The 113567-nt window shown below is 62.9% G+C and carries 103 protein-coding genes (1 of these 103 running past the window's edge); 43 read left to right on the top strand and 60 right to left on the bottom strand.

Going from position 1 to position 113567, the window contains the following annotated elements; all coding sequences use genetic code 11:
* From JAO73_RS09455 to JAO73_RS23210, 5 genes are all read right to left on the bottom strand, one after another.
* Positions 1–234, bottom strand: partial view of an FG-GAP-like repeat-containing protein gene (locus JAO73_RS09455; RefSeq protein ID WP_198976820.1) — the 5' portion only. 1464 nt of this gene lie to the left of the window's left edge; the window shows 234 of its 1698 coding nt (coding positions 1–234); its start codon is at positions 232–234; its stop codon lies off the left edge, out of view.
* A gap of 155 nt (positions 235–389) precedes the next feature.
* Positions 390–2348 carry a KUP/HAK/KT family potassium transporter gene (locus JAO73_RS09450; RefSeq protein ID WP_198976819.1) on the bottom strand — a complete coding sequence of 653 codons (1959 nt, stop codon included), beginning with the start codon at positions 2346–2348 and terminating at the stop codon, positions 390–392.
* Between the two features lie 108 nt (positions 2349–2456).
* Complete coding sequence (locus JAO73_RS09445) at positions 2457–3131, bottom strand: hypothetical protein (protein ID WP_198976818.1); 675 nt, start codon at positions 3129–3131, stop codon at positions 2457–2459.
* Positions 3132–3233: 102 nt separating this feature from the next.
* Positions 3234–3866, bottom strand: coding sequence for a BamJ family beta-barrel-assembly machinery protein (bamJ, locus tag JAO73_RS09440; protein WP_198976817.1), 633 nt, complete (start codon positions 3864–3866; stop codon positions 3234–3236).
* Between the two features lie 230 nt (positions 3867–4096).
* Positions 4097–4231: a hypothetical protein gene (locus tag JAO73_RS23210; protein WP_262896054.1), complete on the bottom strand. Its 135-nt coding sequence runs from the start codon at positions 4229–4231 to the stop codon at positions 4097–4099.
* 187 nt (positions 4232–4418) lie between these two features.
* Between JAO73_RS23210 and JAO73_RS09435 the strand changes: the two genes are divergently transcribed.
* The gene (locus JAO73_RS09435; protein WP_198976816.1) at positions 4419–5309 is read left to right on the top strand and encodes an ABC transporter ATP-binding protein; all 891 of its coding nucleotides are present in this window, start codon (positions 4419–4421) and stop codon (positions 5307–5309) included.
* A 24-nt stretch (positions 5310–5333) separates the two neighbouring features.
* A complete protein-coding gene (locus JAO73_RS09430; RefSeq protein WP_198976815.1) occupies positions 5334–9011 on the top strand; it encodes an ABC transporter permease/M1 family aminopeptidase in 3678 nt (1225 codons plus the stop codon).
* Between the two features lie 62 nt (positions 9012–9073).
* Here the strand turns inward: JAO73_RS09430 and JAO73_RS09425 are convergent, their stop codons facing one another.
* The 15 genes from JAO73_RS09425 to JAO73_RS09355 form a co-directional block, all read right to left on the bottom strand.
* Positions 9074–9649 carry a pseudouridine synthase gene (locus JAO73_RS09425; protein ID WP_198976814.1) on the bottom strand — a complete coding sequence of 192 codons (576 nt, stop codon included), beginning with the start codon at positions 9647–9649 and terminating at the stop codon, positions 9074–9076.
* A gap of 20 nt (positions 9650–9669) precedes the next feature.
* A complete protein-coding gene (locus JAO73_RS09420; RefSeq protein WP_198976813.1) occupies positions 9670–10371 on the bottom strand; it encodes a class I SAM-dependent methyltransferase in 702 nt (233 codons plus the stop codon).
* Positions 10372–10462: 91 nt separating this feature from the next.
* Positions 10463–11290: a polysaccharide deacetylase family protein gene (locus JAO73_RS09415; protein WP_198976812.1), complete on the bottom strand. Its 828-nt coding sequence runs from the start codon at positions 11288–11290 to the stop codon at positions 10463–10465.
* A 102-nt stretch (positions 11291–11392) separates the two neighbouring features.
* Positions 11393–12475 carry an OmpA family protein gene (locus JAO73_RS09410; protein ID WP_198976811.1) on the bottom strand — a complete coding sequence of 361 codons (1083 nt, stop codon included), beginning with the start codon at positions 12473–12475 and terminating at the stop codon, positions 11393–11395.
* A 45-nt stretch (positions 12476–12520) separates the two neighbouring features.
* Complete coding sequence (locus JAO73_RS09405; protein ID WP_198976810.1) at positions 12521–13126, bottom strand: hypothetical protein; 606 nt, start codon at positions 13124–13126, stop codon at positions 12521–12523.
* Between the two features lie 70 nt (positions 13127–13196).
* Positions 13197–14066: an aldo/keto reductase gene (locus JAO73_RS09400; RefSeq protein WP_198976809.1), complete on the bottom strand. Its 870-nt coding sequence runs from the start codon at positions 14064–14066 to the stop codon at positions 13197–13199.
* 124 nt (positions 14067–14190) lie between these two features.
* Positions 14191–15210, bottom strand: coding sequence for an OmpA family protein (locus JAO73_RS09395; RefSeq protein ID WP_198976808.1), 1020 nt, complete (start codon positions 15208–15210; stop codon positions 14191–14193).
* A gap of 118 nt (positions 15211–15328) precedes the next feature.
* Positions 15329–16201 carry an EamA family transporter gene (locus tag JAO73_RS23205; RefSeq protein WP_198976807.1) on the bottom strand — a complete coding sequence of 291 codons (873 nt, stop codon included), beginning with the start codon at positions 16199–16201 and terminating at the stop codon, positions 15329–15331.
* 31 nt (positions 16202–16232) lie between these two features.
* Positions 16233–16859 (bottom strand): chloramphenicol acetyltransferase, encoded by a 627-nt coding sequence (locus JAO73_RS09385; protein ID WP_198976806.1) that lies wholly within the window; start codon positions 16857–16859, stop codon positions 16233–16235.
* Between the two features lie 90 nt (positions 16860–16949).
* Positions 16950–17951 carry an NADP-dependent oxidoreductase gene (locus tag JAO73_RS22975; RefSeq protein ID WP_198976805.1) on the bottom strand — a complete coding sequence of 334 codons (1002 nt, stop codon included), beginning with the start codon at positions 17949–17951 and terminating at the stop codon, positions 16950–16952.
* Positions 17952–18092: 141 nt separating this feature from the next.
* The gene (locus JAO73_RS09375; RefSeq protein ID WP_198976804.1) at positions 18093–18683 is read right to left on the bottom strand and encodes a histidine phosphatase family protein; all 591 of its coding nucleotides are present in this window, start codon (positions 18681–18683) and stop codon (positions 18093–18095) included.
* A 291-nt stretch (positions 18684–18974) separates the two neighbouring features.
* A complete protein-coding gene (locus JAO73_RS09370; RefSeq protein ID WP_198976803.1) occupies positions 18975–19817 on the bottom strand; it encodes a DUF1444 family protein in 843 nt (280 codons plus the stop codon).
* A 70-nt stretch (positions 19818–19887) separates the two neighbouring features.
* Positions 19888–23307, bottom strand: coding sequence for a methylmalonyl-CoA mutase family protein (locus tag JAO73_RS09365; protein ID WP_198976802.1), 3420 nt, complete (start codon positions 23305–23307; stop codon positions 19888–19890).
* A gap of 90 nt (positions 23308–23397) precedes the next feature.
* A complete protein-coding gene (locus tag JAO73_RS09360; protein ID WP_198976801.1) occupies positions 23398–23805 on the bottom strand; it encodes a GlcG/HbpS family heme-binding protein in 408 nt (135 codons plus the stop codon).
* Between the two features lie 104 nt (positions 23806–23909).
* Positions 23910–24764 (bottom strand): hypothetical protein, encoded by an 855-nt coding sequence (locus tag JAO73_RS09355; RefSeq protein WP_198976800.1) that lies wholly within the window; start codon positions 24762–24764, stop codon positions 23910–23912.
* Between the two features lie 153 nt (positions 24765–24917).
* On the opposite strand from JAO73_RS09355, the gene lepA reads away from it, so the two are divergent.
* The 6 genes from lepA to JAO73_RS09325 all read left to right on the top strand — a co-directional run bounded on the left by lepA (position 24918) and on the right by JAO73_RS09325 (position 31495).
* Positions 24918–26705, top strand: a complete 1788-nt coding sequence (lepA, locus tag JAO73_RS09350; protein WP_198976799.1) for a translation elongation factor 4 — start codon at positions 24918–24920, stop codon at positions 26703–26705.
* Positions 26706–26856: 151 nt separating this feature from the next.
* Positions 26857–27759, top strand: coding sequence for a bifunctional 5,10-methylenetetrahydrofolate dehydrogenase/5,10-methenyltetrahydrofolate cyclohydrolase (locus JAO73_RS09345; RefSeq protein ID WP_198976798.1), 903 nt, complete (start codon positions 26857–26859; stop codon positions 27757–27759).
* Positions 27760–27970: 211 nt separating this feature from the next.
* Complete coding sequence (locus JAO73_RS09340) at positions 27971–28552, top strand: 7-carboxy-7-deazaguanine synthase QueE (protein WP_198977054.1); 582 nt, start codon at positions 27971–27973, stop codon at positions 28550–28552.
* Between the two features lie 8 nt (positions 28553–28560).
* Positions 28561–30537 carry an OmpA family protein gene (locus tag JAO73_RS09335; RefSeq protein WP_233169065.1) on the top strand — a complete coding sequence of 659 codons (1977 nt, stop codon included), beginning with the start codon at positions 28561–28563 and terminating at the stop codon, positions 30535–30537.
* A gap of 332 nt (positions 30538–30869) precedes the next feature.
* Positions 30870–31244, top strand: coding sequence for a hypothetical protein (locus tag JAO73_RS09330; protein ID WP_198976797.1), 375 nt, complete (start codon positions 30870–30872; stop codon positions 31242–31244).
* Between the two features lie 56 nt (positions 31245–31300).
* Positions 31301–31495 (top strand): DUF4177 domain-containing protein, encoded by a 195-nt coding sequence (locus tag JAO73_RS09325; protein WP_198976796.1) that lies wholly within the window; start codon positions 31301–31303, stop codon positions 31493–31495.
* Positions 31496–31585: 90 nt separating this feature from the next.
* On the opposite strand, the gene JAO73_RS09320 is transcribed toward JAO73_RS09325, so the two are convergent.
* From JAO73_RS09320 to JAO73_RS09290, 7 genes are all read right to left on the bottom strand, one after another.
* Positions 31586–32878 carry a citrate synthase gene (locus JAO73_RS09320; protein WP_190922441.1) on the bottom strand — a complete coding sequence of 431 codons (1293 nt, stop codon included), beginning with the start codon at positions 32876–32878 and terminating at the stop codon, positions 31586–31588.
* A 206-nt stretch (positions 32879–33084) separates the two neighbouring features.
* Positions 33085–34506 (bottom strand): tRNA uridine-5-carboxymethylaminomethyl(34) synthesis GTPase MnmE, encoded by a 1422-nt coding sequence (gene mnmE, locus JAO73_RS09315; RefSeq protein ID WP_198976795.1) that lies wholly within the window; start codon positions 34504–34506, stop codon positions 33085–33087.
* Between the two features lie 12 nt (positions 34507–34518).
* Positions 34519–35181, bottom strand: a complete 663-nt coding sequence (locus JAO73_RS09310) for a metal-dependent transcriptional regulator (RefSeq protein WP_198976794.1) — start codon at positions 35179–35181, stop codon at positions 34519–34521.
* 23 nt (positions 35182–35204) lie between these two features.
* Positions 35205–36215, bottom strand: a complete 1011-nt coding sequence (locus tag JAO73_RS09305) for a 3-oxoacyl-ACP synthase III family protein (protein ID WP_198976793.1) — start codon at positions 36213–36215, stop codon at positions 35205–35207.
* 120 nt (positions 36216–36335) lie between these two features.
* A complete protein-coding gene (locus JAO73_RS09300) occupies positions 36336–37523 on the bottom strand; it encodes a glycosyltransferase (protein ID WP_198976792.1) in 1188 nt (395 codons plus the stop codon).
* 175 nt (positions 37524–37698) lie between these two features.
* Complete coding sequence (locus JAO73_RS09295; protein WP_198976791.1) at positions 37699–38580, bottom strand: DUF4249 domain-containing protein; 882 nt, start codon at positions 38578–38580, stop codon at positions 37699–37701.
* A 36-nt stretch (positions 38581–38616) separates the two neighbouring features.
* Entirely contained in the window at positions 38617–40980 is a 2364-nt protein-coding gene (locus JAO73_RS09290) for a TonB-dependent receptor (RefSeq protein WP_198976790.1), read from the bottom strand.
* Positions 40981–41350: 370 nt separating this feature from the next.
* Here JAO73_RS09290 and JAO73_RS09285 point away from each other — a divergent pair, with 370 nt between their 5' ends.
* Positions 41351–42175: a 2,3,4,5-tetrahydropyridine-2,6-dicarboxylate N-succinyltransferase gene (locus JAO73_RS09285; RefSeq protein ID WP_198976789.1), complete on the top strand. Its 825-nt coding sequence runs from the start codon at positions 41351–41353 to the stop codon at positions 42173–42175.
* A gap of 30 nt (positions 42176–42205) precedes the next feature.
* Entirely contained in the window at positions 42206–42730 is a 525-nt protein-coding gene (locus JAO73_RS09280) for a hypothetical protein (protein ID WP_198976788.1), read from the top strand.
* 38 nt (positions 42731–42768) lie between these two features.
* Here JAO73_RS09280 and msrA read toward each other — a convergent pair whose 3' ends face one another.
* Both msrA and JAO73_RS09270 read right to left on the bottom strand, forming a co-directional pair.
* Positions 42769–43305, bottom strand: a complete 537-nt coding sequence (gene msrA / locus JAO73_RS09275) for a peptide-methionine (S)-S-oxide reductase MsrA (protein WP_198976787.1) — start codon at positions 43303–43305, stop codon at positions 42769–42771.
* Between the two features lie 249 nt (positions 43306–43554).
* Positions 43555–44442, bottom strand: coding sequence for a 3-hydroxybutyryl-CoA dehydrogenase (locus JAO73_RS09270; RefSeq protein ID WP_198976786.1), 888 nt, complete (start codon positions 44440–44442; stop codon positions 43555–43557).
* Between the two features lie 196 nt (positions 44443–44638).
* Here JAO73_RS09270 and JAO73_RS09265 point away from each other — a divergent pair, with 196 nt between their 5' ends.
* Positions 44639–44797, top strand: coding sequence for a lmo0937 family membrane protein (locus tag JAO73_RS09265; RefSeq protein WP_190922452.1), 159 nt, complete (start codon positions 44639–44641; stop codon positions 44795–44797).
* Positions 44798–44886: 89 nt separating this feature from the next.
* Here JAO73_RS09265 and JAO73_RS09260 read toward each other — a convergent pair whose 3' ends face one another.
* Both JAO73_RS09260 and JAO73_RS09255 read right to left on the bottom strand, forming a co-directional pair.
* Complete coding sequence (locus tag JAO73_RS09260; protein WP_190922453.1) at positions 44887–45675, bottom strand: hypothetical protein; 789 nt, start codon at positions 45673–45675, stop codon at positions 44887–44889.
* Between the two features lie 97 nt (positions 45676–45772).
* Positions 45773–47404: an ABC-F family ATP-binding cassette domain-containing protein gene (locus JAO73_RS09255; RefSeq protein WP_190922454.1), complete on the bottom strand. Its 1632-nt coding sequence runs from the start codon at positions 47402–47404 to the stop codon at positions 45773–45775.
* A gap of 270 nt (positions 47405–47674) precedes the next feature.
* On the opposite strand from JAO73_RS09255, the gene JAO73_RS09250 reads away from it, so the two are divergent.
* Both JAO73_RS09250 and JAO73_RS09245 read left to right on the top strand, forming a co-directional pair.
* The gene (locus JAO73_RS09250) at positions 47675–48145 is read left to right on the top strand and encodes a DUF4199 domain-containing protein (protein ID WP_198976785.1); all 471 of its coding nucleotides are present in this window, start codon (positions 47675–47677) and stop codon (positions 48143–48145) included.
* A gap of 248 nt (positions 48146–48393) precedes the next feature.
* Positions 48394–48729: a hypothetical protein gene (locus tag JAO73_RS09245; RefSeq protein WP_198976784.1), complete on the top strand. Its 336-nt coding sequence runs from the start codon at positions 48394–48396 to the stop codon at positions 48727–48729.
* A gap of 66 nt (positions 48730–48795) precedes the next feature.
* On the opposite strand, the gene JAO73_RS09240 is transcribed toward JAO73_RS09245, so the two are convergent.
* Positions 48796–49173, bottom strand: coding sequence for a hypothetical protein (locus tag JAO73_RS09240; RefSeq protein WP_198976783.1), 378 nt, complete (start codon positions 49171–49173; stop codon positions 48796–48798).
* A gap of 270 nt (positions 49174–49443) precedes the next feature.
* Between JAO73_RS09240 and JAO73_RS09235 the strand changes: the two genes are divergently transcribed.
* Both JAO73_RS09235 and JAO73_RS09230 read left to right on the top strand, forming a co-directional pair.
* Positions 49444–50130 carry a murein L,D-transpeptidase catalytic domain family protein gene (locus JAO73_RS09235; protein ID WP_198976782.1) on the top strand — a complete coding sequence of 229 codons (687 nt, stop codon included), beginning with the start codon at positions 49444–49446 and terminating at the stop codon, positions 50128–50130.
* Between the two features lie 125 nt (positions 50131–50255).
* Positions 50256–51068 (top strand): M48 family metalloprotease, encoded by an 813-nt coding sequence (locus tag JAO73_RS09230; protein ID WP_198976781.1) that lies wholly within the window; start codon positions 50256–50258, stop codon positions 51066–51068.
* A 176-nt stretch (positions 51069–51244) separates the two neighbouring features.
* Here JAO73_RS09230 and JAO73_RS09225 read toward each other — a convergent pair whose 3' ends face one another.
* Positions 51245–51928, bottom strand: a complete 684-nt coding sequence (locus JAO73_RS09225; protein WP_317191215.1) for an LON peptidase substrate-binding domain-containing protein — start codon at positions 51926–51928, stop codon at positions 51245–51247.
* A gap of 102 nt (positions 51929–52030) precedes the next feature.
* Between JAO73_RS09225 and mtgA the strand changes: the two genes are divergently transcribed.
* Positions 52031–52795: a monofunctional biosynthetic peptidoglycan transglycosylase gene (mtgA, locus tag JAO73_RS09220; protein WP_198976780.1), complete on the top strand. Its 765-nt coding sequence runs from the start codon at positions 52031–52033 to the stop codon at positions 52793–52795.
* A 2-nt stretch (positions 52796–52797) separates the two neighbouring features.
* On the top strand, positions 52798–53283 hold the full coding sequence (locus JAO73_RS09215; protein ID WP_233169063.1) for a YybH family protein: 486 nt from the start codon (positions 52798–52800) through the stop codon (positions 53281–53283).
* A gap of 78 nt (positions 53284–53361) precedes the next feature.
* On the opposite strand, the gene JAO73_RS09210 is transcribed toward JAO73_RS09215, so the two are convergent.
* Positions 53362–54465 (bottom strand): App1 family protein phosphatidate phosphatase, encoded by a 1104-nt coding sequence (locus tag JAO73_RS09210; protein ID WP_198976779.1) that lies wholly within the window; start codon positions 54463–54465, stop codon positions 53362–53364.
* Between the two features lie 176 nt (positions 54466–54641).
* Between JAO73_RS09210 and JAO73_RS09205 the strand changes: the two genes are divergently transcribed.
* Entirely contained in the window at positions 54642–55763 is a 1122-nt protein-coding gene (locus JAO73_RS09205) for a DNA topoisomerase IB (RefSeq protein ID WP_198976778.1), read from the top strand.
* 11 nt (positions 55764–55774) lie between these two features.
* Here JAO73_RS09205 and JAO73_RS09200 read toward each other — a convergent pair whose 3' ends face one another.
* Positions 55775–57310, bottom strand: a complete 1536-nt coding sequence (locus tag JAO73_RS09200; protein WP_198976777.1) for a hypothetical protein — start codon at positions 57308–57310, stop codon at positions 55775–55777.
* 76 nt (positions 57311–57386) lie between these two features.
* Positions 57387–58997, bottom strand: a complete 1611-nt coding sequence (locus tag JAO73_RS09195; protein WP_198976776.1) for a hypothetical protein — start codon at positions 58995–58997, stop codon at positions 57387–57389.
* Positions 58998–59189: 192 nt separating this feature from the next.
* Between JAO73_RS09195 and JAO73_RS09190 the strand changes: the two genes are divergently transcribed.
* Positions 59190–60791 carry a hypothetical protein gene (locus JAO73_RS09190; protein ID WP_198976775.1) on the top strand — a complete coding sequence of 534 codons (1602 nt, stop codon included), beginning with the start codon at positions 59190–59192 and terminating at the stop codon, positions 60789–60791.
* On the opposite strand, the gene JAO73_RS09185 is transcribed toward JAO73_RS09190, so the two are convergent.
* Positions 60788–61504 carry a spheroidene monooxygenase gene (locus JAO73_RS09185; protein ID WP_223827444.1) on the bottom strand — a complete coding sequence of 239 codons (717 nt, stop codon included), beginning with the start codon at positions 61502–61504 and terminating at the stop codon, positions 60788–60790. The two genes, JAO73_RS09190 and JAO73_RS09185, sit on opposite strands and share 4 nt — an antisense overlap.
* A gap of 110 nt (positions 61505–61614) precedes the next feature.
* Complete coding sequence (locus JAO73_RS09180) at positions 61615–62124, bottom strand: pyridoxamine 5'-phosphate oxidase family protein (RefSeq protein ID WP_190922466.1); 510 nt, start codon at positions 62122–62124, stop codon at positions 61615–61617.
* Positions 62125–62239: 115 nt separating this feature from the next.
* On the opposite strand from JAO73_RS09180, the gene JAO73_RS09175 reads away from it, so the two are divergent.
* The gene (locus JAO73_RS09175) at positions 62240–62842 is read left to right on the top strand and encodes an acyl carrier protein phosphodiesterase (protein WP_198976774.1); all 603 of its coding nucleotides are present in this window, start codon (positions 62240–62242) and stop codon (positions 62840–62842) included.
* 113 nt (positions 62843–62955) lie between these two features.
* On the opposite strand, the gene JAO73_RS09170 is transcribed toward JAO73_RS09175, so the two are convergent.
* Positions 62956–63471, bottom strand: coding sequence for an FKBP-type peptidyl-prolyl cis-trans isomerase (locus JAO73_RS09170; protein WP_190922468.1), 516 nt, complete (start codon positions 63469–63471; stop codon positions 62956–62958).
* A 234-nt stretch (positions 63472–63705) separates the two neighbouring features.
* Between JAO73_RS09170 and JAO73_RS09165 the strand changes: the two genes are divergently transcribed.
* Positions 63706–64848, top strand: a complete 1143-nt coding sequence (locus JAO73_RS09165) for an SMP-30/gluconolactonase/LRE family protein (RefSeq protein WP_198976773.1) — start codon at positions 63706–63708, stop codon at positions 64846–64848.
* A 227-nt stretch (positions 64849–65075) separates the two neighbouring features.
* Complete coding sequence (locus tag JAO73_RS09160; RefSeq protein WP_198976772.1) at positions 65076–65333, top strand: PH domain-containing protein; 258 nt, start codon at positions 65076–65078, stop codon at positions 65331–65333.
* Positions 65334–65378: 45 nt separating this feature from the next.
* On the opposite strand, the gene JAO73_RS09155 is transcribed toward JAO73_RS09160, so the two are convergent.
* The 4 genes from JAO73_RS09155 to JAO73_RS09140 form a co-directional block, all read right to left on the bottom strand.
* The gene (locus JAO73_RS09155) at positions 65379–67370 is read right to left on the bottom strand and encodes an AAA domain-containing protein (RefSeq protein WP_317191214.1); all 1992 of its coding nucleotides are present in this window, start codon (positions 67368–67370) and stop codon (positions 65379–65381) included.
* Between the two features lie 91 nt (positions 67371–67461).
* Positions 67462–67821: a hypothetical protein gene (locus tag JAO73_RS09150; RefSeq protein ID WP_198976771.1), complete on the bottom strand. Its 360-nt coding sequence runs from the start codon at positions 67819–67821 to the stop codon at positions 67462–67464.
* Positions 67822–67916: 95 nt separating this feature from the next.
* Positions 67917–69230 carry a DASH family cryptochrome gene (locus tag JAO73_RS09145; protein WP_198976770.1) on the bottom strand — a complete coding sequence of 438 codons (1314 nt, stop codon included), beginning with the start codon at positions 69228–69230 and terminating at the stop codon, positions 67917–67919.
* A gap of 73 nt (positions 69231–69303) precedes the next feature.
* Positions 69304–69951: a hypothetical protein gene (locus tag JAO73_RS09140; RefSeq protein WP_198976769.1), complete on the bottom strand. Its 648-nt coding sequence runs from the start codon at positions 69949–69951 to the stop codon at positions 69304–69306.
* Between JAO73_RS09140 and JAO73_RS09135 the strand changes: the two genes are divergently transcribed.
* Together JAO73_RS09135 and JAO73_RS09130 are read left to right on the top strand one after the other, a co-directional pair.
* Positions 69950–70423 carry a hypothetical protein gene (locus JAO73_RS09135; RefSeq protein ID WP_190922474.1) on the top strand — a complete coding sequence of 158 codons (474 nt, stop codon included), beginning with the start codon at positions 69950–69952 and terminating at the stop codon, positions 70421–70423. The two genes, JAO73_RS09140 and JAO73_RS09135, sit on opposite strands and share 2 nt — an antisense overlap.
* A 72-nt stretch (positions 70424–70495) precedes the next feature.
* Positions 70496–74023: an AAA domain-containing protein gene (locus tag JAO73_RS09130; protein WP_198976768.1), complete on the top strand. Its 3528-nt coding sequence runs from the start codon at positions 70496–70498 to the stop codon at positions 74021–74023.
* Between the two features lie 21 nt (positions 74024–74044).
* On the opposite strand, the gene JAO73_RS09125 is transcribed toward JAO73_RS09130, so the two are convergent.
* The 3 genes from JAO73_RS09125 to JAO73_RS09115 all read right to left on the bottom strand — a co-directional run bounded on the left by JAO73_RS09125 (position 74045) and on the right by JAO73_RS09115 (position 78455).
* Positions 74045–74932: an FKBP-type peptidyl-prolyl cis-trans isomerase gene (locus JAO73_RS09125; RefSeq protein WP_198976767.1), complete on the bottom strand. Its 888-nt coding sequence runs from the start codon at positions 74930–74932 to the stop codon at positions 74045–74047.
* Between the two features lie 127 nt (positions 74933–75059).
* Positions 75060–75905: an oxygenase MpaB family protein gene (locus JAO73_RS09120; protein ID WP_198976766.1), complete on the bottom strand. Its 846-nt coding sequence runs from the start codon at positions 75903–75905 to the stop codon at positions 75060–75062.
* A 243-nt stretch (positions 75906–76148) separates the two neighbouring features.
* Positions 76149–78455 carry an efflux RND transporter permease subunit gene (locus tag JAO73_RS09115; RefSeq protein ID WP_198976765.1) on the bottom strand — a complete coding sequence of 769 codons (2307 nt, stop codon included), beginning with the start codon at positions 78453–78455 and terminating at the stop codon, positions 76149–76151.
* A 306-nt stretch (positions 78456–78761) separates the two neighbouring features.
* On the opposite strand from JAO73_RS09115, the gene JAO73_RS09110 reads away from it, so the two are divergent.
* Both JAO73_RS09110 and JAO73_RS09105 read left to right on the top strand, forming a co-directional pair.
* Positions 78762–79214 carry an ankyrin repeat domain-containing protein gene (locus JAO73_RS09110; RefSeq protein WP_198976764.1) on the top strand — a complete coding sequence of 151 codons (453 nt, stop codon included), beginning with the start codon at positions 78762–78764 and terminating at the stop codon, positions 79212–79214.
* A gap of 88 nt (positions 79215–79302) precedes the next feature.
* Positions 79303–79542: a hypothetical protein gene (locus tag JAO73_RS09105; RefSeq protein WP_198976763.1), complete on the top strand. Its 240-nt coding sequence runs from the start codon at positions 79303–79305 to the stop codon at positions 79540–79542.
* Between the two features lie 74 nt (positions 79543–79616).
* Here JAO73_RS09105 and JAO73_RS09100 read toward each other — a convergent pair whose 3' ends face one another.
* Positions 79617–80132: a hypothetical protein gene (locus JAO73_RS09100; protein WP_198976762.1), complete on the bottom strand. Its 516-nt coding sequence runs from the start codon at positions 80130–80132 to the stop codon at positions 79617–79619.
* 182 nt (positions 80133–80314) lie between these two features.
* Here JAO73_RS09100 and JAO73_RS09095 point away from each other — a divergent pair, with 182 nt between their 5' ends.
* The gene (locus tag JAO73_RS09095; protein ID WP_198976761.1) at positions 80315–81109 is read left to right on the top strand and encodes a thymidylate synthase; all 795 of its coding nucleotides are present in this window, start codon (positions 80315–80317) and stop codon (positions 81107–81109) included.
* 60 nt (positions 81110–81169) lie between these two features.
* Complete coding sequence (locus JAO73_RS09090; protein WP_198976760.1) at positions 81170–81784, top strand: energy transducer TonB; 615 nt, start codon at positions 81170–81172, stop codon at positions 81782–81784.
* Between the two features lie 61 nt (positions 81785–81845).
* Here the strand turns inward: JAO73_RS09090 and JAO73_RS09085 are convergent, their stop codons facing one another.
* The 5 genes from JAO73_RS09085 to JAO73_RS09065 are packed head-to-tail and all read right to left on the bottom strand — an operon-like array spanning position 81846 to position 86052.
* Positions 81846–82670 carry an aminotransferase class IV gene (locus JAO73_RS09085; protein WP_198976759.1) on the bottom strand — a complete coding sequence of 275 codons (825 nt, stop codon included), beginning with the start codon at positions 82668–82670 and terminating at the stop codon, positions 81846–81848.
* 9 nt (positions 82671–82679) lie between these two features.
* Positions 82680–83582: a hypothetical protein gene (locus tag JAO73_RS09080; protein WP_198976758.1), complete on the bottom strand. Its 903-nt coding sequence runs from the start codon at positions 83580–83582 to the stop codon at positions 82680–82682.
* Positions 83579–84508 (bottom strand): hypothetical protein, encoded by a 930-nt coding sequence (locus JAO73_RS09075; protein ID WP_198976757.1) that lies wholly within the window; start codon positions 84506–84508, stop codon positions 83579–83581. Before JAO73_RS09075 ends, JAO73_RS09080 begins: the two co-directional genes overlap by 4 nt.
* A gap of 27 nt (positions 84509–84535) precedes the next feature.
* Positions 84536–85675, bottom strand: a complete 1140-nt coding sequence (gene dprA / locus JAO73_RS09070) for a DNA-processing protein DprA (protein WP_198976756.1) — start codon at positions 85673–85675, stop codon at positions 84536–84538.
* On the bottom strand, positions 85675–86052 hold the full coding sequence (locus JAO73_RS09065) for a MerR family transcriptional regulator (RefSeq protein ID WP_190922488.1): 378 nt from the start codon (positions 86050–86052) through the stop codon (positions 85675–85677). Before JAO73_RS09065 ends, dprA begins: the two co-directional genes overlap by 1 nt.
* A gap of 129 nt (positions 86053–86181) precedes the next feature.
* Between JAO73_RS09065 and alaS the strand changes: the two genes are divergently transcribed.
* The 7 genes from alaS to JAO73_RS09030 all read left to right on the top strand — a co-directional run bounded on the left by alaS (position 86182) and on the right by JAO73_RS09030 (position 95701).
* Positions 86182–88869, top strand: a complete 2688-nt coding sequence (gene alaS, locus JAO73_RS09060) for an alanine--tRNA ligase (RefSeq protein WP_198976755.1) — start codon at positions 86182–86184, stop codon at positions 88867–88869.
* A 265-nt stretch (positions 88870–89134) separates the two neighbouring features.
* The gene (locus JAO73_RS09055; RefSeq protein ID WP_198976754.1) at positions 89135–89791 is read left to right on the top strand and encodes a TonB family protein; all 657 of its coding nucleotides are present in this window, start codon (positions 89135–89137) and stop codon (positions 89789–89791) included.
* Positions 89792–89844: 53 nt separating this feature from the next.
* Positions 89845–90654: an energy transducer TonB gene (locus tag JAO73_RS09050; protein ID WP_198976753.1), complete on the top strand. Its 810-nt coding sequence runs from the start codon at positions 89845–89847 to the stop codon at positions 90652–90654.
* Between the two features lie 98 nt (positions 90655–90752).
* Positions 90753–91724, top strand: coding sequence for an LIC11966 family surface protein (locus tag JAO73_RS09045; protein WP_198976752.1), 972 nt, complete (start codon positions 90753–90755; stop codon positions 91722–91724).
* Positions 91725–91913: 189 nt separating this feature from the next.
* Positions 91914–92828, top strand: coding sequence for an energy transducer TonB (locus tag JAO73_RS23355; protein ID WP_198976751.1), 915 nt, complete (start codon positions 91914–91916; stop codon positions 92826–92828).
* A gap of 121 nt (positions 92829–92949) precedes the next feature.
* Positions 92950–94407, top strand: coding sequence for an Asp-tRNA(Asn)/Glu-tRNA(Gln) amidotransferase subunit GatB (gatB, locus tag JAO73_RS09035; RefSeq protein WP_198976750.1), 1458 nt, complete (start codon positions 92950–92952; stop codon positions 94405–94407).
* A 160-nt stretch (positions 94408–94567) separates the two neighbouring features.
* Positions 94568–95701: a TlpA disulfide reductase family protein gene (locus JAO73_RS09030; protein WP_198976749.1), complete on the top strand. Its 1134-nt coding sequence runs from the start codon at positions 94568–94570 to the stop codon at positions 95699–95701.
* A gap of 79 nt (positions 95702–95780) precedes the next feature.
* Here JAO73_RS09030 and JAO73_RS09025 read toward each other — a convergent pair whose 3' ends face one another.
* The 5 genes from JAO73_RS09025 to JAO73_RS09005 form a co-directional block, all read right to left on the bottom strand.
* Positions 95781–96485, bottom strand: coding sequence for a hypothetical protein (locus tag JAO73_RS09025; RefSeq protein ID WP_198976748.1), 705 nt, complete (start codon positions 96483–96485; stop codon positions 95781–95783).
* Between the two features lie 48 nt (positions 96486–96533).
* Positions 96534–97052, bottom strand: coding sequence for an acyl-CoA thioesterase (locus tag JAO73_RS09020; protein ID WP_198976747.1), 519 nt, complete (start codon positions 97050–97052; stop codon positions 96534–96536).
* A 156-nt stretch (positions 97053–97208) separates the two neighbouring features.
* Positions 97209–99389, bottom strand: coding sequence for a M43 family zinc metalloprotease (locus JAO73_RS09015; RefSeq protein WP_198976746.1), 2181 nt, complete (start codon positions 99387–99389; stop codon positions 97209–97211).
* Between the two features lie 137 nt (positions 99390–99526).
* On the bottom strand, positions 99527–101743 hold the full coding sequence (locus JAO73_RS09010) for a M43 family zinc metalloprotease (protein WP_198976745.1): 2217 nt from the start codon (positions 101741–101743) through the stop codon (positions 99527–99529).
* Between the two features lie 133 nt (positions 101744–101876).
* Positions 101877–102542 (bottom strand): protein-L-isoaspartate(D-aspartate) O-methyltransferase, encoded by a 666-nt coding sequence (locus tag JAO73_RS09005; RefSeq protein ID WP_198977049.1) that lies wholly within the window; start codon positions 102540–102542, stop codon positions 101877–101879.
* A gap of 143 nt (positions 102543–102685) precedes the next feature.
* Between JAO73_RS09005 and JAO73_RS09000 the strand changes: the two genes are divergently transcribed.
* The 7 genes from JAO73_RS09000 (at position 102686) to JAO73_RS08970 (ending at position 109476) form a co-directional block, all read left to right on the top strand.
* Positions 102686–104107 carry a sugar transferase gene (locus JAO73_RS09000; RefSeq protein ID WP_233169060.1) on the top strand — a complete coding sequence of 474 codons (1422 nt, stop codon included), beginning with the start codon at positions 102686–102688 and terminating at the stop codon, positions 104105–104107.
* A 151-nt stretch (positions 104108–104258) separates the two neighbouring features.
* The gene (mnmA, locus tag JAO73_RS08995) at positions 104259–105419 is read left to right on the top strand and encodes a tRNA 2-thiouridine(34) synthase MnmA (protein WP_190922500.1); all 1161 of its coding nucleotides are present in this window, start codon (positions 104259–104261) and stop codon (positions 105417–105419) included.
* A gap of 73 nt (positions 105420–105492) precedes the next feature.
* Positions 105493–106266 carry a hypothetical protein gene (locus JAO73_RS08990; protein ID WP_198976744.1) on the top strand — a complete coding sequence of 258 codons (774 nt, stop codon included), beginning with the start codon at positions 105493–105495 and terminating at the stop codon, positions 106264–106266.
* Positions 106267–106336: 70 nt separating this feature from the next.
* Positions 106337–108001, top strand: a complete 1665-nt coding sequence (locus JAO73_RS08985; protein WP_198976743.1) for a S8 family serine peptidase — start codon at positions 106337–106339, stop codon at positions 107999–108001.
* Between the two features lie 144 nt (positions 108002–108145).
* Positions 108146–108460, top strand: a complete 315-nt coding sequence (locus JAO73_RS08980) for a hypothetical protein (protein WP_198976742.1) — start codon at positions 108146–108148, stop codon at positions 108458–108460.
* Positions 108461–108615: 155 nt separating this feature from the next.
* Positions 108616–109212, top strand: a complete 597-nt coding sequence (locus tag JAO73_RS08975) for a riboflavin synthase (RefSeq protein ID WP_198976741.1) — start codon at positions 108616–108618, stop codon at positions 109210–109212.
* A gap of 63 nt (positions 109213–109275) precedes the next feature.
* Positions 109276–109476, top strand: a complete 201-nt coding sequence (locus JAO73_RS08970; RefSeq protein ID WP_198976740.1) for a hypothetical protein — start codon at positions 109276–109278, stop codon at positions 109474–109476.
* A 28-nt stretch (positions 109477–109504) separates the two neighbouring features.
* Here JAO73_RS08970 and JAO73_RS08965 read toward each other — a convergent pair whose 3' ends face one another.
* Genes JAO73_RS08965 through hemF form a run of 3 tightly spaced genes read right to left on the bottom strand, consistent with a single transcriptional unit; the run spans position 109505 to position 111626 of the window.
* Positions 109505–110116 carry a flavodoxin family protein gene (locus JAO73_RS08965; RefSeq protein WP_198976739.1) on the bottom strand — a complete coding sequence of 204 codons (612 nt, stop codon included), beginning with the start codon at positions 110114–110116 and terminating at the stop codon, positions 109505–109507.
* A 12-nt stretch (positions 110117–110128) separates the two neighbouring features.
* The gene (locus tag JAO73_RS08960) at positions 110129–110707 is read right to left on the bottom strand and encodes a phosphatase PAP2 family protein (RefSeq protein WP_198976738.1); all 579 of its coding nucleotides are present in this window, start codon (positions 110705–110707) and stop codon (positions 110129–110131) included.
* Entirely contained in the window at positions 110700–111626 is a 927-nt protein-coding gene (gene hemF, locus JAO73_RS08955; protein ID WP_198976737.1) for an oxygen-dependent coproporphyrinogen oxidase, read from the bottom strand. The genes JAO73_RS08960 and hemF overlap by 8 nt, the downstream gene beginning before the upstream one ends.
* A 308-nt stretch (positions 111627–111934) precedes the next feature.
* Between hemF and JAO73_RS08950 the strand changes: the two genes are divergently transcribed.
* On the top strand, positions 111935–113567 hold a 1633-nt coding region (locus JAO73_RS08950), incomplete at its 3' end, for an alpha-ketoacid dehydrogenase subunit alpha/beta (RefSeq protein WP_410504991.1).

Genomic DNA, 113567 nt, shown 5'->3' with positions numbered 1-113567 from the left:
GCCAGGCGAAAACCGCAGCGTGTTGCCGCTCACCACGGCCGCGGCCGCGCCCTGTGCGCGTTGGCCGCCCCGCAAGCTGCTGAACACTTTTAGCGAACTCGCCGAAGTGTTCAGCAGCGGCTGATTGAAGGTGAAGGCCACCGGGCCCGAAGCCGGAGCGGCCAGGGAGTTGGCCGCCGGGACCACCGCTGTAATGGCGGGTAGCTGCGCGAATGCTGCCTGGGGTAGCAGCATGCAAACGGGCAGCCATTGGTAACGGAAAGGGTACAATCGAAACATAAACGTAGGCTAAAGCAGTGTTGGGCCAAACAAAAGCCCCGCACAGGTTGCGCGGGGCTCTGGGTCTGTCAGCAACGAGACTGCTCACAACTTATTACAACGACGGATGGCTACTTAATCCGTTTCAGGGCCACTTCGCGAACCGGCGCAATCACCAGCGGCACTTTCTCCACCTTCACCGACGACGTGTCGAGGCCGAAGTACTGGTCTTCGGAGGCAATGAACTGGCGGATGTAGAAGTACGCCTGCATGACGAGCTTCTCTAGGGTAGGGAAGTCGTTTTCGATGCTGAGGAATTTCTCCAGCACCACAAAGCGGAAATCGCCCGTCACGTGCTGCTTGCTCAGCGACTCATAGCGCGAGGTGATGTCCACTTCCTTATTGCGCACCAGGTCCTCAATCACCTTGCGGAAATACAGGTTGATGCGCTGTTGCACCCGGAAACCCAGGCGGAAGTTGATGCGAAACACGTCGTCCTTGGCCACTTCCGTCACCTTATACTCCATGGTATAGGGCTCGTCGGTGGTGTCGACGTGGATGAACCAATAGATGTCGGCCCGCTTGGGGCGCTTCTGGAAGATTGAGTAAATGATTTTCTGCTCGATTTCGGAGCTGCGCTCGGCCGAGGTCAGGAACACCAGGTGGGTGGAGTACTTCGGGATGGAGTCGTCGTCGCTGAGCTGCTTGAGGGCGTCTACGTACGGCTCCAGGCGCACAAACTCGGTGAGGCGGCGCTTGATGTAGTACGCCTTGAGCCACACGTACATCACGCCCATGAGCGTGCCGCCAATGGCCAGCGACACCCAGCCGCCGTGCGGAAACTTAATCATGTTGGCGATGAGGAACGAGCCCTCGATGAGCCCATACACCACCGCAAACAACACAATCAGCGGAAGCGCCACCTTCTTCATGCGCAGCCACATGCACAGCAAGACGGTGGTCATCAGCATGGTGAGTGTAATGGCCAGGCCATACGCCGCTTCCATGTTGGTCGACTCCTGAAAGTACAGCACCACCCCAATGCAGCCCAGCAGCAGCAAGCGGTTCATGCTGGGCACGAAGAGCTGGCCCTTCACGTCGGTGGGGTAGTTGAGCTTCACCTTGGGCCACATGTTCAGCCGGATGGCCTCGGCCACCAGCGTAAACGAGCCCGTGATGAGGGCCTGCGACGCAATGATGGCCGCAATGGTGGCAATGCTGATGCCGATGAGCAGGAACCATTGTGGCATAAGGGCATAGAAGGGGTTGCGGCCGTTAAGCTTCTCGCCCAGGTGGCTCAGCAGCCAGGCACCCTGGCCCAGGTAGTTGAGCAGCAGCGTGCTCTTCACAAAGGTCCAACTGATGCGGATGTTGCCCTTGCCGCAGTGGCCCAGGTCCGAGTAGAGCGCCTCGGCCCCCGTGGTGCACAGAAACACCGAGCCCAGCAGCCAGAACCCGCGCGGGTAGCGCACCAGCAGGTCGTAGGCGTAGTAGGGGTTGAACGCCTTGATGATGACAGGGTTTTGCACCACCCACAGCGTGCCCAGCACGCCCAGCATGCTGAACCACAGCAGCATGATGGGGCCGAATGCCTTGCCTACTATCTGCGTGCCAAAGCTTTGCAGCAGAAACAGACCCGCAATGATGCCGATAACGATGTAGACAACAACGGTTTGAGTGAGCTGCGGAAAGACGTTCTTCAGGCCTTCCACCGCCGACGACACCGAAATGGGCGGCGTAATCACGCCGTCGGCCAGCAGGGCCGAGCCGCCGATGATGGCCACCGCCGACAGCCACGCCCCGCGCCGCCGCACCAGGGCATAGAGCGAGAAAATGCCGCCTTCGCCGTTGTTGTCCGCGTTCAGCGTGAGCAGCACGTACTTGACGGTGGTTTGCAGCGTGAGCGTCCAGATGACGCAGGAAATGGCCCCGAGCACCAGGTGCTCGTCAATTTGGTCGGGCACGATGGCGCCCTTCAGAATGGACGACATCACGTAGAGCGGCGAGGTGCCGATGTCGCCGTAGATGATGCCCAGGGCAATGAGAAGCCCCGCCCCCGAAATGGCGTTGTGCGAGTGTTTGGAATCCATGATAGTGATAACGAGTTGCCGCGGCCGTTGGCCTCCTATTGAATTACGGCGCGCGAAGGTAGCAGGCACACCGACGCCAAGCGCCAAGCGCTTGCGCGTGCCACATGCCTACTGGCTGATGCTTAGGCGATTATTATTTCCATAATCTACAGCTTCTGCTCCGGCCTGCGCGGCCAGGGCCGCCTGCCGGCGGGCTTCGTCGGCAGCGGCCAGCAGGGCGGTGGCTTCGCGGGCGGCGTGGTCGTGCACCCGGAAGATGCGGCGGTTGGCCTCGGCCACAAGGCGCTGCCAGGGCGGCGTTTCGCCGGGCAGCGCAAAGTTTACCGCCTCGCGCCCCAAGCGGTGCAGCCGCAGCCGGTTGGTGCCCCGGTGGCCGTAGGCCAGCAGCAGCGCCGTGAGGGCCATGCCCAGCATGGCGGGGCCGGTGTGCAGCCAGTTTTGCAGAAAGGCTATCATGACCGCGGCCAGGCCCAGGCCGCCCAGCAGGTACCACAGTATCCATTTCACGGGGGCCACCTCGACGCGCTCCAGCTCACGCAGCAAAAACTCCTGGCCCCGCACGGTGAAAGACGTGTCGGTGAGGCTGACGCGGCCGTCGTCGCTCACCAGCGGCGGGAGCGGGGGCAGCGGGGGCGGCATGGGCACCGCCTCAGCCACTGGTGGGGCATAGGCCGGGCCAGACGCCGGCGCTTCGGCGGGTGCAGTCAGCAAAGCGGCCCCGGAAGATTGTTCCGGGGCCACGGGGGGCTGGTCAGCGGGTGGCTGGGCTTCGAGGTCTTTCATGGGCTCAGAAACAGCCGGGTGGGTGCTGGTGGGCCGGTGCCACACGGGCACGGCCGTGGTCGTCGGGGCGAAGCCGGCATCCGGCTTCGCCCCGACGGTCCCTCAGTTGTTTACTTTCAGAAGTTCCACGTCGAAAATCAGGGCCGTGTCGCCGGGGATGTCGCGGCCCGCGCCGCGCTTGCCGTAGGCCAGGTCGGAGGGGATGTAGAGGCGGTACTTCGAGCCTTCTCCCATCAGCTGCAGGGCTTCGGTCCAGCCCGCAATCACGCCGTTCACGGGGAAGGTGGCCGGCTGGCCGCGCTGGTAGCTGCTGTCGAACACCTTGCCGTTGATGAGGGTGCCGTGGTAGTGCGTCGTCACCGACGAGCGCAGGGTGGGCTTTTTGCCGGTGCCTTCGGTCAACACTTCGTATTGCAGGCCGCTGGGCAAGGTGTGCACGCCGGGCTTCTGGGCGTTTTCGGCGAGGAAGGCTTCGCCTTCGGCTTTGTTGTTGTTCATGGCGTTGGGGTCTTGGTTGTCGTCATCTTCTTCGGCGCCGCCCATCTGCTCCTGCAGCTGCTGCATGGCGGCCTGCATCTGCTCCTGGGTGAGGCGGCTGGGGAGGCCCTGCAGGCCTTCCTTGAGGGCACCGGCCAGTACGTCAACGTCCAGGTCGAGGCCCTGCTGGGCAAAGTTGCGGGCCAGGTCGCGGCCAATGATGTAGCTCACCTGAGCCTGGTGGGAATCGAGATTCATAGATGGGTAAAAAGGGAAATGGGGCAGCGAACAATCCGGGCCGGAGCCGGCGCTGCCGGTGAAAGAATAGCTGAACGGGGTACGCCGTTCGGGGGCCAAAGTTCCAAAAGCCGGGCCGAAGCTTCGGCGTCGGTCGCATTGGCCGATGCGATAACCAAAAAGCCCGGCGAATGGGCCGGGCTTTTTCATAAAATAGGGGCGGCACGGGGCCGTGCCGGGGCAAATGGCCCTTAGCAGTAATGATGGTGGTCGTCGTCGCCGTCGAAGAAGAACGTCAGGTCGAGGTCGGCCAGTTTGGCAGCCAGGTAGCTGACGCTGCCCAGCAGCAGCAGCGACGAGAAGGATAGTGCGGTGGTCTTTTTCATAATCGTTAGGCCGGAACAGGCCGGTATTGTTTTCTGATGCAAAGATACGCACCTCGGCGCAAAATGTTATGCATGCAGCATAAAATAGGGCAGATGTGACGAAATAGAATGGAAAAGGGACATTTTCAAATATGTATTGCGTAGCGGAGCCGCACTTTTGCCTGGTCACCTTAACTGCATCATACACATGGAGCTTCGCATTGAGAACTTATCTAAAACATATTCCAACGGGGTGCGTGCCCTGCACAACGTCACGCTTACTATCCCCAACGGCATGTTTGGCCTGCTGGGCCCCAACGGCGCCGGCAAGAGCAGCCTGATGCGCACCATTGCCACGCTGCAGGAGCCCGACAGCGGCAGCATTCGGCTCGGCAACATCGACGTGCTGGCGGAAAAGGACGCGGTGCGCCGGGTGCTGGGCTACCTGCCCCAGGAGTTTGGGGTGTACCCCAACGTGAGCGCCGAAGTGCTGCTCGACTATTTCGCCGGGCTGAAAGGCCTGCGCGACGCCGCCGAGCGCAAGGCCGCGGTCGAAAACCTGCTGCAGCAAACCAACCTGTGGACCATGCGCAAAAAAGCCGTGGGTGGCTACTCGGGCGGCATGAAGCAGCGTTTCGGCATTGCGGTGGCGCTGCTGGGCGCGCCGCAGCTCATCATCGTCGACGAGCCCACGGCCGGCCTCGACCCCACCGAGCGCAACCGCTTCCTGGATTTGCTGAGCGAGATTGGGGAGAACGTGGTTGTGATTCTCAGCACGCACATCGTGGACGACGTGACCGAGCTGTGCCCCAACATGGCCATCATCGCCGGCGGCGAAGTGGTGGCCACCGGCTCGCCCAACGACGTGATTGGCGAAATCCGCGGCAAGGTGTACCGCACCAAAACCGAGAAAGCCGCGCTGGCCCAGCTGCGCAACGAATACGAGGTGATTTCCTCGAAGCTGGTGGCCGGGCAGCCCATTGTGCGGGTGTTCAGCGAGGTGCCCGTCAACGGGCAGTTTCAGCCGGCGGAGGCCACGCTGGAAGACGTGTACTTCCACCGCCTGGCGCGGCGCCAGGCGCAACCGGTATCGGCGTAATGTTTATTTAAAAGCACAAGGGCCATGTTTTTCCATACGCTCCGCTTCGAGCTGCGCTACCGTTTCGCGCAGCCCACCACCTACCTCTATTTTGGGGTGTTTGCGCTGTTTGCGTTTTTGTCGCAAACCGTGGACGACTTCGGGTTCAATTCCAGCCCGAAAGTGCACGTGAATGCCCCCGACGCGCTGGCCAATCTGTATTTCATCTCGTCCATCTTCGGGATGTTCATCACGGCGGCGCTGCTGGGCACGCCCGTATACCGCGACGACAAGGACCAGATGACGGGGCTGCTCTACACCACGCCCTTGCCCAAGCCCGCCTACCTGGGCGGGCGCTTCCTGGGTTCGCTGCTGGCCATGTGGTTTATTACTTGCGGCACCACGGTAGGAGCCTTGCTGGGCATGCTGGCGCCGTGGGTAGATGCCAGCAAGCTGGGCCCCGTGCCGGGGCTGGGACTGCTGGCGCCCTTGCTGGCGGCCGGCTGGGCCAACGCGCTGTTTGCGGGAAGTTTGTTCTTTGCGGCCTACCTGCTGCTGCGCTCGCCGCTGGTAGTGTATCTGGGTGGCATCGTGCTGTTTGTGGGGTACCAACTGTCGTTGCAGTTCAGCGAGCGGGTGACCAGCGACCACCTGTTCGCCATGCTCGACCCGTTCGGCTTTGTGGCCAAAAACCTGGACGTGAAGTATTGGACCATTGCCGAGCGCAACACCCAGGTTGCCAATTACCTGGGCGGGTTCTTGATTGAGAACCGGCTGTTGTGGTCCGGGGTGGGGCTGGCGGTTTTGCTGCTGTCCTGTGTGTGGTTTCGGCTGGCGCTGCCGCGCACCCGTGCCGGCAAGGCGGCGGCCGAGCCAGCTCCGGCCCTGGCTGCCAGCGCGGGCTTGCAGCGCACGGAGCCGGCTTTTGGCCAAGGCCTGAGCAACTGGCAGGTGTGGCGCTTGGTGCGGGTGCAGGCTCTGAACGTGCTGCAGGCTTGGCCATTCCGGGTGCTGGCCGTGCTGGGCACGGTGTACGTGCTATTCAACTTTTACTGGACGTATCACGACCCCATTCGCGGCACCTCGCTGCCGGTCACGTACCAGGTACTGAATTTGATAAATGAAAATTTCACGCTCTACCTGCTCATCATCATCACCATCTACGCGGGTGAGCTGGTGTGGCGCGAGCGCGACACGCGCCTGCAGGGCGTGTTCGATGCTTTGCCTTTTGCCACCTGGGTGCCATTTGTGAGCAAGCTGCTGGCCCTGGTGCTGGTGGCGGCCGTGCTCACGGCGGTGCAGTCGGTGGTGGGGCTGGCCGTGCAGACTTACCTCGACGCGAGCCTGATTGAGCCGGTGCTGTACGTGAAAAACTTCGTGCTGCAGCTGGCCACCGTGGCCGTGCTCTGTGCCTTGGCCCTGGTGGTGCAGACGGTGGCCAACCAGAAATACGTGGGCCACGCCCTGATGCTGGTGTACTACGCCGTGGTGTTTTTGCTGGCCGATGCGCTGGGGCTGCACCACGCCCTGCTCAAGTTTGGCGCGCCCGTGCCTTACACGTATTCCGACATGAACGGCTACGGGCACCTGGTGTCTCCGCTGCTGTTCATCAACCTCTATTACCTGGCCGGGGCGGCGCTGCTGGCGTTGCTGGCCAGCCTGCTGTGGGTGCGCGGCAACGACACCGGCGCCCGCACCCGCCTGCGCCTGGCCGCGCAGCGCCTGCGGGCGCCGGGGCTGCGGCCGGCGCTGCTGGTGGCGGGCCTGGCGGTGCTTACGGCCGGGGGGTGGGTGTTTTACAACGCCAACGTGGTGAACGAGTTCGTCACGCCGCGCGGGCTGGAGGCGCGCCAGGCCCGCACCGAGCGCACGTACAAGAAGTACGAAAACCTGGCCCAGCCCAAAATCGTGGCCCTGGCCCTGCAGGCCGACCTGTTTCCATCGGCACGGCCCCGGGGCTACCGGCTGCGCGGCCGCTACACGCTGCTCAACCAAAGCCCGCGCCCGCTCGACACGCTGTTTGTGAACTACGACCCCAGCCGATGCATTCGAGCCACGCTCACGCCCGGCCGCCCAGCCAGGGTGCTGTTCGACGACCCCGTGGCTGGCATCCGCATGTACCGCCTGGCCCAGCCGCTGGCCCCCGGCGACTCACTCGACCTGGCGTATGAGGAAGACTACCGCGCCCGGGGTTTCACTTCCCGCATCAAAGGCACGGGCGTGTTCGACTGGGCTTCGATTTCGCCCGAAGACCGCCTGACCGAGAACGGCACCTTTCTGGACGTGAGCAGCCTGCGCATTGGCTACCAGCCCGGCGCGGAGATGGAGGAAGACGACGCCCGCAAGCGCCAGGGCCTGGCGCCCAAAGCCCGCGCCCTGCGCCTCACCGACCCCCGCGGCCGGCAGCGGGCCCAGTTTGCCCGCGACGCCGACCGGGTGCGCTACTCGGCCACCCTCAGCACCGACCCCGACCAAGTGGCCGCCACCGCCGGCAACCTCGAACGCGAATGGACCCAGGGCGGCCGGCGCTACTTCCAGTACCGTATGAACCAACCCATTTGGCCCATCGTGAGCATTCTGTCGGCCCGCTACCAGACCTATAAAACACAGTGGCAAAACCCGGCCGGCGGCGCGCCCGTGGCCATCGAAATCTACTACGACCCCCACCACCGCGCCAACGTGCGCCGCATGGCCCAGGCCCTGCAAGACGGCCTGCAGTACTACACCAAGGCTTTCGGGCCCTACCAGTACCCCCACATCCGGCTGTTGGAGTTTCCGCGCTACAAGTCCTTCGCCCAGAGCTACGCCAACACCATTCAGTTTTCGGAAAGCGCCGGGTTCATCAGCGACCTGCGCGACCGCAACGCCCCGGACAACACGTACTTTATCACCAGCCACGAGCTGGGCCACCAGTGGTGGGGCCACCAGATAGTGGGCGCCGACGTGCAGGGCGCCAGCGTGCTGGTGGAGTCGCTGGCCGAGTATTCGGCCATCATGAACGCCAAACACGCCTTCACGCCCAACCAGATGCAGCAGTTCATGCGGGGCGAACTCAACGCGTACCTGCGCGGCCGCCGCTCAGAACGCAAGAAGGAGCTGCCCCTGCTGCTGGTGGAAAACCAGCCGTACATCCACTACTACAAGGGCGGCATGGTGTTTTACGCCCTGCAGGACTACCTGGGCGAGGACAAGCTGAACGGCGCCTTGCGCGAGTTTCTGGCCGCCAACCACCAGACCAAGCCGCCGTACGCCACGTCGGCCGACTTGCTGGGCTACATTCGCCGGGCCACGCCCGATTCCTTGCAGTACGTGCTGCACGACATGTTTGAGACCATCACGCTCTACAAAAACGAGCTGAAAGACGCCCAGTACACCCGGCGGCCCGATGGCCTCTACGACGTGGCCCTCACCATCAAGGCCGAAAAAGTGCGCGCCGACAGCCTCGGCAACGAAACGCCCACCCAGCTGGCCGACTACGTGGACGTGGGCATCTTTGGCCCCGACCAAGCGCCCGGCGAGAGCTGGGACGTGCGCGGCAAAGCCCTGCTGGTGCAAAAAGTGAAGCTCACCAAGCCCGAAGAAACGCTGCACTTTGTGGTGAACGAAAAGCCCGCTAAAGGCGGCATCGACCCCTACCAAAAGCTGATTGACCGGTTTTATTACGATAACGTGAAGCCGTTGGAGGAGGCAAAAGCCCCGGCCAAAGCTGTGGCGGCAAAGTAGCTGAGAAGCAAGGTGACAGGCCATCGTGCTAAGCGCAAGCGAAGTACGGTGGCCTGTTTGTGTTAGTCGTTGTCTCGAAGGCCAAAGTCGAAGACTTCCCGCACCTCACCCGCGGCCAAATCGCCCAGCCAGATGCTGCCTACCCGCACGCGCACCAGCCGCAGCGTGGGAAAGCCCACGGCCGCCGTCATCTTGCGCACCTGCCGGAATTTGCCTTCGGTGAGGGTGATGGACACCCAACTGGTGGGCCCGTGCCGGTCGTCGCGGATTTTGCGGCTGCGCGGCGCGAAGGGCGGGGCGGGGTCGAGGCGGTGGGCCGCGCAGGGGCTGGTGCGGTAGCGCACGTTGTGGATGCCGATTTCGACGCCGGTGCGCAGCTGCTCAAGGGCCGCCTCGTCAATCAGGCCGTCGACCTGGGCGTAGTATTCCTTTTCAATTTTCTTGCTGCGCACTTGTTCGCTCGTGCGGCCGTCGGTGGTGAGCAGGAGCAGGCCTTCGCTGTCTTCGTCGAGGCGGCCAATGGCCATGATGCCCTCCGGAAAGTCGTGAAATTCGCCCAGCTTTTTCTTCTTGGCCTCGCCCACAAATTGGCTGAGGTAGCCGTATGGCTTGTGGATGAGAAAGTGGCGGTGCGACATGGCGGTGTGGGCCCCGCGGCCTAGCGGGCGGAGTTTTGGGTGAGCACCAGCAGCGAATAGCCGCCCAGCAGCTTGCTGCACAGCCGCGGGCTGAGAGCGTAGAGCGCCCGCCGCAGCAGGTGCGTGAGCCGTTCTTTGGCTGACCAGTGCTTGTAGCGCGGCTCGGTGTACATCTTATCCAGCACCCGGTAGCCGTAGTCGGCCAGCACGCTCAGGATAAAGTCTTCGGTGAAATTGTGGATGTGGCCCACCCGCGCCTTCGACTCAATGAGCATTTGCTCGCGCAGCAGCGACCACAGGCTCAGGTCGAGCGGAATGTGGAACAGCGTGTAGCGGCCCGCCCCGGCAATGTCCTCCAAAAACTGAAAGTAGTTGGGCAGGTGCTCGATGACGTCGACGACCAGCAGCAGGTCGAAGGGCTCGGCCACGCCGGTGCTGGTGAGGTCGCGCAGCTCGAAACGGATGCGGTCGGTTTGTTTGCCGCGGGCCAGGGCCATGGCGTCGGCCGAGATGTCGAAGCCGGTGAAGCGGCTTTGGGGGAGCTGCGCGGCCAGCTGCACCAGCACCTCGCCGCTGCCGCAGCCCACTTCCCCAACGGTGGCCGTGGGCACGGTGTTGCGGCGCAGCAGCCGCAAGATTCGTTCGGCTTTAAACGGCGCGTCTTCCTCGTGCCAGGTCGGGTTGTTGGCCAGGTAGGTGCGGTCGTTGTAAATATCCTGCATGGCGCAGCGCGGAAAGAAAGGACAGGAGGGAAGCCCGCAAACTTAACAAGGCCGCGCCGGCCGGCGTCGCTGCCCGCCCGCTGGCGCCCGGCTACTTTTTGCTGCCAGTGGCCTGCTGCTCGGCTTTTATCCGCTGGGCCACCTCCACCATGGGGGCCACCCAGATTTCCTTTTCGTGGGCCTTGAGGTAGCGCAGCAGCTGCCGGTGCGCCGGCAGCGACACGTTCAGCGAGTGCCCGCCGCCCACGCCGTGAAACAGAAACACCAGCAGGGTGTGCGAGGCCTGGGCCTGTTTCACGAGGTCGATGAGGTACTGGCCGTTCTGCCCGTTGATGGAGTAGGCATCCACGTTGTCGAGCGCCACCTGGGCGGCCGGCTTCAGGCCCGGCGTCACGCCGCGGGCGGCCACGAAGTCGTTTTTCAGCTGCTCGTAAAACATCACGCCGCCAATCTGCCGGTCGCCGCAGGGGTAGGCGAAGGTGCGCGCGGTTTTGCCGTCGATGGCCGTGAGCAAGGTGTTGTTGGCGCGCACCTCGTCCACGGCGCGGCCCACGGTGTATTTGCTCAGGTCGTGGTCGGGCGTCACGAAGCCGCGGCCCGGCAGGCTGCCGTCGCAGGGATGAAACAGGGCGTGGTTGCCCAGCTCGTGGCCGCGCTTGGCGGCCTGGCGCCATTCGGGCAGGCGGCGCGTCACCACCGGCGACGAGCCGATGAGGTAGAACGTGCCCCGGAATTTGGCCGAATCCAGCGCCGGCACCACGTTGTCGAGGTCCACGTCGATGGCGTCGTCGTAGGTCAGCACCACGGCGCACTGCTTGTTGTTCCAGGCGGGGCTGGTGGTTTGGGCCCGCAGCGTGGCGGGCGCGGCCAACGCCAGCAGCCCCAGGGCCAGCGCAATCGTATCGATAGGTTTCAGCATAAGACAGAAATGGCCGAAAGCATCGGTGCTTTCGGCCATTCACTTGCAAGTTTAGCACCGGCGGCGTCTTTATTGGCTAACCAGCTTCCAAAAGCAACAGCCTCATTTCATTTCTTCCACTTCCACGCGGCGGTTGCGGGCGTCGGGCGACGGGAACAGGGGGCGCGAGTCGCCGTAGCCCACCGTGCCGATGCGCTCCGGGGCGATGCCGGCTTTCACCAGGCATGCCTTCACGGCCTCGGCGCGCTGCTCCGAAAGCACCTGGTTTTTGTCGGGTTCGCCCACGCGGTCGGCGTGGCCCAGCACGCGCACCTTCACCGCGGGCCGGGCCCTGAGCTCGGCAGCCAATTGCTCCAGGGCCGGGCCCGATTCGGGCAGCAGCTCCGGCTTGCCCACCCGAAACAGCACCGTGGGCAGCACCACGGGCTTGTCGGTGAGCAGGGGCGCGGAGGCCGGCCGGGCCGTGTCGGGCGGCGCCACGGTGGGGGCGGGCGCGGGCGCCGCCACCGGCGGGGCAGGCGCCGGCGTTTTGGGCGCCTTGCCTTTTACCGTGATGGTGATGGGCACCACCGCGCTCTGGCTGGTGGGGTAGTAGCCCTGGGTGAGGTAGAAAGTGGTGGTTTTGGTGAGCTTGGTGCGGTAGGTGTTGCCCGTGTTCACGGGCTGCTTCAGGTCGGCGTCGGCGTACCACAGCACGTTGCGCCCCGAGACGCGGATGCTGCTCTCGACGCCGGCCGGCACCGTGGCCGCCGACTTCAGCTTCACGCGGTAGAGGGTGAGCGTGCCCACGTCGCAGGAGCCCACGGGCCGGTAGGTGGCGTGGCCCGTCAGCTTCTCGAGCGCCGCGTCGTAGGTGAAGGTGATGGAGCCATCGCACCAGAAGTTGAAGGGCGTGCGGCCGGTTTCGCTGAGCTTGTCGCCGTGGTCGAGCTTGAGGCCGGTGGCCGTGCGCGCGCCCCTCATCTGAAAGGTGACCGAAACGGCCGGGTTGCCGCCCACTTCCTGGTACAATACGCCAAAAACGGCGTTGCTCTTGCTGTGTTGAAGCCGTAGGAGCGCCGGCCAATAGGCACCCGGCTCGCCGGTTTCGGCTTCTACGCCCTGCCATACGCCCGTCAGGGATTGGGCTTGCACGGGGCCGGCCAGCAGCAGGGCCCCGATGCCATACTGAATGCTGCGTCTCATGGGCGCGAAAATAGGCGCCTGCTAGGAGTTTTCGAAGGCAACGGGCTACTGGCCGGCCCCAAACTGCTTGTTCACTTTCTTCAGGAGCATGCCCACGATGCCTTTATAATAGTAGAGGTAGTTCTCGTTGAATTCCTCAAACACGTACACGCTGTTATTGTCCAGGTTCAGCACGTACAGGTCCGACAGGCGCACATCGGAGCTTTTGCCACCGGAGGCATTCACGTCGATATCGTGCCGGGAAAGGTCGTAGAACCGGTTGAACCCGTCGAAAAACAGTTCGTAACGGTAGCCCCGGGTGCGGTAGTACTGGGCCGAGTCCTGCGTGGTGATGCGGTGCTTGTAGGGGTACTTCTGTGCGGCGGCCAGCAACTGCTCGTTGGCGGCAGCAAACTTGTCGTTGTGCGTCTTGCGGTAGCGAAACACCTGCGCGGGCACGTTGTCGGGCCGTTTCGGCGGCACATCGGCCGCCGTGTAGCGGATGAACAGCAGGCCCGCGGTTGGCAAATCTGCGGGCAGCTCGCCCCTGAAAATGCGGTAGTTGGCAACCGTGCGCGTGATGGTGGTATCCAGGGGTGCCGCGGTTTGCGCCCAGGCCGGGGTCAGAAGCCCGAACGCAACCAGCAGCGTGGCCGGCAGAAATTTCTTCATCAAACAATAAAACAGCCTGCCGATATGCCGACGAGGGGGCCAAAAATAAGCAGGCCACCCCAATGGCTACTTACCCCAGATAGGTCATGTCTTCGGCGCTCAATTGAATTTCGGCGGCTTTTAGATTCTCCCGCAGGTGCGCCAGCGACGACGTGCCCGGAATGGGCAGAATCCAGGGGGAGCGGTGCAACAGCCAGGCAATGTTCAGCTGTGCTTCCGACACGCGGTACTTCTGCGCCAGTTCGGCCAGCTTGTTGCCGGCCTTGGGCAAGCCGTGGATGAGCGAGAAAAACGGAATGAGCGGAATGCCGTGCTGCTCGCAGAGGTCCAGCACTTCCTCGCCGCCGGGGTTGGCGCCGTGGGGCAGCTGCACGGTGGTGCGCTGGGCGTAGCTGTACATGTTTTCGACGGTGGCAATGGGACCCAGCTGCAGGCCGGCTTCCAGCTCTTCGCGGGTCACGTTGCTCAGGCCCACGTGCAGGATTTTGCCCTCGCGCTGCAACTCAAACATGGCGCCCAGCTGCTCGGCCAGGGGCACCGGGCCGTGGCCCATCAGCCGCAGGTGCACCAGCTGAATCTGCTCCTGCCGAAGGGTGCGCAGGTTGTTGTCGATGCTGGTGCGCAGGTTATCGGGGGTGTTGAAGGGCACCCAGCTTTTGTCGGGCCGGCGGGTGGCGCCCACCTTGGTGCAGATAACCAGCCCGGCCGGGTAGGGGTGCAGGGCTTCCTGAATAAGGCGGTTGGTCACGTCCTCGCCGTAGTAGTCGGCGGTGTCGAGGAAATTCACGCCGCTGGCCACGGCAGTTTTCAGGATTTCCAGCGCCTCGGGGCGGTTGGCGGGCTCGCCCCAGATGTCGGGGCCGGTGAGGCGCATGGTGCCGTAGCCGAGGCGGTTGACGGTGAGCGGGTGGGCGGAGTGGGCGGCAATGGTGATGGTCATGCGGAAAGGGGAGTTGATGAAATAGCGGTAATTGTAAAAGCAACTTGCTGCCTCGTGGGTTATGTGGCGCCCCAGCAGTCCATGGCCCCGAATGCCTTACGGGCAACGCGGTGGGCACGTGTCACTACTTCAGCACCTCCACTTCAACCCGTCGGTTGCGCAAGTCGGGGCTGGGGTAGCGCAGGCGGCTATGGCCGTAGCCAATGGTTTCCAGCCGAGCTGCCGCCACGCCGACGCCCAGTAAATAACGCTGGACGGCCTCTGCCCGCTGCTCCGACAGCAGCAGATTTTTCGTGGCGTCGCCAATTTGGTCGGTGTGGCCGGCAATGCGCAGCCGGAGCTTGGGATGAGCCCGCAGTTCCTGCAGCAGCTGCAAGAGCGTGGGCTCCGACACCGGTAGCAGCTCGGCGGTGCCGGTGCGAAACAATACGTCGGGCAGGGCCACCGGGGCGGCAATTTGCAGCAGGGGCGCCGCTGCCCGTTGTGGCTTCCGCGCGGCCAATGCCGGGCCCACCCGCACCGTCACGGGCACCGGGCCGCTTTTGTGCGACGGGTAAAAGCCCTGCGTGATGTAAAACGTGGTGGTTGTCGTTAGACGCGTGCGGAAGCTATTGCCCTTGGCTACTTGGTGCTGCAGGGCGCGGTCCGAAAACCAGACCACCTCCCGACCCGAAATCCGCAGCGTACTCCAACTCCCGGCCGGAACTTGGGCCGCCGACTTCAACTTCACCCGAAACAGGTCAAAACTGCTCGTGCTGCAGTCGTTGACGGGGCGAAAAGTGGAACGGGCACTCAGCCGCTCTTCCGCGGCGTTGTAGGTGCAGTCGAGGTAGCCTTGGCACCACGACGCATACCCTTGGCCGGTTTGGTACAGGATTTTGCTTTGGTCGAGCCGAATGCGGGCGCCGCTGTGTTGGCCATTTATCAGGAAGCGGACAATATTGGTGGGGTTCATGCCGCCTTCCTGCTCCAGGGTGCCGGCAATTATGCCCCCTTTGCCTTCGGTAATGGTCAGTACCGCCGGCCAATAGTCGGCTCGGGGCAGGTGCACTTCCACTCCTTGCCAAGTGCCCGATAAGTCTTGCCCTTGGCTGGCCCGTGCCATGGCCAGCGCTAACGTGAGGAAGAGAACCCGGCTTTGCATGCACAAATATGCGGCGCCAAGTATGCGGCGCCAAGGACGGAGGTGGCCCTGCGTGAGGAGAAACCAGGCTGATGGCAGCTTCGCAAAACCGCTTTAAGTATTGTGCTGCCAGTGCCAATTATTCTCCCCCAATAGCAGCGGGCGGTTGGGTAGCGGTGAGGGTAGCCCCCACGCTGGCGGCCACAATGAATACCACCGCCAGCCATTGCCCCAAGGTGAGCCGTTCGCCCAGCAGCAACCAGCCCGAAATAGCCGCTGCCACCGGCTCCAGGCTCATCAGGATGCTGAACGTGCGCGTCGGCAGCGTTCGGAGGGCCTGCATTTCCAGCGTGAATGGGAGCACGCTGGAAAACACCGCCAGCAAGGCCCCCAGCAGCAGCAAGTGCGGCGTAAACGCCAGCAAACTGCCGCTGGCCACTCCAAACGGCAGCACCGGCACCACGGCAAACAGCATGCCCACGGCCACGGCCTGCGCCCCCGGCAGCACGGCGGCGGTGCGCTGGCCCAGCACGATGTAGACGGTCCAGCACCCGCCCGCGGCCAGGGCAAAACCCATCCCCAGGAGGTCGACCCCGGAGCCGCTCCACGGGGCTATCAGGGCAATGCCGGCCGCGGCCAGCACCGCCCACGCCACATCTACCCAGCGGCGCGCCCCCGCCAGGGCCAGGCCCAGCGGCCCCACAAATTCCAGCGTGACGGCCAGCCCCAGCGGTACCCGCGCCAGCGCGCAGTAAAACAGGAAGTTCATGGCGCCCAATGCCAGCCCGTATGGCACCACGGCCCGCCACTGTGCGCCGCTCAGCCGTCCCAGTCGGGGGCGCACCACCGCCAGTAGCACCAGCGCCGACAGCCCAATGCGCGCACTGGCCGTGCCCGCCGCGCCGAGCACCGGAAACAGCCCTTTGGCAATGGCCGCCCCGCCCTGCACGCTGACGATGGAAAGCAGCACGGCCGGCACGGCAGGCAGGGCAAAGCGCGAAGAAGTAGGCATAAACCGAATATGAAAGCCGCAGTGGCAAAAACTACCCCAGCCGCTCCTGAAACGCCTGGAGGAAAAGTCCTACGTGGTAGCCATCGGCCAGGCCGTGGTGCACGTTGACGGACACGGGCATGAGCGTGGCGCCGCCCTCGGTATAGGTTTGGCCCACCGAAATCTTGGGGCAGCTGTCGGGGTGGCCGAAACTGCGGGCGTGCGTCAGGCCGGTGAAGCGCACCCACGGAATGGCCGAAAAATGGATGACGTCGGGCCGGCCGGTTTGCTCGTTCAGGCGCAGGCCCGGGCCGGCTTGCACGGCCGCAATTTCGGCGTTGGCCGCGGGCAGGAAGTCGGCCAGCTCGGGGTGGTGCTCCATAAAGGAAAACCCAAAGGTGTTATCGGTCCGCCCGATGGTGGCCGAGGCGTGAATGCGGTCGTAGCAGACCACCTGGCCGTCCTCGATGCGGTAGCGGAAGGCCTCCACCTGGTTCACGGCGTGCAGGGCCGCGTGCAGGTAATACAGGAAAAACGGCACGCCCAGTCGCTTGGCCTCGGCCAGGGCGCGGGTACAGTCGACGGTGGCCACCAGGCCGAAAAAGGGCTCTTCGAACGCGGAAAAAAAGGCAAAATGCTCGCGCCGGTTCCAGGTAGAGAGGTCAAGGAAGTGCTTCATGGGCCGGCAAAGGTCGGGGATTCTGGCCGGGGGAGCCACCCTGCGCCCCACAGAAAGCCGTTGCGCCCCGAGCGAAGCCCGGCAACGGCCTTACGCCACGCGGATTACCACCTTGCCTTTGGCCCGCCCGGTTTCGAGGTATGCTATGGCCTCTTTGGTGGCTTCGAAGGGAAACACCCGGTCTATCACCGGGCGCACGGTGCCGGCGTCTACGAGGGCGCTCAGCTCGCGCAGCTCCGGGCCGCTGGGGTGCATCAGCAGGAAAGAGTAGCTCGCGTGGTGCTGTTTCGCGAGTCGGCGCACGCGGAAGCTCAGCAGCCACAAGGCCTGTTGCATAAACCAGTTCATGCCCTGGTCTTTGGCAAATTGCGGGTCAGGCGGCCCGGTCACCGACACCACTTTGCCGCCGGGTTTCAGCACCTGAAACGACTTGTTGAGCGCGGCTCCGCCCAGCGTATCCAGCACGAGGTCAAACCCGTTTAGCACGGTTTCGAAGGCCTGTTTCTTGTAGTCAATCACCTGGTCGGCGCCCAGGCCTTGCACCCATTCCACGTTGGGCGTGCTGGTGGTGGTCGCCACGTGGGCCCCCCAGTGCTTCGCCAGCTGAATGGCCATCGTACCGACGCCCCCCGAGCCCGCGTGGATGAGCACCCGCTGCCCGGGCTGTAGCTGGCCCACTTCGCGCAGCGCCTGCCAGGCCGTGAGTGCCACCAGCGGCAAGGCCGCGGCTTCTTCCATGGTGCTGCGGGCGGGCTTGGGGGCCACGGCGCCTGCGTCGACGGCCACGTATTCGGCAAAGGCCCCCATGCGGTCGACGTCGACGCGGGCATACACTTCGTCGCCGGGCCTAAACTGCGTCACGCTGCTGCCAACCTTGGCCACCACGCCGGCCGCGTCGTTGCCCAAAATGTGAGGGAACCGCAGGGGCAAGGCCAGCCTGAGCTGCCCGTCCCTGATTTTAAAATCGACCGGGTTGACGCTCGTCGCTTTGATTTGAATCAGCACATCGTTCGGCTTCACCAGCGGCTCTGGCAGGTCCACCGCCTGAATCTCCTTGTTGCTCCCGTAGCGAGTTAGTACGTAGGCTTTCATTCGACTTGCGCTAAAGTGGGGGGCCTGCCACGCCGACGCCGGCGGTGGTTTCCACAAGGTAGGGCATAAGCGCTTGCCAGGTAATGCTTTGTGCAAACAAGCGCCAAACCCGGCCCGGGCGGCGAAGGCGGGGCCTGTTCGTCAATCCACCTCGGGCTGAATGCCCTGGCGGCTTCTTTTTAGCACCGGCAATTTGGCTTTGCCCTTGGCCCGGCCTTTCCGGAAGGTGATGGTCCAGATGCTGTCGTAGTCGTCGTCGGGCCATTCCAGGGGGCCGGCAATGCCCAGGGCTTCGGCAATTCTCACAATGTTGTGGTGCTCCCACACCAGCAGCACGGTGCCGCGGTGCCGCCGCAGCTCCTTCACCAGGCCCTTCACTTCGTCGGGCGCGTAGTCGCTGTTGATGGTCAGGTTGTGCTGCACGGCGTAGGGCAGCACGGTTTGCATCATGCGCACGCGGGTGGTTTCCTCCTTGTCGGTGCCGATGCAGGGCACATAGGTGAAATTCGGGGGCTGGGGCATGAGGTTGTTGAGCACCTCGGGCAGCGCCAGGGCCCGGGCCAGTCCTTCGGCCGAAAGGTTATCGCCTTCGGTGGGCTTTTCGCCGTGCCGAATGATGACAATCCGAAGCAAGGGGCCTTTGGGACGCGGTGGCGCTTTGGGGTGCACCGGATTGAGATGATACAGCAGAAACAGCTTGGCCCTGTCTAGTTCGGTGAAATGATTTATCATAAGGCAAAGGCAGGAATAAGCGGCCGGCTTCAGGGAAGGAATGTCCAACCCGGCCACAACACAGCTGCGGCATACTAACCCGGCCAGCGTAGGGTTGCAAACGGTCGGTGAGTATGCCCCGCCCGCCGCGCCAGATACGGTACGATAGGAGCTAGTAGCGATACGATAGACGCCCGCGCGTCTCCGCTACCTAATGTGCCTCCACGCCGCCCCCGCCCGGCCCCCAGCGCCCGCCCCCGTGCCCCCGGCGCCTCTTAGAGCCGCTGAGGAAGCTGGGTGTGTCTTGGGTTACTATTCAAATTTCAAAAACTTCTTGCCATTCCATCTGAATAAAGAAGGAGAAACTTGGTATGAACCTGAGTCATAAGATTGCTGAGCTTCGGCTTTCAGCCATTTGAGATTAGCCTTGTCTTTACTCCCAGTAACGAGCAACATATCTCGATTAGGAATTGCAACAACTATGTCTCCTTTTACCTCAAAATTATTCTGTAACCAAATGAAGTTTAGTAAAATTAAACTTGCTTCATAGTCGCCACCGGCTGTTACCATATACCTCCCATTATCCCCTGTTTTCTCAATATTAGGCAGTTTTCTTTCTAAGTTAGTCAGTGCTATTTCCTGTACTGAATCCTGACTGATGTTTAGCTTTTGAAAATTCTCTTGAGTAAAGTAGTGGATGCCGTGTTCCTTATCTTCTGCAAAAACGATTAATAGTTTATCGTTGTATTGCTGATAAACAACAGTAGGTTTTATGGAGTCACTAGCTTCTCCTAATTGGCCAATATCGTTAAGAAAGCTGGTGGGTTTAATCACGGGAATGATGTTATTAACATCTACTGCTTCGCTTTCTTGATATAGCTCATGAGCTGTCTGTGAGAACTTCTTTAGTATTTGTTCAATTGAATCAGGTTCTAAAGTGTATTCTCGATATGCATTATCAGGAAAATGTCTATAGTCTTTGCCTTTATACTTGGCTGTAATTCCTAAATCAGGAGAAAGACTGTAGACGACTCCTGGATTGTCCTTTTTAAGCATCAATAAATATTCTTCCGCAAACTCCTTTTCTGTCAGCATTTCTTTTTTATGAGAGCAAGCACTAAGAACTAATGAAGCGGCAAGTATCCAGTATTTCATTGGGACAAGCATAAAGTAAAAACGGGCTGCTAATTATAGCAGCCCGTCTTTTAATCGGGAAAGTTAACCCCTACATATTCCGCCGGTACTGGCCGCCGACCTCAAACAGCGCGTTCGTAATCTGGCCGAGCGAGCAGAATTTCACCGTTTCCATCAGCTCCTCGAACAGGTTTTCGTTGCGCACGGCCACTTGTTGCAGGCGCTTGAGGCGGGTTTCGGTCTGGTCGGCGTTGCGGGCGTGCAGGATGTTGAGCATCTCGATTTGGTACTGCTTTTCCTCCTCTGTGGCCCGGATAACTTCGGCCGGCACCACCGTGGGCGAGCCCTTCGACGAGAGGAAGGTATTCACGCCGATGATGGGGTACTCGCCGGTGTGCTTCAGCATCTCGTAGTGCATGCTTTCCTCCTGGATTTTGCCGCGCTGGTACATGGTTTCCATGGCCCCGAGCACGCCGCCGCGCTCCGTGATGCGGTCGAATTCGAGCAGCACCGCCTCTTCCACCAGGTCGGTCAGCTCCTCGATGATGAAGGAGCCTTGCAGCGGGTTTTCGTTTTTGGCCAGCCCCAGCTCGCGGTTGATGATGAGCTGAATGGCCATGGCCCGGCGCACCGATTCTTCGGTGGGCGTGGTGATGGCCTCGTCGTAGGCGTTGGTGTGCAAGCTGTTGCAGTTGTCGTAGATGGCGTACAGGGCCTGCAACGTGGTGCGGATGTCGTTGAAGTCGATTTCCTGGGCGTGCAGGCTGCGGCCCGAGGTCTGGATGTGGTACTTCAGCATCTGGCTGCGGGCGTCGGCGCCGTACTTCAGCTTCATGGCCTTGGCCCAGATGCGGCGCGCCACCCGCCCAATCACGGCGTACTCCGGGTCGATGCCGTTGGAGAAGAAGAAGCTCAGGTTCGGCGCGAAGTCGTTCACGCTCATGCCCCGGCTCACGTAGTATTCCACAAACGTGAAGCCGTTGCTCAGCGTCAGGGCCAGCTGCGTAATCGGGTTGGCGCCCGCCTCGGCAATGTGGTAGCCCGAAATCGACACCGAGTAGAAATTCCGCACCGCGTGCCGGATGAAGTATTCCTGCACGTCGCCCATCAGGCGCAGCGCAAACTCGGTGCTGAAAATGCAGGTGTTCTGGGCCTGGTCTTCCTTCAGAATGTCGGCCTGCACGGTGCCGCGCACCTGCGTCAGCGTTTTGGCCTTGATGGTGGCGTACACATCGGCGGGCAGCACGTCTTCGCCCGTCACGCCGAGCAGCAGCAGGCCCAGGCCGTCGTTGCCGGCCGGCAGCTCGCCCTGGTAGCGGGGGCGGGCCACGTTTTTGGCCTTGTAAATCTGGTCGATTTTGGCTTCCACCTCCGCCTCCAGCCCCTGCTCCTTGATGTAGAGCTCGCACTGCTGGTCGATGGCCGCGTTCATGAAAAACGCCGCCAGCGTGGCCGCCGGCCCGTTGATGGTCATCGACACCGACGTGCTGGGGTTGGCCAGGTTGAAGCCCGAATACAGCTTCTTGGCGTCGTCGAGGCAGCAGATGCTCACGCCCGCGCTGCCGATTTTGCCATAGATGTCGGGCCGCAAATCCGGGTCCTCGCCATACAGCGTCACCGAGTCGAAAGCCGTGCTCAGGCGCTTGGCCGGCAGGCCCATGCTCACATAGTGGAAGCGGCGGTTGGTGCGCTCCGGCCCGCCCTCGCCGGCAAACATGCGCGTGGGGTCTTCGCCTTCGCGCTTGAAGGGGAACACACCGGCCGTGTAGGGGAATTCGCCGGGGAAGTTCTCCTGCATGGCCCAGCGCAGGCGGTCGCCCCAGCCGGTGTAGCGCGGCGTGGCCACCTTCGGAATCATGTTGCCCGACAGCGACTTGGTGTGCGTCTGCACCCGGATTTCCTTGCCCCGCACCGAGTACACGTACTCCGGATTCCGGTAGTTCTGCAAGGTATTTTCCCAGTTTTCCAGAATGGCCTGGCTGTCGGCATCGAGCCGGCGCAGCTGCGTCTGCTTGTTCTTGCCGAATTCCTCCACCATGCTGTCGGAGCTTTTCTTCTCGTCGCGGTAGTGCTCCTCCAGCTTCGCAAACGCCCCGGCTACTTCCGCAATCTGGGCCTGCTCGCGCACGCGCTGGTCGTAGGCGCGGTTCGTCTCCGCAATCTCGGAGAGGTAGCGGGTGCGGTGCGGCGGGATGATGTAAATCTTCTCCGAATCCTCCACCGTCGTTTCCAGCTTCGAGGCGAAGGTGGCGCCGGTCTTGGTTTCCAGCATCTTGAGCACCGCCCGGTACAACCGGTTCATGCCCGGGTCGTTGAACTGCGAGGCGATGGTGCCGAACACCGGCATCTGGTCCGTGGGCGTGTCCCAGAGGCCGTGGTTGCGCTGATACTGCTTGCGCACGTCGCGCAGCGCATCCAGCGCCCCGCGCTTGTCGAACTTGTTCAGCGCAATCACATCGGCGAAATCAAGCATGTCGATTTTCTCCAGCTGCGTAGCCGCGCCGTACTCGGGCGTCATCACATACAGGCTGGCGTCGGAGTGCTCGATGATTTCGGTGTCGGACTGCCCGATGCCCGAAGTCTCCAGAATAATCAAGTCATAATTAGCGGCGCGCACCACGTCCACGGCGTCCTGCACGTAGCGGCTCAGGGCCAGATTGCTCTGGCGCGTGGCCAGGCTGCGCATGTACACCCGCGGCGAGTTGATGGCGTTCATCCGAATCCGGTCACCGAGCAGCGCCCCGCCGGTCTTGCGCTTGCTGGGGTCTACGGAGATGATGGCGATGGTCTTGTCCGGAAAGTCCATCAGAAACCGCCGCACCAGCTCATCCACCAGCGAGGACTTGCCCGCGCCGCCCGTGCCCGTGATGCCAAGAATGGGAGCGGAGTGCCCTACTTTCAGGGATTGGTTCTGGCTGTTTTCGCTCAGCTGAAACTCCTGCACCAGCTGGCCTTTCACCCGCTCAAACTCCTCAGGAAAGTTCTCCGCCGCCGAAATCAAACGCCCAATGCTGCGGGCATCTTTCTCCTGCACGTGGCCCGCCTCACCGTTCAGGTTCTGCCCGGTCGGAAAGTCCGCACTTTGCAGCAAGTCATTAATCATGCCCTGCAAGCCCATCGCGCGGCCATCGTCCGGCGAGTAGATGCGCGTGATGCCATAGCCCATCAGCTCTTCAATTTCGGTGGGCAGAATCACGCCGCCGCCGCCGCCGAAGATTTTGATGTGGCCCGCGCCGCGCTCCTTCAGCAGGTCGTGCATGTACTTGAAGTACTCGTTGTGTCCGCCTTGGTAGCTGGTGATGGCAATGGCCTGGGCGTCTTCCTGAATGGCGCAGTCCACGATTTCCTGCACCGAGCGGTTGTGTCCGAGGTGAATCACTTCCGCGCCGCTGCTCTGAATAATGCGGCGCATGATGTTAATGGCCGCGTCGTGGCCGTCAAACAAAGCGGCGGCGGTGACGATGCGAACGTGGTTCTTCGGTTTGTAGGGCGCGGTGGGAGCGGGGTGCATAGTTGGGAGTCTAATTGGTGCGCGAAGGTACGAAAAACGCCCCGGCGGGGTGGCCGGGGCGTTTCAATTCAGCAAAAGAAGCAAGGTTCGTTACTGCCCCTGAATGGCATTCACGCCGGCCTGGGCGACGGCGTGGTCGTCTTCCACGGTGCTGCCCGACACGCCGATGGCGCCAATGACGCGGTTGCCCGAATCCATGATGGGAATGCCGCCGGGGAAGCTGATGAGGCCGCCGTTGGAGTGCTCAATGTTGTAGAGCGGGCCGCCGGGCTGGGCCAGTTTGCCGATTTCGCCAGTGGGCATGTCGAAGAAGCGCGCCGTCTTGGCCTTCTTGATGGAAATATCCAGCGAGCCCAGCCAGGCGTCGTCCATCCGGGCGAAGGCGGTGAGGTTAGCACCGGCATCCACCACGGCAATGTTCATTTTGACGCCCATGTCAAGGGCTTTCTGGTGCGCGGCCTTGAGGGCAGCCTGAGCTTGTTCGAGAGTGATACCCATGGGAAGGAAAGGAGTTATGGTGGTTTGGCGCTTGGCAACATTGCCAGCCCCGGGTTCCCAACCACTGCTGCCGTGGAATGTTCCAGCCAGCTTTACACTCACGGTTACATAATGGGCACCGGCGGACTCAGGGCTACCCGCCAGGCCACGGCCCCCAACACCGCCAGCAACACAATGCCCCAGGCTATGTGCGAGGGCTGGGCGCGCTTCACAGTGGAATCGAATGGGTCGTTGACGCAGCCCAGAATGAGCGGAAATATCAGCAGGCCCATCATCAGCAGGTGCAGGGCTTCGTGCATGGAAAAATACGGCAGTTTGGAGAGGCCAATGAACACACCGCCGCCCACCCAGGGCCACATCAGCGTGTAAATGACCATGCGCTTGCGATTGGTAAACTTCATCACCGTGTGCGAGTCGTGGGCTTGCAGAAACGCCACCGAGCCCAGGTGGCCCATACCCAGCTGAATGAGGCCCGCCACCAGCGCTACCACCACGTCGGCGGCATTGCCCATGCGCAGCAGCCAGTCCGTGACGTACCAGGAGCCCTCTTGGCGCAGCGAGTCGGCGAGCAAAGCGCCAAAAATGGCGTTGCAGGCATGAAACGCCACCCACAGCAGCAGCAGCTTAAACAGGCCGGGGTGGGCGCGCTCGCGCTTCCAGTACCACCAAAACGCCGCCACTCCAATGAAAAAGCACACCAGGGGCCCAATGCCGTACACGCCTAGCACGGCCAGCTGCCACCACTCGCGGTCGGCAAGCGTGTACACGATGCGGCTGGGGTCCCAAAATCCGCGGATGCTGAGCAGGCGCGACATGGCCACTTTGCTCCCTTGGTGCGCGGCCCACACTCCGTAGTACGCCAACACATAAATGGCAGTGCTGTTGAGCGCGGCAATGAGGAACTTCTGCCGCGAGTTTTCGGCGGAAACGGGGGAAAGCGTAGCGGTTTGCGGTTGCATAGGCGACTGGCAATAAGTGTTTATTAGCAGGTAATCGACAAAACTACGGCGCTTGGGGCACTTATACTACCCGGCCGGCCGCAGCCTTTGGGGCCGCCAACTGGCTTTTGCGCCCCATGTTTCGTACCTTCGTGCTCTGAAAAACCGCCCTCTGTGAAGAATATCCGCAATTTTTGCATCATTGCCCACATCGACCACGGCAAAAGCACCCTGGCCGACCGCCTGCTGGAGTTTACCAGCACGGTAGCCAAGCGCGACATGCAGGCCCAGCTGCTCGACAACATGGACCTGGAGCGTGAGCGCGGCATCACCATCAAGAGCCACGCCATTCAGATGCAGTACCCCTACAAAGGGGAAATCTACACGCTGAACCTGATTGACACGCCCGGCCACGTCGACTTTAGCTACGAAGTGAGCCGCAGCATCGCCGCCTGCGAAGGCGCCCTGCTCATCGTCGACGCCTCCCAGGGTATTGAGGCCCAGACCATTTCCAACCTCTACCTCGCCATCGGGGCCGATTTGGAAATCATTCCCGTGCTCAACAAAATCGACCTCCCGCACGCCATGCCGGAGGAGGTGACCGACGAAATCGTGGACCTCATCGGCTGCAAGCCCGAGGACATCATCCACGCCTCGGGCAAGGCCGGCATCGGCATCGAAGCCATCCTGAACGCCATCTGCGAGCGGGTGCCCGCCCCCAAAGGCGACCCGGAAGGCCCCCTGCAGGCCCTGATTTTTGACTCTGTTTTCAACTCCTACCGCGGCATCGAAGTACTGTTCCGCATCAAAAACGGCACCATGAAAAAGGGCGACAAGCTCCGCTTCATGGCCACCGGCAAGGAGTACGGCGCCGACGAAATCGGCATCCTGGGCCTGAACCAGGAGCCGCGCCAGGAAATCAGCGCCGGCAACGTGGGCTACCTCATCTCGGGCATCAAGGAAGCCCGCGAGGTGAAGGTGGGCGACACCATCACGCACGTGCACCGGCCCACACCCGAAGCCATCCAGGGCTTCGCCGACGTGAAGCCGATGGTATTCGCCGGTATCTACCCGGTCGATACCACCGAGTACGAAGAGCTGCGCTCCAGCATGGAAAAGCTGCAGCTCAACGACGCCTCCCTGGTGTGGGAACCCGAAACCTCGGTGGCCCTGGGCTTCGGCTTTCGTTGCGGCTTCCTGGGCATGTTGCACATGGAAATCGTGCAGGAGCGCCTGGAGCGCGAGTTCAACATGACGGTCATCACCACGGTGCCGAGCGTGCAGTTCCACGCCACCGGCACCAAAGACCAACTGCTGACCATCAACGCGCCGAGCGAAATGCCCGAGCCGAACCTGATTAAGCACATCGAGGAGCCCTACATCAAAGCCCAGATTATCACGGCTTCGGAATATGTGGGTGCCATCATCACACTGTGCATGGACAAGCGCGGCATCATCAAGGGCCAGAGCTACCTGACCTCCGAGCGGGTGGAGATGAGCTTCGAGCTGCCACTGTCGGAAATTGTGTTTGACTTTTTTGATAAGCTCAAGTCCATCAGCCGTGGCTACGCCTCGCTCGACTACGAGCTGATTGGCTTCCGCGAGTCCGACATGGTGAAGCTCGACGTGATGCTGAACGGCGAGAAGGTGGACGCCCTCTCGGCCATCGTGCACCGCTCCAAGAGCTACGAGTGGGGCAAGCGCCTCTGCGAGAAGCTGCGCGAGCTGCTGCCCCGCCAGATGTTCGACATCGCCATTCAGGCCAGCATCGGTCAGAAAATCATTGCCCGCGAAACCGTGAAAGCCCTGCGCAAAAACGTAATCGCGAAGTGCTACGGTGGCGACATCAGCCGCAAGCGCAAGCTGCTCGAAAAGCAGAAAGAAGGCAAGAAGCGGATGCGCTCGGTGGGTTCGGTCGAGATTCCGCAAGAAGCCTTCCTGGCGGTTTTGAAAATCGATTGATTTAAAAAAAGCGGCTTTCGGGCCGCTTTTTTGTTTTGTCATCCTGTGCGCAGCGAAGGACCTTATCACGGCTGCCTACTCGGGATTTCATTTAATTGAGCGGCGCGGACGTGATGAGGTCCTTCGCTGCGCTCAGGATGACCGGTAAACCATGAGCCTAACCACCACCTCCAACCTCATCGACGGCAAGCAAACCGCCGAAGACATCAAAGCCGAAATCGCCGCCGAAGTAGCCACCATGAAAGTGGCCGGTAAAAAGGTGCCCCACCTGGCGGCCATTCTCGTGGGCCACGACGGCGGCTCCGAAACCTATGTGCGCAACAAGGTGCTGGCCTGCGAGCGGGTGGGGTTTGCCTCTACGCTGCTGCGCTACGAAGACGACATTACGGAAGCCGAATTGTTGGCCAAAGTCGACGAGCTGAACCACGACCCGGAAATCGACGGCTTCATTGTGCAGCTGCCGCTGCCCAAGCACATCGACCCCGAAAAAGTCATCGAAGCCATTCGGCCCGAGAAGGACGTCGACGGCTTTCACCCCATGAACATCGGCCGCATGGTGGCCGGCCTGCCCGCGCTACTGCCCGCCACGCCGTCCGGCATTGTGGAGCTGCTGGCCCGCCAAGGTATCAAAACCAGCGGCAAGCACTGCGTGGTGATTGGACGTTCCAACATTGTGGGAACACCAGTTAGTATCTTGTTGGCTAAGAACTTGGATACGGCGAACTGCACCGTTACTTTATGTCATTCGCGGACGCAGAACCTGGCTGAAATCTGCCGCACGGCCGACATCGTGGTGGCCGCCATTGGCCGGCCGGAGTTCGTGACCGGCGACATGGTGCGGCCCGGCGCCGTGGTCATCGACGTGGGCACCACCCGCGTGGCCGACGCGACCAAGAAGAGCGGCTACGTGCTCAAAGGCGATGTGAACTTTGCCGAGGTGGCGCCTTTGGCATCGGCTATTACGCCGGTGCCCGGCGGTGTGGGTCCTATGACCATCGCCATGCTTTTGTTGAACACGCTCCGCGCGGCAAAGGGCGAAATTTACCCCCGGTAGGCGGCTGATTTTTTGGAATATTAGGTTATAGTGGGCCGAACCTGTACTTTTAAAGTCCGGCCATGGAACAGTGCGTCCCATTGCCAGCGTTACGGCTGTTCGGCATTCCGGCACCCGCATTAGTATGATACCTGTGACTTTACTTTCTTCTGAAATAATTGCACCATTTGGTGAAGATGCTGGTTTGCCCAGTGGCGCCCTGCTGCCGGTGATGGAGCAGTTTTATACCATTCAAGGCGAGGGATATAACACGGGCCGGGCCGCCTATTTTATTCGCCTGGGCGGCTGCGATGTGGGCTGCCACTGGTGCGACGTGAAAGAGTCGTGGGACGCCGACGCTCACCCGCGGCAGTCGGTGGCCCAGTTGGTGGAAGCCGTTTTGGAGCACCCGGGCCGCAACGTCGTCATCACCGGCGGCGAACCTCTGATGCACGACCTGGGCCCGCTCACGGCCGCACTGCAGGCCGCCGGCTGCCGCACCTGGATAGAAACCTCCGGCGCGCATCCGCTTTCCGGCTCTTGGGACTGGGTGTGCGTGTCGCCAAAAAAATTCAAGGCCCCGCTGCCGGAAGTGCTGGCGGCAGCGCATGAGTTGAAGGTGATAGTGTTCAACGGCACCGATTTTGCCTGGGCCGAAGAGCACGCCGCGCAGGTTCCCGGCACCGCCCGCTTATACTTACAGCCCGAATGGAGCCGTGCCGCCCGCATGACGCCCGAACTGGTAGAGTATGTGAAGCAACACCCGCAATGGCAGGTGTCGCTTCAAACCCATAAGTATCTTGACATTCCATAGCGTACCCTATGCGTCGCAAAAAAGTGTTGGGGGCATTGCGCCTCGCAGTAATGTGGGCGTTGTGCCTGGGCTCGGCTGAAGTAGCAACCGCCCAACTGCCGCCCAAGGTGCAAACGCCCACCAATACCAAGGCGCGGGCCTTACTGGAAAAAGCGCAGCAGCAAACCAAGGAGCGGGATTTTGTGAAAGCCGTGGAAACCCTCAACCAGCTTAACGAGAAGTTTCCTTCGTTTGGGGAGGCTTTTCTGCTCAAAGGCTCGTTGCTAAAAGCCATGGGCGACAACCGCGGCGCCTTCACGGCCTACCGCAACGGCTTGGCCAGGGTGACACCCGATGCCTCGCACGCCTCGGAGTACCAGCTGCTGGGTGACCTGGCCCTGAGCTACGGCGAGTACCAAACCGGCCTCGACGCCTACCGGCAGCTGATGAAGGTGGCGCCCAAAACCCAGAAAAACCTCGCCAAGTCGCAGCGCCAGCTGCTCACCTGCGAGTTTGCGCTGGAAGCCATGAAGCACCCGCAGGGCGAAGCGCCCGTGGCCCTGTCCGCTCCGCTGAACAGCTTTAAGTTCCAATACTTTCCGGCCCTCACGGCTGATAACCGCTTCCTGCTCTTCACGGGGCGCCCGGCGGCCAGCAGCGGCGAAGACCTGTATGTGAGCCGGCAAAACAAAGACGGCTCGATGGGGGCGCCGGTGCCCATTTCGCCGGCCATCAATTCCAGCTATAACGAAGGGGCGGGTTCGATTTCGGGCGACGGCAAAACCCTAGTGTTTGCTTCGTGCGACCGGCCCAAGGCCATTGGCAACTGCGACCTGTACATTTCGCGCCGCACCGGCAACAACTGGAGCGCCCCGGTCAACCTGGGCATCAACGTGAATTCGACGGAGTGGGATTCGCAGCCCTCACTCTCGGCCGACGGCCGCACCTTGTACTTCACGTCTACTCGCCGCGGTGGGCAGGGCCAGGAAGACATTTACGTGACCACCCTGCAGCCCGATGGCAACTGGAGCGTGGCCCAAAACCTGGGCACCCCCGTGAATACCGCCGGCAAAGACATGGCCCCGTTCATTCATGCCAGCGGTACCACCCTTTATTATGTGACCGACGGGCTGGTGGGCATGGGCGGGCTCGACGTGTTTCGGTGCGAAAAAAGCGCCGTCGGCGCCTGGAGCGAACCTCGCAACCTGGGCTACCCGCTCAACACTTTCGAAAACGAGGCCTCGCTGTTCATCACCTCCGACAACCAAAAGGGATTTTGCTCGCGCAGCCGTGCTACCGAAGAGCCTTCCGGTGGCTACCGACTGGCGCGGGAGCGGCCCGTGGAGCTGTTCAGCTTTGCCGTGCCCGCGCCAGTGAAAGCGCGCGAAACCAGTACCTACACGCAGGGTCGGGTGTTCGATGCCAACACCAAGAAACCGCTCAAGGCCGAGGTCAAGCTTTATGACCTGGATACCGACGTGCTGACGCAGTTTGTGACCTCCGACCCAGAATACGGTGACTACACCGTGGTGCTCAACGAAGGCCACCATTACGCCATGTACGCCGCCGCCGACAAATACCTGCTCAAAAGCCTCAGCTTCGACTATTCCGACCAGCACTCCTTCAACCCGCTCACGCTGGACATCTACCTAGAACCCGTGCGGGCCGGCCGCTCCGTGGTGCTGAACAACCTGTTTTTCGACACCAATAAGTACGAGCTCAAGCCGCAGTCGCGCACCGAGCTGAACCGGCTTATCGAGTTTCTGCGCCAGTACCGCGACGTGCAAATTGAGGTATCGGGCTACACCGACAACGTGGGCACGCCCGAATCGAACCTGCAGCTCTCGCAGCGCCGGTCCCAGTCGGTGGTCGATTACCTGTCCGGCCACGGCATCCCGCTCACCCGCTTGCGCTCCAAAGGGTACGGCGAAGGCCATCCGCTGGCTCCGAACGACACCGAAGCCCACCGGCAGCTCAATCGGCGCATAGAACTACACATTCTGTAAGCGCCGCCCGGTCTCGGCCATTGAGTTAAAGCGTTACTGAACAACCGTTATTTCACTTAAAGCAAGGCTTTAAAGAAGTGAAAATTTAATATCATTCGCACCAAAAAAAATATGGCTCGCCCGATAGCGAGCTTTTTTTTTGCCTCATTGCGAAGTTTTTAAAATTGTTATTATGTGTCCAATTATCAGGTGTTTATGATTGTTGATAAAAATGCGGTGATTAAAAAAGTGCCAAAAAAATGTTTTTCGGTGCAAGCGAAAATTCTCATTACGTTTGGTCAGGTCAATCGACGAAGGTTGGCTCTTCACCTTTTCTCCATACCCATTTACCCATGAAAAACCTCTTCCTGGCAACCTGCCTCTCGGCCGGCCTCTATGGCGGCCCGGCTGCCGCCGCCGGCCCGGGCAATGGCTCGTACTCGCAGGCCATGATGACCCGCGCCACCACGCTGACGCGCGCCCTGGCCCGCCACATACATTTCAACGAAGCGCAGTACCTCGCCGTGAAGCAGCTGCACCTGAACATGCTCACCGAGCGCCGCGACCTGGAGATTTTACTCAACGGGGCCAGCGCCGAGGAGCGCGACACGCGCCTGGCCGAAGCCCAGCAGCGCTACGAGTTTGAGCTGGCCGCCCTGCTGCAGCCCCAGCAGCTGATGGCTTACCAGTCGCTGCGCAACAACTTCACCGCGCACCGCCTCAAGTAAGCTTTTGGCTACAGCTCCGCTGCGACTGGCAGCGGGGCTGCGGCCCCGCGCGCTCCATGAAACACTTCGAATACCGACTGCTGGACACCGTGAGCGGATTCTTCAGCGGCATCGATTATCAGGAACTCACCAATCACCTGAATGCCTTGGGGCGAGAAGGGTGGGAGGTGGTTTCGGTAGTGGACACCATCTTTACTTCGCACCGAACCCGCGGACTGCTCATTACCCTTAAGCGCGAAATAATGGCTTAACGCAAGCCCTTTGTGGACATTTGAACACAAAAAGCAGAGCCCTGAAACAAATTCGTTTCAGGGCTCTGCTTTTTGTTTATCCAAAAGCCTCTAAGCGCGGGCGCTGAGTTCGACGTAGTCGCGCTCCAGCTCGCCGGTGTAAATCTGACGCGGGCGGCCGATGGGCTCTTTGTTCTCGCGCATCTCTTTCCACTGGGCAATCCAGCCGGGGAGGCGGCCCAGGGCAAACATCACGGTGAACATCTCGGTGGGGATGCCCAGGGCTTTGTAGATGATGCCCGAGTAGAAGTCCACGTTCGGGTACAGCTTGCGGTCGATGAAGTATTGGTCGGTGAGGGCGGCCTGCTCCAGCTCCTGTGCGATTTTCAGCAGGGGGCTGTCTTGCATGCCGAGGGCTTGCAGTACTTCGTCGGCGGCCTTTTTGATGATTTTGGCGCGCGGGTCGAAGTTCTTGTACACGCGGTGGCCAAAGCCCATGAGGCGGAACGAGTCGTTCTTGTCCTTGGCCTTGGCGATGAACTTGCTGGTGTCGCCGCCGTCGGCCTCGATGGCCTCCAGCATCTCAATCACCTCCTGGTTGGCGCCGCCGTGCAGGGGGCCCCACAGGGCGTTGATGCCGGCCGAAACCGAGCCGTAGAGGCTGGCGTTGGCCGAGCCCACGAGGCGCACGGTGCTGGTGGAGCAGTTCTGCTCGTGGTCGGCGTGCAGAATGAGGAGCTTGTTGAGGGCGCTTACCACCACGGGGTTGATTTCATACTTCTCGGTGGGGAAGCTGAACATCATGTAGAGGAAGTTGGCGCAATAGTCCATGTCGTTGCGCGGGTAGTTCAACGGATGGCCCATGTTGTTTTTGTAGGTCCAGGCCGCGATGGTGGGCATCTTCGCCAGCAGGCGAATGATGTTCAGTTCCATCTCCTCGGGGCTGAGGTCGGGCGACACGCTCTGCGGGTAGAAGCCGGTGAGGGCGCAGATGAGCGACGACAGGATGGCCATGGGGTGCGTGGCCGAGGGGAAGCCGTCGAAAATTTTCCGCATGTCCTCGTGCACCAGCGTGTGCTTGGTGATTTGGCCGCTGAAGTTAGCCAGCTCGGCTTCGGTGGGAAGGGCGCCGTAAATCAGCAGGTAGGCCACTTCCAGGAAGCTCGACTTTTCGGCCAGTTGCTCGATGGGGTAGCCGCGGTAGCGCAAAATGCCTTCTTCGCCGTCGAGGAAAGTGATGGCGCTTTTGGTGGCGCCGGTGTTTTTGTAGCCCGAATCGAGGGTCACGTAACCGGTTTGGTCACGTAGCTTGCCGATGTCAAACGCCTTTTCGTGTTCGGTGCCTTCAATGACGGGCAACGTAATGGACTTGCCGTCGAGAATGAGTTCAGCAGATTCTGCCATGGGCGGGAGGAATGGGGAAATAATACGGTGCGAAACTAAGGCATACGCCGTAAGCCGGGAAATTTTGGGGCCAGCCGCCGCGCCATCACTACAACGGAAACCCGCGCAGTGTTTCTAAAATGGCCTCAAAAAAAGCCCTGAGAGCCGATGGCAACGATTGCGAAGATTTCGAGCTGCCAGCGGTTAAAAGGAGATTAAGCCATCCCTCACTTGCCGATGCAGAATTGCGTGAAGATGCTCGTGAGCAAATCTTCGGACGAAATCTCGCCCGTAATCTCGCCCAGCGCGGCCAAGGCATGGCGCAAATCGGCGGCCAGCAGCTCGGTGCCGCGGCCGGTATCGAGGCCGGCCTGCACGGCCGCCAAGTGCGCTGCGGTGGCTTCGAGGGCGCGGGCGTGGCGCACGTTGGTGACGATGGTGGCCGAAGCCGTGTTTTCGAGCGCCGAGCCCCGCACCTGGCGCACCAGCGCTTCCTGCAGCCCCTCCAGGCCCTGGCCTTGCCCGGCCGCCAAGAACACCAGCGGTGTTTCAGGGCCCGCCGCGTCCGGAATCCGAAATGCAGAAGCGAAGGCCGCTTGAGCATCGGGCGCAGCAAGGTCGGTCTTGTTGCCCACGGCCATTACCGGCAGGTCGAGCCCTTGGGTAAGTTCCCTGATTTCAGCCTGCACTTCTTCGGGACCCATCTGGGTCAGGTCGAATAAATAGAGCAGCAGCGCGGCTTTGCTAACCCGCTCGCGGGTGCGGGCCACGCCAATGGCTTCCACTTCATCGGCCGTATCGTCGCGCAGGCCAGCCGTGTCCACGAAGCGGAACCGGAGGCCGTCGATGCTGACTTCGTCCTCAATAAAATCGCGCGTGGTGCCCGGAATGGCCGAGACAATGGCGCGCTCCTCGCGCAGCAAGGCGTTGAGCAGCGTGGACTTGCCGGCGTTGGGCCGGCCCGCAATCACGGCGGTGATGCCGTTTTTGATGACGTTGCCCAACTCAAAGGAGCGCAGCAGGCCGGCTACCACGGCGCGCACTTCGGCCAACAGGTGGGCCAGGCCGGTGCGGTCGGCAAATTCTACGTCTTCTTCGCCAAAGTCCAACTCGAGCTCCAGCAACGCGGCAAACTTTATGAGCCGGCCCCGCAGCTCGCGCAGCTCCTGCGAGAAGCCGCCGCGCAGTTGATTGAGCGCCACGCGGTGGCTCAGGGCCGAGTCGGCGGCGATGAGGTCGGCCACGGCTTCGGCCTGGGCCAGGTCCATGGCGCCGTTCAGAAAAGCGCGCTTGGTGAATTCGCCGGCCTCGGCCAGGCGGGCACCGCGGCGCAGGAGCAGGGCCAGCACCTGGCGCACCACATAGTCGGACCCGTGGCAGCTGATTTCAACCACGTCTTCGCGGGTGAAGGAGCGCGGCGCGCGGTACAGCGCCACCACCACTTCGTCGATAATGCTGCCGCTGTCGGGGTCGCGCAGGGTGCCGTAGTGCAGGGTGTGGCCCGCCGCTTGGGTCAGGTTTTTTTTAGAAAATACGGCGGCCGTGAGGTCCACGGCTGCGTGGCCCGACAACCGCACAACGGCCAGCGCGCCCGCGCCCGGCGGCGTGGACAACGCCACAATGGTATCGGAGAAAAGCGCTTGGGGCACGACAGGTTTTGGTTACGCCGTTACAAACAAATTACGGCTGACTTCGGCTGAAATAAGCGCCGTTCGTTCGCGGTTGATGCGGATTTCAAAGGAGTTATCAAACGCCACCTTATCCAGCACTTCAACCAGCGCGCCGAGCTGCAGACCCACCTTGTCGAGGTATTGCAGGAACGGCGCGGAGGTGTTTTTGACAGCGGCCAGCGTGCCGCGCTCGCTGGCCGCGAGGTCGGCCAGCAAGCGGTGGGCGGGGCGGCGCATGGCCCCGTCTTCGGCCGGGATGGGGTCGCCGTGCGGGTCGAGGGCGGGGTGGCCCAGGAAGGCATCGAGGCGGCGCATGAGCAGCGGCGACTGCACGTGCTCCAGCTCTTCGGCCACTTCGTGCACCTCGTCCCAATTAAAACCGAGCTGCTGCACCAGAAACACTTCCCACAACCGGTGCTTGCGGATGGTGAGCAGGGCCAGCCGCTGGCCCTCGGCCGTGAGCTGCACGCCGCGGTATTTCTCGTAGTTCAGCAGGCCCTTGTCGGCCAGGCGGCGCAGCATGTCGGTCACCGAGGCGGCGCGGGTGGCCAGCGCGGCCGCAATGCGGTTGGTGCTGACACCCGTGGTGTCGGGTTCAGACTCGGCCAGCTTGAAAATGGCTTTAAGGTAATTTTCCTCGGTGTGGCTAGGCATGAACTAAGCTTGCAGCTTGTTAACTACCATTTAATCAGCGCCGAGGCCCAGGTGAAGCCGCTGCCGAAAGCAGCGAGGCACACGAGGTCGCCGCGCTTGATTTTGCCTTCCTGCACGGCTTCGCTCAGGGCGATGGGCACGGAGGCGGCGGTGGTGTTGCCGTAGCGCTGGATGTTGCTGAACACTTTGTCGTCGGTCAGGCCCATTTTCTGCTGCACGTACTGCGTGATGCGCAGGTTGGCCTGGTGCGGGATGAGCATGTTGACGTCCTGCGGCTGGTAGCCGTTCTGGTCCAGCGCCTCTTTGATGACCTGCGGGAAACGCACCACGGCGTGCTTGAACACGTTTTGGCCGTTCATGTAGGGGTAGAGGTCGGCTTGGTTGTCGAGAATGTACTGCACGCGGTTGTCGCGGTTTGAGCCGGGCTCTTTCACGATGAGCTCCTCGGCAAACTCGCCTTGTGAGTGCAGGTGCGTGCTCAGGATGCCCTGGCCTTCGGTGGTGCTGGGGCGCACCACCACGGCGCCGGCGCCATCGCCGAAAATCACCGAGACGCCCCGGCCTTCGGGCGACTTATCGAGGCCCGAGGAGTGGATTTCGGAGCCCACCACCAGCACGGTGTCGTACATGCCGGTGCGCACAAACTGGTCGGCCACCGACAGGGCATATACGAAGCCCGAGCACTGGTTGCGCACGTCGAGCGCGGGGCAATTGTTGGTGATGCCCAGCTCGCGCTGCAGCAGCACGCCTGAGCCCGGAAAGAAATAGTCGGGCGAGAGCGTGGCAAATACTATCATCTGCACGTCGTTGGCGTCCACGCCGGCCATTTCCAGGGCTTTGCGGGCGGCTTTCGCGCCCATGTTGGCGGTGGTATCGGTGCCTTCTTCAAACCAGCGGCGCTCCTGAATGCCGGTCCGCTCCTGAATCCAGGCGTCGGAGGTGTTCATCATGGTTTCCAGCTCGGCGTTTTTCACGACACGGCTCGGAACGTAGTGGCCGACTCCGGCGATGTAAGAATGACGTAGCGTTGCCATAAGAAGGGTAAGTGGGGGTGGGAATACTGCGGAGAAGCGCGAAAGAGACAAGAACCTGACCAACAACCACGCTGCTCGGTGGCTGCCCGGTTGACGCAAAATGGGCGCAAAGGTGGCAGGTTAAACGAGAGAATCCAGCAAAAGCCACAATTTTTTCCCTTCCCCGGCCCACAGCGCTTCGGCCGGAATCCCGTTGGGGTAAAAATTGGCGGCTTTCAGGCGAGCCACCAGCGCGGCCGCGTCGGTGGGTTGGGAGAAGTCGACGGGCAGGCCTGCGCCGTGCTTCTGCAACACTTCCAGCCACAGCGGATTGGGCGTAGAGAGAACGGGCAGGCCGTGGGCCAGGTATTCAAACAGCTTGGTGGGGCGGCAGCGTTCCGTGCTGGGGTGGGGCCGGTAGGGCAGCAGGCCAAGGTGGCTCCGGCCGATTTCGGCCACAATTTCGGCGTGGGACACCGGCAGCCGCCCGCCTCTGAGCGTAAGCCAGTCCGCATTGGCCATCACCTTGCCCTGCAGTTGCCGCAGCAACGCCGGCTGCTGGCAAAAACCGATGATGGTGAGCTGCGCCCCGCCGGGCCAGGCCTGCCGCAACTCCTGGGTGAGGGCAATGGCTTCCCACACGCCGTTGAGCTCGGAAATGGTGCCAGAATAGAGCAGGCGCAGCGGCTCGCCGGGCGGAGGCAACGGCAGGGGCTGCCGGCGCAACGCTTCGCCGGGCTGGGGCTGGTATTTGTTTTCGAGCACTTGCACGCGGCCCGGCGGCAGCTCCGCCAGAAACGGCAGCTCCACCGCGTAGCTTTCTTCGGCCAGGATGACGCCCGCCGCCCGGCGAGCAGCCAAGCCTTCTACCCAGCGCAGCCCGGCGGCCAGCCAGCGGCGGGTGAGGCCCTGGTACACGTGCTGGGTGCTCACGTTCAGCGCGTAGTTTTCGCGGATGTCATAGAGGAATTTGCGGCCCGTGCCCAGCGCCTGCCAGAGCAGCGTGAGCGGCAGCAGCTCCGGCGCGTGCACAATGACCAGGTCCGGCTTCAGCACCCGCAGCAGGCGCCAGTAATGGCCCTGCGCCCGCAGCCGGGCCATGCTGAGGCGCGAGCCCCAGAAGATGCCGTGCGCCGCTAGGCGAGGAAAGTAGTTTTGCACCCAGTGATGCTCCAGGCCATCGAAGCTGCTGCGTCCGGCCACGAAAACCTGGGAAGTGGGCCGTTCCAACAGCGTGTGCGCAAATTTGCCCAACATACGCGTGTCGTCTACCGGTTTCAGCACGGAGGCCAGCAACACCACGAAGGAAGACGGAAAAGAAGCGGACACGGCCCAAAGATGCTGGTTTTGCCAGGAGCATACAAACAGCCATGCGTAGCGCTGAAACCAAGGCGCCGCGTTTTAAGGGCCGGTCAATTCGGTTGAAGCTGCCCGGGTCGTTGATGGCATCCAATGCGCGGTTGGCAGCTGGATGACATTCTACTGGCTTGGCTCAACAAAATCCCTATTTGAGCACCACCGTGCGCTGGTCGCTCACGAGCACCGTGAACACACCCAGACCGCCCTGCACGGTGCTGCGAATGCGGGCCGGCTGCGCAAACGGGTTGCCGTTGGCCGAGATGGCCCCGCGCACGCTCTGCTGGAAGTTGTAGTAGTCGGGCTCCATGTGGAAGAGCGTGGCCGTCATGGTGTCGCCGGGCGTGAAGCGGTAGGTGGTGGGGAAGGTGTACGACTGGCCGTCGAACACCTGGTCGCTCACCAGGTAGTCGCCTTCCGAGTCGTTGAGGTCGCGCTGGTTGGTGAGCAGCAGGCGGTAGTAGTCGGCGGTGCCGGCCGGGTCGGTGAAGCGCGTGACAAAGTTGAAGCGCCGGTCGGGGCCGCTCACGCCGTTGGAGGCGTAGCGCACCGTGTCGATGGGCACGAACGTGGGCACGCCGGTGCTGCCCGTCACGTGGTGGCCGCGCGTGTCGCGCACATCCAGCCCGAAACGCTGCCCCGGCTGCATGGCCAGCGGCGCCGTGCCAATGTGCGTGAACACCTTGCGCGTCAGCGGGTCGATGCCCGGCGCGAACTGCAGTGGCACCGACTGCCCGCCCGGCAGCGTGAGCCGCACCGTCACATCGACCGGCACCTGAATGGTGATGCCGTTGATGCCCAGCCCCAGCGTGGGCACGGCAGCCGTGGGCAGCGTAATGACGGGCTGCCCGGTGCCGTCGGCCTTCGAGGGCAGGTAGGTGCCCGACTCCACCACCGTGAGGCGCGGCACCTCGCCGGCCCGCAGGTAACACTCCACCACCAGCTCGGGCGTGTAGGCGGGCAGCACCACGTCCACCTCGTTTTCGAGGTTGCAGCCCGCGGCCGTCAGCAGCAGGCCCCCGAGGCTCATTTGGATAAATAAACGCTTGCTAAACATCGCCACGGCTTAAAATTTAAAATTGTAGGTGACCGACGGGATGATGGGAAACAGCGACACCTGCTGCGCCGTGAAGCCGTCGATGAGGTCGGTGTTGGGGTTGCGCGAGATTTCGAAGTACACGAAGTAGGCGTTGCGCCGGTCGTAGGCGTTGTAGATGCTGAAGGTGAGGTCGCGCTCGGTGCCGAAGCGCACGGGGCGCAGCTTCCACACCACGCCCAGGTCGAGGCGGTGGTAAGGGATGAGGCGGTAGGTGTTGCGGTCGGGGTACACGGGCACGGCCAGGATGTCGCCGCCCGGCACGTTTTGCAGCGGGAAGCGGCCGGCCGGCAGCGTGGTGGGCGCGCTGCTCGTGTACACGAAGCTGGCCGTGAGGCTGAGCCGGGTGCTGAGCTGGTGCAGCAGCACCACGTTCAGGTTGTGGCGGCGGTCGTAGCTGGGGTAGTAGTCGCGGCCGTCGTTGATGCCCGGCGTGCCCCGCTGGGGCCCAAACCGGCGCCAGCTCCAGGCCAGGGTGTAGCCTATCCAGCCGGTGGTTTTGCCCTTTTGCTTTTCCAGGTAAATCTCGTTGCCGTAGCTCCAGCCCTTGCCGAACAGGAATTCCTGGTCGAGGTTGGGATTGGCAAAAATCTGGGCCCCGTCGCGGAAATCCACCTGGTTCTGCGCCCACTTGTAATACACCTCGTCCGTGAGCAGAAACTTGCCGCCAAACAGCAGCCAACTGAAGCCCGTGCTCACCTGCTGCGAGCGTTGGGGCTTCACGCTCAGCCGCGAAGGGTACCAGATGTCCGTCGGCAGCGAGGCGCCCGTATTGCTGGCCAGGTGGGCGTACTGGTACATCAGGGCATAGTTGGCTTTCAGCGAGAGCTTGTTGCTGAGGGCGTAACGCGCGGCCAGGCGCGGCTCCAGCCCGCCGTATACCTGCCCCGCGTCGCTGCCGAAGCCGCTCAGCCGCAGCCCCAGCTCGGCCTGCAGCTTGTCGCTCACCTTCCAGTTGTCGCTGGCGTAGAGGCCGCCCTCCAGCGCGGGGTAGCTGATGTTGTCGTCCACGTTGAGCGAGTTGTCGGCCGTTTCGACCTGCAGCCGGCCCACCCCGAACGTGTGGTGCGTGAAGCTGCCCCCAAAGCGCACCTTGTGGGCCGGGTTCAGGTCGTAGTCGAAATCGACACGGGCGTTGTAGTCCCGAATGGTCGAGGTCAGCCCGAACGAGGCTACGTCGACCTGGCTGCCCAACGAGTAGCGGTAGCTGGTCAGGCCCACTTGCGTGTTGGCCGTGAGGCGGGGCGAAAACGTGTGCTGCCAGCGCAGCGTGCCCACGGTATTGCCCCACGCAAAGTCGGCCTGCAGGTTGCCAAATGAGTTGAAACCAAATACGTCGCGCCCCAGGTAGCCGGTGGCAAACACCTGGTCTTTCTCGCCCAGCGTGTAGTTGGCCTTGGCGTTGAAGTCCTGGAAGTAATAGTCCGGAATGGGCCGGTAGCCCTCCGTGCCGGCGTTGGCCCGGTTGATGGCGCGGGTGAACACGTCGAAGTAGGTGCGCCGCGCGCTCACGATGAACGAGCCCTTGGCGGGCTGGCCGTCGGCGTGCTTACCCAGCGGCCCCTCCAGGCTCAGGCGCGAGGCGATGAGGCCGATGCCGCCGGTCACGGTGAATTTCTCGCGGCTGCCCTCGCGCAGCTTCACGTCAATCACCGACGAGAGCCGCCCGCCAAACTGCGCCGGGAAGCCCGATTTATAGAGGTCCACACTCTGCACCGCATCGGAATTGAACACCGAAAACAGCCCGAACAAGTGGTTGGGGTTGTAGATAAGCGCGTTGTCGAGCAGCACCAGGTTCTGGTCCGAGGAGCCACCGCGCACGAACAGGCCGCTGCTGCCCTCGCCGCCGCTCTGCACGCCGGGCTTAAGCTGCAGGGTTTTGAGAATGTCCACCTCGCCAAACAGCGCCGGCAGCAGCTTGGCCTCGCGGATGCTGAGGCGCTCCACGCCCATTTGCGTGGTCACGAGCTTTTCCTCCAAGGTTTGCTGGCCTTGCACCACCACTTCGGTCAGCTCGTTGGCATTGGGCGCCAGCGTGAGGTCGCGCTGCTGGCTGCGGCTTAGGTTCACGCGGAAGGTTTGGGGCAGGTAGCCCACGAAGGACACCAGTACTTCCTGCGGCCCGGCCGGCACGTCGAGGCGGTAGCGGCCGTTTTCGTCGGTGGCCGTGCCCAGGCCCAGGGCCGCCACGGCCACGGTGGCGCCCGGCAGGGCCGTGCCGTCGGTGCCGCGCACCTGCCCGCTGAGCACGTGCCGCGCCTGCGCCCAAGCGAGCTGTGGCGCCAGTAGGCCAATGGCTAATACAGTGGCCGCCCGGTAGCTGGTGCGTGTCATTGTTGGCATATTTCTCCTGGCCTCCTGGGTTTCGTTGTTGGTTTCCGTTGGCCGGCCTTTGTGCGCCCGCCGCCATCTTCACCGCCCGCGTTTGCAGGGGCATCTTGCGTCTTCATGCATTCTTCATGTTGCTAAACGCGCAACCAGCCTGAATGTTGAACGGTGCATCGAAACGAGTTGGGGCGGGGCTTGCCCCCGGCCGGGCGTTGAACAGCATCACGGGTTTAGGGCCATAGTCCGGACGGGGGCAGCCTCTTAACACAACCCACCGTGCCCAAAGCAGCGTCAATCCCGCCGGTAGCCAGCCGGAATGCTAGTTTTGCAGCTTCTAAAGTGGCCACTGCCTCATCCGGCCCATCCATCTCCTCCAATGTCCGACATCCAGAAATTCATCGAAGCCGCCTGGGCCGACCGCGCCCTGCTCCAAACCCCCGAAACCAAAGCCGCCATCGAGTACGTCATCGAAGAGCTCGATAAAGGCCGCCTGCGCGTGGCCGAGCCGCCCCAGGACCGCGCCAACGAGTGGCAGGTAAACGACTGGGTGAAAAAGGCCGTGATTCTGTATTTCCCCATCCGCCAGATGAGCACCCAGGAAGTGGGTCCATTTGAGTACCACGACAAAATGGCCCTCAAAACCGACTACGCCGGCCAGCAGGTGCGCGTGGTGCCGCCCGCCGTGGCCCGCTACGGCGCCTACCTGGCCCCCGGTGTCATCCTCATGCCCAGCTACACCAACATCGGCGCCTACGTGGGCGAGGGCACCATGGTGGACACCTGGGCCACCGTGGGCAGCTGCGCCCAGATTGGCAAAGGCGTGCACCTGAGCGGCGGCGTGGGCATCGGCGGCGTGCTGGAGCCCGTGCAGGCGGCCCCCGTCATCATCGAAGACGGCGCCTTCATCGGCTCGCGCAGCATTTTGGTGGAAGGCTGCCGCATCGGCACCGAGGCCGTGATTGGCGCGGGCGTCACCATCACCGGCAGTACCAAAATCATCGACGTGACCGGTGCCGAGCCCAAGGAATACAAAGGCTACGTGCCGCCGCGCTCGGTGGTCATTCCCGGCTCCATTGCCAAGCAGTTCCCGGCCGGCGAATACCAAGTTCCCTGCGCCTTGATTATTGGCCAGCGCAAGCCGAGCACGGACTTGAAAACGAGCCTGAACGACGCCCTTCGGGACTTTGGGGTGAGCGTGTAGAAACCTTTCTCATTATACAGATAAAGGGAGATGTCCACCGAAACCACCGCAATAACTCGTCAGTCAGGTTTGGCCAGCGGTTGCGCTGGCTGCTGGGTGTATATGGGGTTTGCGGGCGTGGTTATTGTTTTCATAATAGCAATCATATGGGCTGCACCGGATACCCCACCTCCGCTTTTGAATGACTTTGGCCATTATGGAATAATGGTATCTGAGAGACAGCGTACTTACCTTGAATTAAGCCCTATAGAATATTGCGAAGGATGTACTCCGCAAGCCGGCCAAGTTATGTATTTATACTATACGCAACTCGGTGGGTGGTTTCAATCTTCCAAACGGGTATTATTGTACAGCCAGGAAGAATATAATGATTCTGATATGATACAGTTTGCTAGATTAAACAACACTCCTTCTTCTCCAATTAAGGTTTGGATACCTGCTAACGCTAAGGGCAAGGGAAAAGGCCATTTCATATTTACTCCTCCTGCCACCTTCCATCAAGCACAATCGATGAAGCCTATTATACACCTAGATGATAATGAAAAAGCCCGCTAACCAGCGGGCTTTTTCATTATCGAAGCAAAGTGAATTAATTACACTCCAGCCTTCAGCTTTTCGCCAAACAGCGCCTTCACTTTCTCCACCTTGGGGCGGGCCACAAACTGGCAGTAGGGTTCGTGGCCGTGCAGGTTGAAGTAGTTCTGGTGGTAATCCTCAGCGGGATAGAAGGTGGGAGCGGGCAGAATTTCCGTCACCACGGGGTTGGGGAAGGCCTGGTTGTCGTTGAGCTTCTTTTTATACTCCTCGGCCAGCTGCTTTTGCTCCTCGTTGTGGTAGTAGATGCCGGAGCGGTACTGCGTGCCCACGTCGTTGCCCTGGCGGTTGAGGGTGGTGGGGTCGTGGGTTTTCCAGAAGATTTCAAGCAACTCCTTATAGCTGATAACGCTGGGGTCGAAAGTGATATCGATGACCTCATTGTGGCCCGTGAGGCCGCTGCACACTTCTTTATACGTCGGGTTAGCAATGCGGCCGCCGGTGTAGCCCGATACCACTTTCTCGACCCCTTTCAGGTTTTGAAAAACGGCCTCGACGCACCAGAAGCAGCCGGCGCCAAATGTTGCATGTTGCATGGGGAGGAATTTATGTCGTTGGTGTTGGTAACAACGCGGTAGACGCGGCCCAGGTTATTTCCTTACAGCCTGAGGCCTGTCATTGCGAACGCAGCGCAGCAATCCGTCCAGCATTCAGCGACCAAACCCAACGTGTGACAAAGCCCCGGCACCGATGCGGCACAGGGGCTTTGTCGCTTAATAAAGAGTCTGGTTCTTGACAGGACGAGTTGCCACGGCTTGCGGCCTCGCAATGACCGCGGCGCGGGCCTACTTCCGGAACCGCTCGGCCACCACCAGTTCTTTCGAGCCCGCCGTGTACTGATAAAAGCCCTCGCCCGACTTCACGCCCAGGCGGCCGGCCATCACCATGTTTACCAGCAGGGGGCAGGGGGCGTATTTGGGATTGCCCAGCCCCTCGTGCAGCACCCGCAAAATGGCCAGGCACACGTCCAAACCAATAAAATCGGCCAGCTGTAGGGGGCCCATGGGGTGCGCCATGCCCAACTTCATCACCGTGTCGATTTCTTCCACGCCGGCCACGCCTTCAAACAGCGTGATGATGGCCTCGTTTATCATCGGCATCAGAATGCGGTTGGCCACGAAGCCGGGGTAGTCGTTTACCTCGGTGGGCGTTTTGCCCAGCTGGCGCGACAGGTCCATTACGCGCGCCGTCACGGCGTCGGAGGTAGCATAGCCGCGAATCACCTCCACCAATTTCATCACCGGCACGGGGTTCATGAAGTGCATGCCAATCACCTGCTGCGGGCGCTTGGTAACGGCGGCAATTTTGGTGATGGAAATCGACGACGTGTTCGAGGCCAGGATGGCTTCGGCAGGCGCGTGCTGGTCAAGGTCGCGGAAAATTTGCAGCTTGAGGTCTACGTTTTCGGTGGCAGCTTCCACCACGAGCTCGGCGGTTGCCACGCCCTCGGCCAGCGAGGTGTAGGTGCGCAGGCGGCCCAGGGTAGCGGTTTTGTCGTCGTCGCTCAGGGTGGCCTTGGCCACTTGGCGGTCGAGGTTTTTGGTGATGGTGCCAAGGGCCCGGTCGAGGGCTGGCTGGCTGATGTCGATGAGCGAAACAGCAAAGCCGTGCTGCGCAAATACGTGGGCAATGCCATTGCCCATGGTGCCAGAGCCAATAACGGCGACGTTCATAAGAAGCGGAAAAAAGTGGGTGGGAGTGCTAAAACCGGGCAAATGCCCGATGGTTGCAAAGCTACGCTGCCGTTAGCAACTGCCATTTTTGTTTGCATCCAGCTAAATATTTTTTCAATTATTATATCTTTTTCAAAACACCCCCGTACAAGGCCACATAGTTGTTTCTTTCACCTCCTTCACACACTCTCTAGCCATGGGCAACCTCCTGTATATCATCGCCGTCATCCTCATCATCATCTGGGCTATTAGCTACTTTGGTGGCTACTACACCGGCGGCATCATCCACACGTTGCTGGTCATTGCGATTATCGCCGTACTGCTGCGTGTCATCAGCGGAAGAAGCGCAGTCTAACGCTCCCCGTTGGGTTAAACTTAAAAACACAAAAAAGCCGTGCTGACCCAGCACGGCTTTTTTGTGTTTGGTGCCCACCAAACTGGCAATTATTTGCCGATGTTGAAAAGCAAGCTGAAACGCACCACCAGGCCGGGGTAGAGCGAATAAATGCTGTTGTCGAAATTGTAGAGGCCCACAATGTCGAACGCGGCCTTATCGCCAATTTGGGAGCGGTAGCCCACGCCGGCCAGGGGCGTGCTCACGGTTTTGTTAATCTTCGACAAAAAGCCCTGGCCGTCTTCGCCCAGCAGTTGCGCGTTGGTTACTTCGTACTCGGCGTGCAAGAAGAATTCTCTGTACACGATGAACTGGGCAAATGCCTTCACGCCCACGCTGCTGGTCGAAATGCTGGATGCCCCCGCCGCGGTAATGGCGTAGCCGTCGGGCACGGAGTAGCTGCTGTAGGCATACGAAATGCCCGGACCCACCGCCAGGCGGTTGTTGAGGCGGAAACCCAACGCCGGGGCCGCGCTGATGTTGAATTGCGAGAGCTGGTTGTAAGACGAAAAGCCCAAGCCGAAATTGGTGTAAATGAACTTGCGCGTCGGGGGCTCGTCTTCGGCGCCGCCGGCCTTGGTGGCCTTGCGGTTGGGGAAGTCGAGGCCCGAGGGCGCGTCGGGCGAGGGCTGCGGCGCGGGGTAGGTGCTGGCGGGCTCCGGGGCAGGAGCGGGCTGGGCCGTGGGCGCCGGGGCCGGCTCTGCGGGCCGGGGCTGGGTGGCCGGCGGGCCGGGAGGCGCCGAGTTCAGCACGGGCTTGTCCTGGGCTTGGGCGCGGTGGGCGGGCAGCAGGCCGGCAACCCCGGCAAGCAACAGCAACGGAAGCAGATGGCGTTTCATGCTCAAAGGAACGAAAAATGAGGAATAAAAAGTGAGGAATTACGGCCTGGGAATTCGTCATTCCTCATTTTTCATTCCTCAGAACAACCCGTCGGTGCTAGGCCAGCTGGTACATCTTCTGGCGCTGGGCTTTCAGCGTTTCGTCGGCCAGGTACTCTTCGTAGTTCATGCGGCGGTCGATGATGCCGTCCGGCGTCAACTCAATGATGCGGTTGGCCACGGTGTCGATGAACTGCAAGTCGTGCGAGGCGAAGATGAGCGAGCCGGTGAAATCCTTCAGGCCGTTGTTCAGGGCCTGAATGCTTTCCAAATCCAAATGGTTCGTGGGGTCGTCGAGCACCAGCACGTTGCCGCTTTCCAGCATCATTTTCGAGAGCATGCAGCGCACTTTTTCGCCCCCGCTCAGCACGTTGGGTTTCTTCTGGCTTTCCTCGCCCGAGAACAGCATGCGGCCCAGCCAGCCGCGCACAAAGCTCTCGTCTTTCTCCACCGAGTACTGACGCAGCCAGTCCACCAGGTTCATGTTGTCGGCCTGGAAGAAAGCACTGTTTTCCTTGGGGAAGTAGCTGGGCGTGATGGTGGTGCCCCACTTATATTCGCCTTTGTCGGGCTTGGCCTCGCCAAAGATGATGTCGAACAGGAGGGAAGCGGCGCGGTCGTCGCGGCCCACAATGGCCACTTTATCGCCCTTATCAAGCGTGAACGACACATTCTTAAGCACCGATTGCCCATCCACCGTTTTGCTCACGCCTTCCACGGTCAGGAGCTGGTTGCCGGCTTCGCGCTCGGGCTTGAAGGCGATGTAAGGGTATCGGCGCGACGACGGCTTGATTTCTTCCAGGGTCAGCTTTTGCAGCAGCTTCTGGCGGCTGGTGGCCTGCTTCGATTTCGAAGCGTTGGCCGAGAAGCGGCGCACAAACTCTTCGAGCTCCTTGCGCTTGTCTTCGGTTTTCTTGTTCACGTCCTGGCGCTGGCGCAGGGCCAGCTGGCTGCTCTCGTACCAAAACGAGTAGTTGCCGGGGTACATCGTGATTTTCGAGAAGTCGAGGTCGGCCATGTAATTACACACGGCGTCGAGGAAGTGGCGGTCGTGGCTCACCACAATCACCGTGTTTTCGAAGTTGTCGAGGAAGTTTTCGAGCCAGAGCACGCTCTCGGCGTCGAGGTTGTTGGTCGGTTCGTCGAGCAGCAGCACGTCGGGGTTGCCAAACAGGGCCTGGGCGAGCAGCACCCGCACTTTTTCGCTGGCGCCGAGGTCGGCCATCAGGCTGTAGTGCTTGTCTTCGGTGATGCCCAGGCCGGAAAGCAATTCGGCGGCCTGGTAGTCGGCGTCCCAGCCGTTCATGTCGGCAAACTCGCCTTCGAGCACGCCGAGGCGCTCGCCGTCGGCGTCGGTGGCCGTGCCGGCGTCGTACTTGGCGTAGAGGGCGTCCTTTTCCTTCATCACCTCGGCCAAGCGCTGGTGGCCCTGAATCACGGTTTGCAGCACCACCTGGTCGTCGTAGGCAAACTGGTTCTGCTTCAGCACGGCGAGGCGCTGCCCGGCGGGCATTTCCACCGAGCCGGTGTTGGGCTCAATCTCGCCCGAAAGAATTTTCAGAAACGTCGACTTGCCCGCGCCGTTGGCCCCGATGAGGCCGTACACGTTGCCCGGCAGAAATTTGACGGTGACATCTTCAAACAGCACGCGCTTCCCGTAGCGCAGGCTCACATTGGTGGTGGAAATCATTCAGTCAGAAAATAGTAGCTCACAAAATCGGCGGCGCAACGCGCAGCGGGCCTCAAAATTACGCAACAGGACGCGGGCCCGATTCGGAAGCCCGCAAGTAGTTGGCGGCCTCCGTGAAAATAACTCCCCAGCCAAGCAATTAGTGCCCTCGCGCTGCCTTAGCTGCCGGGGGCGCTAGCCCAGGCAAAACCTCTTGGGCACCGAGCTAGTATAAAATACAGCGAACCGGCGCAACCGGCGTTTTTTCACCCTTAAAAGTACCTACCGGCCATGGCTGACAACCAATTGACTTCCGAATCTAATGGCCTGCGCATGGGCATTCTCACGGCTGTGGTGCTGGTGGCCTACACCGGCATTGCTGCGCTGGCAGGCTTCCTCGACAAAATTGAAGCGGGCACGCTCGACATCATTATTCTCGCCGCCGGCGTGGTGATGGCCATCAAGCGCCTCAAGCGCAGCTGCGGCAACCGTCTTTCTTATTTCCAGGGCTTCAGCACCGGCATCATCACGGCCTTGGTGGCATCGGTGATACTGGGGGCGTTTTTCTGGCTGCTGGGCGGCATCAGCCAAGCAGCCATTGAGCGCATTCATGCCCGCGACCTGTTTGGGGCTGACCTCGGCGTGCTCATCGGCGGACTCGGTATTATTCTGCTAGGTACCATGACGGGCGTTATTACGTCGCTGGTCGCCATGCAGTATTACAAAAGTCCTGACCATCAGCCGATAGCAAGCTTGGATTAAGGCTGGTATTTTTCGAATATCAATACGAAAAGGGTCTCTTATGAGACCCTTTTTTTTGTACAATTCCAATGGCTCTAAAAAGCACTTATAATAAAAGTTAGATAAAACAGAAACTAAACATTATCTTTCGGACGTTGTCGGAAAAGCCTACCCTTTTTCAGGTCAAATGATTGTTTGTTATGTCTAAGCCCTTCCTTTTTGCTCTGGCCTTTTTGCTCGCCTGCTCGACGTTTTCGGCACATGCGCAAATGGCCGACCGTTTGAGCGAACACCCGTCATTCGGCAAAGCCGTGACCAAGGATGCCGAGGCCATCACCCGCGAGATGGCCAACCGCCTGCGCCTCAACGAAGGCCAGGTGCTGCGTCTGCTCCCCATCAACCGCACCAAACTGGTTGGCCTCAACAGCATCAACCGCGAGTATAAAAACGACGAGGCCACCCGCGCCGCCAAGGCGGCCGAGCTTGAAGCCCAATACGAGCAGGAGTGCAGCCGTATCCTCACGCCCTCGCAGCTGAGCCAGCTGCAGCAAAGCAACAGCCAGCCCACCCAAGCGCCCGCAAACTCGGGTAATGGCCTGGGATAATCGGCTTACTAACGTCTCATAAAAAAAGCCCTCAGCACTCGCTGAGGGCTTTTTTTATGACCTGCGTTACGGCGTGGGGGGCGAAAGCGGGTCGGCGAGGACTTCGGTGACGGTGCCCAGGGGGCCAAAGCGTAGGCTGAGGCAGGGCGCGCCCGAGCGCTCGTGGCGCGCTTCGCATTGGGTACCGGGCTCCAGGTAGTAGTAATACACTTTCTCGGTGCCGGCCCGCAGTTCCTCTTCATCGGGCTGGCCCAGCAGGGCGGTTACGTCGTTGGCGCGGGCTTCGTAGAGCTGCTCCTTTTGGCGCAGCAGCACCGGCACGGCGGCGCGCCGCTGGTTGCGACAAGCATAAGGGTCAGCGCGCCAGGCAGCGCCGTCGAAGCCGGGCAGTTCCAGCAGGGCGTGGCCGCACCCGACAAGCCCCAGCGCACCCAAACTCAACAAAATTGCACCACGTCGATATACTCCCGCCCACATAAATTTTAACATTACCAGGAATAGCGACGTAAATGTTGCATTCAAATCAGAACACAGCCCAAACTAAGCACTAAATTTGGCACGAATGTGTAGTAGGCTTCCGGTAAAGTAATTGAACAATCAATAGGTTTCGTGTCGATGCGTTTTCGTGCAGTCATTTTTGGTTTATTGGCGGGGGCCCTGTTGCCGGCCTTTGGAGGTGAAGCGCAAACGGTGCCAGCCGCAGCCCTGTCCAGGTTGCCTGCTCCCGCACAACGCGCCTACTACCAAACCGCATTTGAGCAGCAAACGGCGCAGCTGTACGCCAAGCTGGGCCTGAGCAGCTCGGGTCTGCCGCTCACGGTGTTTCGCGAAGGGCTGGTGGGCTATTACAACCTGCGGCCCGCGGGCAAACGCGCCAGTGCCCCGCCGGTGCTCACCCTCATCGATTTCAGCCGGCCCAGCCAGCAAAAGCGCCTGTGGGTTATCGACGTGGAGAAAGCCAAGGTGCTGTTTCATACGCTGGTGGCACACGGCAAAGCCAGCGGCGCCGATGTGCCGCTGGCGTTTTCGGACCGCAACGGCTCCGAGATGAGCAGCCTCGGTTTCTACCGCACGGCTCCCACCACCTACACGGGGAAGCACGGACTGTCGCTGAAAATCAAGGGGCTGGACCCCGGCTTCAACACCAATGCCGAAAGCCGGGCGGTGGTGGTGCACGGTGCCGAATACGTGTGCGAAGACTTTGTGAAAACGCACGGCCGCCTGGGCCGCAGCCAGGGCTGCCCGGCCCTGCCCGTGGCCGAAACGGCCGCCATTGTGAAGACCATCAAGGGTGGGAGCGTGCTGTACCTGCACGGCCCGGCCCGCGCCGGCTACCGCTCGCGCTGGCTCAACCTCGACACGGCCGTGGCGGCTTTTGCGGGCATTCATAAGGTGGGCTAAGGCCCCCAGCCGCAGCGGCAGAATAACCAGAACGAAAAGGGTGCGTTAAAAGCGCATCGGGCCTAGCCCGATGCCGGCTGCCTGTGGCCGGACTCCACTTTTACCCACTCCTTTTCTTCACATCCATGCGACTCAATCTCCGCTTTATCATTGCCATCATCGTGGCGGCGGTTTCCCTTTTTGGCTACTACTTCAATACTTCGAAAAACGAGGTGACCGGCGAAACTCAGCACGTGAACATGAGCGCCGAGCAGGAAATCGCCCTGGGCCTGCAGGCCGCGCCCGAAATGGCTGCACAGTACGGCGGCGAAAGCCCCGACGCTCGGGCCACGGCCGCCGTGCAGCAGGTGGGCCAGAAAATCATTGCCAGCACCAAGGCCGGGCAGACCCCCTACAAATTCCAGTTTCACTTGCTGGCCGACGACCAGACCATTAATGCGTTTGCGCTGCCCGGCGGGCAGGTGTTCATCACCCAAGGGCTGCTGAAAAACCTGACTTCGGAAGCGCAGCTGGCCGGCGTGCTGGCCCACGAAATCGGTCACGTAGTAGGCCGGCACTCGGCGGCCCAGGTGGCCAAGTCGAACCTGACCCAGGGCCTGGCCGGCGCGGCTACTATTGCCTCCTACGACCCCAATAGCCCCGGCAGCTCGGTGGCCAAAGCCGCCGTGGCCGCGGCCATTGCCAAGGTCATCAGCCTGCGCTTTGGACGCAACGACGAGTTGGAGGCCGACAAGCTGGCCGTAGATTTTACGCCCCAGGCCGGCTACGACCCCCGCGCCATGATTCAGGTGATGAAAATGCTGGAACAGCAGGGCGGCCGCAGCTCCACGCCGGAATTTCTCAGCACCCACCCCGACCCGGGCAACCGCATCGGGGAGCTGCAAAAGGAAATTGCGGCGGAGTTTCCGCAGGGCGTGCCGGCTGGGCTGAAGGAGTAGTCTGGACCACGGATTCGTGCGGATTTTTCGGATTTCGCGGATTTTGTGGACGGCACATATGCCGGCAACCAATAAGTAAAAAGGCCGCTCATTGAGCGGCCTTTTTGTTGCATTCTATGCCGAGATAATCGTCTGCAAAATCCGCGAAATCCGAAAAACCCGCACGAATCCGTGGTTCAGAAATTAGGCGGCGTCAGGTTTTTGAAATGGCCGTTGAGGCGCACCCGCTCTTTCAGACGCTCGGTTTCGAGCACAATGGGGAGGATGGTGTCGAGGTGTTCGCGCACCATTTCCTGGCGTTCCAGCTCGCTGGTGGTGGCCAGCAGCTGGTATTCCTGCTCGGTGCTGAAGCCAATGTGGTGAGCCACGTCGAAGATGCTGTAGTCGGGGGCGAGCTCCAGTAGCAGCTTGCGCAGGCCCAGGGCCTCGTAAAGCTGGCGCACCTGCACCGTGATGATGTCGCGCAGCACGGGGTCGGCCTCGTTGTCCTGCACCACGTCCTCTACGAGGCCGCCGGCGTAGAGCTTGCCCGGCGCCTGGCGGTAAAACTTGTTGATGCGGAACACGCCTTCGGCTTTGGTGCGGATGTCCAGCTCGCCGCTGGAATAGGTCTGTTCCACGCTCACGAGGCGCATTTCAGTGCCCAGCTCGCTGAGCGAATTGTCGAGGTAGGGCGGAATGCCGAAGGTGGTGTTTTGCTCGATGCACTCGCGCACCAGCTGGCGGTAGCGGGGCTCGAAGATGTGCAGGTTGAGTTTCTCACCCGGAAAAACCACCAGATTGAGCGGGAAAAGCGGCAGCAGGCGGGCCATGAGCGAAGGACGGGTAAGAAGAAACGTGAGCAGTAGCGTAACAGCCAATGCCCGGGGTTGGGTTTGGCCCGCCCGCCGGTGCACGGCGCGGATTGCCCGAAAGGTAGGCGGCAAAGCCGAAACCACGATTGGGACGCTACTTTTGCGCCGATGTCGTCAGAAGCGTTGATTCCCGATTTGTCGTTGTTGTTGAAGAAAGCCGGGCGCCTGCTGCTGCAGGTAGTGGCCGCGCTGTTTCTGGCCTCGGTGGCCTGGGTGCTGATGTACCGCTGGGTGGCCCCGCCCGCCACCTGGCTCATGCTCGACCGCCGGGCGCACGCCCCCGTGGGGCTGGGCTACTACGGCATTCAGCCCGAGCCGCGCCACATCAACTACCAGTTTCGCACCCTCGACGAAGTGGCCCCGGCCGTGCCGCTGGCCCTGGTGGCGGCCGAAGACCAGCGCTTTCTCCTGCACCACGGCTTCGATTTCGACGCGCTGACCAAGGCCGCCAAGCGCAACTGGAACGGCGACGGCACCCACATTGTGGGCGGCAGCACCATCTCGCAACAGGTGGCCAAAAACGTGTTTTTGTGGCACGGACGCAGCTACGTGCGCAAGGCGGCCGAGGCCTATTTCACGGTGCTGATTGAGTTTTTGTGGAACAAGCGGCGCATCATGGAAATGTACCTGAGCGTGGCCGAGATGGGCGACTGCACCTTTGGGGTGGAGGCCGCCAGCCAGCGCTACTTTGGCAAGTCGGCCAGCCGCGTGACGCCCGCCGAAGCTGCCCTGCTGGCCGGCGTGCTGCCCAACCCGCTGCGCTTCCGGGCGTCGAACCCGGGGCCGGTGGCCCGCGCCAAGCAGCAGCGCGTGATGCGCAACATGCGCCGCCTGGGCGGCGTCACCTACGTCAACACCCTTCTCACCAAATAGCCATGATGCCGTTGTCGTCTGCTTCTAACTGGCTGCTCCGGGCTGGCATGGTCTTCGGCCTCAGCGGCTGTGCGGCCACGGCGCCCGCAGCCCTCACGCCGCAACGCGCCGCTGAGGCGCAGCAGGCCATTCGCCAAGTGCTCACCACGCAGGCCGCGGCCTGGAACCGGGGGGACATTCCGGCCTTTATGGAAGGGTATTGGAAATCGGATTCACTCGTCTTCATTGGCCGCAAAGGGCCCACGTATGGCTGGCAGCTTACGCTCGACAACTACGTGAAAAACTACCCCACTGCCGCTGCGATGGGGCAGCTCGATTTCAGCGGCTTGCGCATCACCCTGCTGGCGCCCACGGCGGCGCAGGTGGTAGGGCAGTGGCACCTGGCACGGCCGGCGGCCGGCGACGTGGGCGGGTACTTCCTGCTGGTGCTGCGGCAGGTGGACGGGCAATGGAAGGTGGTGGCCGACCACACGAACAGCGCGCAGTAACTACGATAATAACAACGCGACACCGAGTGTCTCAGCGTTAGCGTCGTTTACACGTCTGGTGCCACGCATAGCCGGACGTTACCCCACCAGCCCCAGCCCCGCCGCGTGGGCCGCGGCCGTGGCATAGTCGGCCGCCAGCAGCATGGGCACATCCTCACGACCCAATTCCTCAATAATCGGCCCGACCAGGGCGGCGCGCTCGGGCACCTGCACGTCGCGGATGTAGATGGCACGGATACGGCCGGGGTGGCGGCGCACCACTTCGCGGTAGATGCGGGCGTCTTCCTGGCCGCTGTCGCCGCAGAGCACGAAGGGCAGGGCGGGGTAAGTGGTCAGGATGTCGTCGATTTCGTGCAGCTTGTGGGCGAAGTGAATGGCGGCCGAACCGGAGATGCCCGCCGGCACGGGGGCCTTGGGGCGGCCAATGCTGAGGTCGCGCAGCAGGAGCGGGCCGGTGGGGATGTCGTGCAGCTTCAGGAACTCAGCCAGCAGGTCGTAGAGGTTCCAGGGGCTGCTGCTCACGTAGAAAAAGGGGTTGTCGGGGCGGCCGGTGCGGCCCTGCTGGAGCCGGCGGTAGAACTCGGCCACGCCTTCAAAGGGCTGTTTCGATTGGGCGTTGCTGAAGAGCACGCGCCCCAGCATCTTCACGATGTTGGTGGCGCTGGTTTCAAACACCGTGTCGTCGAGGTCGGAAATCACGCCAAACTCGGCGCTGGGCGGCGGCACCAGCACATGGGCTTTGGTGGCAATGGCTTCGGTGGGCAGCTTCAGAAACGCGGGCAGCCGGGCCACGCGCACAGGCACGGGGTACCAGAGGTAGTCTTCGGGTGCGGGCAGCGCCTGCGGCTCGATGACGAGCGTGAAATAGCCTTCGTCGTCGGTGCTCACGAGGTGCTGGCTGCTGTCGGGCAGCTCGGCCACGAGGTCGGCCCCGGCCACTTCGCGGCTGTTGAAGCGGCGCACCATGCTGCGGAAATTGCGCCAGGGCGAATCGGTGGCGGTGGCGGCGGTCAGGCCGGGGTCGGCCAGCAGGCGGCCTTTGATGTAGAACTTCCGGGCGGTGCCGTAGCTGCGGTAGGCGTCGATTTGCAGGGGCCGCAGCCAGCCGCGGCGGGCCGAGAAGCGGGTCAATAAGTGGTCGGACCACTCCGAAATGTTGGACAGGGCATTGGGCAGCTTCATGGGGCAAACCTACGGCCGGCAAGCCTTAGCGTGTATTCTGCGAGTCGGCGCATTCCGAAACGGTGAGGAAATTCGCCCAGGCGCGGGCTCGCAGAATCCGCGCCTGGGCTGGTCGGCCATGCAGCGGGCTTTTGCGTAGAAGCTCAACCTTGAATTCCCGTTCTCTTCGCCGTTCCATGTCCACCGCCACCGCTGCCCAACCCAAAACCCGCAAGAAAACCCTGCTGCCGCAAGACGAGGCGCACATCGTGTACAAAGACCCCGCGCGGCAGGCCCAGATGGCCGGCCTGCGCTACGCCACCGACCAGGGCAAGGGCATCAGCCGCAAAGCCACGCGCACGGGCAATTTCGTGTACCACGACGCCCAGGGCCAGAAAATCACCGACCCCAACACGCTGGAGCGCATCAACAGCTTTGTGATTCCGCCGGCCTGGACCGACGTCTGGATTTCGCCCTCGGCCAACACCCACCTGCAGGTGACCGGGCACGACACCCTGGGCCGCAAGCAGTACCGCTACCACGCCGCTTGGGACGAAATGCGCAGCCTCACCAAGTTTTCGCGGCTGCGCACTTTTGGCGAGAAGCTGGCGCCCCTGCGCGAGCAGCTCAACAAAGACCTGAAGCGCCCCGGCCTCGACCGCGAAAAAGTGGTGGCCTTGGTCCTGACGCTCATGGACCAGTCGTTCATCCGGGTGGGCAACAAGGAATACGCCAAGAAAAACGGCAAATCGAAGCCCAGCTACGGCCTCACCACCCTGCGCGACCAGCACGTGGCCATTGATGGGGCCGACGTCAATTTTGCGTTTGTGGGCAAGAAAGGGGTGCCGCACGACGTGACCCTGCACGACGCCCGCCTGGCGCGGCTGGTGCGCAAGTGCAAGGAAATTCCCGGCCAGCACTTGTTTCAATATTACTCGGCCGATGGGCAGCGGCACGCGCTGGAGTCGGGCGACGTGAACGAATACCTGCACCGCCACACCGGCCTGGCGCTCTCCGCCAAAGACTTTCGCACCTGGGGCGGCACCGTGAAAATGGTGGAATGCCTCGAAGCCGTGCTACGCGAAGAACCCGAGCTGGCCCCCGAAAAGGTGATAAAAAAGGCCGTGAAAGACGTGGCCGCCGGTCTGGGCAACACGCCCACGGTGTGCTCCAAATACTACATTCACCCGCAGGTGGTGGAGCTGTTCAAGTCGGGCCAGCTCATCGAATACCTGCGTAAGCACGACGCCGAAGCCAAGGCCGGCGACCTGCTTTCGCCCATTGAGCGGCTGGTGCTGAAAATGCTGGAACAGGCGTAATCGGCGGCCGGCTACTCCTCGGCGGGCAGGTCGTAGGCGTGCTTGGCCGGGGCACTGCCCTGCTCGAAGCGCAGGCCACGGGCGCCTGTGGGCCCGCGCAACTCGTCGGTGCCCGGGCCGCCATACATCCGAATGCGGGGCCGGGAAACCGCGGGTGCGCCGTGCTCCTCCACCACAAAAACGTCGTCGCCGCCCAGCCCTTCGAGCTGAATCTGCTGCGTGTCGGCGGGTAGAAAAGTGCGCTGGTACAGCCGGCTGGCCGACTGGGCGGCGGGGCCGGCCCCGTACACGGCCACCACGGTGGAATCGGCGTAGCGGTGTATCTCGAACCGCTCGGCCCGCGCCGTGCCGCCGATGGTGGGCCGGCGTGCCAAGCGCAGGTACCAGCGGTCGGCCAGAGCCGGCAGCTGGGCCCGCCGGCTTTGGAGCGCGGCCGTGAGGCGTGGGCCTTCCAGCGCGTAGGCCGAGGCGGGGAGGCGGCGCAGGGCCCGTGCCACCAGCGTATCGGGCAGGCGCTGCTGCAAAGCCTGGGCCGCCGCCCGAAACTGCGGTCGCGTCAGTTGGTTCAGGCCCCGCTCATCGAGGTATTCGCCGTTGGAAAGCAGGTTTTCCTCGTTGGGAAAGCGCGCCGAAAACGTGGTCCAATGGCGCACGGCAACGTGCCCGATAAGCCACCCCAGCACCCCGTCGTCGAGGCGGTAGAACACCATGTCGCGGTCCTTGGGCAAGGGCGCAATGGTGGTGGCCCCGCCGCCCGAAGTGGCCAGCCAGTTCCACTGGCCGGGGTGCCGGTCCCAGTCGCCCAGCCAGGCATCCAGCAAGCGCGCCCGAAGCAGGGCCGGCTGGTCGAGGCGCTGGGCGGGGGTTGAAAAGACTTTTTCGAACGCCTCCTTGCTGCCCAGAATGTCCACTTTTTTCCCTTCCGCCACCGGCGAGGACGTTTTTTCTTCCAGGTACGCGAGCTGCCCCCGGAACAGCCGCAGCGAGTCGCCCTGAAAGGCCGGGTCGTCGGGCCGCACGTAAAACAGGCGCGGCGAGGTGTGCGGCACGCCGGCCGCCGCCGCCAGGGGCGGCACCGCGAGCGCGGCATACGGGTTGGTCGACGACACATTGTCGCGCAGCACGTTCACCAGGAACGTGTTGCGCAATAACGCGGGCGTGGCCCGAATGGGGTCTTTGTCGACGGTGCGCAGCACGTAAGCCCGGCCATCGGGCGCAAGCAGGTTCAGGCTGGTGCTATTGAAGCCACCGCCCACTTTGCCCGGCCGCAGCCGGCCCGGGGAGAGCTGCAGCACCGGCACCGTGACGGGTGCCGCCCAGGTGGCCCGGTGGTGGCGGCCCACCAGGGCGCCATAGAGGCGGCCGTGGCGGGCGTATTGGCGGCCCGCCGTGACGCCCCGCACGCTGTCGGCGGTGGCGGGCAGGGGCTGGGCCTGCGCGGCATCGGGGCGGGCGTCGGGCTGAAAGAAGTTCTGGCGGGCGCAGCCGCCAAGCAAGCCGCTCAGCGTTCCAAAAGCCAACAGGTAAACGGGTAAGCGGGGCGGCATCAAGGGCAAGTTCAACAAAACGGTCGAGCCTTGAACGAAGGCCGCCCGAAAATGGCTGGTGGGAAAGCGCGCAGGGCTAGTCGTCGTTCAGACGCTCGTAGGCGCGGTAGCTTTTGCGGGGCAGGCTGGGCCGGCGGGCATTGGCGGCCGTCATGTCGGAGGCTTCGTCATAGAGACGCAGGCGCCGGGCGCTGCCGCTCAGCTGCAGGCGGTCGTGCCCGGCCCCGCCGTAGAGGCGCAGCGGCATGGGCCGCGCCGTGCCCACGGTGAAAATTTCGAACACGTCGTCGCCGCCCAGGGCGTCGAGGCTCAGCTCGTGGGTTTCGGACGCGAAATAGGTGCGCTGGAAGCGCAGGGAGTCGCCCGCGCTGTGCCGGGCCAGGGCGGCCGAGAAGACGCGCACGGTGGTGGAGTCCGGGTAGCGCTTCACCACAAACCGCTCGGCCTGGGCCGTGCCGCCCAGCGTGGGCGCATGAGCCAGGGTGAGGTAAAAGTCATCGGCGGCGGCGGGCAGGGCGTTGCGGCGCGTCTGCAGGTAGGACGTCAGCCGCGGGCCTTCGAGGGCATACACGGCAGGCGGCAGCCGGTGCAGGGCCCGCTGAATGAGCGTGTCGGGCAAGCGGCGCTGCAAATCGGCCGCCATGCGCCGGAAATCGGCCCGGGTGAGGGCGGAAAGGCCGCGCTCGTCGATGAAGCGCGACTGCTTCACGAGGCCAGGCACGTAGCCGTAGCTGGCCTTGAAGGTATGAAACTGCGGCGCGATGAACCGGCGCGAGGCCAGCCACGGCACGAGGCCGTCATCGAAGCGGAAATACACTTGGTCGCGGTCTTTCGGGATGGCCAGATAGCGCACCCGGCCGCCGCGCATCCGGTATTCGGCCCATTCCCACTGGCCCTCGTGCCGGTCCCAGTCGCCAATCAACAGGTCGAGGAGGCGCGCCCGTAGGAAGGCTGGTTGGTCGATGGTGTGCAAGGGGTGCTCATACACTTTTTTCAGCATTGATTCGCCGCCCAGAAAGTCAGTAGCGCCGGCCAGGTCGGGGGTGCGCGACGCCAGGGCGTCGTACTTCTCTTCGAGCAGGGCCAGTTTGCCCCGAAACCGCTCCGAGCCCTCGCCCAGGCCAGTTTCGTCGGGCCGAACGTACACCAGGCGGGGGCGAGCGTGGGGCACCCCGGCGGCGGCGGCCAGCGGCGGCACCGTGAGGGCGCCGTAGGGGAGGGCCGCCGAGGTGGCGTCGCGCACGGCATTCAGCAAGAACGTGTTGCGCAGCACCTTGGGCAGGGTTTTGCTGGGCTCCTTGTCGAGGGCGCGGAGGGCAAACTCGCGTTTTTGCGGCCCTTCCAGCGTCATGCTGATGCTTTGGTAGCCGCCGCCCATTTTGCTGGGGTGCAGGCCGCCGGGCACGGCCGTGGCCAGCCGCAACACCGGCGCCGTGACGGGCGCGGCCCATACGTCGCGGTAGTGGCGGCCCCAAAACCAATAGTACGTGGGCCAGTGTCGGCTGTAGTGCCGGCCCGCGGCGGCCTGCACCGAGTCGGCCCCCGGGGGCAACGGGGCCGTGCTGCCTACGCCCACGCGGGCATCGGGCTGGAAATAATCGCGCCGGGCGCAGCCAGCAGCGCCCAGGCCCAACAGGGCCAGCAGGCAGGCAGCGGCGGGCGAGAGGCGCAAGGAAAAAAAAGGCATCCAGGAAAAAAGGCAGAAAGTATGTGCCTTTAACGCAACAGCGCGGCAAAAGTCGGCCCGTGATGGTCAGCGGCATAACCGTAGCGCCGGGGTTTGCAGTATACACGGGCTCACACCTGGTCATCTGACCCGCCCAGCGGCGCACCGGCCCTGAAAAAAATGCCACGTTTGTTTCGGATGTCTCGCGGAGGGTTGCTACGGATATGGGGTGCGGTGGTGGGCGCCGCCGCGGCCGTGGGCCTGGGGCTAGCCGGCTGCTCGCACACGGCGCCGCCCGGCAGCGCCCTGGCCCGGTGGGCACCCGATTCGGCCACCGTGACGCTGGCCGCGGGGCCACAATACGCCCGCGGGCCGGTGTGGCGGTTTTTCTGGGGGGCGCACTACCGCAGCCTGTGGGCCACGCCCGTCACGGTGCCCGTCATTCGGCTGGCCCGGGCCGAGCTCGACAGCCTGACGCCCATGCGGGCCGGGGGCAGCTACCAGAGCCGCACCCTGCGCCTGCGCACCGCTGCCGGCCACCAGCTGGTGCTGCGCTCCGTGGACAAAGACATGAGCCGAGCCCTGCCCGCTGGCTGGATGCGCAACTGGCTGAGCGGCCTCATGCGCGACCAAACCAGCGTGTCGCAGCCCTATGGTGCTTACGTGGCCGCGCCGCTGGCCCAGGCCGCCGGCGTGTACCACGCCAACCCGCGCCTGGTGTACCTGGCCAACGACCCCGCGCTGGGCAAGTTTCAGCCCGGCTACGCCAACGCGCTGTACCTGCTGGAGGAGCGCGCCGAGGGCGACCAGGAACACCAGGCCAGCTTCGGCGGCTCGCGGGCCATCTTCAACTCGCACCGCATGCTGGCGGCCCTGCGCCAAAGCCCCAGCTACCAGCCCGATGCCCGGGCCTACCTGCGCGCCCGCCTGCTGGATATGTGGCTCGGCGACTGGAGCCGGCGCGAAGACCAGTGGCGCTGGGCGAGCTTTCTGGAAGGGGGCGGGGTAGTGTTCCGGCCCATCCCGCGCGACCGGGACCAAGCCTTTTTTCGGTTCGATGACGGCGTGCTCACGCGGCTGCTGTCGTGGTTTCTGCCCAAGTTTCAGAGCTTTCACGCCACCATCAAGCCGGGCAGCGTGGAAGGCCTCACCCGCACCGCCCGCGCCCTTGACCGCACGCTGCTGAGCACCCTGAGCGCCGAGGACTTTCGGCAGGAAGCCGATTCGCTGCAGCGGCGCCTCACCGATGCCGCCATTGCGCAGGCCCTCACGGCCGGCCCCAAGGAAACACAGGCGACCATTGCCGAGCAGTTGGGGCCGGCGCTGCAGGCACGACGGGCGCAGCTGCCGGCCGTGGCCCGGCGCTATTTTGAGCTGCTGGCCGAAGAAGCCTGGGTGCCCGGCACCGACCGCGCCGAACGGTTTAGGCTGACCAGTGCCGGGCCGGGGCAGCTGCGGCTGCGCGTACTGGCCATTCGCCCGGCGCGGCCCGATAGCCTGATTTCAGAGCGGGTGTATGCCCAGCACGATACCAAAAAGCTGAGCCTCTACGGCCTGGCCGGCAACGACGTTTTCACGATAGACGCCGCCGCCGCGCCCGGCATTGCCGTGGCCCTGTACCCCGGCGAAGGCCAGGACCGGGTCGTCCTGCCCGCTGCCGCGAAGGCAGAGGCCGCAAAGCCACTCATTTTGTGGTACGGCCGGCCCGGCAGCCCTGCGCCAGCCTTACCGGGCCTCACCGTGGAGCAGGACCCCGAGCCGGGGCTCAGCGCCACGGCAGCCGGCTGGCTGCGCCGCTACAACCTGCAGGATTAGCCCCGGCCCACAAGCCCGGCCATGGGGTCGGCCCCATCCAGCGTGCCCGTGCTGCTCAGCACCTGAAACCGGGCAAACAACTCCTCAGCGTACCAGTTTTCGCGCCGCGTGAGCTGGATGACCTCGCGGTGGCGCACGTCGCGGTAGGCGTATTCCTGCATGGCTTGGGCTGATTCCCACACGCTGAACGTGGCCTGCCGCACCACCGGCAGCTCGCCCAGCCCGAGGGCGGCGCGCACGCCTACTGCGCCGGCCAGGGCCGCGCTGGTGGGCTCCACAAACTGCCAGAACCGCCGCGTTTTCGCCCAGCGAATACTGGCCCGGGTGAGCACGGCCACCGGCGCCGGGGCCGACGCCGGAAGCGGGGCAGCTTCGTAATCGAACGGGCGCTGGCCGTCCCACAGGCCCTGCGCCTTGAGGGGGGCCAGCTGCAGGGTCCACAGCTCGGCGCTGCGCTGCTGATAGGTGGCCCAGAGCGGGTGCTGGCCGAAGAAATCCTCGGCCGCCGCTGCGTCATCCCACACGGCCATGAAGCCGTAGCGGTCGAGGTTGGGCCAAAAACCGAAGCCGTTGCGGGCGCCGCTGCCCAGTAGCTTGAAAAAGCGCAGCCCCGGCACCCGGGCCAGCTTTGCGGGCGACGTGCCCATTTGGGCCAGGCCCCAACGCCGGCGGCCGGGCTGTAGCGTAAAAACGGTGAGCGTGGTGAGGGGCATGCAACTGAAAAAACAAAGAAACGCCGCGCGGCATGGCCCCGCGGCGCTGAAACAACAAAAAAAGGCCGGAATTGCTTCCGGCCTTTTCACGGGCTACGCGCGGGGCGCGGTTATTTGGGAATCACCACCGACTGGCGGTCGGCGCTGGGCTGGTCCCGCTCGCCGGTGATGACGGCTTTGGCGTAGGTGTAGGCCCGCAGCAGCGTCGAATTGGGCGAATCCCAGAACTCGCCCTTGTCGATGGTCACTTTCAGCAGGGCAATGTTGGGGTCGTCGGAGCCTTTGGGGAACCAGCCGCGCAGGCCTTCGCTCCATAGTTCCTTGATTTTGGCGCGGTCCGTCACCACCTGGGCGGTGCCGGTGATGGCCACGTAGAGGTTATCGTCGGGCTTGGAGTAGCCCAGGTTGACGTGACGGTCCTTTTGCAGCTCGCCCACTTTTTGCGAGTCTTGCTCGGTGAAAAACCAGAGCGTGCCATCTTCCTCCGGCTGCGAGGTATACATGGGCCGCGAGTGCAGCTCCGTGCCGTTTTCGATGGTCGTCATCATGGCAATCTTGATGTCCTTGATTTTATCGACGAGCTTGGTTACGTCGTGGCTTACGGCAACTTGGTCGGCCATGGGAGTAGGTGTTTTGGAAAGAAAAATGAGAAAAGAAGTACTGGGCTTACGGCCTGAGCCGCTGACTTGTTTCCTACGGTTGGGACAAACGGGCCGCTTGGTGGTTGTATCGGCCATGAACTTCCTGGCCCACCTCTTGCTCTCCGGCCCGCCCGCCGCGGCCCACTACGCCGACCTGCTGGTGGGCAATTTCATTGCCGACTCGGTGCCCGGCCGCCAGCTTGAAAAGTACCCCGCCGCCGTGCAGGCCGGCATCCGCCTGCACCGGGCCATCGACACCTTTACCGACCAGCACCCCGTGGTGCGCCGCAGCACCCAGCGCCTGCGCCAAGCCGGCTACGGCAAATACGCCGGCGTCATTTCCGACGTGTTTCTGGACCACTTCCTGGCCCGCGCTTTCGAGGATTACTCTGCCGAAGCGCTGCCCGAATTTTCGCAACGCGTGTACGCGCTGCTCACGGCGCGTCGGGCCGACATGCCGCCCCGCGTGCAGCACTTCCTGCCCTACATGACCGAGCACAACTGGCTGCTGGGCTATGCGCAGGTCGAAGGCATCCGGCGCGCCCTCTCTGGCCTGAGCCGCCGGGCCACGGCCGGCTCGGGCATGGAAACAGCCACGGCGGAGTTGGAGCGGAACTATGCGGCGTACGAGGAGGACTTTGGGGAATTCTTCCCGCAGCTCCAGCAGCACGTGGATGCGTTTATCAGCACGGTATAGAAACGCGACACTTCGCGTCTCTACACCACAAAAAAGCCCCGGCACTGTGCAGTGCTGGGGCTTTTTCAGTTTGGGGCTGGTCGTTGCAATCGCAACTACCGCCGGGGGCTTGCCTAGTGGTGGTGGCCGCCTTCGCCGTGCACGTGGCCGTGGGCCAGCTCTTCGGCGGTGGCGTCGCGCACGTCCTGCACTTTGCCGGCGAAGTGCATCACCATGCCGGCCAGGGGATGGTTGAAGTCCATCTTCACGCCCGTGTCGCCGATGCTGACCACTTTGGCTTGCATGTGGTTGCCTTCGTTGTCGGCCATGGGCAGGAAGTTGCCGGGCTGCAGCATTTCCTCGTCCAGCTTGCCGTCGATGAGGAACACCTCTTTGGGGATTTCCACCAGGGCCTGCTCGTCGTAGTCGCCGTAGGCCTGGTCGGGGGTGAGGCTGAACTGGAATTCGTCGCCGGGGTTTTTGCCGTCGAGCTGCGACTCAAATTCCTCGGGCAGGCCGCTGTGGCCGAAAAGGAACACCATGGGCGAGTCGGCCTCGGCCGATTCCACCAATACTTTTTCCTGGTTTTCGTCGGTCACGCTGAGGTCGTAGGTGATGGTGACGACTTTGTTGTCGCTGATTGCGGCCATAAGAGTGCGGGCCGGGCAAGCCGGCCGGGGAGTGGGTGGTAAGAAAAATTTACGGGCAAGATAAGTACGCAAAACCCGGCGGCGCAGCCACCCCCCGCCCGGGATTTTGTGGGCGGGCCGGGCGAGCGGGCCGTAACCTCGTCCTTCTCGCTGCGTTTAGCCGGCTGGTGGCGGCGACTTCGCGTTGAGCGCCACGCCCTTCTTTTCTCTCCTTTCCTATTCTTTCCTGAGTGTATGCGCAACCTGATTCCGGTGCTGCTGAGCGGCGCCCTGCTGGCCAGCTGCCAGTCGAATGACCCCAAAACCGAACGCGAGGCCGTGAACAAAGAGGCCGTGGTGAAGGCCGATGCCGACAGTGCCGGCGCGTCGGCGCCCGCGGTGCCCACCATCGGCAGCCCCAAGCTTCTGTTCACCCTCGACGACGCCCACAACACCCCCGACGGCCTGGCCCTGGCGCCCAACGGCCACCTCATCCTGTCGGTGCCCAACCTGGCCGATAACAGCCAGCCGGCTTCGCTGATGGAGATTGTGAACGACTCGCTGCAGCCCTTTGCCACCAACCTGCCGGTGGAGCCCACCACCAAAAAAGCGGCGCCCATGGACTTGGCGTTCGGGCCCGACGGCAACCTGTACTACGCCGAAAACCAGTACGAAAACAGCAAGGATTTCAAATCGCGCCTGATGAAGGTGCAAATGAAAAATGGCAAGCCCGGCGCCATCACCACCGTGGTCGACAATTTCGCCCTGGCCAACGCGGTGGTGTGGAAAGGCAACACGATTTACGTGACCGACAGCCAGTGGGACATGCCCGACAATGACAAGGGCAGCGCCGTGCTGCGCTTCACGCTGGCCGAGCTGAACAAGGGCGTGGTGCACCTGAAGCCCAAAACCAAAGACCCGCACGTACTGGCTACGTTCACCACCACGGTGAACGAAACCGGCGTGGACAACGGCGCCGACGGCCTGGACTACGACAGCAAAGGCAACTTCTACACCGGTTCCTTCGGCGACGGGCGCCTCTACAAAATGACGCTGAAAGCCGACGGCAGCCTCGCCAAGCAAGAAATCCTGACGCTGCAGGGCAAGCAGATTCCCTGCGTCGACGGCCTCATCATCGACCGCAGCACCGACAAACTCTACCTCTGCAACTCGCGCGAAAACGCCATCGAACTGGTGGACCTGCGCAACAACAACGCCGTGACCACCCTGGCCCAAAACGGCGATACCGACGGCACCGGCGGCCTCCTCGACCAGCCAGCCGAAGTCCTGCTGAAAGGCAAGCGACTCTACATTTCCGATTTCGACAAGCCGGAAAAGAAGTTTGTCAACTCAAAATCGGACGCGCCGCACACCATGTCGGTGATTGACCTGCCGTAAGAAAGTAGGGTTGAGACTAGCAAAAAGCGGGGCCGCGTCCAGGGTGTTTTTCCTGTGGCGCGGCCCCGCTTTTTATGCTTTCGGTAAGCTCAGCGGATGAATGTTTTTTTGCAGAGGCGCACCCACTTGCCCTCGTAAGCGCTGCATTTGCTCCGTAAACCCGCCGCAAAAGCCAGCCCCCGGCCCAATGGCCCGCGTAGAAATGGTAGAACCTTCCGCCATTTCCCATGCCCCTGCACCCCGAGCTAGACAAAAAACTCAGCAAGACCTTCGAGCCCAAAACCAGCATCGACGACGTGTTTAAAGGCTACGACATCACCTTTCTCACCAACGAACACGGCGAGCCTGTGACGCTGTTTTTCGGCAAGCGGCGGCCCGATGGCCTCATCGTCGGCGAGCGGTACACCCGCACCATTAAGCGAGAAACGGGCAGTCTGGCCGTGAAGCACAGCCACTGGGACAACCGCGGCAAAATCATGCGCTGACTAAGAACGAGCGTTGAGATGCGACACTTCGCGTCTCGACACCCGCTAATCCTGCAGCTCCCAGGCCGTGCGGTAGCCCCCGATGCGCTCGATGTACTCCAGCATGGCTTTGAAAAACGGGTGCGCGCTAAGCGTCGACGAGTCGCCCACGAGCAGCAGCTTGCGGCGCGCCCGCGTCATGCCCACGTTCATGCGGCGGATGTCGCTCAGGAAGCCAATTTCGCCGTGGTTGTTACTGCGCGTGAGCGTGATGGCGATGATGTCGCGCTCCTGGCCCTGAAACGAGTCCACGGTGCCCACGCTCAGCATGCGGTGCTCCAGGAGGCCGGCCAGCTCGTCGTTGCCCTCAATGGCGTCCTTCAGGTAGTTGATTTGGGCGCGGTAAGGGGCAATCACGCCGATGGTGAGCAGGTCTTCCTCGTGGTCGGCGGGGTCGTAGGGTTCGAGCAGCTGCGCCAGGCGCTTGAGCAGCAGGTCGGCTTCTTCGGGGTTGGCGGTGGAGCGGCTTTCCGGGATGGTGATTTCCTGGAAGCCGAAGCCGGCCGTGTCCAGAAACTCCACCGGCAGGTCGGGCGCGAAGCTCAGGTCGTACTCGTCCAGGCCGGCGTGGCGCACGCTTTCGTGGGCTTCCAGCTTGCCTTCGTAAAATTGTTCCGAACTGAATTCCATAATCTGCTCGTGCATGCGGTACTGCACCGTGAGCATGCGGGCCGTGGCCGGCTGGCGCTTGATGCACTTCTCGAACAGGGTTTCGCGCAGGCCGTCGCGGGCGGCTTTCTCGCTTTTGACGGTGGGCGGCAGCTGGTGGTGGTCGCCGGCCAGCACCACGCGGTTGGCCTTGGCGATGGGAATCCAGCAGCCCGGCTCCAGGGCCTGGGCGGCCTCGTCGATGAACACCGTTTCGTAGGTCAGGTGGCGGATGTTGCGGTTGGCGGCGCCCACCAGCGTGCAGGTTATCACCTGCACCGATTCCAGCAGGTCTTCGGTGATGTAGCGCTCCAAATCGTCGGCCTGCTGAAACAGCATGCGCGCCTCTTCCTTCAGCTGGCGGCGGTACTGCTGTTCCTCGTAGCCGAAGTTGCGCACGTACTTGCTCGCGGTTTCGCGGTACTGCTCGGCCGTTTGGCGCATCGAGCGCAGCTCGTTGTAGCTTTTGTGGGCCATCACCTGGGCGTCGAGCGTGTGCTCCAGCAGCAGGTCCGACACGCGGCTGGGGTTGCCCATCCGGATGACGTTGACGCCGCGCTCGGCCAGCTTTTCGGTGAGCAGGTCCACGGCCGTGTTCGAGGGCGCGCACACCAGCACGCGCCGCTCGCGCCGAATGGTTTCCAGAATGGCCTGCACCAGCGTGGTGGTTTTGCCGGTGCCGGGCGGGCCGTGAATGATGGCCACGTCCTGCGCCGCCAGCACGTGCCGCACGGCGGCCAGCTGCGAGGCGTTCAGCGGGCTGGGATAAAACAAGTCGGTGGATTTTTCCTCGCGAAAACGGGCTTCCTTGGCGCCCAGCAGCACGTCGCGCAGGTGGGCGAGGCGGTCGCCGTAGGCACCCATCACCTTGCCCAGGGCGTAGTCCATCTCGCGGTAGCTCACCTCGTCAAACGTGAGGTCGATGCCGAGCTTGCCGCCTTCGAGCACCCAGTCGGGCAGGTCTTCCTTGGTGGTGGCCAGCAGCAGCTTGTTGCGCCGCACGCTGGTAATCACGCCGCTGAGCGTGGGCCGGTCGGTGGCCGAGCGGCCGGGAATGTTGCCAAACAGCGAGGCGTTTTTGCCCACCTGAAACAGGTGCAGGCCCTGCTGGCCGGCCGGGCGCTCCAGCTCGAGCACCACTTTGCCGCCAAAGCCAATTTCTTCCTTGGCAATGGTGACGGGGTACCAGGTCAGGCCGCGCTGCTGGCGCTCGGCAATGCTGGCCTTGGCGTTTTTAATCTTGAATTGCTCCAGGTCTTCCTTTTGCTCCAGCTGCATGAGGGCCTGGGTGTGGCGCAGCTCTTTTTCGAGGGCGTAAGGGTCGGTGGGGGTGAAGGTGGTATCGGACAAAAGAATGCGGGTTGATTTCGTTGGATGAATAACAACGAAAACGGAAAATGAGTGGCCGAAGGTCAGGCGCTTTTTCGGAAGCCCGGTGGCTTTAGGCAAAAAAGTCGTCCGGGTCGGTCTGGCTGAGGTATTTCTGCAGCTTAGGCAGCGAGCCGAAATAGGGGAGCACGCACGCCAAAAACTCGTCGGCAATGGCGGCGTTGCTGGCGTAGGCCACGAAGGCAGTGCCGCTTTCCGTCAGCTCCAGCTCGTTGAGCAGGGCGGGGGCATGCTCCTCCACGATGGTTTCGAGGTGCTCGGCCCAGGAAGCCGGCGTGCCCCCGTAGCCGAAGTGCTGAAACAGCCGATAATATTCCTCCAGCCCGCCCACATTGGCAAAAATGACCATCTCATATTCGGGCGAGATGGGCGGTGGAGCGGTGGCCAGCTGAAAAGGAAACGTATCGGACATGCGGCGAAGGTACGTCCGGCCCGCAGCGCGGACTTGCCGTTCGCGTGCAAGCTTCAGGAGGTAGGGCCGGTTTCGGCGCCGACTAAAAGCCCGCGCTACTGGCTCCAGGTGCGCACGTAGCGCTGCTGCGGGTCGTAGCGCCGGGCCTGTTGGGCCACGTCGAAGGCCGTGTCGCGCACGTCGGTGCCGGTGCCGGCGATGTACTTCCAATTGCCCCAGTTCGAGGCCGCGTCGTGGTCGATGAGCTGGTGCTCGAACCAGGCCGCGCCCCAGCGCCAGTCCTGGTGCAGGTCGTGGATAAGGTAGCTGGCCACGTTCTGCCGGCCGCGGTTGCTCATGAAGCCGGTGGCCTCCAGCTCGCGCATGTTGGCGTCCACAAAGGCATTGCCGGTGCGGCCGGCGGCCCAGTCCTCAAACACCGCCCGGTCGGGCTGGGTGGGCTTGGGCAGCTGCTCGCGCAAGCCGCGCCAGCGGAAGAAGTCGGGCCCAGCCCGGTAAGCCAGCAGGCGGAAATAGTCGCGCCACAGCAACTCCAGTCGCAGCTGCATGGCCCCTTTGCTGCGGGCGCCGTGGGTGGCATCGTAGTCGTCGATGGCCGCCCAAATCTGGCGGGCCGAGAGGCTGCCGTTGGCCAGCCAGGGCGAAAACTTGGTGCTGAACGCCTCGCCGAGCATCTGGTTGCGGGTGTCGTCGTAGCGGCCAATGAGGTGGCGCTCCACGGCGTAATCGTGCAGGCGGGCCAGGCCGGCGGTTTCGCCCCCGCCCAGCGCGGGCAGGGCCGAGCGGCGGTCGGGCCGAATGCGAATCAGTGAGGGCAGACCAAGCTTGGCGGCTATCAGCTCAGCAGTGGGCAAGGGCGTGGGCGCGAACCCCTCGGGCAGCGTCGGCAGCCGGCGCGGCGCGGGCAGCGGGGGGCGCACGCTCATCTTCGAAAATACATCAAACCGAAACTTGCTGAACGAGTACGGCAGGGTGCGAAGCGGAATGGGCAGGTCGTTGGGGTGCAGCAGCGTCAGGGTTTCGAAGCGGCGCAGCGGCACTTGCGGCCCTAAAGCAGCTACCAGGGCTTCTTCGGCTTCGTCTTCTTCGGTGGTGTGCTCGCTGCTGGCATACACAGCCTGCGCGCCCACCTGCCGGGCCAGGGCGGGCAGCACGTCCTCGGGCCTCCCCACGACGAAGTGAATGCCGGAGCCCAACGCGGCGTAGCGTTGCTGCAAATCGGCCAGCGTTTCAAGCAGGAAAGCCATCCGGTGCGGACCGGTGCGCGGCAGGCCCAGGTAGGCATCAGCGCCCAGCTGCACGGGGTCGAAACAGTACACGGGCAGCAGGGTAGTGGCGGCCGCGGCGGCGGTCAGAGCCTCGTTGTCATGCAGGCGCAGGTCGTTGCGCAGCCAGTAGAGAACGGTCATGCGGGAAAACGGAACAGTTTGCCAGCCTAACAGGCATCACCGGGTTTCTTCCCGCAAGCCGTCCCGATTCCAGCTACTTCCGCCGGCGACGCAGCGCCACCAGCAGGCCCACGCATACGACCGATAGCCCGGCAATGAGGGCATCGCGCACGAAGTGCCCTTGCTTGGCCTCGGCCACTTCGGCTTCGAGGTCGCGCTGCTTGGCCGTATGCTGCCGTTCGCGCTGGCGCAGGTTTTCGGCCTCGTTCTCCAACTCTGACAGGCGCTGGGACGTCACGTTGCGGTCGCCGCGGCTGGTGTTTTCCAGCTGGGTGGTGGTGGCCGCCAGGCGCACCGAGGTGGTTTTGGCTTCCTGAGCGGTGCGATTGAGCACGTCCACAATCTGCTGGTCTTTGTCGACAATGCCCTGCAGGGCATCCACCACTTCCTGCAGGTCTTTCTTGGATGGTTTGTTGCCGAACAGGCTGTGGCGCTGGGCACTGGCTTCGGCGTAGCGGCGCGTGAGCACCGCCCGCTCGCGCAGCAGGCCGGGCAGGGGGCTGTCGGGGTTAACGGCCGCCGGGGCGGCGTCCTGGGCAAGAACGGGGGCAACGGGCGCTGCCGCTAACCCCAGCAGCAGCGCCAGCGCGGCGAAAAAGCGGCGTTTGGCAAGCTGGGGCGTACTTTTGGGCTTTGATAGCAAGGAAAAAGGGAAGGCAACCATCATCAATAGGCTGGGCATGAGAAATAGAACGTGGGTGTGGCTGGGCGTAATGGGAGTATTGGCCACCGGGTGCAGCAGCGCCCGCAAAGCGCCGCCCTTGTACGGTGGTACGACAACCCTGCCCACGGCGGCTAACGAAAGCGGCAGCGCGGTAGTGCTCCCCTTCGTGGTGCGCGACGTGAGCGACGACGAAACCTACGGCTATTCCGAAAAGAACCCCATTCGCGTGGGCGGCGGCCGCTCGGCCGGGGTGCGCAACCAGCTGCGCTACCTCAACGCGCTGAAAGGCCCGCAGGGCCAGGCCGTTACCTACGAGCGCAAGGCCAGCTGCTGCCCGTTCCGCACGCGCCGCGGCGTAGTCGACAACTCGGCGCTGCTCGACGTGTACGCCGTGACCTGGACCGGCAACCCCACGCCCGTCACGCTCTACCTCAACATGTACCGCGGCGGCAAGCTGCTGGCCCCGCGCGGTTTCACCGGCGCCCAATAGCAGGCACTCGCTCGCTGGCAAAGGCTGAAAAAAGCAGTACTTTTAACAGTCTGGCCCTCGTTTCTCGCTTCTATGTCTGCCCCATACTACGCACTTCTGGCGGCACTGGCTGCTGCCCCCGCAGCCGCACCCGCCGACCAGCTACCTCAGCTGCGCAAGCTGCTGGAAAAAGTGCTGCGCGACGAATGCAAGCACCAGAACACGCCCTTTGTCGACCTGAGTCAGGCCATCGGGCAGGTGGCTTTTCAGCGGGGGCTGCCCGCCGCCCTGCGCAGTCAGCTGCAGGCCTTGCGCCTCGCCGCCAACCTGGTGCTGCATGAAAGCTACGCCGGCACGCCCGCTGAAGTAGCCGCGGGTTTCGCCGCCGTGGCCGCGCTGGTGCTGCACCTCACCGGCGAAGTGTACGAGGGCCCGCGCCTGCCCGAAATCCCGGAAGCGGGCCCGGAAATGCCCGCCTTGCCGCCCGTTGGTCCCGCCGGGTTTGTGCCCGCCGAAAGTGCCCAGCCCGGCGCTACCTGGCGCGTCATCGTGCTGCACGTAGACGAGCCGAGACAGGAAATGACGGTGGAAATGGCCACCCCGGCCGACGGCTGTCCGGCCGCGCCTTTTCAGCTGCTGCTGCCAGAGGCTTATCACAACCTATTCCCGCTGGCAGCAGCGCTGCATCCCACGCTGCACCTCATCGGGCCGGTGCTGCAGGCCGATGGCCGGGTGTGCCCGCGGCGGGTGGTGCTGGAGCCCGATTACCTGGTCAGCGTGACCACCATTGCGGAGTGCGCCCAAGCCACGGCCACCATTCCGGAGTGGGCCCTGCTGAACGCCTTTCTGCCCGACGATACCTCCCGGCCGCTGGTGGTCGGAAACCTGGTGAACCTGCTGCTGGACGAGGAAGTGAGCCACGCGGCCCAACAGGCGGAAATCACCGCGCTGGCCGATGCTGGCGCGGTTGCGGCGAGCCCGCTCACTCCCGGCCGCAGGGCAGAAGAGTTTGACCTGGAAAAGTTTTTCAAGCAGCGCCTGTTCCGCGCCGCGCCGCTGGCCATCAGCACACTACCCGAGTTTCAGACGCGGACCGGGGTGCCCGAACTGCTCAACGACCTGCGCCGCCACCACCGCACCCTGCGCGAAACGCGCGTGCAGGGCTTTGTGGCCCAGAGCCGCACCGGCTACCAGCAAGAGCCCCTGCGCCTGGCCGACTGCTTTCTCGAACCCACCTTCCTCTCGGCAACCTACGGCCTGCAGGGCCGCCTCGACCTGCTGCACGAAAGCGCCACCGGCTACGACCTGGTAGAGCTGAAAAGCTCCACCAAAGTGCCCCACGCCGAGCCCTGGAGCAACCACGCCGCCCAGGCCCAGCTCTACCGCCTGCTGCTCGAATCGGTGTTCGGGGCCGACGGCGAAACGGCCGGACGGGGCCGCACCAGCATTCTGTACTCCAACGCGGCCAGCGGGCAGCCCGCCGTGCGCCGCGTCGACCAGAATCAGGAGCTGATTGACCGGCTGCTTTCGGCCCGCAACCAGCTGGTGGGCATCGAGCTGCAGCTGGCCCGCGCCACCGGCCCCGTGCAGACGGCCCGGCTGCTCGCGCCCGTGCTCCACCCCAACCTCACGGCGCTGCCGCCATTTGGCAAGGCCAAAGCCGAAAAAGTGGCCAATGCCTGGGCCGCCGCCGAACGCGTGGAGCGCGCCTACTGCCTAGAGCTGGCCCGCTTCACCGCCCGCGAAATGCGCCTCACGCTGCTCGGCGACGAGGCCCGTCCCGGCGATGCGGGCGGCCAGGCCGGCCTGTGGCGCCTGCCGCAGGCCCGCAAATTCCAGAACTTCAGCCTGCTCGACGACCTGGTGCTGCTGGAAGACAACAGCAATGCCCCCGACGACGCCCGCGACGGCCTGGGGCCGCACCTCATTTTTCAGCGCCCCGCCGAAGGCCGCGAAGTAAACTTCCGGGCCGGCGACACGCTCATACTCTATCCTCGTCGGCGCCACCTCCGGGATGGTACTGCAGCTGAACTCGGCAACAAAACACTTTCCGTGCTCGATGCCCAGGTGGTGAAAGTGGTACTGGCCGAAGACCTCAGCGCCGATGGCCGCGTGGTGCTGAGCGTGCGCAACCGCCGCATGGCGCCGCGCTACCTGCAAGGCCACTCGCATTGGGCCCTCGAGCCCGACACCTACGACACCTTCCGGCGCGAATGGGCGGGGTTGTCGGCGTTTCTGAGCCTGGCGCCGGAGCGCCGCAAGCGCCTGCTGGCCCGCATTGGCCCCCGCGAACCGGAGGAGTGGAGCCCCGACGCGCCGCCGGCCACCTCGGCCAAAGAAGTGGTGGCCCGGGCCCTGGCAGCCCCCGACTGGTTTGTGCTGTGCGGCCCGCCCGGCACCGGCAAAACGCGCGCCGTGCTGCGCGAGCTGGCCGTCAATCTATACCAGGAGCACAAACAGGTGCTGCTGGCGGCCTATACCAACCGCGCCGTGGACGAAATTTGCGAGCAGCTGGTCGAGGCTAAGTTGCCGTTTATTCGGGTGGGTTCGCGGCTGGGCACGGCGCCCGCGTACCGGCCCTACCTGCTCGACAACATGCTGCGCGACTGCACCAGCCGCCAGATGGTGCGCGGGCGCCTCACCACCTGCCCGTTCTATGTGGGCACCGTGGCCAGCCTGCTGGGCAAGCCCGAGCTGTTCATGCTCAAGCAGTTCGACCTGGCCGTGGTCGACGAAGCCAGCCAGGTGCTGGAATCGCCCATGCTGGCCCTGCTGGCCAAAGTGCCCAAGTTCATCCTCATCGGCGACCACCGCCAGCTGCCGGCCGTGGTGGCCCAGGAACCCGAAGCCAGCGCCGTGGCTCCCGAAGTGGCCAAGCTGCTGCGCGACGAGCTGGGCCTCACCAACCTGCGCAACTCTTATTTCGAGCGCCTGTTCCGGCGCGCCGAGGCCCACTGGCCGCACGCCCACGGCACCCTGGCCGACCAGTACCGCATGCACCAGGAGCTGGCCGTGCTCGTTAACGAAGACTTCTACGAAAACCAGCTGCGCTGCCCGCAGCCCTGGCAGGCCGCCGCCCTCGACCGCGCCCACTGGCCCGCGCCGGCCGATGCGTTTGCGGCGTCTCTGCGGGCGCAGCGCGTGGTGTTTGTGCCCACCCAGCGCCTGCCCGAAGATTTGTCGATGAAGGAATCGGCGCAGGAAGCGGAGCTGGCCGGGCAGGCCGCCGCCTACGTGGCCCGGGGCTACGGGGCCGATTTCAACCCCGAAACCACGTTGGGCATCATTGCCAGCTACCGCAACCAAGCGGCCCGCATCCGGGCGCGGCTGGCGCAGCTGGCGTTGGAGCTTGACTTACCGGGCCTCACGCAGGTCAGCGTCGACACGGTGGAGCGCTACCAGGGCAGCCAGCGCGAGGTCATCATCGTGAGCTTTTGCTGCCACCACGAGCACCAGTTGGAGCTCATGGTGTCGCCCGACGAAAGCGGGCGCGTCGACCGCAAGCTGAACGTGGCCCTCACGCGGGCGCGCCAGCAGCTGGTGCTGCTCGGCAACGAGGACGTACTAAAACGGGCGCCGCACCACGCGGCCCTGTTGGCCCGGGTGCGGCGCCCGCTCTAAGAGTCAGGCCCGAAAGGACGCTTATTGCACGTCCACCAGTTCCACTTCGAAGCGTAGCACGGAGTTGGCCGGGATGGTGGGCGGCACCCCGCGGGCGCCGTAAGCCAGCGCCGACGGAATGATGAGCTGGGCCTTCTCGCCCTTGCGCATCAGCGCAATGCCGGCATCGAAGCCTAAAATCACCTGTCCGCTACCTATCACAAACTGAATCGGGGTGTTGTTGTGCTGCGAGGAAGCGTCAAATACGGTGCCCGTGGCGTCCATCAGGTGACCCGTATACAGCACCGACACGGTTTTGCCCGTGGCCGCTGGCGTCCCGCCAGGATTGGCCAGCACCGGCAGGTAATACAGGCCGGAGGCCTGCTTCTGGGCGGTCGTGATGTTGTTGTCGGTCAGGTATTTCTTGATGAGGTTGTCTTCCACCACGGCATTGTCCACTACCTCCACTTCGAAGCGCAGCACGGAATTGGCCGGGATGTTGCCCACCACCCGGTTGCCATAGGCCAAAGCAGAAGGAATGAGCAACTCGGCCTTGTCGCCGATGTGCATGAGGGCAATGCCCTCGTCAAAGCCGGAGATGATTTGGCCGCTGCCTACCGTGAAGGTGAGGGGCACGTTGTTGTGCTGGGAGGAAGCGTCGAACACCGTGCCGGCAGCGTCGAGCAGGTGGCCCGTGTAGAGCACCGACACCGTGGCGCCGGCCTTCACCTGCACGGCGGCGGCGTTGGTTTGTACCGGCAGGAAGTACAGGCCTGAGGCCTGGCGCCGGGCGGTGGTGATGTTGTGGTCGGCCAGGTATTTCTTGATGAGGTCTTCGTCGATGCCGCTATAATCCTTCACCTCCGGGTCGTCTTTCTGGCACGAAGTGGCGAAAAAGCTGGCCGTGGCCAGCAAGGCGAGAAGCCACAATCGGGGCAAAACTGCTAAATAAGGAATTTTCATGGGCCGTTTTTTACTGGTAAAAATAGTGACTTGTGCCGCACATCTCGTGTTGCGGCACAGCACACAACCCCAAATATTGGTTTAAATTCCCAATCTACGCGGCCCGCTGACGCACACCGGTGGGCCTGCCCGTTCGGTGAAACGGGCAGCTGCCGCGGCTGGGCGGGGGCGTGGCCTCGGCCGGTTGCGCATCCAAGGCCTTGATGCGGTCGCGGTATTCGGCGGGCAGCATGGCGTTTTTGGCCCATTGGCTCAGGGCAAAGCCCCTAGTGGCCCGGTACAGCGCCAGAGGCGGCTGCAGCCAGGCGCCATCGGGCAGGCTTAGCCAGTAGCGCACGCTGGGCGGCACCACCATGCCCTGCACCCCGCGCAGCAGCTGGAAGCGCGCCCAGCCCAGGTGCCGCTCATACTGCCGGTACAAATCTTCTGTGTAGGAGCTCAGCAGGGTATTCTGCGCCAGGTGCTGCTCCCGGGCCAGCCGCCACGCCGCGTAGTCGGTGGGCAGCTCGGCAATGCCCATCCGCCGGCCCACCCGACCAAACACTTCCACAATTTCCTCGCGCTCATCGGCCGTGAGCGGGCGTTCCAGCACTTCAAACGCCCGCATCGAATAGGCCACGAGCATAAATAGCACGTCGCGGTAGGCCCAGTCCGGAATGGCGTGGCCGCGCTTGGCCTCCACGGCGCCATGAATGGCAGCAATGGTGTCGATGGCTTTCTCGGCCGCGGCTTGCTCGGCAAACACGATGCGGCGGGCGTAGTCGACGGTGGAAAATAGCCGGCCCAGCGGGTCGGAGGGCAGCCGGCCGGTGAAGTACAGCCAATCGACCGCCTTATTGAGGGCAAACTCGGCGGCAGCCCCGGCGAAAATGAAAAGTATCATATCGGCCGAACCCCAGATGCGGCGCACGATGGACGAGGGAGCTACGAAATATTGCATGTCTTCCAAAAGAACTTTGTAATTCAAAGTTACGGTTCTTTTTGATATTTCAGCGACGGGGGTGTGGCTTTGGCTAAGTGTGAATGGGTGTAGAGACGCGTATTCGCGCCTCGGCAACAGAACTATGAGGCTTGAATTGGTGAGCAAAAGGTCCAAACACCAGCGTTGCTCACAATTCCTCCTTGCGGCGCGGACGGTGAGACGCAAAATATTGCGTCTCTACATGCCCCCTTCGAACCGCTTTTAGCGGCTGCCAACGGCCACATCCTCTGTTGAAATCGCCTGGTCCTTCGGCCGCTTGTAGAAATACAGAATCAGGAGCGGGAGCAGGGTCAACTCGGCCACCACACCGAACAGCAGCGTGAGGCCAATGAGCAGCCCTACGTAAAAAGTGCCGTCGAACTTGGAAAACAGCAGCGTGCTGAAGCCGCCCACCAGTATCAGCGACGTGGTGATGACAGCCTTCCCGGCCAGCAGGTAGGTGCGCCGCACGGCCTTGAAGATGTCCGGCTCCTTGCCCAGCGTGAGGCGCAACTTGCTGATGAAGTGAATGGTGTCGTCGACGGCAATGCCGAAGGCAATGGTGAAAATGATGCTGGTGCTCACTTTCATGTTGACGCCGGCCAGGCCCATCACGCCGGCCACGATGATGATGGGCAGCAGGTTGGGAATGAGCACCACCACCGTCATGCGCAGCGAGCGGAACAAAAACAGCACGATGAGCGTGACCATCAATACGTCGATGGCCATGCCCTGAATCATGTTCAGGGTCAGGTTTTCGTTGTTTTTGTCGATGAGGTTAGACGAGCCCGTGAGGCGGGTGCGCAGCACCGTGCTGTCGACGGTGGCGCGCAGGTGCCGGCGTAGCGCGTCGTTCAGGGCATCGGCCCGGATGCTGCCCACGTCGGACATGCGCCCGGTGAGGCGGCCGGCCGAGCCATCGGGCAGGGCCAGGGCGCTGAACTCAGGCTTTTTGCGAAACTGCCGTAGCTTGCCGCGCAGCAGCTGCAGCTCCAGGGTATCGGCGGGCAGGCGGTAGGCCTCCAAGCCGCCGCCGTTGAGGGCCTTGCGCACCGATTTTACCAGCGTGACCGGCGAGGCGGCGAAACGCAGGCCGTAGGTTTCTTTCAGGTAGGCTTCGATGCGCTCGGTTTGCCGCAGCACGGCGAGGTCGTAGATGTCGCGGCCGGGCGCCGGTTTCAGCTCCAGCTCGAAAGGTCGCACGCCGGCAAACTGCCGGTCGAAAAAGGCGAAATCCTGCCGCACGGGGTCACTTTTCGACAGGTCATCGAGCAGGGAGGAGTTGATGCGCACCCGCGTGCTCAGCCCAATGGCCGCGGCTAGCACCAATCCGCTGAGGGTGAAAATGAGCCGCCGGCGCAGCAGCACCGTGCGAAACAGGCGTCCCAGCACGCCGTCCCAGCTGTGGCCCTGGCGGCGCGGCTCGCGCAGCTGGGGCCGGCCCAGCAGCACCAGCATGGCCGGCAGCAGCGTGAAGCTGAGCACAAACGCCAAGATGACGGCAATGCCCGTGAACAGCCCGAAATTGTGAATGGGCTTGATGGTGCTGGTCATCAGCGTAAAAAAGCCCAGGCTGGTGGTGAGCGCCGACAGCCCCGACCCAAAGCCCGACTCTTTGATGGTGACGCGCAGGGCGTCCTTCTTGCTGGCGCCGTAGCCCAGCTCGCTCACGTAGCGGCTGATGATGTGGATGGTGTCGCTCATGCCCACCACAAAGAGCATGAGCGGCAGCAGGGCCGTCATCAAATCGATGGTGACGCCGCTGGCGGCCATGATGCCCAGGCCCCACAAAATGGCCCCCAGCACCACCACCAGCGGCAGCACCACGCCCCACCACGTGCGAAACGTGAGCCACAGCAGCCCCGTGACCAGCAACACCGACAAGGACATAAACACCACCAGCTCCCATTTCAGCCTGTCCACAAACACCGATTGCGCCACGATGCGGCCTGCAAAGTGCACCCGTTCTTCGGGCAGGTGCAGCCGGGCCATGCCCGCGCGCAGGGCCGCAAAAAGCGAGTCGCCGGGCGGTTTTTCGAGGTCGGGCGTGAGCTGTAGCACCAGCGTCACGGCCCGGGCATCGGGGCTGAACACGTTGCCTACCAAGCCGGGCGTGCGGTAAATGAGGGTAGAATCGTCGGCCCGGCGGGCAGGCTTGTCGGGGTGCAGGTAGGGCAGGTTGAACACGCCCAGGCCCTCCACCACGGTATTGGCCAGGGTGGTGGGGGAGGTGACGCTGCGCACCGAAGACTGGCGCCGGGCCAGCTGGGTGAGGGAGTCGACCTGCCGCAAAAAGCCCGGGTCGAACACGGTGCGGCCGGGGGGCGCTTCCAGGCCCAGCAGCAGGTAGTCGTTGTCGTTGCCGAAGCGCTGGGTGTAGCCTTGGTAGTAGTCCAGGTCAGGGTCGCCGGCGGGGTAGAAGTCGTTGAAATTGTAGTTGAAGCGCAGCTGGGCGACGAAAAACCCGCTCAACACGGTGAGCAGGCCCAGCACGAGCAGGGTGAGGTGGGCGAGGCGGCGAAGGGGCATGGAGGGACGCGCGCAGGCGCGCGGGCCTGCATGTTTCAAATCAGCAACGCCGCCGCGGCTCTCGGAGCGGTTCCGGGGCCGTGGGGTGGCGTAGCTATCAGCAACGCCCCGATTTCCGCAATTGTTTCGGCGGGCCGGCTGTTTCGGGCGGGGTGGCGCACCTGTCCGGGCAGGCAGCCAGCCGGGCCATATTACTTTTTTAACAAGGACTTATAATTATAGCAGCAGAAGGTTTTTGTGCGTGAAAGCGGCGCGGCGGGGGCGCATCTTTGTGGTTGACTTTCCCACTCAGGATTAATGTATGCTATGAAAAGAGGGTTATTCCTTGCTGCTGCTTTCTACTGCCTCCTGGCCTCGGCCCACGCCCAAACGCCTGCCCGCGACCTCACCAAAGCCATTCTAAAAAACAACCCGGCCGCCGCCGAAACGCTGCTCAGCGCTGGGGCCAACCCCAACGCCGCCATCGAAGTAGTGCCCGGCTTCCCCACCACCTACCTCATCACGGCGGCTTCCAACAACAGCCTCGACCTGGTAAAGCTGCTGCTCAAGCACAAGGCCCAGGTAAACCAGGCCGACGCTTTCAAGGCCACCGCGCTGATGGCGGCCGCCGGCAAAGGCAACAAGGCCATGGTGGAGCTGCTGCTGGCCAGCGGCGCCGATGTGCGTGCCAAAGACGACGACGGCAAAGACGCCCTGACAATGGCACGGGAAAGCGGCAACGCCGAAGTGGTGGCCCTGCTGGAGCAAAAGCTGAAATAGCCGGCTGCAAGTAGCGCCGCGCCGGCGTATATTAGGGCCTGAAACCACCGCGTTTTGCTTCCCTCACCCCTTCAATTCAATGTTATCCATGAAGAAGTCCCTGCTCGCCCTCGCCCTGTTTGCTTTCGCCGGTTCCACTGCTTTCGCGCACGACGGCCACGACAAAGACGGCAAAAAAGGCAAGAAAGCCGCCTGCACCACCGAAATGAAAGCCAGCTGCAGCAAAGACATGAAAGGCAGCATGGCCGGGGGCCACTCGTGCTGCATGAAAGGCGGCAAAACCGCTGCCGCGAAAACCGAAGCCAAAACGACGGTTGCCGTTAAATAGCCTTCGCCCGCAGCCCAGACCGCTGCGAACGAAACCAAAAGCCGCTTCGGAAACGAAGCGGCTTTTTTTATGGGCTATGGCCTTTCTTTCAAGAGTTGCTTGGCCGCAAGTAGCGCGTTGGGCAGCAATGCGTTTGCGGCAACAATTTGTGTAAGTTCTTCAGTTGATTTTCGCGCAAATTTTTCTTTAAACTCCTCAATTTCTTCTTCCTGTACCTTGGCAACTTTTTCCTCCGAGGGCTGAAGTAGGGCCAGGAGTTTAGCATTTATCCTATTTGAATAAAGTAGATACGTAACAATTCCTACCGCCACCAAAATAGGGCTTAATCCAATTTGGAGCGGCCCTAGTGTCAACCCTACTTTGATTTCGCTGATGGTGAAATTTATCAGTCCTACTACCCCCAGCAAGAAAGTGAGCGCGAAGAAGTATTTGAAGTAACGCCTGGCCAGAAAGTAAGAGGCCAGGGTGGCAGTAACGGCTGCGAAGGCGCCGTAGTGTCTAAAGTTGAGTACATAATCGGCCGGCGCGCCGTCGTCGGTAGTAGTACCTTTCAACCAAAGTAGGATGGTGCTGAGGCTGCAAATGGCCATTAGTAAGACCGGAATGAGCGGGCGGTAGCGGGTACATTAGTAATGAAAGTAATTCTACTGTGGGTTCGAAAATAACCGATAACGGGTGATGCATTCATTGCAGGCATTGAGGACAACTCTCCACGAGCCCCTAAATTTGAGCGACAAGTCCAACTTTTTGAACTCTGGTTGCTTCTCTCCTTATGCGCCAATACCAAGCCCTGCTCCGCCAAATCCTCGACACCGGCACCGTGAAAACCGACCGCACCGGCACCGGCACCGTGTCCATTTTCGGCCCGCAGATGCGGTTCAATCTGGCCGAAGGCTTCCCGCTGGTGACGACCAAGAAGGTGCACCTGAAGAGCATCATCCACGAGCTATTGTGGTTCCTCCAGGGCGACACCAACATTGCCTACCTCAAGGAGCACGGCGTGAAAATCTGGGACGAGTGGGCCGATGCCAACGGCGACCTCGGCCCCGTGTACGGCCACCAGTGGCGCTCCTGGCCCGACGGCCGCGGCGGCCACATCGACCAGATTGCGCAGATTATCCACCAGCTTCGCACGCAGCCCGACTCCCGCCGCATCCTCGTCTCGGCCTGGAACGTGGCCGAGCTGCCCGACATGAAGCTGCAGCCCTGCCACGCCCTCTTCCAGTTTTACGTGGCCGACGGCAAGCTTTCCTGCCAGCTCTATCAGCGCTCGGCCGACGTGTTTCTGGGCGTGCCCTTCAACATTGCCAGCTACGCGCTGCTCACGCTCATGGTAGCGCAGGTGGTGGGCCTGCAGCCCGGCGAATTCATCTGGACGGGCGGCGACACGCATTTGTACTCCAACCACCTGGAGCAAGCCCGCCTGCAGTTGGAACGCGAGCCGCGGCCGCTGGCACACATGCGCATCAACCCCGAAGTGAAGGACATTTTCGGCTTCCGCTACGAGGACTTTGAGCTGGTGAATTATGACCCTTGGCCGGCCATAAAGGCGCCGGTGGCCGTATAGTGCCACGGGCTCGCGCTACCCAAAGGCTCGGCGGCCAAGCCTCGATATTGCGAATAGTAGATGAAGCGCTGGGTTTCTGGTCTTATGGTGTTAGCGATGGTCATGGGCCTGGCCCGAGCGGCCAGCGCGCAAAAGAGTGGCCGCGCGTTGCCCCGGGCCAACACGGCCCTGCGCACGCAGGCTGTGCCGGTACCGGCGGGCTCGCTGCCTTTGCTGCCCCGCTTCTGGCACCTGGCCGATTCAGCTGAACGGACGGACGCGGCGGAGATTTTCCAGCAGTATCTCCAGCAGTTTATACAGTATCCCGTCCTGGCCCTCAAGGCGGGGGTGGGTGGGGTCATTTACGCCATGCTCACGGTGCTGCCCGATGGACGCGTGAGCAGTATTTCCGTTACGCGACGCGCCTTGACCTCGGGCGCGCCACCCATCAAAGCCGTGCGGGCGCTCGATGCGGAACTGCTACGGGTGGCTTGGCAGCTGCGGTTTAAGCCCATGCTCGTGCGCCCCGATAGCACGGCTAGCACAGCTGCTGTCGATGTGACCGACGTGCCGGAGCGCCGTGACAATGCAAACGAGACGGAAAGCGACGAAAGCATCGACGTAACGGAAGCTCCGGCCACCGTTATGATTCCGGCAGATACCGTTACCATTCATTTTCAGTTTGCGCCGCATTAAGGCAGGAAGCGTGGGAGCCGTGCATCTCCTCATTGGCCCACCCATGAGGTTCCACTGCCGCCTATGCGTCTGTGATGGGGCTTTCCTTACAGGGGGGCATCGGTAAAAAAGCTAGCATAGGCGGAGCAAAACTTGCTTGGCCAACGGTCAGCACCGCTCGCACCGAGGCCACATTTGCCGTAAAAACGGCTTCCGCGGCCAACAGCTCGGTGTGTTTAAATAGACCTTCGCGGCATTCTACACCCGCCGCCCGCGCGGCTCGCAGCACTTGCGCCCGGCGCACGCCTGCCACGCAGCCCGTTTCGAGCGCGGGAGTAAACAGCACCCCGTTTTTCAGCCAGAAAATGGCCGCTGCGCCCGCCTCGGCCACATGCCCGGCGGCATCGCACAGAATGATTTCGTCGAGCCCGCGCTGCTGCCGCTCGTGGGCGGCGCGCACGTAGAGCCACGCCTGCGGGCCTTTGCAAAAACTCAGCGGAGAAGGAATGGAATGGGATTCCAGCGCAAAATCAGCTTTGTCGATGGGCGTTTCGTCGGGCACGAAAACTTCGGCAGTGGCCAGCCATTCGGCCGCGCCGGTGGGCGGGGTGTAGCGGCCGCCGCCGGCGCGCCACAGCTGCAGGCGCAGGCGGGCGGCGGGCAGCTGGTTGGCTTGCGCCAGGCCGGCCAGGGTCGTTTCCAAGGCTTCGGGCGAGGCCAGCGGTTTGGGCAGCGTGAAGTAGAGCGCGGTGGCGGCTTGCCGCATGCGCGCGTGGTGGTCGGCCGCGAGGCGCAGGCACCCGTCAGTAAAAATCAGGGTTTCGAAAAAACCGTCGCCGAAGGCCAAACCGCGGTTGGGCAGGGGCAAGGTGGCAGTGGACAGCAATTCGTTATTCAGCAGCAGCATGTGCCAAAGCTAGCGCCGGGCCACGCTATAGGGGACGCGCACTTGAAACGTCGTGTCGCGGCCGTTGGCCTTAAAGCGAATGGTGCCGGTCCAGGCCGCAAGCCCGGGCGTTGTCGGTGCTCGAAACCGCACCTGTCCCACACTGCCGGGGCCCACGGGAACGGATTGGCCGTTGCAAAACATTCGTAGGGGCACGTAGCGCATGTCCAGAACATTTCCCAATAACAGCTGCGCCCGGTAGGTTTGGCCGGGCGCGACCACGCCGGACTCGGCAGAATAAAGCGCCACCAGGTAGGCACGTCGCTTGGGCGCGCCCACTTTTGGAGCCAGGTATTGCAGTGTTCTAAGCTCTGCTCCCCGCGCCTCACTCTCCAGCTGCGTAAGGCTGGCCAATGCGGCTACCAATGAGCCTCCATCCAGCTGCGGCTCTGGGAGGCTGGCTTTTTCGGCGGGGTTTAGGGCCCTGAGGGCCGTGCGGTACTCGGCCAGCTGTTGTCGCAGGCCCAGCTGGATTGTCGCAAGGTTTGCTACTTTTTCGGCGTCAAAAGCTTGACCCAATACGGGCAGGGTGTAGGTAGAGGCGGTGTTGCGGCTGGTGGCGCGGCGCAGGTCGTCAGCAAGCAGCCGCAGGGTGTGAGTCAGCGAGTCGGCGCGGCTGTCCAGGTGCCGCGCCGCCGCCAGGATGACAGCCTCCTTCGGCTGGTTCTGATTTTTAATTACCTCCGCCTCAATACCTTTCAAGTTGTTTTCCGTCCGGTGGCTGGCATCCTCGTTGTCGGCCGACAGAAGCTGGTGGAGCTGATGCAGCTGCGCATTAAGTTCCGACTGGGCACGGCGCTGCTCGCAGAAAGCATACAGGAATGCGCCCGCAGCAACTCCCATCAGCAGCAGCCAAAGTGAAGTGCGCTTCATTGGGTAGGCTGTTTGACCACGAGATAAGGGGCATCGACCTGAAAAGCGGTATCACCCAAGGCCGATTTTACCAAGACGGTGCCGTGCCACCGGGCCCGCACGGTGTCGGGCTGGCCGGGCCTTGGCAGTGGCACGTTGATTTCGACGGCTCCCCAGCCATTGGGGTGTACCTCAATTTCTTTCCCCTCCACGCGCATTACCGGACGCAGGCTGGACGCTGCCATGGTCAAGAATAGCTGCGCTTCGTAGGTGGCTCCGGGCGCTGCGGTATTCGAGGCGGCCACTGCCATGGCGCCTATTTTATCGAAACCACAATGAGTGCCAACCTTCTGGGCCTGCTGGTTGAGCGCGTCGGTGGCCAGGCGGCGCACCTGCGCTTCAAGCCGCGTGAGGCTGGCCAGGGCGGCAGCCAACGGTACGCGAGGCGGGTAAAGCCAAGTGGTGCCATCGGGACCTGTTAGGGTGAAGGCCGGCGCTCCGGGCAGGCAAGGCCGTATGAACGCGGTGTAGCGGTCGAGGTGCCTGGCCAGCCGTTGCGGCGTGATGGCGGAATTCAGCCCGCTAACTGCATCAGGATGGCGCAGGGCCCCCGTTGGGTCTTCGTGCGCAGCGGCCCGTAGCGCTTGTTGAAAGAGGTGCAGCGTATCGACCAAGGACTTGGTACGAACCAAAAGCTGCTGGCTTTGCGTCAACACCGCCACGTCCCGGGCTTGGCTTTGGTTTTGGGCTACGGCCACCCGAATGCCGTACACGGTGTTCGCCATTGCCTGCGCCCCCTGCTGGTTGTTGGCCGCTAATCGGACTTCCAGGGCTGCAATTTTTTCCAGGGCCATTGCCTGCTGCGCCTGCCCCCGAAACAACATTGCCCCCACCGTTCCGACCGCAACAACAAGGCAAGATGCAAGTAACAGAGAGCCTTTGTTCATGCTAATGGGAAAATGCCGCCGGTTTCTCTACACCAACGCAAACTTCTTCCCCGGCATTGCCCGCACCACGCCCCGAAACTCCAGCCCCAGCAGCAGCGAGGCCACGGCGTAGATGGCAATTTGCGCCTGCCAGGCAATGTCGTCCATGTGCAGCTCGCGGCCGGGCGCGGCGGCTAGCACCGTGATAATGGCGAATTCCTCCGGCGTAAAATCGTCGGCCGAATAGGAGGGCACCGCCTTAAACTTGCCCGACTGGTGCAGGGCCGCGTCCCAGTTCAGGAGCTGCTCCAGGTCCAGCGGCTCGGTGTACAAGGCCGCCTTATTGCTTTTGATGAGCGCGTTGCAACCAGCCGAAGCCTCGGAGCCCAGATTGCCGGGCACGGCCAACACGTCGCGGTCGTAGCTCAGGGCCAGCTCGGCGGTGATGAGCGCGCCGCCTTTTATGGCCGCTTCCACCACCACCGTGCCGTCGCTCAGCCCGGCGATGATGCGGTTGCGGGCCGGGAAATTGTAGCGGTCGGGCGGCGTGCCGAAGGGGAATTCGGTGAGCAGGCCGCCTTGCTCGCGCATTTTCTCGGCCGTCTTCTGGTGGGTGTGCGGATAGATGCGGTCCAGGCCCGTGGCCATCACGCCCACGGTTTCGAGCCCTTCCTGCAAGGCGGCGCGGTGCGCGATGATGTCGATGCCGTAGGCCAGGCCGCTCACTACCAGGGGCCGGTGCGGCACCAATCCTTTCACGATGCGCTCGGTTTGCTCGCGGCCGTAATCGGTGTTTTTGCGGGTGCCCACCAGGGCCACGGCTTTCGGCGCGTTCAAGTCGGCCGTCCCTTTGTAGTAAAGAATCACGGGCGCGTCGGGAATCAGCTTGAGGCGGCTGGGAAAGCGCTTGCTGGTGTAAAACAAGATTTCGACGCCGTCTTTTTCGGCTTTTTTCAGGTCGGCCTCCGCCTTGTGGAAAGCTTTCTCGCGCTCGGGGCCGGTCAGGGCTTTCACCGTGGCCTCGCCCACGCCGGGAATGCGTCGGAGCTTACCGGGCGGCATCATGAGCACGTTTTTGGCCGAGCCGCCGTAGCTCATCAATTGGCGCGTGAGCTGCGGGCCAATGCCGGGCAGCAGCGTGAGGGCCAGCTCGTGGAAGAGGGTGTCGTCGGGGGAAGAATGCAGCATTAGGCCTCAGGCGTGGGGTCTGGGTCGGCTTTGCCGGCGGCTTCAACTTCCTTTTTCAAGCTTACCAGAAACGCGCGCACTTTCTCCAAGCTCTGCACCACGTCAATCTTCTCCTTGAGCTGCGGGCCCTTCTGCTTGAGCATGTCGCGGGCGCCGGGAATGGTGTAGCCGCGCTCCTTTACTAAGTGATAGATGGTGCGAAACACCTCGATGTCCTGCGGGGTGTAGAGGCGGTTGCCCTTCTTGCTGCGGCGCGGGCGCAGCTCGTCAAACTCCGTTTCCCAGAAGCGCACCAGCGACTCGGCCACTTTGAATTGGGCGGCCACCTCGCCGATGGTGAAGTACTGTTTCTCGATGCTGCGCTCCTTATACGGCATATGGCTACCTTTGCAAATACTCCGAAAAGTAGCCTAAAATTCGCAGCCATGCGCAGTTGCGGGCCGATTGGGCGGAGATAATCCAACGGTATCTTCTCATTCGTCAACGTCCGGTTGGCGCCTAGCTTCATGTCACTCCCCACCGCGTCCGCTGTTCGCCAGCAGTTTCTTGATTTCTTCGCCAGCAAAGGCCACCACATCGTCCCCTCGGCCCCGATTGTGGTGAAAGACGACCCCACGCTGCTGTTCATCAACAGCGGCATGGCCCCGTTCAAAGACTATTTCCTGGGCAACAAGCCTGCGCCCTACAAGCGCATCGCCGACACCCAGAAGTGCCTGCGCGTGAGCGGCAAGCACAACGACCTGGAGGAGGTAGGCTACGACACCTACCATCACACCATGTTTGAGATGCTGGGCAACTGGTCGTTTGGCGACTACTTCAAGAAGGACGCCATTGCCTGGGCCTGGGAACTGCTGACGGAGGTGTACAAGCTGGAAAAAGACCGGCTCTACGTCACCTATTTCGAGGGCGACCAGGCCGACGGCACCGCCGCCGATACCGAAACCCAGAACCTGTGGCGCCAATACACCACCGATGACCGGATTTTGCCGGGCAACAAGAAGGACAACTTCTGGGAAATGGGCGACACCGGCCCCTGCGGCCCGTGCACCGAAATCCACATCGACCTGCGCTCCGAGGAGGAGCGGGCCGCCAAGCCCGGCCGCGAGCTGGTGAACGCCGACCACCCGCAGGTGGTGGAAATCTGGAACAACGTGTTCATGGAATTCCAGCGCCTGGCCGACAAGTCCCTCATCAAGCTGCCCGAGCAGAGCGTGGACACCGGCATGGGCTTCGAGCGCCTAATGATGGCCGTGTCGGGCGTGAAGTCGAACTACGACACCGACGTATTTCAGCCGCTTATTCAGTTCATTGCCAAGGAAGTAGGCCTGGAATACCACGGCACCGCGCCCGCCACGGTGAACGACCAGCCGGCCACCGAAAACGAGAAAACGGACATCGCCATCCGCGTCATCGCCGACCACATCCGCACCATCGCCTTCACCATTGCCGACGGCCAGCTGCCGAGCAACGTGAAGGCCGGCTACGTCATCCGCCGCATTCTGCGTCGGGCCGTGCGCTACGCGTTTTCGAGCCTGAACCAGAAGCAGCCTTTCCTCTACAAGCTGGTGCCCGTGCTGGCCGACCAGATGAAAGGGATTTTCCCGGAATTGCACCAGCAGGTGCCCTTCGTGCAGCGCGTGATTGAGGAAGAGGAAATTTCCTTCCTGAAAACGCTGGAAACCGGCTTGCGCCGCCTTGATGCCCTGGAAGAAAGCGCCCGCGCCAACGGCGGCGTCATCGACGGCAAAACCGCGTTTGAGCTGAGCGACACCTTCGGCTTTCCGCTCGACCTCACCGCTCTCATTGCCCGCGAAAAGGGCCTGACCGTGGACGAGAACGGCTTTAAAAAGGAGCTGGAGCAGCAGAAGAACCGCAGCCGCAACGCCCAGGAAACCGAGCAGAGCGACTGGGTGACCGTGACCGAAACCGACGCCCCCAATGTGTTTGTGGGCTACGACCAGGACGAGGCTACGGCCCGCCTGCTGCGTTACCGCAAAATCGACAAAAAGGGCAAAACCGAGTACCAGCTCGTGTTCGACCAGACCCCGTTTTACGCCGAAAGCGGCGGCCAGATTGGCGACACCGGCTACCTGGAATCGACGCTGAGCAAGGTGCGCGTGTTTGACACGAAGAAGGAAAACGACCTCATCATCCACACCACGCTGGATTTGCCGCAGGATTTGGAAGCTGAATTCCTGGCACAGCCCGACGTGGTGCGCCGCAACCTGATTCGCAACAACCACACGGCCACCCACCTGCTGCAGGCTGCCCTGCGCAACGTGCTGGGTAGCCACGTGCAGCAGAAAGGCTCGCTGGTGAACGAGAAGCTGCTGCGCTTCGACTTTTCGCACTTCACCAAAGTGACCGACGAGCAGCTGCGCGAGATTGAAACCATCGTGAATGAGCGCATCCGCCAGCAGATTCCGCTTGATGAGCGCCGCAACGTGCCCATTGCCGAGGCCAAAAACCTGGGCGCCATGGCCTTGTTCGGCGAGAAGTACGGCGACTTCGTGCGCGTCATCACCTTCGACAAGGACTACTCGGTGGAGCTGTGCGGCGGCCTGCACGTGCAGAACACCGGCAGCATCGGCTACTTCAAAATCACGGCGGAAAGCGCCGTGGGCGCCGGCGTGCGCCGCATCGAGGCCGTGACGGCCGGCGCGGCCGAAGCCTACGTGGACGCGCAGCTCGACCTGCTGGCCCAGGTGCGCGAAAAGCTCGGCAACCCCCAGCATCTGCTCACCGCCTTGGAAAAGCAAGGCGATGAAATGGCCAGCCTGCGCAAGCAGCTGGACCAGCTCACGCAGCAGCAACTGGCTGCCCAGCGCCGGACGCTCCTCACCCAAATCAAGCAGTTGCCCAACGGGCTACATTTCCTGGCTGCTGCCGTGCACGCCGGCTCTGCCGATTCGTTGAAAACGCTGGCTTTCGAGGTGCGGCAGGCCGCGCCCGCGCCGCTGGCGGTAGTGCTGGGGGCAAGCATCGACGGCAAGCCGCAGCTGGCCGTCATTTTGGACGATGAAACTGCCAAAGCGGGCACGCTCAACGCCAGCACGCTGGTGCGCGAGCTGGCCAAGGAAATCCAAGGCGGCGGCGGCGGGCAGCCGTTCTTCGCCACGGCGGGCGGCAAGAACGCGGAAGGGCTCAAAGCCGCCATTGCCAAGGCCGAAGAGGCGGTGAGTAAAGCCCTGTAAGCAGCCAGGAAATCGAATTGGTCGGCCGGTTTGGCGATGGAGCAAGGCGTATGCTTTAGCTTCGCCAAACCGGCCGCTTCGTGTGCAGGCCATAGCGGTTTATCCATTTATTCTACCTACTCCGGCAATGCGCGCTACTCTACCCGGGCTACTGATTCCCGTTTTCCTGGCTTGTGTTTCTCCAGCTGTGGCCCAAACGGCGGCCCCCGCAGCGGCAGTTGTCCCGCCTATCCACACGGTTTATTTCGACGCCCTGGGCCGGCCCATGAACACCGCAGAAGGAGCCGACCACCGCGAAGACATGATTTACCAAGACAGCGTGGGCGGCTCCGTGCGGGTCTATTATCCGTCGGGGAAGTTGCGGCGGGTGGTGCCCTACCTGCATTTTGCCTACGGCATCAAGTACGGTTCCGAAACGAGCTTTTATGAAACGGGCGAGCTCAAAAGCCGCTGCGAGTATAAAGTTGACGGCCCCGTGGGCTACTACCAACAGTTTTATCGCAACGGCAAGGTCCGTTTCCGCACGCCCGTGGGCAGCGACTTGCCCAAAGACGCCCAAAGTGAAGGGTTCGGGCCAGACGGTTTGCCCTTTACCGCCGCTTATAATAAGGAGCATTCCAAAATGCCGGCCATGCGTGGGGGCGGGGGCAACGTCGCCATTGTGCAGGCCGTGCAGCAAGCCGTGCGTTATCCAAAAGAAGCGCTGTATCCACACGAAATCACGGGGAAAGTCCTCGTTAGCTTCATGGTCGACGATTGCGGCTTCGTCCGCAACGTGCGCATTGGCAAAACTCCCTCGCCGGTTTTTAATGCCACGGTGCTGTCGGCGGTGGCGTCCCTTGGCCGGCTGACACCCGGCGAGCACGACGGCGAAACGGTGGACGTTTTCTTCACCGTGCCCATCACGTTTGCCATTCGGTAAGCCTGTTGCTGCGTAATTCTTCCGCTACTTTACGGGAAATCTACCCGTCTCAAATGCATTCTCGATTGTTGCTGGCCGCCAGCATGGCCTGCGTGGCCGCCGTGGCCCACGCCCAGGCCTCGCCACCTGTTCAAACCCCAACGCCGCCCGCCGAAACCAAATATTTCGACGCCGACCATCACCAAATTCCCACGGAAGTAGGGGCCGTGGAGAAACGCGTTACTACGTTTCGGGACACCGTTGGCGGGACCGTGCGCGCGTATTACCTGCCGTCGGGCAAGCTCAAGCTATTTGCGCCTTACGCCGACCTGCGCCATGCATTGCGCCACGGCACGGCCAGCGAGTATTTCGAAAACGGCCAGCTACGCTTTCAGGCCACCTACAAGGCGGGCAAAGTGGTGGGCGATTTGGTGACGTACTACGCCGACGGGACGCTGAAACGCCGCGACCACCACGCGCCCGACCAGCCGACTTCCGGCGAATGCTTCGGGCCCGACGGCAAGCCGGTCCCGTACTACCCTTACGAGCAGATGCCGGTGTATTCCGTGGCGCCCGGCGACCAATCGGCCGTGACGCGGGACGTGCAGCTCAACACCCGCTACCCGGCCGTGGCCCTGCGGCAGGGCGTCTACGGCATTGTGAAAGTGAAATTTGTAGTCGGTAAAGACGGGCAGGTGAAGAACATCGCGCCGGTGGAGCCGGCCAAAGATGCGGTGCCACCCAAGTTGGCCACTGGCTACCGGGCCTTGCAAGATGCCGCCGTGAGTGCTGTGCAGCAGCTCAAGTCGTTCGCACCGGGCCGGCAGGACGGCGAGCCGGTTTCGGTGTCGTTCACGGTGCCGGTCACATTCCGCATCAAATAGGAAAAACGGCAAAAAAGTAGGGGCGAGGGGTTGGAGAACTGCCGGCAAGTGGCAACTTTGTTTTAGTCCAATTCCCACAACTTTAACTCATTTTGCTTATGCACTTTTTTACCCAACTCGCAGTTGGCTGTGTTTTCTCGGCTTTAGCGCTGCCCGCCGCGGCCCAAACCTTTGCGGACCCGGCCAGCTACAACAATGCCATCGTGAACGAGCAGGTCGACTTGCTCAAGAAAAACCTGCGCTACATCAGCAAGGCCGCCCACAGCGAAAACGACCGCAAGATTGAGAACCGCCGCCTCGAAGTGGTGGAGCAAAACAAGGTGGCCGTGGCCAACGTGCAGCGCATGCCCGCCGCCTACAAAGGCAACACCGAGCTGCGCACCAGCGCCCTCAACGCCTTCAAGACCATGCTGGAGGTGTACTCGGCCGACTACAAGCAGGTGAACGCGCTGGCCGCCACCCGCACCGAAAGCTTCGAGGCCATGCAGCGCTATTTCGACGCCCAGGAAGTGGCCGAGAAGAAGCTGGCCGTGGTGGACGACAGCGTGAACGCCGCCCAGAAGCGCTTCGCCAAGCAATTTGGCATGAGCATCGAGAGCAGCAAAGAGTCGGCGAAGCTGGCCGAGTACACCCGCCAGGTGTCGGCCGTGAACAAGTACCAGCACCAGGTTTTTCTGCCGTATTTCCGGGTGCAGAAAGCCAGCGCCAAGCTCACCGACGCCCTCAACTCGCAGGATGCCGCCGCCTTCGAGGCCGCTCGCGTGACCCTGGCCGCCGAAGCCGAGAAATCGGCCGCGGAACTGTCGGCGGTGCCGGCGTTTCGGGGCAAGGACGTGGCCTACCGCAACGCGGCCCGCGACTTGGCCAACCTGTACGTGGTAATGTGCGCCAAGCAGTTTGTGCAGATTGCGGAGCTGTTGAAAAACAAAGACCACCTCACGAAAGTCGATGCTCAAACCATCAACAACAACATCAACGCCTACAACACGCAAAACCAGAAGTTCAACGAAGCCTACAACAAGACGTCTGCGGCTTTTATGGACACCTACGTGCCGGTGATGAACGACTAAGCCGCCACCGGAAGCCACAGCCCGAGAAGCCAGCCGTTGCCATGCAGCGTCTGGCTTTTTTGGGTGACAAAAATAGTGTGGCAGGCACCTCGATTTCGACGGCTTTCGTACCTTACAGGGACACACCGAAGCCCGCGCCGAACCGGCGCGAACGCAGGCCGGTAAATTGCTGCTCAAATCTGAACTTCTGTGAAAACCACTTCCATTTGGTGGGGCTGTTTGCTGGGGCTGCTGCCGCTGGCCGGGCACGCCCAGGTGGCAGAAGGCGCGCCCGAAGCAGTGCCCGCGCCCGAACCACCGGTAGCGCTGGTGCCCGCACCGCCCCCTGCGCCGCCTCAGCCGCCGGCTGAGTTCTACTCCGCCGACTTTACGCCCAGTACTGCCGCCGATTCGCTGGCGTATTGTGCCGAAACCACGTTTCGCGACAGCGTGAGCGGCGTGACCCGGGTGTATTATCCCTCGGGCCGGCTGATGCAGTACCTGCCGTATGCCGACGTGAACCGCCGCGTGCTGTACGGCACGCTCACCACCTGGTACGAAGACGGCTCGATGAAAACCAAGGAAGACTACGTGCGGGGCGTGCGGCACGGCGAGCTGCTCACCTATTACCCCAACGGCGCCCCCAAGCGGCGCGACCAGTACGTGAACGGCAAGTGCGGCGTGGGCTCGTGCTATGCCCCCAACGGCACGCTGGTGCCCTATTTTGCCTACGAGCAACTGCCGCTGTACCCCGGCGGGGGCGAGCAGCTGGTGAAGGAACTCAGCAAAGCCATCAAGCTCAACAAGGAGGAAACAGCCGCGATGTACCGCCTCAACCAGCGCGTGATGTGGTACCAGGGCAATTTCCGGCGCGAGGTGAAGGTTGAGCTGGCCGTGGCCCCCAACGGCCGCGTGACCGATGCCCGCGTGGTGCAGGGCACCGATGAATTTCTGAAAACCGCTGCTCTGCGGGCGGTGCCGCAGCTCAAGCGCCAGTTTTTGCCCGGCCGGCGCGACGGCCAGCCCACCGCCAGCCTGCTCACCGTGCCCATCTACTACGATGTGATGATGAACCGGCAATCGCCCTTTCCCCAGCGCGGCTACCCAATGTACCGCACCCGATAACCGGCCGGGCTCATCGGAATTGGGCGAACAGGGGAGCTGCCCGCGCCGGCGGTGGTGCCCGGCGTTGCCGCAGCCGTTACCTTTAAGGCCTGATAGCCTTTAGTACCCCGCTTTTTTAGATATGGACGAAGCCACCCTTGCCAAGTACCAACCCGTTATCGGTCTCGAAGTACACGCTCAGTTGCTCACGCACAGCAAGATGTACTCGTCGGACGAAAATGAGTACGGCGTTGCGCCCAACACCAATTTGTCGGTCATCACCCTTGGCCACCCCGGCACTTTGCCCAAGGTAAACCGCACGGCCGTGGAATTTGCCATGAAAATGGGCCTGGCCACCAACTGCCAGATTCGGCGCGACAACCTGTTTGCCCGCAAAAATTATTTTTACCCCGACCTGCCCAAGGGCTACCAGATTACGCAGGACAAAACGCCCATTTGCTACGATGGCCACGTCGACATTCGCCTGACCGACGGCAGCACCAAGTCCATCGGCATCACCCGCATCCACATGGAGGAAGACGCGGGCAAGAGCATGCACTTGGCCGGCGAAACCGAAACCCTGGTCGACCTGAACCGCGCCGGTGTGCCCCTCATCGAGATAGTGAGCGAGCCCGACATTCGGACCGGCGAGGAAGCCTACGCGTATTTGATGGAAATCAAGAAGCTGGTGGAGTACCTTGGCATTTGCGACGGCAACATGGAAGAGGGCTCGCTGCGCTGCGACGCCAACATTTCGGTGATGCTGAAAGGCGCCGAGAAGTTCGGCATGAAGGTGGAGGTGAAGAACATGAACTCCTTCCGCAACGTGCAGCGCGCCATTGCCTACGAGGTCGAGCGCCAGATTTCCATCATCGAAGCCGGCGAGGAAGTGGACAGCGAAACCCGCGGCTTCGACGCCGCCAGCGGCACCACCAACGGCCAGCGCAGCAAGGAAACCCTCAACGACTACCGCTATTTCCCCGAGCCCGACCTGCCGCCGCTGGTGATTTCGGACGAGTGGCTGCACCGCGTGGCCGCCGAGCTGCCGGCCCTGCCGCAGCAGCTCTACTCGCGCTTTACCGGCGAGCTGGGCCTGAGCGACTACGACGCCTCGGTGCTCATCGACCAGAAAGACGTGGCTCTGTATTTTGACGAGCTGGCTCGCCTCACGCCCAACGCCAAAGCGGCCGCCAACTGGGTGATGGGCCCGGTGAAGAGCTACCTCAACGAGCGCGCCCTCACCATGGCCGACTTTCCGCTAGATGCGGCCCAGCTGGCCGGCATCATCGAGCTGATTGACGCCGGCAAGCTGAACTACTCGGTTGCCAGCAAGCAGCTGTTTCCGCACCTGCTGGAGCACCCCACCGCCAACGCCACCGGCGCCGCCGAAAGCCTCGGCCTGCTCCAGCAAGCCGACAGCGGCGAGCTGGAAGGCCTCGTGGCGCAAGTGCTGGCCGCCAACCCGGCCAAGGTGGCCGAGTACCGCGCCGGCAAGAAGTCGCTTACGGGCATGTTCATGGGCGAGCTCATGAAGCTGACCGGCGGCAAAGCCGACCCCAAGCTGGCCAACCAGCTACTGCGCACCGCCCTGGAAGGATAAGTAACTTCGATTATATAACGGCAGGCAATAAACATTTTCCGGCAGCTGTTATTGAACGTCAACCCCGAAGAGGTTCGTTAGGAAGTTGCTGGTTACTCATGCGCCGCCGCCGAACCCATTGCCCACTGTCAATTGCCTTTTGCTCCAAATGCGCCATCCTATGATTAAATCTGTTTTCCTTGCCGCCACCGTGCTGGGCATGGCCAACGCCTGCCAGAACGCGCAGGCCGCCGACGGCTACGAGGTGTCGGGCCAGCTCAAAAACGCCCCCGCCGGCACGGTGCTGCATTTGTCGGAGCTCACCTCCAACCAGTTTGTGGAGAAAGGCCAGGCCAAAACCGACGCTTCGGGCAATTTCACCCTGAAAGGCACGGCCCTCACGCCCGGCATTTTCCAACTCAAGCTCGACGATGCCAACCAGGTGCTGCTGCTGCTTGACAACAAAACGCACGTGCAGCTGAGCGGCGACGCCACCAGCCTGCCCATGTCCTACACCGTGAAGGGCAGCAAGGACGCCGAGCTGCTGCGCCAGCTCACGCAGGTGATGCAGGGCAGCCGCGGCGAGATGGAAAGCCTGGGCCAGCGCTACAACGCTGCCGGCCAGGCCGGCAAAACCAACGAGATGAAAGCCATTGAAGGGCAGTACATGACGCTGCAGGCTCGAAATTCGGCGAAAATCAAAGGCCTCATCCGGCGCAATGCCGGTTCCGTGGCCAGCGGGTTCGCGGTGGGCGCCTTCCTCAATCCGGAAGAAGAATTTGCGTTTGCCGACTCCGTGGCCGGCGTGCAGCGCAAGGCCAACCCGTCGTCGCCGTTCACGAAGGAGCTCACGGCCCGCCTGGAGCCGCTGCGCGCCACCGCCCCCGGCACCCAGGCCCCGGAAATCAACCTGCCCACGCCCCAGGGCAACAAGCTGGCCCTGAGCAGCCTGCGCGGCAAGTACGTGCTGATTGACTTCTGGGCCAGCTGGTGCGGCCCTTGCCGCCAGGAAAACCCCAACGTGGTGAAGGCCTACAACCAGTTCAAAGACAAAGGCTTCACCATCTATTCGGTGTCGCTCGACCAGGACAAGGCCAAATGGGAGAAAGCCATTGCCGCCGACGGCCTGACCTGGAACCACGTTTCGGACCTGGCCGGCTGGAACAGCGTGGCGGGCGCCGCCTACGGCGTGAAAGCCATTCCGCAGTCCTTCCTGATTGACCCGCAGGGTAAAATCATCGCCAAAAACCTGCGCGGCGAAGCCCTGGCCGCCAAGCTGGCCGAGGTGCTGAAAGTGAAGGCCAACGTAAACTAAGGCCCCGGCTCAACAGCGACGCCATCGGGCCAACAGACCCTAATAAAAAAGCCTCTCCTTTGCTGGAGAGGCTTTTTTATTAGGCAAACATGCGCTGCAAGCCCGGCCAAAGCCGTTTTTTCAGGCTCACGTCGTACTCCACCAAATCGACGGTGGCCGACGCTAAGTAAGCCAGGTTGAGACTGGGAAAGAGCACGGGCTCGTAAATCTGGGTGTTGCGAATGGTGGTGTCGAGCAGGTTTTTGCCGAAGGCGATGATGTGCGTGGCGGCCAGCTCGCGGCGCAGGTTGGCCAGCGCCACCGGCAGGTCTGATTCCACGTTCACCAGCACCACGTCGGCCATCACCATGTTCAGCGCCTGCAGCATCTTGTTGAGGAACACGTTGCGGTGCAGCTTCACAAATTGCTCTTGCGGCAGGCGGAACAGCAGCACCACGCCCTGCGCGTTGTCGCCCAGCGTGGTGAATGGCGTGAGCATAACGGGCGGCACGTTGGCGGGCGCGAGCGGTGCGGCCACGGGCGCTGGTTCGGGCAGGGCCGCACCGGCCAGGCGGCCGGCCAGCTGCACCTGGCTGGCCGTGGGAATGGACTTGGGCAGGCCGGGGCGGGCCGCCGGCTTGTCCAGCGGGTTGGTTGGCTCGGGCCGGCTGGGCGGGGAGGACGCGGCGTTGACGGGCGCGGCCACCGGGGCCACCGGGGGCGTGGGTGCCGCCGCTTCGGCGGGCACGTAGAGCGTCACGTCGGTGTAGAAATTTTGCAGGAAAGCCAGCTTTTCGGCAGACATGGCAAACGGGCTAAGTGAGGCAGCGAAAATACGCTTCGGCGTCAGTTTTTATTCGAGCGCAAACAAGGCTTTCAGCTCTTTGGCTTCGGCGGGCTGCATGCGGCCGGCCAGCACCAGGCGCAGCTGGCGGCGGCGCAGGGCGCCGTCGTAGAGGCGGATTTCCTCTTCGGTTTCGGGCACGGCTTCGGGCACGTCGATGGGCCGGCCGGTCTGGTCCACGGCCACGAAGGTGAAGAAGGCCTCGTTGGTTTTCATCTTGGTGCCGCTGGGAATGTCTTCGGCCCATACGTCGATGTGCACTTCCATGCTGGAGCTGAAGGCGCGCGTGACCTGGGCCTGCAGCGTCACGACGTTGCCGAGGCGGATGCTGTCGCGAAACGACACGTTGTCGACCGATGCCGTGACCACAATGCGGTTGGAATGCTTCTGGGCCGAGATGGCGGCGGCGATGTCCATGAGGTGCATCATGCGGCCGCCCATGAGGTTGTTGAGGGTGTTAGTGTCGTTGGGCAGCACGAGCTCGGTCATGATGACGAAGGAGTTGGCGACGGGTTTTTGCTTGCGCATAAGGGGCAACGGAACGGTTGAAAAGCAGCAACACCGCCAACCGGTGGGCAGCGGCCGCGCAAAGGTACGGCCACCCAAGCGGAGGGCAGCCCACCAAAAAGCCCCGCCGTGTACACGGCAGGGCTTTGCGGGCATTCACCGGGGAGTAGGCCGGCTCTATTCCACGGTCAGCTTCGAGGTGTAGAGCTCTCCATTGAGCGTAATGCGCACCACGTACACACCGGCGCGCAGGGGGTGGCCAGCCGGGGCAAGGGCGAGGGCGTGCTGGCCCGCACCGTAGGTTTTGGCGGGCAGCGTGAGCACGTCGCGGCCCAGCGCGTCGGTGAGGCGCACCTGCACGTCGGTGGCTGCTGCCAGGTTGAAGTGCACGGCGGTTTCGCTGGTGAGCGGGTTCGGGAATACGCCAATGCCGCGGCTGGCCAGCGCGTCGGCGCGGGTGCTCAGCGGCCCCGACACGCGCAGGTAGTCGAAAAAGAAGTTGTTGCCCGCACTCGTGCCGTTCACCATCTGAAAGCGGACTTTCACCCCGCCGCCCTGAAATTGGGCGGGCACGGGCACCGACAGCGTTTGCCAGTCGGTCGCGGCGGCGGGCACAAACCCGTCCACGGGCCCGCGGCCCTGGGTGTTGAGCGCGGCGGCGTCGAACACGGTGGGCACGGTCCAGGTAGCGCCGCAGTCGCTGCTGAACGATACCCGGAGCTGAACGTCGTCGGTGACGGTGCGCAGGGCGTAGGCCCGCGCAAAACTCAGCGTGGCGTTGCCGGGCACCCCGGCCAGGTTGATGTTGGGCGTGATGAGGGTGGTGGTGGTGCCGGCCGGGTACGTGCGGTTGGTGACCACCAAGTAGGCCGTGCCATCGGCGGGCGTGGCCAGGGTCTGGCGGCGCCACACAAACGACGTGGAGGTGGCACCGGTGCTCGTCGTGCCCGAAGTTTCGTAGTTGCGCAGGCTGGGCGACGGAAACAGCACGGGGAAGTTGGGGTCTTCAAACGACTCGGCAAACGGCGCGGTCTCGCCGCCCGTGGGGCCTTCCACCTTGATGAGGCTGGTGGCGGTGCTGCTGCCCACGGCGTTGCTCACGGTCTCGGTCACGGTGTAGATGCCGGCCGTGGGGTAGGTCACGGTCACGGTGGGGCCGCTGCCCCGGTTGGGCGTGCCGCCCGGCATGGCCCAGGTGTAAGTCACGGCGCCGCCGGCGGCCGTGAAGTTAGACGAGTAGTCGCGCAGCACCACCGGGGTGTTCACGCACACACTGGTGCCCGAGCCGGGCGCCGGGCCAAACGCGGCAATGGGCGCGCAGCTGGGAGCCACAAAGCCGTCGTTGGTGCCCGTAGCTGCTAGGTTAGCCGCCGAAACCAGCACGGAGCGGTTGGCGGCCAGCACCGCCCGCATCAGGGCGCGCTGGCCTTGCGTAAACATGACGGCGCAGGAGGCGTAGTCCATGTAGTTCTGCACGTTGGCTATCGGGCCGCAGGGCGCGTAGTTGAGATTGCAGTTGAAGGTGCCGTCGGTGGGAGGCGTGTCGGCCACGTTGTCGGTGCCGGTGCAGTTGCCGGTGCCGGGGTCGTTGGTGCTGCCCCAGGGGTGGGCCAGGCCAAAATAGTGGCCGATTTCGTGGGTGGCGCCGCGCAGCAGGGCCCGCGAGGGGTTGCTGGTGCCCTGGTTGCCGAAGTAGTCGTTTCGGACCACGAAGCCGTCGCGGGGGTTGGTGGGCTGGTTGGGCGGCGACACGTAGCCGACCGTGAAGCCGCCGGCCGTGGTCACGCCGATGCTGCTCACCACCCAGATGTTGAGGTACTTGCTTTGGTCCCAGACCCCCACGGCCTGCACGGTGCCGTTTTGCGGGTCGTTGGTCAAGTTAGGCAGGTAGTGCCGGGTGATGCCGGTGGTGCAGTTGCCGTTGGGGTCTTTTTTGGCCAGCCGAAACTGAAAGCCCACCGAAGCCGCAATGGGCCGAAAGAGCGGAATGATGGACGCCGTGTCGGGGTTCAGCTTCTGGTAGTCCAGGTTGAGCTGGTCGATGGCGCTTTGCACCTGTGCGTCGCTGATGTTGTCGGTGCCGCCGGCGTGAATCACGTGCACCACCACCGGAATGGTCACGTCGGGGGTGGCGGTGGGGCCGGCGGCCGTGCGCAGCTGCGCCTGGCTCGCGGCTTCGAGGCGGCGGTAGAAGGCCTGCTGGGCCTCGCGGGCGCCGGGGTGCTCCGCAAAATACCGTTCCTGTTCGGCCGTGGTGCCGCACCAGTTTGTGGGGCGGGGTTCCTGCACGCTTTGCGCGCGAACCCCGGTGGTGAGCAAGGCCAAAGCCATGCCCAGCACCCGGGAGTAACGTTGCATTGACATAGAAAAAGGGAAAGGGGTGGAAAAGTCAGGTTGCCGTAAGCCATGTCAAATGGCAGCCTTGACCTTTCCACCCCTTTCCTCTTTGCCCCAATGCGGGCTCAGAATTCGGGGCTCAATAACAGTGCGCTAGGTCAGGGAATCACCACTTTCGATGTCCAACGTGCTGCGGCAGTGCGCAGTTCAACTACATACACACCAGGAGCCGGCCGGGTTGCGCCCGCGGCCAGCAGCGGCAAGGATTGGGCACCCGGGCGGCCGGTGGCCAGCACCACGGGCTGCACCAGGCGGCCCACCAAGTCGGTGAGGCGCAGCTCCACGGGCCCGCTCGCCGTCAGGTTGAATTCTACGGCGGTTTCGGCCGTGAGGGGGTTGGGGAATACCCGCAGCGCGCCCGCGGCGGCGGCGTTGCGGCTGGCCAGGGCGCTGGCCAGGCCAATGCGCACGTTGTCGAGGTACAAGTTATTGCCGCCGTTGCTCACCATCTGAAAGCGCAGCTGGAAACGGCTGGTGAGGTAGGTGGCCGGGATGGGCACGCTCAGGCGCTGCCAGTCGGAGGCGGCGGTGGGGGTGAAGCCGAACACGCGCAGCGTGTCGCGGGTGTTGAGGTCCGTGCCGAAGAAGTTGCGCTGGGTCTGCCAGGTCTGGCCGCAGTCGGTGCTGAACTGTACGCTGAGGTACTCGTTCACGACGGTGGGGCGCAGGGCGTAGGCCCGGTCAAACGTGAGGACAGGCGGGTTGGCCGCCGTGAAACCGCTCAGGTTGACGTTGGGCGAAACCAAACGCGTTTGGGTGCCGGCCGGAATCAGCGAGCTGCGCACGGCCACGCAGGCCGTGCCGTCGCTCACTTGCAGGGCGCCGGGCGAGGCGCTCAGGCGCAACCAACGGGCCGCGCCCGACGTCGAGGACGCCGAAGTTGACCAGTTGCGCAAGTCGATGCCCGCGAAGTTGGCGGGGAAGTTGGCGTTTTCGAACGACTCGGCCACCGGCGCAATCAGGCCGGCGTTGCCGCCTATCACCTGCATCAGGCCGGTGCGGGTGGTGCTGCCGCTCACGCCGTTGGCCGTGATGGTCAGGGTCACGTCGTAGAGGCCGCCCGTGGGGTAGGTCACGGCCGGGTTGCGCTGGTTGCTCGTGCTGGGCTGTCCGCCCGGAAATTGCCAGGCGTAGGTGGTGCCCGGCGCGGTCAGGTCGGCGTTGTAGGAAAAGTCCTGAAACGACACCGTGCTGCCTTCGCAAATGACCGTGGCGGCGGGCAAAAAGGCCACCGTAGGCGCGCAGTTGCCCCCTACGAAGCCGTCGTTGGTGCCCGTGGCCAGCAGGTTGGCCGGCGTGGTGAGGCGCTGGCGGCAGCTCAGCTGCAGCGAAGCCCGCATCACGGCCCGCTGCCCCTGCGTGAACATGCGGGTGCACGACGAGTAGTCCATGTAGTTCTGCACGTTGGCCAGAATGGGCTGACCGGTGGCCGGGTCGGTGCAGGGCGCGAAGCTCAGGTTGCAGCCGCCCGAAATGCCCGTGGTGTTGGGCGTGTCGGCAATGCCGTCGTCGATGCCGCAGTTGGAGGCCAGGCCCGGCGTGTTGCTGCCGCCCCAGGTGTGCGGCAGGCCGAAGTAGTGCCCGATTTCGTGGGTGAGCGAGCGGACGGCCAAATTGCTGCCGCCCGAGGTGCCGATGCTGCCAAACTGCGCGTTGCGAATCACGATGCCGTCCACGGAGCCGCCCGAGCAGGGCAGGTAGGCGTAGCCGCCGGCCCCGTTGGCGCTCACGCACACCCACACGTTGAGGTAGCGGGCCTGGTCCCACACGATGAGGCTTTTCACCCGGTCGTCGCCGATGTTGGTGTCGGTCGAATACGTCCGGGTAATGCCCGTGGTGCAGTTGCCGTTGGGGTCTTTTTTGGCCAGCCGCATCTGGAAGCCCACATTGGCGTAGCGCGGCCGGAAAAACGGAATGACGTCGGCCGTGTCGCGGTTGGTTTTGCTGAAGTCTTCGTTGATGACGCGCACGGCGTCGTACACCTGCGCATCGGTGATGTTGCTGCTGCCCCCCGTGTGAATGATGTGTATCACCATCGGCACCGTCACGTCGGGCGTGGCCAGCAGGCGCGCTTGGGCCGCGGCGGGCATGTTGGCCACCCGCCGCAAAAAGCTCTGGTACTCGGTTGCCGCGCCGGGCTGCCGGGCAAAGGCCGCCTGCTGGGCGCTGTCGAAGGCGCAGCGGAACCCGGTTTGGTGCTCGGGGTAGCGGCGGACGAGGCCAGCGGGGGTTTGGGCGGCCGCGGGGTGGGCCAGGGCCATGGCTGCGCCCATGCCCAGCAGCCAGCGCCGGGCAATGCGTAACAGTTTCAGCATGCGTTCTGAAAAGAGGGTGGAAGAGGAGCAAAAGCGGCGCCACGGCTACGAAACCGGGTGGAGCACAGGCCCGCGACGGCCGCCATTGCCGAGCAAGTTACGCCCGGCCGGCCGCTTCGCTCACCCGGTGCCCTTAGGAGGTGCGCCAGCCGCTGGCCCCGAGCAGCGGCACAAACCGAAACTCCTCAAACTCTTCGCGTACGAAGCTTTCGGGGCCTTCGCGCGTCACGCGCACCATGCGCTGCGTCTGATTGTCGCCCACGGGTATCACCAGCCGGCCGCCAATCTGCAGCTGGCGGAGCAGCGCCGGGGGTAGCCCAGGGGCCCCGGCCGTCACCAGAATGCCGTCGAACGGCGCGCGGGCGGGCAGGCCCACCGAGCCGTCGCCGCAATACAGCTGGGCCCCGCCGGCGCCCAGCGCCGCCAGCCGCCCCCGGGTGCGGGCATACAGTGTTGAGTTGAACTCGATGCTGTCGACGTGGGGCGTGAGCTGGAGCAGCACCGCGCACTGGTAGCCCGAGCCCGTGCCCACTTCCAGCACGCGGTGGCCGGGCTGCACGCCCAGCAGCTGCGTCTGAAACGCCACCGTGTAGGGCTGCGAGATGGTCTGACCCTCGCCAATGGGAAAGGCCTTGTCCTGGTAGGCGTGGGCTTCGAAAGCGGGCTCGAAGAAGAGGTGGCGCGGCACGGTGGAAATGGCCGCCAGCACCCGCTCGTCGTGGATGCCGCGCTGGCGCAGCTCACGGGCGAGCGCACGCCGCTGGCCCTGGTGGCGGTAAGTGTCCGGAAGCGGTGTAATGGCGAGAGCGGGTTGGGTGGTGGTCGAAAAAAAAGCCGGGCGGCCGTCAGGGGGGCGCGGCAGCCGCAAATGGGCAACGGCCCTACCTTTGCGCGGCGCGGTTTTTGTCCTCAGGCCGCTAAAATACTACCTCGTCCGCCGTTTTGCAGCTCGTCCGCCGTTTTCAATACATCAAACTGGTCGCCGCCGATTTCGGCGCGGCCCTGTTGGCATGGATGTGCTTCTACCTCGTTCGCAAATACTTGCTGAACGAGCTGACGGGCTACCGCTTCACCGAAGGGGCCCTGTTCGACCTTACCGGCTCGGCCATTTTCATCGCCGTATTCTGGACCTTTCTCTACACCCTGGTCGGGGAATACCGCGACATCTACCGCAAGTCGCGCCTGGGCGAAATCATCCGGCTGGCGCGGGTGTCCTTGCTCGGCGCAGTGGTCATTTTTTTTACCCTGCTGCTCGACGACCAGGGTGTGGTGAATTACCGGGCCTACTACAAGACGTTCTCGGCGTACTATCTGCTGCATTTCTTCATCACGGCCATTTTGCGCACCATTGCCGTGAGCAGCGTGCAGCGCCAGATTCGCAAGGGGCGCATTTCCTTCCCCACCTTGCTGGTGGGCTCTAATGCCTTGGCCTTGAATACGTTTCATGAGCTGGCGCGGACCAGCCGTCACCTGGGCCTGCGGCTGGTGGGCTTTGCGCCCGTCGGCGACACCATCGACCCGGGCCTGGCCGCTGAGCTGCCCGCGCGCGGCTCTTATCAGCGCTTGCCAGCCCTGGTGCGGGCCCTCAAGATTGAGCAAATCGTCATCGCCATCGAGCCCAGCGAGCACCGCCTCATTCAGGACATTCTGACCTTGCTCGACGGCACTCCGGCCCGCGTCAGCATCCTGCCCGACCTGTACCAGATGCTGCTGGGCTCGGTGAAGGTGAACCACTTGTTTGGCACGCCGCTCATCGAAATCAAGCAGGATTTGCTGCCCCTGTGGCAGGTCATCCTCAAGCGCCTCATCGACATTGTGGGCTCGGCCTTGTTTCTGCTGCTGGCCAGCTGGGTGTATGCCTTTACGGCGCTGATGGTGAAGCTGTCGTCGCCCGGGCCGGTGTTTTACCGGCAGGAGCGGATTGGGCGCAACGGGCACCCGTTCCGCATCATCAAGTTCCGGTCGATGTACGTCGACGCCGAAAAGGCCGGCCCCGCGCTCAGCTCCGACCACGACCCGCGCATCACCAAGTGGGGCCGCTTCATGCGCAAGGTGCGCCTCGACGAGCTGCCCCAGTTCTGGAACGTGCTGAAGGGCGACATGAGCATCGTGGGCCCCCGGCCCGAGCGCCAGTTTTTCATCGACCAAATTGTGAAAATTGCGCCGCACTACCGCCACCTGCACCGCGTGCGCCCCGGCCTCACCTCGCTGGGCCAGGTGAAATACGGCTACGCCGAAACCGTGGCCCAGATGGTGGAACGCCTGAAATTCGACATTCTCTACATTGAGAACATGAGCCTGGCCATGGACTTCCGCGTGCTGCTCTACACCCTGAAAATTATCATCGAAGGCCGGGGCAAATAGTCTTTTTGGCTACCAGACTGCGCCGAACCTGCTGCATCAGGGAGGCAGAAAATGTGGCGTGATGCCCGTTGGCATTCCACGTGATGCGAAGCCGTACCTTTGCACGTGCCGGCCGGAACCTTTCAAGCTCCGGGTGAATTGCACCACCAATATGAATACCGAAGTAAAAGGAAGAGTACTTGTCGCCATGAGCGGCGGAATTGACTCCAGCGTGGCCGCCGTGCTGCTGCACGAGCAAGGCTACGAAGTGGTTGGGATGACCATGAAAACCTGGGATTACGCCAGCGCCGGCGGCTCGAAGAAAGAAACCGGCTGCTGCTCCCTCGACAGCATCAACGACGCCCGCGACATTGCCGTGACGCTCGGCTTCCCGCACTACATCATCGACATTCGCGACGAATTCGGTGATTTTGTAATTGATAATTTTACCGACGAGTACCTGGCCGGCCGCACGCCCAACCCCTGCGTGCTCTGCAACACCCACATCAAGTGGGACGCCCTGCTGCGCCGTGCCGACCAACTCGGCTGCCAATACATTGCCACGGGCCACTACGCCAACATCCGCAAAGACGCTGAAACCGGCCGCTTCGTGGTGAGCAAGGGCCTGGACGAAAACAAAGACCAGAGCTATGCCCTGTGGGGCGTGAGCCAGGAAAGCCTGAGCCGCACGCTGTTCCCATTGGGCGGCATGCGCAAAACCGAGATTTACGACGAGGCCCGCCGGCGCGGCTTCACCGAGCTGGTGAACAAGCCCGAGAGCTACGAAATCTGCTTCATTCCCGACAACGACTACCGCGGCTTCCTGCGCCGCCGCGTGCCGGGCCTGGAAGCCCGCGTGGCCGGCGGCAACTTCGTGACCAAAAACGGCCGCGTGATTGGCAAGCACGAGGGCTACCCGTTCTACACCATCGGGCAGCGCAAGGGGCTGGGCGTGGCCCTGGGCTACCCGGCGTTTGTGCTCGAAATCCGGCCCGATACCAACGAGGTGGTGCTGGGCAACTACGACGAACTGGCCAGCACGGCCACCGTGGTGGGCAAGCTCAACATGGGCAAAGAAGCCAGCCTGGCGGGCCGCGGCTTGGTGCCGGCCGTGGTGAAAGTGCGCTACAACCACGACGGCGCCCCGGCATTCTTGGAAGAAGTCGACGGCAAAATCCGGGTGTATTTCGAGGAACCCGTGCACGCCATCACGCCCGGCCAGGCCGCCGTGTTCTACGACGGGCAGGATGTGCTGGGTGGCGGCTGGATAGAACGGCACGTAATTGGCGAAATCCCCTTACCTTTTGCGACTCCGGCGGAAGCCGGCAGCTAACGCCTCATTTCCCCTGTCTATCGGTTTGCGTATGCATCACAAGCTTTCCTTCCTTTCTGGCGCCCGCTTTCTTGTGCTTTCCGGCGTTGGGCTGGCGCTGGCCGCCGGCCTGCCCGCGTGCAAAAACGAGGTGGACGTGACGCCGCAAACCGACAAGGCTTACTACCCCGTGGCCGTGGGCAACTCCTGGACCTACGCCGTGGCCGACACTACCTGGAGCGAAGCCAGGCTGGTGAACCGGGTGGTGGTGCCGAGCGTGCCCACAGTGAATGCCTTCAAGCTGCGGGAAACCATTACGGAAACCTTCACCGACGCCGCGGGCAACTTGGCCTACCGCTTGGTGCGGGCCAAGATGGTGCCGCCCTCCACGGCCTGGGTCGACGACAGCGTGTTTGTGCTCACGGCCAACGACCAGTTTGTGGCCCTCAGCCGCAACAATGTGCGCACCGTGGAGCTGGTGTTTCCGGTGAAGGACGAGGGCACGTGGAACCTCAACGCGTTTAACAACAGCGCCCAGGACACCGTCACCAACCAAACCCGGCAATATACCCGGGTGGGGCAGGCCTACACCACCGGGGGCGGTGCCACGGGCTTGCCCGGGAAGGCCTACAGCACCACGCTCACCACCAACAACACCGGCACTGCCGCCGAAAACAGCCTCATCAAGCGTAGCGGTTACCAGCAGGTGTTTGCCAAAGGCATTGGGCCGGTGTTTCGGCGCCGTTTCAACAAGAGTTTTTTCAATTACCCCGACCCCAACAATACGAGCGTTCAGATTTACGTGGACGGCTCTTATTTTGGCGCCCGCACTCGCCACGAAACTTTGATTGACTACGTGGTAAAGTAGGTTGTTTTCTTTTTCGCATTCATCGCCTCAGCTCATTTCTATGGCGCTTTCGACACGTAAATGGTTAGGGTTGGCACTGCTGACCGGGGCGCTTGAGTTGCTGGCGGCGGCTCCTTCTGCGGCGCAGGGCACGGTGCGGCGCCACTTGGTGTACTTCCGCGACAAGGCCGGTACGCCTTACTCCGTCACGCAGCCCCAGGCCTTTTTGTCGGCCCGCGCCATTGCCCGCCGCACCAAGCAAGGCATCGCCGTGCTGCCCCGCGACCTGCCCGTGAACCCGGCCTACGTGACGCAGGTGAAAAACCTGACCGGCAGCCCGCAGGTGGTGTACACCTCGCGCTGGTTCAATGCCGCCGTGGTGGCCTGCGACTCCGTCACCCTGGCTCGTATCACGGCGCTGCCCATTGTGCGCAGCGCGGCCACGCTCAACCGCAGCCAGCAGAAATTCTCGCCCGCGCCGGCTCCCGTGCAGGTTCCGCCGGTGGCCGCCCGCGGCACGCTGGCCACCCGCGCCCAATACGGCCCGGCCTACCAGCAAGACCGGCAGATTGGCGCCACGGCCATGCACGACGCGGGCTTCCGCGGCGACGGCATGCACATTGCCGTGTTCGACGCCGGCTTCCCGGGCGTGAACCAGATTCCGGCCATGCAGCCGCTGTTTCAGGAAAACCGCTTGGTGGCCACGCGCAACTTCGTGGACGGCGGCAAAAACGTGTACCTGCGCAACAGCCACGGCACCAACTGCGTGTCGGCCATTGCGGCCAACCAGGCCGGTTTTTACATCGGCACCGCGCCCAAAGCCACGTTTCACCTCTGCATTACCGAAGACGTTAACTCAGAGCATCCCATCGAGGAAGCCAACTGGCTGGCCGCTGCCGAATACGCCGACTCGGCCGGCGTCGACGTCATCAGCTCCTCGCTGGGCTACACCACGTTCGACGCCCCGTCGCGCTCATATACCTACGCCGACATGAACGGCCGCACGGCCATCAGTTCGCGCGCGGCCACCGTGGCGGCCCGCGTGGGCATGGTGGTGGTGAGCGCCGCCGGCAACGAAGGCAACAATTTCTGGCGCTACATCTCGGCCCCGGCCGATGCCGACTCCATCATCTCGGTGGCTGCCGTCGATTCGATGGGCAACAAGGCCGGGTTCAGCTCTTTTGGGCCCTCGGCCGATGGGCGCATCAAGCCCACGCTGGCGGCCATGGGCCAGGCGGCGGCCGTGCTCTCGCCCAGCGGCGCGGCGTTTCGCGGCAACGGCACGTCGTACGCCTGCCCGGTGCTGGCGGGCATGGTGGCCGGCTTTTGGCAGGCCAACCCCACGCTCACCGCGCAGCAGGTGATTGCGGCCCTGCGCAGCACCGCGTCGCAAGCCAACAACCCCGACAACAGCCTCGGCTACGGCATCCCCAACTTTGTGACGGCCTACAACGCCCTGCACCCCACGGCGCCGCTGGCCGCCACCGCCAGCAGCTCCACCGCCGAGGCCCTGGGCCTGTACCCAAACCCGGCCGGCGAAGGGGCGCTTACGCTGGTGCTGCCCCAGGACCTGCGCGGCCAGCCCCTGACGCTGCGCGTGCTCGACGCCCGCGGCGCGGTGGTGGCCCAGCAGCAGCTCAATGCCAGCACCAGCAGCGAGGTGCCCGTGCGAATGGGACGCCTTGCCAAGGGCGCCTACACCTGCGAAGTAAGCGCTGGCGTCAACCGCCGCACCGTAAAATTTGTGCAGCAATAAGCTCATATTTAGGAAGTAAAAAAAGGCCCGCGCATGGGCCTTTTTTTATGTGGTTTTGACAGGATATTTGCTTGTTTTTGAGGCTGATATTTTGTAATTTTAAAGCATCAATTAACCCCGTTTTATTGCAGTAGAATGTTGCAGATGATGATTACCAAGCGCATCGGGCGCCGTCAGTTCCACTTCACCGTGCAGGGCAGCAACCTGCACGAAACCGTGGCGGAATACGACCGGCTCAGCTTCCCCGATGTGGCGGCCTGTGGCCTGTGCGGCTCCGATAATCTGGACCTGACCAGCCGGGTGGCGCAAGGCAAATACAAGTACACCTCGGTGAAGTGCCTCTCGTGCCGTGCCGACCTCACCTTTGGCAAAAACAAGGACGACGACCAGAGCTATTTCCTGCGCCGTAAAGAAACCGGCGAACTCGATTGGAAGGCGCTGGACAAAGTCGAGAAATAAAATCCTTTTGCCCGTCCGGTGGTTTTATTCACAGAACGGCATTCCGGTCACCGGGTGCCGTTCTTTGCATTTTACCGACCCCGTCCCCGCGCCCGTCAGCTTTCTGGTACTGGCGCAATGCCTGGGTCGGCCCCATCACCGTCATTTTGCCATTCATGTTTACCGGAATTATCGAAGCCCTGGGCACCGTCGTTGCCGTCGAAAACCAAGGGAGCAACCGCCATTTTACCGTCAGCTCGCCCTTTGCGGCGGAGCTGAAAATCGACCAGAGCGTGGCGCACGATGGCGTGTGCCTCACCGTGGTGGCCGTGGATGCGGCCGCCGGCACGCACGTCGTCACGGCCATTGATGAGACGTTGCGCGTCACCAACCTGGGCCAGTGGGCGCCCGGGCGCCACATTAACCTGGAGCGCTGCCTGGCCGCCACGGGCCGGTTCGACGGCCACATTGTGCAGGGCCACGTCGATGCCACGGCCACCTGCCTCAGCGTGGAAGACCAGCAGGGTTCTTGGCTGTTCCGGTTCGGACACGAGCCGGGCCCCGGCCGCCTCACCGTCAACAAGGGTTCTATCTGCGTGAACGGCACCAGCCTGACCTGCTTCGACAGCACCGACGACGGCTTCACGGTGGCCATCATCCCGTACACCTACGAGCACACCGGCTTCCAGCAGCTGCGGCCCGGCGATACCGTCAACCTCGAATTTGACATTGTGGGCAAGTACGTGGCCAAGCTCTTGGGCCAAACCGCCTGACAACTTGCGGGAAAGCAAGCGCGTAAGTAGGATTCCACCTTTCCACGTAACCTCCTTTCCATCATGTCGAAGCGCGAATTAATTGAGCCCAACGAGGGCGACAAACGCTACATCCGTCGGGACGAGAGCGGCCAGATTGGGCACTCGGTCGAGCTGCACAAGTCGCTGTCCCAAGACGACAAGCACAACTCGAAAAAGACCAGCAAGCCCGGCCAGGGCGACCGCGGCGACGGCCACACCGGCAACCGCAAGCCCGCGCAATAAAAACTGCCCAGAAAAGCCCGCCGAGCAATCAGCGGGCTTTTTGCATGGTAGCCAGCGTCGGCTTCGGGCGGGAATCGGGGGCCGGGGCTGATTCAGAAAAAAAATGCTGGGCCTGATGCAGGGCGCGGGCATCGTCCTGAATGTCGTTGGGCCGCGAACCGGTGCCGTAGAGCATGCCGCCCCAGCGCATGTTCATGTACCGGGCCGTGAGCACGAGGCTGTCTTCGAGGGGTTGGGTTTCGGCACGGTCGCCGCTGCTCACCACGATGGACCACAGGGTTTTGCCCCGCATGGCTTCCCGAAAATCCAGGTTGGGCGTGCGCAGCCAAGCGCTCCAGTAGTCGAGGTAGTGCTTGGCGTGCACGGGCAGGCTGTACCAGTACAGCGGCGCCACCAACACTAGGTCGGTGGCGTCGAGGGTGGCTTCGAGGAGGAGTTGGGCGTTGCCGGTGGGCGTGGGATAAGGCGTGTGGTGGCGCAGGTCCACGAAGTAGGGCAGTGGGTGGTCCTGCAGATGAATCCAGCGTTGCTGGGCACTGGGCGGCAGCGAATTGGCCGCACAGTAAGCCAGCTGCTCGGTGTTGCCCATGCGGCGGGTGCTCGAAAGCAGAAAGAGAAAGCGGCGCGCCGGACTGCTCATATTCAACGATTCTTACGCGTTTTCAGGCCAACGCTTGGATTGCCAATGCCGAAACACCAACGCGGCGGTCCAGCCCAGCACTCCCCCAATGGCGGCCCCGCCCAGCACATCAGTAGGGTAATGAGCGCCAAGATACATACGGCTATACGATAGTACAGCCGCCCATAGGAATATGACAATTTTTAAACTGCGAAATCTTTTCGCGGGAAGCGTAACGGCCATGAACATGGCCAGCGCCATGGAGTTGGCCGCGTGCGACGACAGGAAGCCGAACTGCCCGCCGCAGCCATCGGGCAGGTGCAGCTGCGTAAAAATGGCCGCGTCGTGGCAGGGGCGGGGCCGCCCGAAAAAAGGCTTGAATAGCCGGCTGGTGATGCTGTCGGCCAGGGCCACGGCGGCCACCACCAGCGGCAGCAACACGGCCGCCCGCCAGCGAAAATGGTAAACGAGCCAGCCAATGAGCACGGCGTACACCGGAAACCACACCGTGCGGTCGGAGGCCAGCACCATCACGCGGTCCAGCCACGGCGCATGGGCGTGGTTGATGGCCAGCAGCCACGCCCGGTCAAGGGCTTTGATGGCCTCAAGCATTGGCCAGCCAGTCTACGCCCTTGCGAAGCCAGGCCAGGGTGGTGGCCTCGGGCGAGCCGGGAGCCGGCGGGGCGGGGTTGTAGGCCCAGCCGGTGCGCGGGGGCAGGCTCATGAGGATGCTTTCGGTGCGGCCGCCGGTTTCGAGGCCGAAGCGGGTGCCGCGGTCGAAGGCCAGGTTGAACTCGGCGTAGCGGGCGCGGCGCAGGGTTTGCCAGGCTTCTTCGCGCTCGCCGTAGGGCAATGGGTGGTTTTCGGCCATGAGCTCGGCGTAGAAAGGGCCGAACAGCTCGGCCACGTCCCGCATGAAGGCAAACAGCTCCTCGGCGGTCCCGTCGGGGCCCACGGTGAGGCGGTCGTAGAAAATGCCGCCCACGCCGCGCGTTTCCTGGCGGTGGGGCAAGTAAAAATAGTCGTCGGCCCAACGGGTAAACTTGGGGTAGTACGCCGGATTGTGCCGGTCGCACACGGCCCGGAGCCGCTCGTGGAAGCGACGGGCCTGGCCCTCGTCCACGTAAATGGGCGTCAGGTCGATGCCGCCGCCAAACCAGGCTTCGCCGTTGCCAGCCTCGAAGTAGCGCACGTTCATGTGAATGATGGGCACCCGGGGGCTGCGCGGGTGCAGCACCACGCTCACGCCAGTGGCGTAAAAATGCGGGTCGGGCATGTGCAGCTGCCGGGCGGCGGCGGCGCTCATTTCGCCCCACACCGCCGAAAAACCTACTCCACCTTTTTCCAGCACGCGGCCGTGTTCCAATACTTTGGAGCGGCCCCCGCCGCCGCCTTCGCGCTGCCAGGCATCGGTCAGGAAGTGAGCGGAGCCGGCGTCGGCCGTTTCGAGCTGCTGGCACAGGCGAAGCTGGAAATCAGCCAGCCAAGCTTCAATTTCGGGACGAACGGTGGGAGAGGCGGTTGGATTCACTGAGAAATCGGGCAAGTTCGGACAGGCCGGGTGAGCAAAGGTCTGCCAAAACAGACCCCGCAGGCCGAAAAAAAGGGGTTCGGGGCCCGGCGCAAAGATACGGACGGAGGCCGGGCGTACTTTTGTGGCCTCACCCGCCACTTGCCCTGATGTCAGAATTCGCAGCTCCCACCGCTTCCGATACCACCGACCTGTCCAACACCCGCGTGGCCAATGCGGCTGCGGCAGCGGCGGCCGCCTTTTCGGCCAGCAGCCAAGCCCCGGCCCCGACCGTGGACCGCTACCTGCTGCGCCGGGCCTACCGCCTGATGCACACCGCGGCCGCCATGGCCGACCTCTACGAAGAGCAAAAAGCCATTGCCGCCCGCTACGTGCACGCCACCGCCCGGGGCCACGAGGCCGTACAGCTGGCCGCTGCCTTCCTGCTCACCGAAACCGACTTTGCCGCCCCCTACTACCGCGACGACGCCCTGCTGCTGGGCCTGGGCCTGCGCCCGTATGAGCTCATGCTGCAGCTCATGGCCAAAGCCGGCGACCCGTTCAGCGGCGGCCGCACTTACTATTCGCACCCTTCGCTGCGGCGGGCCGGGGTACCCGTCATTCCGCACCAGAGCTCGGCCACGGGCATGCAGGCCATTCCGGCCACGGGCGTGGCCCATGCCATCAAGTACTTCGAGTCGTTGACGGCGGAGGCGCTGGCGGGGGCCACCGACGAGGTGAAGCAGAACCGCGAAAACTTGGTGGCCAACTGCTCGCTGAGCTTGTGCTCGATTGGCGACGGCGCCATGACCGAAGGCGAAGTGTCGGAGGCGCTGCAAATGGCCATTCTGCATCAATTACCCATTATTTATCTGGTGCAGGATAATGATTGGGGCATTTCGGCCACCGGCCGTGAGATGCGCGCCATGAATGCCTACGAGTTTGCGGCCGGCTTCCCCGGCCTGCGCCGAATGCAGGTAGACGGCGCCGATTTCGGCTCTTCCTACGCCGGCCTCACCGAGGCGTTTGCCCACGTGCGGGCCCGGCGCGGGCCGGTGCTGGTGCACGCCAAATGCCCCCTGCTGGGCCACCACACCAGCGGCGTGCGCCGCGAGTGGTACCGCCACGACCTTGCGCATCATCAAACGCAGGACCCGCTGCCGCGCCTGCACCAGCAGCTGCTGGCTATGGGCTTTGCCGAAACTGAACTGGAAGAGCTGCGGGCCGAAGCCCGCGCCACGGTGCAGGCCGACTGGGCCGAAGCCCTCGCGGCCCCCAACCCCGACCCGGTCACCTTTGCCGACCACGAGTTTGCCCCGCCCGCGGTGACGGCCGAGGCCGGTGAGCGCAGCCCGGCAGGCGCCGAGAAAGCCCTGATGGTGGACGCGGCCCTGCACGCCGTCGACGACATTTTGCGGGAATTTCCGGAAGCCTTGTTCTACGGGCAGGACGTGGGCGGCGAGCTGGGCGGCGTGTTCCGCGAAGCCGCGTTGCTGGCGAAAAAGTACGGCGATGGCCGCGTATTCAACACGCCCATTCAGGAAGCTTACATCGTGGGCAGCACGGCCGGCATGGCGGCCGTGGGGGCCCGGCCCATTGTGGAAATTCAGTTTGCCGACTACATCTGGCCGTCGCTAAACCAGCTGGTGGAAGAGCTGTCGAAATCTTGCTACCTCTCCATGGGCAAGTTTCCGATTCCGGCGCTCATTCGCGTGCCCATTGGGGCCTACGGCGGGGGCGGGCCCTACCATTCAGGCTCCATCGAGAGCACGCTGCTCACCATTCGGGGCATCAAAGTGGTGTACCCCAGCAACGCCGCCGACATGAAGGGCCTGATGCGCGCCAGCTACCTCGACCCCAACCCCGTGGTGATGCTGGAGCACAAAGGCTTGTACTGGAGCAAAGTGCCCGGCACCGAGGACGCCAAAACCGCAGAGCCCGCCGCCGGCTACGTCATTCCGT

The organism is Hymenobacter miniatus (assembly GCF_016427455.1).
Taxonomy (GTDB): Bacteria; Bacteroidota; Bacteroidia; order Cytophagales; family Hymenobacteraceae; genus Hymenobacter; species Hymenobacter armeniacus.
The sequence above is the reverse complement of the archived record's forward strand: the minus strand, read 5'-3'. Positions and strand labels throughout refer to the sequence as shown.

Bases quoted from the DNA above. Each gene is read 5' to 3' on its own strand.
- JAO73_RS09280 (WP_198976788.1), top strand. From the start codon at position 42,206: ATGTCCACCGAAACCACCGCAATAACTCGTCAGTCAGGTTTGGCCAGC.
- JAO73_RS09435 (WP_198976816.1), top strand. From the start codon at position 4,419: ATGGAGCTTCGCATTGAGAACTTATCTAAAACATATTCCAACGGGGTG.
- JAO73_RS09375 (WP_198976804.1), bottom strand. From the start codon at position 18,683: ATGATAAATCATTTCACCGAACTAGACAGGGCCAAGCTGTTTCTGCTG.
- bamJ (WP_198976817.1), bottom strand. From the start codon at position 3,866: ATGAATCTCGATTCCCACCAGGCTCAGGTGAGCTACATCATTGGCCGC.
- JAO73_RS09310 (WP_198976794.1), bottom strand. From the start codon at position 35,181: ATGCCTAGCCACACCGAGGAAAATTACCTTAAAGCCATTTTCAAGCTG.
- JAO73_RS09370 (WP_198976803.1), bottom strand. From the start codon at position 19,817: ATGAAATACTGGATACTTGCCGCTTCATTAGTTCTTAGTGCTTGCTCT.
- JAO73_RS08965 (WP_198976739.1), bottom strand. From the start codon at position 110,116: ATGAGCAGTCCGGCGCGCCGCTTTCTCTTTCTGCTTTCGAGCACCCGC.
- JAO73_RS09105 (WP_198976763.1), top strand. From the start codon at position 79,303: ATGAAGAAGTCCCTGCTCGCCCTCGCCCTGTTTGCTTTCGCCGGTTCC.
- JAO73_RS09260 (WP_190922453.1), bottom strand. From the start codon at position 45,675: ATGAAACGCCATCTGCTTCCGTTGCTGTTGCTTGCCGGGGTTGCCGGC.
- JAO73_RS09345 (WP_198976798.1), top strand. From the start codon at position 26,857: ATGAGCCTAACCACCACCTCCAACCTCATCGACGGCAAGCAAACCGCC.
- gatB (WP_198976750.1), top strand. From the start codon at position 92,950: ATGGACGAAGCCACCCTTGCCAAGTACCAACCCGTTATCGGTCTCGAA.
- JAO73_RS08975 (WP_198976741.1), top strand. From the start codon at position 108,616: ATGTTTACCGGAATTATCGAAGCCCTGGGCACCGTCGTTGCCGTCGAA.
- JAO73_RS09245 (WP_198976784.1), top strand. From the start codon at position 48,394: ATGGCCGACCGTTTGAGCGAACACCCGTCATTCGGCAAAGCCGTGACC.
- JAO73_RS09045 (WP_198976752.1), top strand. From the start codon at position 90,753: ATGCACTTTTTTACCCAACTCGCAGTTGGCTGTGTTTTCTCGGCTTTA.
- JAO73_RS09185 (WP_223827444.1), bottom strand. From the start codon at position 61,504: ATGCCCCTCACCACGCTCACCGTTTTTACGCTACAGCCCGGCCGCCGG.
- mnmA (WP_190922500.1), top strand. From the start codon at position 104,259: ATGAATACCGAAGTAAAAGGAAGAGTACTTGTCGCCATGAGCGGCGGA.
- JAO73_RS23205 (WP_198976807.1), bottom strand. From the start codon at position 16,201: ATGCCTACTTCTTCGCGCTTTGCCCTGCCTGCCGTGCCGGCCGTGCTG.
- JAO73_RS09400 (WP_198976809.1), bottom strand. From the start codon at position 14,066: ATGACCATCACCATTGCCGCCCACTCCGCCCACCCGCTCACCGTCAAC.
- JAO73_RS09320 (WP_190922441.1), bottom strand. From the start codon at position 32,878: ATGGCAGAATCTGCTGAACTCATTCTCGACGGCAAGTCCATTACGTTG.
- JAO73_RS09410 (WP_198976811.1), bottom strand. From the start codon at position 12,475: ATGAGACGCAGCATTCAGTATGGCATCGGGGCCCTGCTGCTGGCCGGC.
- JAO73_RS09055 (WP_198976754.1), top strand. From the start codon at position 89,135: ATGAACACCGCAGAAGGAGCCGACCACCGCGAAGACATGATTTACCAA.
- JAO73_RS09085 (WP_198976759.1), bottom strand. From the start codon at position 82,670: ATGCTGCTGCTGAATAACGAATTGCTGTCCACTGCCACCTTGCCCCTG.
- JAO73_RS09180 (WP_190922466.1), bottom strand. From the start codon at position 62,124: ATGGCCGACCAAGTTGCCGTAAGCCACGACGTAACCAAGCTCGTCGAT.
- JAO73_RS09290 (WP_198976790.1), bottom strand. From the start codon at position 40,980: ATGACACGCACCAGCTACCGGGCGGCCACTGTATTAGCCATTGGCCTA.
- JAO73_RS09095 (WP_198976761.1), top strand. From the start codon at position 80,315: ATGCGCCAATACCAAGCCCTGCTCCGCCAAATCCTCGACACCGGCACC.
- JAO73_RS09445 (WP_198976818.1), bottom strand. From the start codon at position 3,131: ATGAAAGACCTCGAAGCCCAGCCACCCGCTGACCAGCCCCCCGTGGCC.
- JAO73_RS09165 (WP_198976773.1), top strand. From the start codon at position 63,706: ATGCGCAACCTGATTCCGGTGCTGCTGAGCGGCGCCCTGCTGGCCAGC.
- JAO73_RS09110 (WP_198976764.1), top strand. From the start codon at position 78,762: ATGAAAAGAGGGTTATTCCTTGCTGCTGCTTTCTACTGCCTCCTGGCC.
- JAO73_RS09015 (WP_198976746.1), bottom strand. From the start codon at position 99,389: ATGCAACGTTACTCCCGGGTGCTGGGCATGGCTTTGGCCTTGCTCACC.
- JAO73_RS09330 (WP_198976797.1), top strand. From the start codon at position 30,870: ATGAAAAACCTCTTCCTGGCAACCTGCCTCTCGGCCGGCCTCTATGGC.
- JAO73_RS09385 (WP_198976806.1), bottom strand. From the start codon at position 16,859: ATGAAGCACTTCCTTGACCTCTCTACCTGGAACCGGCGCGAGCATTTT.
- JAO73_RS09360 (WP_198976801.1), bottom strand. From the start codon at position 23,805: ATGGGTATCACTCTCGAACAAGCTCAGGCTGCCCTCAAGGCCGCGCAC.
- JAO73_RS22975 (WP_198976805.1), bottom strand. From the start codon at position 17,951: ATGAAAGCCTACGTACTAACTCGCTACGGGAGCAACAAGGAGATTCAG.
- JAO73_RS09030 (WP_198976749.1), top strand. From the start codon at position 94,568: ATGATTAAATCTGTTTTCCTTGCCGCCACCGTGCTGGGCATGGCCAAC.
- JAO73_RS09425 (WP_198976814.1), bottom strand. From the start codon at position 9,649: ATGTCGCACCGCCACTTTCTCATCCACAAGCCATACGGCTACCTCAGC.
- JAO73_RS23210 (WP_262896054.1), bottom strand. From the start codon at position 4,231: ATGAAAAAGACCACCGCACTATCCTTCTCGTCGCTGCTGCTGCTGGGC.
- JAO73_RS09270 (WP_198976786.1), bottom strand. From the start codon at position 44,442: ATGAACGTCGCCGTTATTGGCTCTGGCACCATGGGCAATGGCATTGCC.
- JAO73_RS08980 (WP_198976742.1), top strand. From the start codon at position 108,146: ATGATGATTACCAAGCGCATCGGGCGCCGTCAGTTCCACTTCACCGTG.
- JAO73_RS08970 (WP_198976740.1), top strand. From the start codon at position 109,276: ATGTCGAAGCGCGAATTAATTGAGCCCAACGAGGGCGACAAACGCTAC.
- JAO73_RS09215 (WP_233169063.1), top strand. From the start codon at position 52,798: ATGATGCCGTTGTCGTCTGCTTCTAACTGGCTGCTCCGGGCTGGCATG.
- JAO73_RS09255 (WP_190922454.1), bottom strand. From the start codon at position 47,404: ATGATTTCCACCACCAATGTGAGCCTGCGCTACGGGAAGCGCGTGCTG.
- JAO73_RS09230 (WP_198976781.1), top strand. From the start codon at position 50,256: ATGCGACTCAATCTCCGCTTTATCATTGCCATCATCGTGGCGGCGGTT.
- dprA (WP_198976756.1), bottom strand. From the start codon at position 85,675: ATGCTGCATTCTTCCCCCGACGACACCCTCTTCCACGAGCTGGCCCTC.
- JAO73_RS09160 (WP_198976772.1), top strand. From the start codon at position 65,076: ATGCCCCTGCACCCCGAGCTAGACAAAAAACTCAGCAAGACCTTCGAG.
- JAO73_RS09200 (WP_198976777.1), bottom strand. From the start codon at position 57,310: ATGCCGCCCCGCTTACCCGTTTACCTGTTGGCTTTTGGAACGCTGAGC.
- JAO73_RS09355 (WP_198976800.1), bottom strand. From the start codon at position 24,764: ATGCAACCGCAAACCGCTACGCTTTCCCCCGTTTCCGCCGAAAACTCG.
- alaS (WP_198976755.1), top strand. From the start codon at position 86,182: ATGTCACTCCCCACCGCGTCCGCTGTTCGCCAGCAGTTTCTTGATTTC.
- JAO73_RS09250 (WP_198976785.1), top strand. From the start codon at position 47,675: ATGGCTGACAACCAATTGACTTCCGAATCTAATGGCCTGCGCATGGGC.
- JAO73_RS09090 (WP_198976760.1), top strand. From the start codon at position 81,170: ATGAAGCGCTGGGTTTCTGGTCTTATGGTGTTAGCGATGGTCATGGGC.
- JAO73_RS09335 (WP_233169065.1), top strand. From the start codon at position 28,561: ATGCGTCGCAAAAAAGTGTTGGGGGCATTGCGCCTCGCAGTAATGTGG.
- JAO73_RS09340 (WP_198977054.1), top strand. From the start codon at position 27,971: ATGGAGCAGTTTTATACCATTCAAGGCGAGGGATATAACACGGGCCGG.
- JAO73_RS09150 (WP_198976771.1), bottom strand. From the start codon at position 67,821: ATGTCCGATACGTTTCCTTTTCAGCTGGCCACCGCTCCACCGCCCATC.
- JAO73_RS09285 (WP_198976789.1), top strand. From the start codon at position 41,351: ATGTCCGACATCCAGAAATTCATCGAAGCCGCCTGGGCCGACCGCGCC.
- JAO73_RS09195 (WP_198976776.1), bottom strand. From the start codon at position 58,997: ATGCCTTTTTTTTCCTTGCGCCTCTCGCCCGCCGCTGCCTGCCTGCTG.
- JAO73_RS09265 (WP_190922452.1), top strand. From the start codon at position 44,639: ATGGGCAACCTCCTGTATATCATCGCCGTCATCCTCATCATCATCTGG.
- JAO73_RS09450 (WP_198976819.1), bottom strand. From the start codon at position 2,348: ATGGATTCCAAACACTCGCACAACGCCATTTCGGGGGCGGGGCTTCTC.
- JAO73_RS09130 (WP_198976768.1), top strand. From the start codon at position 70,496: ATGTCTGCCCCATACTACGCACTTCTGGCGGCACTGGCTGCTGCCCCC.
- JAO73_RS09050 (WP_198976753.1), top strand. From the start codon at position 89,845: ATGCATTCTCGATTGTTGCTGGCCGCCAGCATGGCCTGCGTGGCCGCC.
- JAO73_RS09135 (WP_190922474.1), top strand. From the start codon at position 69,950: ATGAGAAATAGAACGTGGGTGTGGCTGGGCGTAATGGGAGTATTGGCC.
- JAO73_RS09430 (WP_198976815.1), top strand. From the start codon at position 5,334: ATGTTTTTCCATACGCTCCGCTTCGAGCTGCGCTACCGTTTCGCGCAG.
- JAO73_RS09080 (WP_198976758.1), bottom strand. From the start codon at position 83,582: ATGAAGCGCACTTCACTTTGGCTGCTGCTGATGGGAGTTGCTGCGGGC.
- JAO73_RS09305 (WP_198976793.1), bottom strand. From the start codon at position 36,215: ATGGCAACGCTACGTCATTCTTACATCGCCGGAGTCGGCCACTACGTT.
- JAO73_RS09140 (WP_198976769.1), bottom strand. From the start codon at position 69,951: ATGCCCAGCCTATTGATGATGGTTGCCTTCCCTTTTTCCTTGCTATCA.
- JAO73_RS09170 (WP_190922468.1), bottom strand. From the start codon at position 63,471: ATGGCCGCAATCAGCGACAACAAAGTCGTCACCATCACCTACGACCTC.
- msrA (WP_198976787.1), bottom strand. From the start codon at position 43,305: ATGCAACATGCAACATTTGGCGCCGGCTGCTTCTGGTGCGTCGAGGCC.
- JAO73_RS09115 (WP_198976765.1), bottom strand. From the start codon at position 78,455: ATGCCCCTTCGCCGCCTCGCCCACCTCACCCTGCTCGTGCTGGGCCTG.
- JAO73_RS09145 (WP_198976770.1), bottom strand. From the start codon at position 69,230: ATGACCGTTCTCTACTGGCTGCGCAACGACCTGCGCCTGCATGACAAC.
- JAO73_RS09420 (WP_198976813.1), bottom strand. From the start codon at position 10,371: ATGCAGGATATTTACAACGACCGCACCTACCTGGCCAACAACCCGACC.
- mtgA (WP_198976780.1), top strand. From the start codon at position 52,031: ATGTCGTCAGAAGCGTTGATTCCCGATTTGTCGTTGTTGTTGAAGAAA.
- JAO73_RS09415 (WP_198976812.1), bottom strand. From the start codon at position 11,290: ATGCTGAAACCTATCGATACGATTGCGCTGGCCCTGGGGCTGCTGGCG.
- JAO73_RS09010 (WP_198976745.1), bottom strand. From the start codon at position 101,743: ATGCTGAAACTGTTACGCATTGCCCGGCGCTGGCTGCTGGGCATGGGC.
- JAO73_RS09295 (WP_198976791.1), bottom strand. From the start codon at position 38,580: ATGAGCCTCGGGGGCCTGCTGCTGACGGCCGCGGGCTGCAACCTCGAA.
- JAO73_RS09065 (WP_190922488.1), bottom strand. From the start codon at position 86,052: ATGCCGTATAAGGAGCGCAGCATCGAGAAACAGTACTTCACCATCGGC.
- JAO73_RS09075 (WP_198976757.1), bottom strand. From the start codon at position 84,508: ATGAACAAAGGCTCTCTGTTACTTGCATCTTGCCTTGTTGTTGCGGTC.
- JAO73_RS09325 (WP_198976796.1), top strand. From the start codon at position 31,301: ATGAAACACTTCGAATACCGACTGCTGGACACCGTGAGCGGATTCTTC.
- JAO73_RS09365 (WP_198976802.1), bottom strand. From the start codon at position 23,307: ATGCACCCCGCTCCCACCGCGCCCTACAAACCGAAGAACCACGTTCGC.
- JAO73_RS08960 (WP_198976738.1), bottom strand. From the start codon at position 110,707: ATGCTTGAGGCCATCAAAGCCCTTGACCGGGCGTGGCTGCTGGCCATC.
- JAO73_RS09405 (WP_198976810.1), bottom strand. From the start codon at position 13,126: ATGAAGAAATTTCTGCCGGCCACGCTGCTGGTTGCGTTCGGGCTTCTG.
- JAO73_RS09020 (WP_198976747.1), bottom strand. From the start codon at position 97,052: ATGCGCAAGCAAAAACCCGTCGCCAACTCCTTCGTCATCATGACCGAG.
- JAO73_RS09395 (WP_198976808.1), bottom strand. From the start codon at position 15,210: ATGCAAAGCCGGGTTCTCTTCCTCACGTTAGCGCTGGCCATGGCACGG.
- JAO73_RS09175 (WP_198976774.1), top strand. From the start codon at position 62,240: ATGAACTTCCTGGCCCACCTCTTGCTCTCCGGCCCGCCCGCCGCGGCC.
- JAO73_RS09120 (WP_198976766.1), bottom strand. From the start codon at position 75,905: ATGCAATATTTCGTAGCTCCCTCGTCCATCGTGCGCCGCATCTGGGGT.
- JAO73_RS09210 (WP_198976779.1), bottom strand. From the start codon at position 54,465: ATGAAGCTGCCCAATGCCCTGTCCAACATTTCGGAGTGGTCCGACCAC.
- JAO73_RS09205 (WP_198976778.1), top strand. From the start codon at position 54,642: ATGTCCACCGCCACCGCTGCCCAACCCAAAACCCGCAAGAAAACCCTG.
- JAO73_RS09100 (WP_198976762.1), bottom strand. From the start codon at position 80,132: ATGGCCATTTGCAGCCTCAGCACCATCCTACTTTGGTTGAAAGGTACT.
- JAO73_RS09025 (WP_198976748.1), bottom strand. From the start codon at position 96,485: ATGTCTGCCGAAAAGCTGGCTTTCCTGCAAAATTTCTACACCGACGTG.